Source organism: Klebsiella sp. MISC125 (assembly GCF_051131775.1).
Taxonomy (GTDB): domain Bacteria; phylum Pseudomonadota; class Gammaproteobacteria; order Enterobacterales; family Enterobacteriaceae; genus Klebsiella.
The window spans coordinates 5,218,304-5,333,646 of sequence record NZ_CP180448.1 but is presented as its reverse complement, the minus strand read 5'-3'; the positions used below and the strand labels follow the sequence as shown (position 1 = coordinate 5,333,646).

The 115,343-nt window shown below is 52.8% G+C and carries 110 protein-coding genes, 3 tRNA genes, 2 pseudogenes and 1 other annotated feature (2 of these 116 running past the window's edge); of the genes and pseudogenes, 75 read left to right on the top strand and 40 right to left on the bottom strand.

Translation table 11 applies throughout. The annotated features are described in order from the left end of the window. From ACMYSL_RS24985 to ACMYSL_RS24950, 8 genes and pseudogenes are all read left to right on the top strand, one after another. Positions 1-1,352: the 3' portion of a sigma 54-interacting transcriptional regulator gene (locus ACMYSL_RS24985; protein WP_434660241.1), read on the top strand. Its footprint begins 1,414 nt before the window's first position; only the last 1,352 of its 2,766 coding nucleotides appear in the window; the start codon falls outside the window, past its left edge; its stop codon occupies positions 1,350-1,352. Positions 1,353-1,451: 99 nt separating this feature from the next. Continuing rightward, complete coding sequence (locus ACMYSL_RS24980; RefSeq protein WP_304255729.1) at positions 1,452-1,874, top strand: PTS sugar transporter subunit IIA; 423 nt, start codon at positions 1,452-1,454, stop codon at positions 1,872-1,874. 14 nt (positions 1,875-1,888) lie between these two features. Further along, positions 1,889-2,359 (top strand): PTS sugar transporter subunit IIB, encoded by a 471-nt coding sequence (locus ACMYSL_RS24975; protein WP_182236101.1) that lies wholly within the window; start codon positions 1,889-1,891, stop codon positions 2,357-2,359. A gap of 16 nt (positions 2,360-2,375) precedes the next feature. Continuing rightward, complete coding sequence (locus tag ACMYSL_RS24970) at positions 2,376-3,155, top strand: PTS mannose/fructose/sorbose/N-acetylgalactosamine transporter subunit IIC (RefSeq protein ID WP_181483727.1); 780 nt, start codon at positions 2,376-2,378, stop codon at positions 3,153-3,155. Beyond that, entirely contained in the window at positions 3,133-3,984 is an 852-nt protein-coding gene (locus ACMYSL_RS24965; RefSeq protein WP_182236105.1) for a PTS system mannose/fructose/sorbose family transporter subunit IID, read from the top strand. Before ACMYSL_RS24970 ends, ACMYSL_RS24965 begins: the two co-directional genes overlap by 23 nt. A gap of 12 nt (positions 3,985-3,996) precedes the next feature. Further along, positions 3,997-5,058 (top strand): SIS domain-containing protein, encoded by a 1,062-nt coding sequence (locus tag ACMYSL_RS24960; protein WP_434660240.1) that lies wholly within the window; start codon positions 3,997-3,999, stop codon positions 5,056-5,058. A gap of 17 nt (positions 5,059-5,075) precedes the next feature. Beyond that, positions 5,076-6,086, top strand: a complete 1,011-nt coding sequence (locus ACMYSL_RS24955) for an SIS domain-containing protein (protein ID WP_434660239.1) — start codon at positions 5,076-5,078, stop codon at positions 6,084-6,086. Between the two features lie 39 nt (positions 6,087-6,125). Then, positions 6,126-6,530: pseudogene (locus ACMYSL_RS24950) on the top strand (Rpn family recombination-promoting nuclease/putative transposase); the annotation flags it as partial. A gap of 53 nt (positions 6,531-6,583) precedes the next feature. Here the strand turns inward: ACMYSL_RS24950 and opgB are convergent. The 6 genes from opgB to ACMYSL_RS24920 form a co-directional block, all read right to left on the bottom strand. After that, positions 6,584-8,875 carry a phosphatidylglycerol--membrane-oligosaccharide glycerophosphotransferase gene (gene opgB, locus ACMYSL_RS24945; RefSeq protein ID WP_434660238.1) on the bottom strand — a complete coding sequence of 764 codons (2,292 nt, stop codon included), beginning with the start codon at positions 8,873-8,875 and terminating at the stop codon, positions 6,584-6,586. Between the two features lie 255 nt (positions 8,876-9,130). Beyond that, entirely contained in the window at positions 9,131-9,625 is a 495-nt protein-coding gene (locus tag ACMYSL_RS24940; RefSeq protein ID WP_434660237.1) for a DUF2501 domain-containing protein, read from the bottom strand. Positions 9,626-9,690: 65 nt separating this feature from the next. Beyond that, complete coding sequence (gene dnaC, locus ACMYSL_RS24935) at positions 9,691-10,428, bottom strand: DNA replication protein DnaC (RefSeq protein ID WP_181486499.1); 738 nt, start codon at positions 10,426-10,428, stop codon at positions 9,691-9,693. Between the two features lie 2 nt (positions 10,429-10,430). Further along, positions 10,431-10,970, bottom strand: coding sequence for a primosomal protein DnaT (gene dnaT / locus ACMYSL_RS24930; RefSeq protein WP_182236117.1), 540 nt, complete (start codon positions 10,968-10,970; stop codon positions 10,431-10,433). Positions 10,971-11,080: 110 nt separating this feature from the next. Next, complete coding sequence (locus tag ACMYSL_RS24925) at positions 11,081-11,554, bottom strand: threonine/serine exporter (RefSeq protein WP_110272712.1); 474 nt, start codon at positions 11,552-11,554, stop codon at positions 11,081-11,083. Further along, positions 11,545-12,321, bottom strand: coding sequence for a threonine/serine ThrE exporter family protein (locus tag ACMYSL_RS24920; RefSeq protein WP_434660236.1), 777 nt, complete (start codon positions 12,319-12,321; stop codon positions 11,545-11,547). The genes ACMYSL_RS24925 and ACMYSL_RS24920 overlap by 10 nt, the downstream gene beginning before the upstream one ends. 283 nt (positions 12,322-12,604) lie before the next feature. Between ACMYSL_RS24920 and pobA the strand changes: the two genes are divergently transcribed. The 4 genes from pobA to bglJ all read left to right on the top strand — a co-directional run bounded on the left by pobA (position 12,605) and on the right by bglJ (position 16,325). Further along, on the top strand, positions 12,605-13,789 hold the full coding sequence (pobA, locus tag ACMYSL_RS24915) for a 4-hydroxybenzoate 3-monooxygenase (protein ID WP_434660235.1): 1,185 nt from the start codon (positions 12,605-12,607) through the stop codon (positions 13,787-13,789). 21 nt (positions 13,790-13,810) lie between these two features. Continuing rightward, positions 13,811-14,680 (top strand): helix-turn-helix domain-containing protein, encoded by an 870-nt coding sequence (locus tag ACMYSL_RS24910; RefSeq protein ID WP_434660234.1) that lies wholly within the window; start codon positions 13,811-13,813, stop codon positions 14,678-14,680. Positions 14,681-14,961: 281 nt separating this feature from the next. Beyond that, entirely contained in the window at positions 14,962-15,684 is a 723-nt protein-coding gene (locus tag ACMYSL_RS24905; RefSeq protein WP_110272708.1) for a helix-turn-helix transcriptional regulator, read from the top strand. Next, positions 15,645-16,325 carry a DNA-binding transcriptional activator BglJ gene (bglJ, locus tag ACMYSL_RS24900; RefSeq protein WP_112215088.1) on the top strand — a complete coding sequence of 227 codons (681 nt, stop codon included), beginning with the start codon at positions 15,645-15,647 and terminating at the stop codon, positions 16,323-16,325. Before ACMYSL_RS24905 ends, bglJ begins: the two co-directional genes overlap by 40 nt. 13 nt (positions 16,326-16,338) lie before the next feature. Here bglJ and ACMYSL_RS24895 read toward each other — a convergent pair whose 3' ends face one another. Continuing rightward, entirely contained in the window at positions 16,339-16,797 is a 459-nt protein-coding gene (locus ACMYSL_RS24895; RefSeq protein WP_110272706.1) for a YbaK/EbsC family protein, read from the bottom strand. A gap of 341 nt (positions 16,798-17,138) precedes the next feature. Between ACMYSL_RS24895 and ACMYSL_RS24890 the strand changes: the two genes are divergently transcribed. After that, positions 17,139-18,482, top strand: a complete 1,344-nt coding sequence (locus ACMYSL_RS24890) for a PTS sugar transporter subunit IIC (protein ID WP_182236125.1) — start codon at positions 17,139-17,141, stop codon at positions 18,480-18,482. 48 nt (positions 18,483-18,530) lie between these two features. On the opposite strand, the gene fhuF is transcribed toward ACMYSL_RS24890, so the two are convergent. After that, positions 18,531-19,319, bottom strand: coding sequence for a siderophore-iron reductase FhuF (gene fhuF / locus ACMYSL_RS24885; protein WP_182236127.1), 789 nt, complete (start codon positions 19,317-19,319; stop codon positions 18,531-18,533). Between the two features lie 109 nt (positions 19,320-19,428). After that, positions 19,429-20,475, bottom strand: a complete 1,047-nt coding sequence (locus ACMYSL_RS24880) for a GGDEF domain-containing protein (RefSeq protein ID WP_182236129.1) — start codon at positions 20,473-20,475, stop codon at positions 19,429-19,431. Positions 20,476-20,738: 263 nt separating this feature from the next. Between ACMYSL_RS24880 and ACMYSL_RS24875 the strand changes: the two genes are divergently transcribed. Next, positions 20,739-20,978 carry a DUF1435 domain-containing protein gene (locus ACMYSL_RS24875; RefSeq protein ID WP_434664259.1) on the top strand — a complete coding sequence of 80 codons (240 nt, stop codon included), beginning with the start codon at positions 20,739-20,741 and terminating at the stop codon, positions 20,976-20,978. Between the two features lie 19 nt (positions 20,979-20,997). Here ACMYSL_RS24875 and ACMYSL_RS24870 read toward each other — a convergent pair. From ACMYSL_RS24870 to rsmC, 4 genes are all read right to left on the bottom strand, one after another. Next, a tRNA-Leu gene (locus ACMYSL_RS24870) sits at positions 20,998-21,083 on the bottom strand. Positions 21,084-21,113: 30 nt separating this feature from the next. Further along, positions 21,114-21,199: transfer RNA gene (locus tag ACMYSL_RS24865), tRNA-Leu, on the bottom strand. 28 nt (positions 21,200-21,227) lie between these two features. Further along, positions 21,228-21,314, bottom strand: a tRNA-Leu gene (locus ACMYSL_RS24860). A gap of 169 nt (positions 21,315-21,483) precedes the next feature. Continuing rightward, positions 21,484-22,512, bottom strand: coding sequence for a 16S rRNA (guanine(1207)-N(2))-methyltransferase RsmC (gene rsmC, locus ACMYSL_RS24855; protein WP_434660232.1), 1,029 nt, complete (start codon positions 22,510-22,512; stop codon positions 21,484-21,486). A 156-nt stretch (positions 22,513-22,668) separates the two neighbouring features. Here rsmC and ACMYSL_RS24850 point away from each other — a divergent pair, with 156 nt between their 5' ends. From ACMYSL_RS24850 to deoD, 13 genes are all read left to right on the top strand, one after another. Continuing rightward, complete coding sequence (locus ACMYSL_RS24850; protein WP_434660231.1) at positions 22,669-23,082, top strand: DNA polymerase III subunit psi; 414 nt, start codon at positions 22,669-22,671, stop codon at positions 23,080-23,082. Next, a complete protein-coding gene (gene rimI, locus ACMYSL_RS24845) occupies positions 23,051-23,497 on the top strand; it encodes a ribosomal protein S18-alanine N-acetyltransferase (protein ID WP_434660230.1) in 447 nt (148 codons plus the stop codon). The genes ACMYSL_RS24850 and rimI overlap by 32 nt, the downstream gene beginning before the upstream one ends. A gap of 14 nt (positions 23,498-23,511) precedes the next feature. Further along, the gene (gene yjjG / locus ACMYSL_RS24840; RefSeq protein WP_110272699.1) at positions 23,512-24,189 is read left to right on the top strand and encodes a pyrimidine 5'-nucleotidase; all 678 of its coding nucleotides are present in this window, start codon (positions 23,512-23,514) and stop codon (positions 24,187-24,189) included. Between the two features lie 92 nt (positions 24,190-24,281). Beyond that, positions 24,282-25,871 carry a peptide chain release factor 3 gene (gene prfC, locus ACMYSL_RS24835; RefSeq protein ID WP_110272698.1) on the top strand — a complete coding sequence of 530 codons (1,590 nt, stop codon included), beginning with the start codon at positions 24,282-24,284 and terminating at the stop codon, positions 25,869-25,871. A gap of 218 nt (positions 25,872-26,089) precedes the next feature. After that, positions 26,090-26,701: a molecular chaperone OsmY gene (gene osmY, locus ACMYSL_RS24830; RefSeq protein WP_110272697.1), complete on the top strand. Its 612-nt coding sequence runs from the start codon at positions 26,090-26,092 to the stop codon at positions 26,699-26,701. Between the two features lie 123 nt (positions 26,702-26,824). After that, the gene (locus ACMYSL_RS24825) at positions 26,825-26,986 is read left to right on the top strand and encodes a DUF1328 domain-containing protein (protein ID WP_071200058.1); all 162 of its coding nucleotides are present in this window, start codon (positions 26,825-26,827) and stop codon (positions 26,984-26,986) included. 121 nt (positions 26,987-27,107) lie between these two features. Next, positions 27,108-28,181 carry a patatin-like phospholipase family protein gene (locus ACMYSL_RS24820; protein ID WP_434660228.1) on the top strand — a complete coding sequence of 358 codons (1,074 nt, stop codon included), beginning with the start codon at positions 27,108-27,110 and terminating at the stop codon, positions 28,179-28,181. Further along, the gene (locus ACMYSL_RS24815; RefSeq protein WP_304255761.1) at positions 28,178-28,957 is read left to right on the top strand and encodes a metal-dependent hydrolase; all 780 of its coding nucleotides are present in this window, start codon (positions 28,178-28,180) and stop codon (positions 28,955-28,957) included. The genes ACMYSL_RS24820 and ACMYSL_RS24815 overlap by 4 nt, the downstream gene beginning before the upstream one ends. A gap of 146 nt (positions 28,958-29,103) precedes the next feature. Further along, positions 29,104-30,381, top strand: a complete 1,278-nt coding sequence (locus tag ACMYSL_RS24810) for a NupC/NupG family nucleoside CNT transporter (RefSeq protein WP_182236139.1) — start codon at positions 29,104-29,106, stop codon at positions 30,379-30,381. Between the two features lie 425 nt (positions 30,382-30,806). Beyond that, a complete protein-coding gene (deoC, locus tag ACMYSL_RS24805; protein WP_434660226.1) occupies positions 30,807-31,586 on the top strand; it encodes a deoxyribose-phosphate aldolase in 780 nt (259 codons plus the stop codon). Positions 31,587-31,766: 180 nt separating this feature from the next. Beyond that, a complete protein-coding gene (deoA, locus tag ACMYSL_RS24800) occupies positions 31,767-33,089 on the top strand; it encodes a thymidine phosphorylase (protein ID WP_434660224.1) in 1,323 nt (440 codons plus the stop codon). 52 nt (positions 33,090-33,141) lie between these two features. Continuing rightward, positions 33,142-34,365 carry a phosphopentomutase gene (gene deoB, locus ACMYSL_RS24795; protein WP_182236145.1) on the top strand — a complete coding sequence of 408 codons (1,224 nt, stop codon included), beginning with the start codon at positions 33,142-33,144 and terminating at the stop codon, positions 34,363-34,365. Between the two features lie 121 nt (positions 34,366-34,486). Continuing rightward, positions 34,487-35,209: a purine-nucleoside phosphorylase gene (gene deoD / locus ACMYSL_RS24790; protein ID WP_182236147.1), complete on the top strand. Its 723-nt coding sequence runs from the start codon at positions 34,487-34,489 to the stop codon at positions 35,207-35,209. A 190-nt stretch (positions 35,210-35,399) separates the two neighbouring features. On the opposite strand, the gene ACMYSL_RS24785 is transcribed toward deoD, so the two are convergent. From ACMYSL_RS24785 to ACMYSL_RS24775, 3 genes are all read right to left on the bottom strand, one after another. Continuing rightward, positions 35,400-35,663: a helix-turn-helix domain-containing protein gene (locus ACMYSL_RS24785; protein ID WP_182207132.1), complete on the bottom strand. Its 264-nt coding sequence runs from the start codon at positions 35,661-35,663 to the stop codon at positions 35,400-35,402. 69 nt (positions 35,664-35,732) lie between these two features. Continuing rightward, positions 35,733-36,749, bottom strand: coding sequence for a lipoate--protein ligase LplA (gene lplA, locus ACMYSL_RS24780; RefSeq protein WP_434664256.1), 1,017 nt, complete (start codon positions 36,747-36,749; stop codon positions 35,733-35,735). A 10-nt stretch (positions 36,750-36,759) separates the two neighbouring features. Next, positions 36,760-37,401: a YtjB family periplasmic protein gene (locus ACMYSL_RS24775; protein ID WP_110272689.1), complete on the bottom strand. Its 642-nt coding sequence runs from the start codon at positions 37,399-37,401 to the stop codon at positions 36,760-36,762. A gap of 104 nt (positions 37,402-37,505) precedes the next feature. Here ACMYSL_RS24775 and serB point away from each other — a divergent pair, with 104 nt between their 5' ends. The 3 genes from serB to nadR are packed head-to-tail and all read left to right on the top strand — an operon-like array spanning position 37,506 to position 41,131. Beyond that, positions 37,506-38,477, top strand: a complete 972-nt coding sequence (serB, locus tag ACMYSL_RS24770) for a phosphoserine phosphatase (RefSeq protein WP_434660222.1) — start codon at positions 37,506-37,508, stop codon at positions 38,475-38,477. A gap of 9 nt (positions 38,478-38,486) precedes the next feature. Further along, complete coding sequence (radA, locus tag ACMYSL_RS24765; protein WP_434660221.1) at positions 38,487-39,869, top strand: DNA repair protein RadA; 1,383 nt, start codon at positions 38,487-38,489, stop codon at positions 39,867-39,869. Between the two features lie 29 nt (positions 39,870-39,898). Continuing rightward, entirely contained in the window at positions 39,899-41,131 is a 1,233-nt protein-coding gene (gene nadR / locus ACMYSL_RS24760; protein WP_181483698.1) for a multifunctional transcriptional regulator/nicotinamide-nucleotide adenylyltransferase/ribosylnicotinamide kinase NadR, read from the top strand. 154 nt (positions 41,132-41,285) lie between these two features. Here nadR and ettA read toward each other — a convergent pair whose 3' ends face one another. Continuing rightward, entirely contained in the window at positions 41,286-42,953 is a 1,668-nt protein-coding gene (gene ettA, locus ACMYSL_RS24755) for an energy-dependent translational throttle protein EttA (RefSeq protein ID WP_110272790.1), read from the bottom strand. A 331-nt stretch (positions 42,954-43,284) separates the two neighbouring features. Here ettA and sltY point away from each other — a divergent pair, with 331 nt between their 5' ends. Both sltY and trpR read left to right on the top strand, forming a co-directional pair. Further along, positions 43,285-45,222, top strand: coding sequence for a murein transglycosylase (gene sltY / locus ACMYSL_RS24750; RefSeq protein WP_434660220.1), 1,938 nt, complete (start codon positions 43,285-43,287; stop codon positions 45,220-45,222). Between the two features lie 117 nt (positions 45,223-45,339). After that, entirely contained in the window at positions 45,340-45,672 is a 333-nt protein-coding gene (gene trpR, locus ACMYSL_RS24745; protein WP_110272684.1) for a trp operon repressor, read from the top strand. Here the strand turns inward: trpR and yjjX are convergent. Beyond that, a complete protein-coding gene (gene yjjX / locus ACMYSL_RS24740; protein ID WP_112215068.1) occupies positions 45,659-46,174 on the bottom strand; it encodes an inosine/xanthosine triphosphatase in 516 nt (171 codons plus the stop codon). The two genes, trpR and yjjX, sit on opposite strands and share 14 nt — an antisense overlap. Positions 46,175-46,288: 114 nt before the next feature. Between yjjX and gpmB the strand changes: the two genes are divergently transcribed. After that, positions 46,289-46,936 (top strand): 2,3-diphosphoglycerate-dependent phosphoglycerate mutase GpmB, encoded by a 648-nt coding sequence (gpmB, locus tag ACMYSL_RS24735; protein ID WP_182236155.1) that lies wholly within the window; start codon positions 46,289-46,291, stop codon positions 46,934-46,936. Here gpmB and robA read toward each other — a convergent pair. Continuing rightward, on the bottom strand, positions 46,933-47,802 hold the full coding sequence (robA, locus tag ACMYSL_RS24730; protein WP_110272681.1) for an MDR efflux pump AcrAB transcriptional activator RobA: 870 nt from the start codon (positions 47,800-47,802) through the stop codon (positions 46,933-46,935). The genes gpmB and robA overlap by 4 nt on opposite strands. 209 nt (positions 47,803-48,011) lie before the next feature. On the opposite strand from robA, the gene creA reads away from it, so the two are divergent. The 4 genes from creA to creD are packed head-to-tail and all read left to right on the top strand — an operon-like array spanning position 48,012 to position 52,048. After that, positions 48,012-48,485: a protein CreA gene (creA, locus tag ACMYSL_RS24725; protein WP_434660217.1), complete on the top strand. Its 474-nt coding sequence runs from the start codon at positions 48,012-48,014 to the stop codon at positions 48,483-48,485. Positions 48,486-48,497: 12 nt separating this feature from the next. Further along, positions 48,498-49,187 (top strand): two-component system response regulator CreB, encoded by a 690-nt coding sequence (gene creB / locus ACMYSL_RS24720; RefSeq protein WP_304255780.1) that lies wholly within the window; start codon positions 48,498-48,500, stop codon positions 49,185-49,187. Then, on the top strand, positions 49,187-50,611 hold the full coding sequence (gene creC / locus ACMYSL_RS24715; protein WP_434660216.1) for a two-component system sensor histidine kinase CreC: 1,425 nt from the start codon (positions 49,187-49,189) through the stop codon (positions 50,609-50,611). Before creB ends, creC begins: the two co-directional genes overlap by 1 nt. A 57-nt stretch (positions 50,612-50,668) precedes the next feature. After that, a complete protein-coding gene (creD, locus tag ACMYSL_RS24710) occupies positions 50,669-52,048 on the top strand; it encodes a cell envelope integrity protein CreD (protein WP_434660214.1) in 1,380 nt (459 codons plus the stop codon). 54 nt (positions 52,049-52,102) lie between these two features. On the opposite strand, the gene arcA is transcribed toward creD, so the two are convergent. Continuing rightward, positions 52,103-52,819: a two-component system response regulator ArcA gene (gene arcA / locus ACMYSL_RS24705; protein ID WP_004132265.1), complete on the bottom strand. Its 717-nt coding sequence runs from the start codon at positions 52,817-52,819 to the stop codon at positions 52,103-52,105. A 95-nt stretch (positions 52,820-52,914) separates the two neighbouring features. On the opposite strand from arcA, the gene yjjY reads away from it, so the two are divergent. The 6 genes from yjjY (at position 52,915) to thrC (ending at position 59,182) form a co-directional block, all read left to right on the top strand. Beyond that, the gene (gene yjjY / locus ACMYSL_RS24700; RefSeq protein WP_110272677.1) at positions 52,915-53,055 is read left to right on the top strand and encodes a protein YjjY; all 141 of its coding nucleotides are present in this window, start codon (positions 52,915-52,917) and stop codon (positions 53,053-53,055) included. 399 nt (positions 53,056-53,454) lie between these two features. Next, entirely contained in the window at positions 53,455-54,141 is a 687-nt protein-coding gene (locus tag ACMYSL_RS24695; protein ID WP_434660213.1) for a tRNA/rRNA methyltransferase, read from the top strand. Between the two features lie 212 nt (positions 54,142-54,353). Continuing rightward, positions 54,354-54,422: a thr operon leader peptide gene (gene thrL / locus ACMYSL_RS24690; RefSeq protein ID WP_004222578.1), complete on the top strand. Its 69-nt coding sequence runs from the start codon at positions 54,354-54,356 to the stop codon at positions 54,420-54,422. Further along, positions 54,361-54,478, top strand: a sequence feature (Thr leader region). Its footprint overlaps the gene before it by 62 nt. 26 nt (positions 54,479-54,504) lie before the next feature. Continuing rightward, a complete protein-coding gene (gene thrA, locus ACMYSL_RS24685; RefSeq protein ID WP_181483690.1) occupies positions 54,505-56,967 on the top strand; it encodes a bifunctional aspartate kinase/homoserine dehydrogenase I in 2,463 nt (820 codons plus the stop codon). 1 nt (position 56,968) lies between these two features. Next, entirely contained in the window at positions 56,969-57,898 is a 930-nt protein-coding gene (gene thrB / locus ACMYSL_RS24680; protein WP_181483689.1) for a homoserine kinase, read from the top strand. 3 nt (positions 57,899-57,901) lie between these two features. Beyond that, positions 57,902-59,182, top strand: a complete 1,281-nt coding sequence (gene thrC / locus ACMYSL_RS24675) for a threonine synthase (protein ID WP_434660211.1) — start codon at positions 57,902-57,904, stop codon at positions 59,180-59,182. A 50-nt stretch (positions 59,183-59,232) separates the two neighbouring features. Here the strand turns inward: thrC and yaaA are convergent, their stop codons facing one another. Both yaaA and ACMYSL_RS24665 read right to left on the bottom strand, forming a co-directional pair. Further along, positions 59,233-60,006, bottom strand: a complete 774-nt coding sequence (yaaA, locus tag ACMYSL_RS24670; RefSeq protein ID WP_434660209.1) for a peroxide stress protein YaaA — start codon at positions 60,004-60,006, stop codon at positions 59,233-59,235. Between the two features lie 77 nt (positions 60,007-60,083). Next, complete coding sequence (locus ACMYSL_RS24665; protein WP_434660208.1) at positions 60,084-61,514, bottom strand: alanine/glycine:cation symporter family protein; 1,431 nt, start codon at positions 61,512-61,514, stop codon at positions 60,084-60,086. 203 nt (positions 61,515-61,717) lie between these two features. On the opposite strand from ACMYSL_RS24665, the gene tal reads away from it, so the two are divergent. The 3 genes from tal (at position 61,718) to ACMYSL_RS24650 (ending at position 64,789) form a co-directional block, all read left to right on the top strand. Beyond that, positions 61,718-62,671, top strand: a complete 954-nt coding sequence (tal, locus tag ACMYSL_RS24660; protein ID WP_434660206.1) for a transaldolase — start codon at positions 61,718-61,720, stop codon at positions 62,669-62,671. A gap of 99 nt (positions 62,672-62,770) precedes the next feature. Next, the gene (gene mog, locus ACMYSL_RS24655) at positions 62,771-63,358 is read left to right on the top strand and encodes a molybdopterin adenylyltransferase (protein ID WP_110272669.1); all 588 of its coding nucleotides are present in this window, start codon (positions 62,771-62,773) and stop codon (positions 63,356-63,358) included. Positions 63,359-63,478: 120 nt separating this feature from the next. Further along, the gene (locus tag ACMYSL_RS24650; protein ID WP_304255794.1) at positions 63,479-64,789 is read left to right on the top strand and encodes an MFS transporter; all 1,311 of its coding nucleotides are present in this window, start codon (positions 63,479-63,481) and stop codon (positions 64,787-64,789) included. A 46-nt stretch (positions 64,790-64,835) separates the two neighbouring features. Here the strand turns inward: ACMYSL_RS24650 and satP are convergent, their stop codons facing one another. The 3 genes and pseudogenes from satP to ACMYSL_RS24635 all read right to left on the bottom strand — a co-directional run bounded on the left by satP (position 64,836) and on the right by ACMYSL_RS24635 (position 66,674). Beyond that, a complete protein-coding gene (gene satP / locus ACMYSL_RS24645) occupies positions 64,836-65,402 on the bottom strand; it encodes an acetate uptake transporter (RefSeq protein WP_110272667.1) in 567 nt (188 codons plus the stop codon). 89 nt (positions 65,403-65,491) lie between these two features. Further along, positions 65,492-66,241, bottom strand: a pseudogene (msyB, locus tag ACMYSL_RS24640) (acidic protein MsyB). 28 nt (positions 66,242-66,269) lie between these two features. Beyond that, complete coding sequence (locus ACMYSL_RS24635; protein WP_181483682.1) at positions 66,270-66,674, bottom strand: DUF2541 family protein; 405 nt, start codon at positions 66,672-66,674, stop codon at positions 66,270-66,272. Between the two features lie 383 nt (positions 66,675-67,057). Here ACMYSL_RS24635 and dnaK point away from each other — a divergent pair, with 383 nt between their 5' ends. The 4 genes from dnaK to ACMYSL_RS24615 all read left to right on the top strand — a co-directional run bounded on the left by dnaK (position 67,058) and on the right by ACMYSL_RS24615 (position 71,787). After that, positions 67,058-68,974 carry a molecular chaperone DnaK gene (gene dnaK, locus ACMYSL_RS24630; protein ID WP_112215052.1) on the top strand — a complete coding sequence of 639 codons (1,917 nt, stop codon included), beginning with the start codon at positions 67,058-67,060 and terminating at the stop codon, positions 68,972-68,974. A gap of 87 nt (positions 68,975-69,061) precedes the next feature. Further along, positions 69,062-70,198, top strand: coding sequence for a molecular chaperone DnaJ (dnaJ, locus tag ACMYSL_RS24625; protein ID WP_110272663.1), 1,137 nt, complete (start codon positions 69,062-69,064; stop codon positions 70,196-70,198). Between the two features lie 170 nt (positions 70,199-70,368). Continuing rightward, complete coding sequence (locus ACMYSL_RS24620; RefSeq protein ID WP_434660205.1) at positions 70,369-71,316, top strand: LysR family transcriptional regulator; 948 nt, start codon at positions 70,369-70,371, stop codon at positions 71,314-71,316. 126 nt (positions 71,317-71,442) lie between these two features. Beyond that, the gene (locus ACMYSL_RS24615; RefSeq protein ID WP_182236183.1) at positions 71,443-71,787 is read left to right on the top strand and encodes a phage holin family protein; all 345 of its coding nucleotides are present in this window, start codon (positions 71,443-71,445) and stop codon (positions 71,785-71,787) included. Between the two features lie 60 nt (positions 71,788-71,847). Here the strand turns inward: ACMYSL_RS24615 and ACMYSL_RS24610 are convergent, their stop codons facing one another. Then, on the bottom strand, positions 71,848-72,381 hold the full coding sequence (locus tag ACMYSL_RS24610) for a glycoside hydrolase family 108 protein (RefSeq protein WP_434660203.1): 534 nt from the start codon (positions 72,379-72,381) through the stop codon (positions 71,848-71,850). Positions 72,382-72,396: 15 nt separating this feature from the next. After that, positions 72,397-72,840, bottom strand: a complete 444-nt coding sequence (locus ACMYSL_RS24605; RefSeq protein ID WP_182236187.1) for a winged helix-turn-helix domain-containing protein — start codon at positions 72,838-72,840, stop codon at positions 72,397-72,399. A 392-nt stretch (positions 72,841-73,232) separates the two neighbouring features. Between ACMYSL_RS24605 and ACMYSL_RS24600 the strand changes: the two genes are divergently transcribed. From ACMYSL_RS24600 to nhaR, 14 genes are all read left to right on the top strand, one after another. After that, positions 73,233-75,341: a glycosyl hydrolase family 18 protein gene (locus ACMYSL_RS24600; protein ID WP_434660202.1), complete on the top strand. Its 2,109-nt coding sequence runs from the start codon at positions 73,233-73,235 to the stop codon at positions 75,339-75,341. 90 nt (positions 75,342-75,431) lie between these two features. Beyond that, a complete protein-coding gene (locus ACMYSL_RS24595) occupies positions 75,432-78,473 on the top strand; it encodes a chitinase (protein ID WP_434660200.1) in 3,042 nt (1,013 codons plus the stop codon). Between the two features lie 334 nt (positions 78,474-78,807). Beyond that, the gene (locus ACMYSL_RS24590) at positions 78,808-79,500 is read left to right on the top strand and encodes a helix-turn-helix domain-containing protein (protein ID WP_434660198.1); all 693 of its coding nucleotides are present in this window, start codon (positions 78,808-78,810) and stop codon (positions 79,498-79,500) included. 429 nt (positions 79,501-79,929) lie between these two features. Next, the gene (locus ACMYSL_RS24585; RefSeq protein WP_304255813.1) at positions 79,930-80,472 is read left to right on the top strand and encodes a fimbrial protein BcfA; all 543 of its coding nucleotides are present in this window, start codon (positions 79,930-79,932) and stop codon (positions 80,470-80,472) included. Between the two features lie 83 nt (positions 80,473-80,555). Then, on the top strand, positions 80,556-81,236 hold the full coding sequence (locus tag ACMYSL_RS24580) for a fimbria/pilus periplasmic chaperone (protein WP_434660197.1): 681 nt from the start codon (positions 80,556-80,558) through the stop codon (positions 81,234-81,236). A 22-nt stretch (positions 81,237-81,258) separates the two neighbouring features. Beyond that, positions 81,259-83,868 carry a fimbrial biogenesis usher protein gene (locus tag ACMYSL_RS24575; RefSeq protein ID WP_434664249.1) on the top strand — a complete coding sequence of 870 codons (2,610 nt, stop codon included), beginning with the start codon at positions 81,259-81,261 and terminating at the stop codon, positions 83,866-83,868. Next, complete coding sequence (locus ACMYSL_RS24570) at positions 83,868-84,875, top strand: fimbrial protein BcfD (protein ID WP_434660195.1); 1,008 nt, start codon at positions 83,868-83,870, stop codon at positions 84,873-84,875. The genes ACMYSL_RS24575 and ACMYSL_RS24570 overlap by 1 nt, the downstream gene beginning before the upstream one ends. Further along, on the top strand, positions 84,876-85,412 hold the full coding sequence (locus tag ACMYSL_RS24565; RefSeq protein WP_434660193.1) for a fimbrial protein BcfE: 537 nt from the start codon (positions 84,876-84,878) through the stop codon (positions 85,410-85,412). 36 nt (positions 85,413-85,448) lie between these two features. Next, on the top strand, positions 85,449-85,946 hold the full coding sequence (locus ACMYSL_RS24560) for a fimbrial protein BcfF (RefSeq protein ID WP_434664248.1): 498 nt from the start codon (positions 85,449-85,451) through the stop codon (positions 85,944-85,946). Then, complete coding sequence (locus ACMYSL_RS24555) at positions 85,939-86,643, top strand: pili/flagellar-assembly chaperone (RefSeq protein WP_434660191.1); 705 nt, start codon at positions 85,939-85,941, stop codon at positions 86,641-86,643. Before ACMYSL_RS24560 ends, ACMYSL_RS24555 begins: the two co-directional genes overlap by 8 nt. Positions 86,644-86,675: 32 nt before the next feature. Beyond that, on the top strand, positions 86,676-87,521 hold the full coding sequence (locus tag ACMYSL_RS24550) for a DsbA family protein (protein WP_182236206.1): 846 nt from the start codon (positions 86,676-86,678) through the stop codon (positions 87,519-87,521). A 62-nt stretch (positions 87,522-87,583) separates the two neighbouring features. Then, positions 87,584-87,883 (top strand): hypothetical protein, encoded by a 300-nt coding sequence (locus ACMYSL_RS24545; protein ID WP_434660190.1) that lies wholly within the window; start codon positions 87,584-87,586, stop codon positions 87,881-87,883. 201 nt (positions 87,884-88,084) lie between these two features. Further along, on the top strand, positions 88,085-89,260 hold the full coding sequence (gene nhaA / locus ACMYSL_RS24540; RefSeq protein ID WP_434660189.1) for a Na+/H+ antiporter NhaA: 1,176 nt from the start codon (positions 88,085-88,087) through the stop codon (positions 89,258-89,260). 52 nt (positions 89,261-89,312) lie between these two features. Beyond that, positions 89,313-90,212 carry a transcriptional activator NhaR gene (nhaR, locus tag ACMYSL_RS24535; protein ID WP_434660187.1) on the top strand — a complete coding sequence of 300 codons (900 nt, stop codon included), beginning with the start codon at positions 89,313-89,315 and terminating at the stop codon, positions 90,210-90,212. 49 nt (positions 90,213-90,261) lie between these two features. On the opposite strand, the gene ACMYSL_RS24530 is transcribed toward nhaR, so the two are convergent. The 3 genes from ACMYSL_RS24530 to rpsT all read right to left on the bottom strand — a co-directional run bounded on the left by ACMYSL_RS24530 (position 90,262) and on the right by rpsT (position 94,419). Further along, positions 90,262-92,301, bottom strand: coding sequence for a glycoside hydrolase family 31 protein (locus tag ACMYSL_RS24530; RefSeq protein ID WP_434660185.1), 2,040 nt, complete (start codon positions 92,299-92,301; stop codon positions 90,262-90,264). A 40-nt stretch (positions 92,302-92,341) separates the two neighbouring features. Continuing rightward, positions 92,342-93,715: an MFS transporter gene (locus ACMYSL_RS24525; RefSeq protein WP_434660184.1), complete on the bottom strand. Its 1,374-nt coding sequence runs from the start codon at positions 93,713-93,715 to the stop codon at positions 92,342-92,344. Between the two features lie 440 nt (positions 93,716-94,155). Further along, a complete protein-coding gene (gene rpsT, locus ACMYSL_RS24520) occupies positions 94,156-94,419 on the bottom strand; it encodes a 30S ribosomal protein S20 (RefSeq protein WP_003018940.1) in 264 nt (87 codons plus the stop codon). A gap of 330 nt (positions 94,420-94,749) precedes the next feature. On the opposite strand from rpsT, the gene ribF reads away from it, so the two are divergent. The 7 genes from ribF to ACMYSL_RS24485 all read left to right on the top strand — a co-directional run bounded on the left by ribF (position 94,750) and on the right by ACMYSL_RS24485 (position 102,138). Beyond that, positions 94,750-95,688, top strand: coding sequence for a bifunctional riboflavin kinase/FAD synthetase (gene ribF, locus ACMYSL_RS24515; RefSeq protein WP_182236218.1), 939 nt, complete (start codon positions 94,750-94,752; stop codon positions 95,686-95,688). A gap of 44 nt (positions 95,689-95,732) precedes the next feature. Then, positions 95,733-98,549 carry an isoleucine--tRNA ligase gene (ileS, locus tag ACMYSL_RS24510; RefSeq protein ID WP_434660183.1) on the top strand — a complete coding sequence of 939 codons (2,817 nt, stop codon included), beginning with the start codon at positions 95,733-95,735 and terminating at the stop codon, positions 98,547-98,549. Continuing rightward, positions 98,549-99,046: a signal peptidase II gene (gene lspA, locus ACMYSL_RS24505; protein WP_304255844.1), complete on the top strand. Its 498-nt coding sequence runs from the start codon at positions 98,549-98,551 to the stop codon at positions 99,044-99,046. Before ileS ends, lspA begins: the two co-directional genes overlap by 1 nt. A 125-nt stretch (positions 99,047-99,171) precedes the next feature. Next, on the top strand, positions 99,172-99,621 hold the full coding sequence (gene fkpB, locus ACMYSL_RS24500) for an FKBP-type peptidyl-prolyl cis-trans isomerase (protein WP_182236222.1): 450 nt from the start codon (positions 99,172-99,174) through the stop codon (positions 99,619-99,621). Between the two features lies 1 nt (position 99,622). Beyond that, positions 99,623-100,573, top strand: a complete 951-nt coding sequence (gene ispH, locus ACMYSL_RS24495; RefSeq protein ID WP_110272650.1) for a 4-hydroxy-3-methylbut-2-enyl diphosphate reductase — start codon at positions 99,623-99,625, stop codon at positions 100,571-100,573. A 65-nt stretch (positions 100,574-100,638) separates the two neighbouring features. Then, positions 100,639-101,553: a ribonucleoside hydrolase RihC gene (gene rihC / locus ACMYSL_RS24490; protein WP_434660182.1), complete on the top strand. Its 915-nt coding sequence runs from the start codon at positions 100,639-100,641 to the stop codon at positions 101,551-101,553. A gap of 222 nt (positions 101,554-101,775) precedes the next feature. After that, positions 101,776-102,138 (top strand): DUF805 domain-containing protein, encoded by a 363-nt coding sequence (locus ACMYSL_RS24485; RefSeq protein ID WP_182236226.1) that lies wholly within the window; start codon positions 101,776-101,778, stop codon positions 102,136-102,138. Here the strand turns inward: ACMYSL_RS24485 and ACMYSL_RS24480 are convergent. Then, complete coding sequence (locus ACMYSL_RS24480; RefSeq protein ID WP_434660181.1) at positions 102,071-103,015, bottom strand: LysR family transcriptional regulator; 945 nt, start codon at positions 103,013-103,015, stop codon at positions 102,071-102,073. The genes ACMYSL_RS24485 and ACMYSL_RS24480 overlap by 68 nt on opposite strands. Before the next feature lie 92 nt (positions 103,016-103,107). Between ACMYSL_RS24480 and ACMYSL_RS24475 the strand changes: the two genes are divergently transcribed. From ACMYSL_RS24475 to ACMYSL_RS24465, 3 genes are all read left to right on the top strand, one after another. Continuing rightward, entirely contained in the window at positions 103,108-103,737 is a 630-nt protein-coding gene (locus ACMYSL_RS24475; RefSeq protein WP_434660179.1) for an alanyl-tRNA editing protein, read from the top strand. A 124-nt stretch (positions 103,738-103,861) separates the two neighbouring features. Further along, positions 103,862-104,425: a glucose-6-phosphate isomerase family protein gene (locus tag ACMYSL_RS24470; protein WP_304255858.1), complete on the top strand. Its 564-nt coding sequence runs from the start codon at positions 103,862-103,864 to the stop codon at positions 104,423-104,425. Beyond that, the gene (locus tag ACMYSL_RS24465; protein WP_434660176.1) at positions 104,418-105,200 is read left to right on the top strand and encodes a glucose-6-phosphate isomerase family protein; all 783 of its coding nucleotides are present in this window, start codon (positions 104,418-104,420) and stop codon (positions 105,198-105,200) included. Before ACMYSL_RS24470 ends, ACMYSL_RS24465 begins: the two co-directional genes overlap by 8 nt. Before the next feature lie 222 nt (positions 105,201-105,422). On the opposite strand, the gene ACMYSL_RS24460 is transcribed toward ACMYSL_RS24465, so the two are convergent. Genes ACMYSL_RS24460 through ACMYSL_RS24440 form a run of 5 tightly spaced genes read right to left on the bottom strand, consistent with a single transcriptional unit; the run spans position 105,423 to position 109,733 of the window. Beyond that, the gene (locus tag ACMYSL_RS24460) at positions 105,423-106,241 is read right to left on the bottom strand and encodes a PTS system mannose/fructose/sorbose family transporter subunit IID (RefSeq protein WP_181483651.1); all 819 of its coding nucleotides are present in this window, start codon (positions 106,239-106,241) and stop codon (positions 105,423-105,425) included. After that, positions 106,241-107,038: a PTS mannose/fructose/sorbose/N-acetylgalactosamine transporter subunit IIC gene (locus ACMYSL_RS24455; RefSeq protein ID WP_112215034.1), complete on the bottom strand. Its 798-nt coding sequence runs from the start codon at positions 107,036-107,038 to the stop codon at positions 106,241-106,243. Before ACMYSL_RS24455 ends, ACMYSL_RS24460 begins: the two co-directional genes overlap by 1 nt. A 10-nt stretch (positions 107,039-107,048) precedes the next feature. Continuing rightward, positions 107,049-107,543, bottom strand: coding sequence for a PTS system mannose/fructose/N-acetylgalactosamine-transporter subunit IIB (locus tag ACMYSL_RS24450; RefSeq protein ID WP_112215033.1), 495 nt, complete (start codon positions 107,541-107,543; stop codon positions 107,049-107,051). Between the two features lie 11 nt (positions 107,544-107,554). Further along, on the bottom strand, positions 107,555-107,983 hold the full coding sequence (locus ACMYSL_RS24445; RefSeq protein WP_112215032.1) for a PTS sugar transporter subunit IIA: 429 nt from the start codon (positions 107,981-107,983) through the stop codon (positions 107,555-107,557). Positions 107,984-107,987: 4 nt separating this feature from the next. Then, the gene (locus tag ACMYSL_RS24440) at positions 107,988-109,733 is read right to left on the bottom strand and encodes a class I mannose-6-phosphate isomerase (protein ID WP_434660173.1); all 1,746 of its coding nucleotides are present in this window, start codon (positions 109,731-109,733) and stop codon (positions 107,988-107,990) included. A gap of 189 nt (positions 109,734-109,922) precedes the next feature. Between ACMYSL_RS24440 and ACMYSL_RS24435 the strand changes: the two genes are divergently transcribed. After that, on the top strand, positions 109,923-110,939 hold the full coding sequence (locus ACMYSL_RS24435; protein WP_434660171.1) for a LacI family DNA-binding transcriptional regulator: 1,017 nt from the start codon (positions 109,923-109,925) through the stop codon (positions 110,937-110,939). Here ACMYSL_RS24435 and citB read toward each other — a convergent pair. From citB to oadA, 4 genes are all read right to left on the bottom strand, one after another. Next, positions 110,936-111,634 (bottom strand): citrate response regulator transcription factor CitB, encoded by a 699-nt coding sequence (citB, locus tag ACMYSL_RS24430; RefSeq protein WP_110272637.1) that lies wholly within the window; start codon positions 111,632-111,634, stop codon positions 110,936-110,938. The genes ACMYSL_RS24435 and citB overlap by 4 nt on opposite strands. Next, complete coding sequence (citA, locus tag ACMYSL_RS24425) at positions 111,627-113,255, bottom strand: citrate sensor histidine kinase CitA (RefSeq protein ID WP_434664246.1); 1,629 nt, start codon at positions 113,253-113,255, stop codon at positions 111,627-111,629. The genes citB and citA overlap by 8 nt, the downstream gene beginning before the upstream one ends. Positions 113,256-113,516: 261 nt before the next feature. Further along, a complete protein-coding gene (locus tag ACMYSL_RS24420; protein WP_434660170.1) occupies positions 113,517-114,818 on the bottom strand; it encodes an oxalacetate decarboxylase subunit beta in 1,302 nt (433 codons plus the stop codon). A 15-nt stretch (positions 114,819-114,833) separates the two neighbouring features. Next, a protein-coding gene (oadA, locus tag ACMYSL_RS24415; protein ID WP_434660169.1) for a sodium-extruding oxaloacetate decarboxylase subunit alpha crosses the window boundary here: on the bottom strand, positions 114,834-115,343 show its 3' end. Its footprint extends 1,260 nt past the window's final position; the window shows 510 of its 1,770 coding nt (coding positions 1,261-1,770); the start codon falls outside the window, past its right edge — the gene reads right to left on this strand; it ends in the stop codon at positions 114,834-114,836.

Sequence of the window (115,343 nt, the reverse complement as noted above, 5' to 3'; positions counted from 1 at the left end):
TCAATATCCAGTTTAACGGCAACTGTATCTACGCCCTGAGCCACTACCTGATACATCGTTCCCGCCAGGCACACTCCCGGATGAGCAGCGAGAAAAGCCGCCAACTGGAGGACTTTCTGGCGCAGAAATTCCCGCTGCTGTATCGCTTTTGCGAAGAGATCCTCGCCGCGCTGGCGCTGAAGTTGGATATCGAGCCCCGGCGCATTGACCTGTTGTTATTGGTGTTGTGGCTGCAAAAAACCGGCGCAATCAGCCAGCAGCAGGTGACTCGCGCGATAATTGTGGCCCACGGCTACGCCACCGCCAGCAGTATCGCTAACGTGGCGAACCGGCTGTTGAAAAGCCAGCTGTTTGAGTCATTTGATATGCCGCTCGACGTCACGCCGGAGGCTATCGCCGACCAGGTGATAAGCTACATTGAGAGCCACGCGCTGGCCTCCGGGCTGATCATTCTGGTCGATATGGGTTCTCTGAAGGCGATTCATAGCCACTTTAACCGCCGCCTGACCACCCCGATGGCGATTATTAATAACGTCTCGACCGGGATGGCGATGTACGTTGGCGAGCGCATTTTACAGGGCGATATGCTGGAGGATATCGTCCGTGAGATTGGCGATGACCTCGCGGTTGAGCATCAGCTCTACTACCCGCAAACCGACAAACCGCGGGCGATTCTCACGACCTGCGCCACCGGTCTGGGCGCGGCGGCTAACTTGTCGGCGCTGTTAAAAGCCAGTATTCCTGAATTGCTCGGCATTGATATTGTCGCCTGCGATGTGGAAACTCTCGCCGATCCCGCACGGCGGGAGTCGATGCTGAGCCGCTACGAGGTGCTGGCGATCGTCGGCACCCTGGATCCGCATCTGGCAGAACTGCCGTGGATCTCGCTCGACTCACTGATTTCCGGCGAAGGGAGCCGGCCGCTGATGCGTATCTTCGGCGAACTGGCGACTGCGGAGCAGGTCAGCGAAATCAATAACCTGATCCTGAAGAATTTCTCGCTGCGCAGGGTGATCGAGTCGGTGACGATCCTCGATACCGGGAAGGTGATCAATCAGGTTGAGCAGTTTTTACTGCGCTATGAGCACCTGGCCGGCTGCGATGTGCCCAACGATCGTAAGGTGGCGCTGTATGTGCATATAAGCTGTCTGATTGAGCGGTTAATTCGCAACGCTTCACCGACCCATTACTCGGGAAGGCAGTGTCCGCAGAGTGAGCTGGTTATTCTACGCGAGGCCTTTAGTGTCATTGAGAGTGGGTATAGTGTCAAAATCCCCCCGGTTGAGCTGTATTACATTCACGATATCCTGACGCGGGAAACGGAATTTATTCAGGAAGATCAAGAGTTTTAATTCCTTTCGTCTTTTCGTTCTTACGTTAACCGGCGCGCCACTGTTTCTGGCACGCCGGTTGCAATTAAGAAAGCAGTGGAATGCGCTTTCGAGGTAAGGATGAAACGACACTATATTTTTGCCAGCCATGGCACCTTTGCTAACGGTCTGTTGAACTCCGTGGAGCTGATCCTCGGTAAACAGCCGAATATTTATACCCTGTGCGCCTATGTGGAGGAGGAAGTCGATCTGACGCAGCAGGTGGAGACGCTGCTGGCGCGTTTTCCCGCCGAGGATGAACTGATAGTGATTACGGATATCTTCGCCGGTAGCGTCAATAATGAGTTTGTGCGCTTTTTATCGCGCCCACACTTTCATTTATTGTCCGGTTTAAATCTACCATTAATTATTGACCTGCTTATTTCGGCAGGGGAAGAAAATACCGAAAAGCTAATTTCTGAAGCATTAATAAGCGCCAAAGAGAGCATTCAGTACTGCAATCAGACGATTGCCAGTGCGATGACCACTGATAAAGACTTCTGAAATGAGGGAACACTATGATTACGCTTTTAAGGGTAGACCATCGATTACTTCACGGACAGGTAGCCTTTTCCTGGACGCAATATGTCGGTGCCGATTGTATTTTGATCGCTAACGATAATGTCCCTAACGATGAACTGCGTAAAACGACGATTAAACTCGCTAAGCCGCCGTCGGTAAAACTGGTGATTAAAAATATTGATGACTCCATTGAGGCAATTAAAAGCGGCGTTACCGATAAATATAATTTATTTATTGTTGTTGAATCGGTGGACGATGCCTGGCGTATTGCCAATGCGGTGGGAAATATCAAGAGCATTAATCTTGGCGGGATTAAAGCGAAAGAGGGCAGCCAGAATATCTCTAAGGCAATTAATTTACTGCCAAAAGAAATAGAACAGCTGCAACAACTGGTTGGGAATGGCGTTGAGGTTGAAATTCGCCAGGTCCCTAACGATCGCAAACAGCTTTTTGCGGAATGTGTTTAATTCCGGAGGACAGATTATGGTAGAGGCTCTGTTACTCGGTCTGGTGGCGTTTATTGCGCAATCAGAATACGCATTGGGGACGTCGCTGATTTCACGGCCTATCGTCACCGGGCTGCTGACCGGGCTGGTGCTCGGGGATGTGCAGACCGGCGTGATCATGGGTGCGACGCTGGAGCTGGCCTTTATTGGCTCCTTCTCCGTCGGCGCGTCGATCCCGCCTGATGTGGTCACCGGCGGCATTCTTGGGGTGGCGTTCGCCATTACCTCCGGCGCGGGAACGGAAACGGCGCTGCTGCTCGGCCTGCCGATTGCCACCCTGACGTTGATCCTGAAAAACGTCTATCTGGGGATGTTTATTCCGATGCTTAGCCAGAAGGCTGACGGCTATGCGGAACAAGCGGATACGCGCGGCATTGAACGAATGCATCTGATTGCCGGTTTTGGGTTGTCGTTGATGCTGGCGACGGTGGTGACCGTGTCGTTCCTGGTCGGCAGCAATGCGGTGAAATCCCTGCTCGATACGATCCCGGAATTTATCAAACACGGACTGAGCGTGGCGACCGGAATTATTCCTGCGCTGGGCTTCGCGATGCTCGCCAGATTACTGATTAATAAGAAGGTCGCGCCGTACTTTTTCCTCGGCTTCGTGCTGATGGCCTACCTGAAAATCCCGGTGACCGGCATCGCCATTCTCGGCGCCATCGTGGCGGTAGTGATGGTTAACGTCACCGCGTTTAGCTCACCTCGTACGACGACAGAACAAGGAGTCAGCGATGACGACGAAGATGATTTCTGAAGAGACCCTACCGCCGCAGGAGCAGGAAGAAACCCGTATTACGCCGCGTGATTTACGCCGGGTGTTCTGGCGCTCCTTCCAGATGGAGTTCTCCTGGAACTATGAGCGGCAGATGAATCTCGCCTTTGTTTACGCGCTGATTCCGGTGCTGAAAAAGCTCTATCCGCGCAAAGAGGAGCTGGCCGGGGCGTTGAAACGGCATCTGGTTTTCTTTAATACCACGCCGCATATCGTCACCCTGTTGCTGGGGATCACCACGGCGATGGAGGAGAAAAATAGCCAGCAGAAAAACATGGATGCCAACGCGATTGATAACGTCAAAGCGTCGCTGATGGGGCCGCTGGCCGGGCTGGGGGACTCCTTCTTCTGGGGCACTCTGCGCCTGATCGCCACCGGTATTGGCACCAGCCTGGCTCTGAAGGGCAACATTCTTGGGCCGATTCTATTTCTGCTGGTGTTTAACGTGCCGCATATTCTGGTGCGCTGGCTGTTTACGCGCTGGGGTTATGTACTGGGAACCGGGGTGCTACAGCGGATCCAGAAGAGCGGAATGATGGAGAGCCTGACCTACGGGGCGTCGATTATCGGTCTGATGGTGGTGGGGGCGATGACCGCTTCAATGATTGATATCACCATCCCCATCTCCTTCGGCGCCGGGGAGGCGAAGACGCAGGTGCAGGACATTATCAACGACATTATGCCCTGCATGCTGCCGTTGGTGAGTTTCGGCATTGTCTACTGGCTGCTGGGGCGCAAGGTTAAGCCGCTCTCTATCATCGGCGGTATGGCGCTGGTGGGTATTGCGGGCTCGTGGATTGGATTGTTTTAACGGGAGTGAGCTATGAAACCAACGATGATGACTTACATCAGTGAAGAATCCGCCTGCCTGACGCAGATCCTTCGCGACTACCGGCAAAAGCTGGCGGCGATTGACACCTTTGCTCGCCAGCACCCGGTGCGCCGTATTTTGCTGCTGGCGACCGGATCGTCGCTAAACGCCGCCCTTTGCGCGCGCTATTTCTTTGAACAACGCTTCGGCGTACTGGTGGAGATTAAAGAGCCGTACAACTTCACCCACTATGAGGCCATCGACCCCCATACCAACCTGGTGGTGGCGATTTCGCAGAGCGGGAAAAGCGCATCGACGCTGGAGGCGATGCGTAAAGTGCAGGCGGCGAATCTACCGGTTTTTGCGCTGACCTCAGACCCGCAAAGCCCGATAGCTCAGGCCTGCGACGGGGTGCTGGATATCAATACCGGTATTGAGAGCGTGGGGTTTGTCACCCGAGGATTTAGCGCAACGGTACTGAATCTGCTGCTGATGGCGCTGATAATTGCCCGCAGCCAGGGGGAAGTCAGCGAGGCTGAGGAGCAGCGCTATCTTGCTGAGTTACAGCGTCTGGCGCTGGCCATCCCGGATGCGATTGCCCGCACTTCACGTTTTATCGATAAGCATGGTGAAGTGCTGCGCGGCGGCGAGCGCTTCGTCGCCACCGGTTATGGCGCGCTGGTTGGGGTGGCGAAGGAGTTCGAAACCAAATTTACTGAGACGGTGCGCGTGCCTTCCAGTGGTTTTGAACTGGAAGCCTATATGCATGGCCCCTATCTGGAAGCCAATGCCCGCCATGTGATGCTGTTTATTGAAGATGCGCCGGATGAACGGACCCGCGCGCTGCGCGATTATATGGCGCCGTCCATTGCCCAGGCCTTTACGTTGACGCTGAGCGGTGAGGAAGATGAGCAAACGCTGGCGCTAAACTGTCCGTGTGAACATCACCTGGCGCCGTTGCTGCTGATTGTGCCGATCCAAATGCTCGCCTGGCATACCGCCGGACTCAAGGGCATCGATCTTGCAATACGTATTTTTGACGATTTTGACCGCGTATTAAAAAGTAAAATCTGATTATTCAGGAGAAAACTATGTTGGGTTTTAATCAGGACGAGTACCTGACCAGTGCTCGCGAGATAATCTCTGCGCGCCAACAGGCAGAAAACGTCGCCGACGATATTTATCAGAGTGGCTGTAGTGCATTATTTTTTGTTTCAGTAGGCGGTTCTTTAGCCCCGATGATGGCCATTAATGAGTTTGCTAAAGAATTAACTGGGCTGCCGGTTTATCTTGAACAAGCGGCGGAATTAATTCATCACGGACATAAAAAACTAAATAAAGATGCGGTTGTTGTGACGTTATCAAAATCGGGCGATACCAAAGAGTCGGTAGCGATTGCTGAATGGTGCAAGGCGCAGGGAATTCGCGTCGTGGCGATTACACGTAATGCTGATTCACCATTAGCTGAGGCCGCCAGCTGGCATATTCCGATGTGCCACAAGAACGGCGTGGAATATGAATATATGCTGCTGTACTGGTTATTCTTCCGCGTGATTTATCGTCATGGCGAGTTTGCTGATTATGACCGTTTTGCCAGCCAACTGGAATTGCTGCCGGAAAATCTGCTGCAGGCCAAGCGCCAGTTCGATCCGCAGGCGGATAAAATCGCTGCGCAATATCATACCAGCGATTACATGATGTGGATTGGCGGGGCGGAGATGTGGGGGGAAGTCTACCTGTTCTCGATGTGTATTCTCGAAGAGATGCAGTGGAAGCGAACCAAGTCGGTGAGTTCGGCCGAGTTTTTCCACGGCACCCTGGAGCTGCTGGAGAAAGAGGTTCCGCTGTTCCTGGTGAAGGGCGAGGGCAAATGCCGGGCGCTGGACGACCGCGTTGAGCGCTTTGCACAGAAGATAACCGACCACCTGGTGGTTATCGACCCGCGCGACTATCCGCTGAACGGCATTGATGACGCTTTCCGCTGGATTATGGCGCCGTGCGTGGTGTCCACCCTGCTGGTGGACAGGCTGGCGGCCCACTTTGAACACCACACTGGTCACGACCTGAATATCCGCCGTTATTACCGACAGTTTGATTACTAAGTCTTGTCTATGGCGGTCAGCTTGCTGGCCGCCGCGCTATTACTTGAGCTAATGCAAAAGCATATTCGCCAGCGCGATCTCACTGGGATCACAGAGTCGTTGGCGGCTGTTGTGATGCTGGGATACACTAACCGTCGGCAGCTGAGAATGCTGTTTCACTATATGCTGCAGTACGGTAATACCACCGATCCGAGCGTGTTTATCCGCCGACTGGCCCGCCGTCTGCCACAGTATGAGGAGAGGTTGATGTCTATTGCTCAAAAACTTAAGCAAGAAGGGATACAGGAAGGTCGACAAGAGGGAATGCAGGAAGGTCTGCAGGAAGGGAGCCGACGGGAAGCGCTGCGCATTGCTGGCAGTATGCTGCAAGACGGCTTAGATAAAGAGACGGTGCAGCGGATCACCGGGCTTTCGGCGGATGAGCTAAAGCCGCTGCATTGTTGATGTCCTGACCCTAAAACAATGGCCCGGCTTAAAAACCGCCGGGCGCGCTTGTTTTATCCTTCGCTTTTCACCACTTTGATTTCAACCATGCCGATACCCAACTGGCGTGGGGAGTGGCCGAGAATATTGCCCTCGTTGGTTGACTGCGGATCCGGCGGCGCAATAGTTAAGGTATTGCTGCGCGACGGATTATCGAAGTGCAGGGTAGTTGTGGTGACATCATTGGCCAAAGTGAGCGTTTGCTCGCTATCGCCGACGCGTACCGGAATCGGTTTATTGGCATTCGGTCCGTAGGCTTTGGCGGTAATGACCAGATCGAATTTCTCCGGCAGCGGCTCTTTATATTCAATTTTCACTTCATTGCCGAGCTGCGCGTTGGACCAACGTCCCCATGATTCCGGACGGGAAATACCGCTGAATTGTTTTACTTCCTCAGGCGCACCGGCGACGTTGAAGACAAAGCTGTCGGCCTTGTAACGGATGTTGTTATCGACAATTTTCAAGGTATCGACATTGCCTTTATAACGCTCCATATCGATAAGGGTATCTTTGAACGCCGTCTTGCCTTGCCACTGGGTTTTGTCTACGCGCTGGACTTGTTGTTCGCCGCCCAGTTGGCCCTGCGATACGCACCAGTCGGTGGAGAGCGCTAACTCCGGCGACCATAGCTGGCCCATCTTGTAGCAGCGGTCGACCCAGACGAAGTTATCGCGTGGGGCGAAATCTGCCAGCTGGAAGCGCAGCGGGGCGGAGTATTCGCTTTCCGGCAGCGGCTCAACGCGCTTATCTGAAATCCGCAGCAGTAGCGGCAGGCGGAAATGACTGCCGGAGAAGGAAATCATATTCTTCTGCGAATCAACGGTGAAATTCTTCATCTCTTTAGGGAAGTTCCACAGGCGGATGACGTCGGGCTTCCACGCCAGTACTTTCTCTTTCATATTGAGGAAAATCGCCGAAAGCGACTCTGCGGACAGACTGCTGCGCCCGAGGCCAATAAAGTTATCGCCGCCGAGGATATCCAGCACCGTCGCGCCGTTGTCCATGGTATTACGCTTAACCGCCAGCGTATCCCGATGGGGTTCATCACCGCGCAGGACGAAAAACAGGTTGCTGCGATCCTGTTTATTCAGATAATCCCAGGCGCTGTTTTTCATCGCCAGGTGATCGGAAGAAACCACGATGACCGTATTTTTGAACCACGGCGAGGCTTTAATTTTCTCAATTAGCGCTGCGATATGCTCCTGGCTGCAGGAAACGGCGCTGAAAGAAAGGTTCTTTTTGCCGTCCATGTCGTAGCTTTTGCGCTGGCAGGTACGGGAGATAAAACCATCCGGATGATGAGTATCGACCGTCAAAGCAAACAGCGAAAAACGTTTTCCGGATTGCGAAAGCGCTTCGAATTTTTTCCAGGTCTCATCAAGAACGGTGTCGTCGTAGAAACCCCAGTCGTTACGGTAAGTTGGATCGGCAACCGTTGATTTCAGCTCTTCCGCCCCGTACAGGTGATCGAAGCCGTGAGATTTCAGGAACACATCTTTTCCGGCGAAGCGCAGGTTCGCTCCCTGGACGAAGTAGTTTTCGTAGCCGGAGTTTTTCAGGATATCGCCCAGGCAGATATTCTGCGGGAAAAAGCTGGAGACCGAAGCGGAGGCGTTACCTTCGAACGGCGCAAACAGAGGGATCCCGCATTGGGAGGCAACCATTCCTGCAATGGTGTAGTCGGTACCCGGTAACTGGGCGGTATTGCTGAAATCCAGCCCCTCGTTTTTGAGTTTGCCGAGTTCAGAAGTCAAATTGGGGAACGCATCGTTATCAAAATAAGTGCGCTCAAGGCTTTCACCGTAGATATATACCAGGTTCAGCTTCGGATTAGCTATGCTCTTCGCGGGCTCTTTGTAGTAAGCCACGAAATCCGGATCGCCATCGCGCGACTGGGATTTGACCAGCTCGCTAATCTGGCGGAAGGCCGGGCTGGCATCCACTGACGCCAGTGCCAGAACCAGCGCCACCAGACTATAACCAAAATGATGAGGATGATGCCGGCGGCGGCGCAGTACCCAGCCGAGCGCGCCGAATACCGCAACCAGCGCTACGACCAGACCAACGCCCGGCAGAATATATTTGCTCACGCCTGCGCCCGTCAGGCTGTTGGTCAACGTATAGAGTACCGCGTCATTAATACCGTCGCCGGTGAAGTAATCGCTGGCATAGAGGGTAATGTTGAGAATAACGAACAGGCCCAGCACCGTGAGCGTGGCGGCGAACCACCAAGTATTACGACCGGCTTTTAATGCGTAAATCATCACCGAAGCAAGAAACAGGGCGATGGATAACAACTCTGACACAGCTCATCCTCATTCACGCCAGTTGTCGGCTGGCCAGATAGATCTTTTTTCACGCTACACTGTAATTGCAGCGCCATATCGCCGCAATTGTATCGTCATGAATTTGTGCTGTGGTTCAGAATTGGTTTAGAAATCGCCGTTTTTGAGTCGCCTCACATCATATATGAAGGGGGCTCAAGGAGCAGAGATGTTAAAAATCAGCGCTGTGGCCGCGCTGGCGGAACAACAGCGCCAAACGCGGCATTAAGAGGAGGATCAGGAGAGGAAGCTAACGCCCTGTTTTAATACCAGATCGCAGGCTTTAGTTTTTACTTTCTCCGCCAGCGGGCTGCTGCCGAGGGTATTTAAATTCAACTGCTGGCCGTCTTTATTACTCAACAGCCCCTGAAGACCATTAAGATAGCTGGTATCTTCTTTTTGTTTTTCTGGCGTGCTCAGACCCAGTTTATCCAGAACCTGATTTTTGACGTTTTCGGTATTTGTCACCGAGGCCAGCTTTTGTTTCGCGCAGTAAGACATAATTCCGGCGGCATTATTCATGCTGCTGGAGGTTAGCGACTGGTTGCCACCGTTCAACAGGCTGGTGAGCGATGAGAGCGACATGCCGCCGCTTTGCTGGCTACCGCTTTGGCTGCTGAGCTGGTTAGCGGCGCTGGAAAGAGAATCCTGCCAGGAGGTGGCGTGGGCACCGAAAGTCATTAAAGCACCCGCCGCCACTACCGTGCGGAACAACATTTTTGCAGATTTCATAGACATACTCTTCGCCGTAACGGAATAATGTTTTCAGTATAACGCTGGCGGAGTTAAGAAATATCTTAATACTCTTTTCCGGTCACGCGATCGCGGTAGCTATCCCAGTTAAAATTGACCCATAGGCTATTTCCCAGGCGCATACGATCCATGACACGTTCGCCGAGCAGCTTATTCATTTCTTCCATGGTGCTGTTGGTGAGCATGCCGGTAGGACGCTTCGACGAGGAGCGGCGATCGACAATCTGGTTAATGATGACTTTCTCGTAGCGTGACTCCGTTTGCATACCAATTTCGTCTATCACCAGTAAATCGACCTTGCTCAGGTCGGTAAGAAGCTGCTCTTCGCTGGTTTCCCTATTGCCGAAAGTATCTTTCATCGCGGACATAATATCGGCGACGGTAATAATCAACACCGACTTGCCCCGCAGCAGCAGCTCATTGCAGATGGCGGCGGCGAGGTGATTTTTACCGGTGCCAGGCTTGCCTGAGAAAATAAAGCTGGCGATATTGCCGTCGAACTCTTCGACGTACTGGCGCGCTCGGGAAAGCGCGATCATCTGGCCTTCGCATTCCACCCGGTAGTTATCCAGAGAGCAGTTCTGGTGCAGTGGGCGGATACCGGAGCGGTTAAACGTTCGCTGCATTTTCATGGCGCGGTTTTCACGCTCCAGTGCTTCCGAACGCAGCTTGCCTTGTTCTTTTTGCCATGCCAGTAGCTCTTCACCTGTCTTAAACGCGGGTTCGACATGGGCTGGCATCATCTTTTGCAGGCGCTTCATTAAATCGCCGACATTTTTCATGCTCATCCTCGGAATCCTCGTGGAATATGGTTATCAGGTTCGCTAATCGCGTTGACGTCGCGTCGCGGCTGGCCGCCGTTGCTGGCTCTGCCAATCTGCACGCTGCGCGCCAGCTTCTGCTGCCACTGGACATGATGGAAGACTTTACCTTCCGCCTGCCAGTAGGTGACAAACGCGGCGAGTTCTTCCGGCGTGACCGGCTGGCTCAGGGCGATACCCCAGAGCGCGGCCAGGCGCTGAAAGTCTGCATCCGGCTGCCAGTCGGCGTACATCGGGAATTTTCCCATCGGTACCGCAACAGGGACCGCCGTTGGCTCATCAAAAAACTGCGCGTCCAGGGCAATGTCGCTATTGGGGCGCGAGAGTTTTGCTTCCAGCTCTAGCAACTGAGCCAGACGCTCCGGCGTCAGCGCATAGAATGCGGGGGCGTTGTTGGCAAATACAGCGACGGCGCCGCTGGTCGATTTTGCCAGTACCGCTGCGTGATCCTGCATGAAGTCATCCAGACCGCTAAAATCGGTAGTTAATACTCGTGAAGACATAAATCAATCTCAACTCTGAACAACTAATATAGAAAGGGGGTAACTGCACACATAGTAGCACAGAGGTCGCTCTGGAAGGAGCGCCGCAGGTGACCCCGCGGCGCGCTCGGCTATACGCGCGGGCGCTTGCGATACAGCCAAAGCCCTGGAATAGAAAGACCGATCGATAACGCACCAACAATAGATGATGCTTTGAGAAAGTTACTCAACAGCATAATCATCATCTCTTCTGAGTAACCAAAATGGCTGATTTTTACCGCCGAGATCATCGCGGTATAGGCGGAGATACCGGGGAACATCGGAATGACCGCCGCAACGGTAAAAATTTTTGGGTGCGCCAGATACCAGCGGGACCATTGGATCCCGATACTGCCAACCAGCAGAGCAGCAAGGAAAGTCGCCCATTCGATATTAAAGCCCGCCGTCATCATCACCATGCGCGAACCATGACCGATAGCGCCCAACAAAGCACACCAGCGCAGCGCGCGCTGCGGTACGTTAAATACCATGGCGAAGCCAACGGCGGGAATAGCGGCCAGGGCCATATCCTGCAGCAGGGCGAAGAGATACATGATTATGCCCATCCGCGTAATCCCCACATCGTCATTGCCATTACCACGCCAATACAGGTGGCGAGGGTGAGCAGACTGGCGATAGCCCAGCGGGCCAGGCCGGTATTGATATGCCCTTTAAACATGTCGGCAACGGAGTTAATCAGCGGGAAGCCGGGTACCAGCAATAGCACGCTGGCGGCCATTGCTACCGTCGGCGTCGTGGCGAAAATAGACAGGCGCAGCAGTAGCCCAGAAATTGTGGTCGCCACAAAGGCAGTGATGCAGAAGTTAATCTGCGGATGCATTGAGCGATGGGTTAACAACTGGCGAATATACATTGCTACTGAACTGGCGCAAAAGGTGACGAGAGCACCATCCCAGCCGCCGTTATTGAGTTTGCAGAAGCAGGCACAGGAGAGGCCAACCATGACAACCAGCAACCAGCGCGGATAGCGCAGCGGTTTGATTTGAGCAAAGCGTTTTTCAACATCTTTATAATCCAGTAACTTATGCTCCGCCATGATGACAATATGCTGAACCTCCGTGACAACGTGCATGTTGATGCCGCGATCGGTATTTTTTCGCGTTGACGTCAGGCATTCGCCATCCTTTATTGTTGTGAGCACGATCGCGTTAGAGGAAATCGCGCTTTCAACGCTATCCATACCCAACGCCCGGCCCAAACGTGTTGAAAGCTCTTCAACCAGTGCGCTCTCTGCGCCGTGCTGTAATAAGAAAAGACCACATTGAATGCACAATCGCGTGATTGCGCGCTGAGTTGCCCTATCTGCTTGCATAAATACCTGCTGTCCGTGATGCCCGATGCCGTAGTGTCTGTCGATACTTTTACCTGAAGTCTTGCTTTATCTGAGCGGTCAGGATCAAACAATGTGTAAAAAATCACCCGCCCTGCTGACTTCCTGGAATTTGATCCCTGCCGCATTTTCGTAAAATTGGTGAAAAGTGCAATTTTTGTACTCATTCTTCCCTTCTTTTTCCCCTCAGACTTATCAAAAATGCAAATTGGAACTTTTAATAAACAAAAAACAAACAAATAATTAACCATGCTGAGGTGACCCTATGAGAACACAGATTGCGATTATCGGAGCGGGTCCTTCCGGACTGCTGTTAGGGCAGTTATTACATCGCGCCGGGATCCAAACCGTCATCCTCGAACGGCAAACGCCAGAGTACGTGCTGGGGCGGATCCGCGCGGGGATTCTGGAAAGTGGAACGGTGGATTTGCTGCGTGAAGCAGGGGCTGCCCGGCGGATGGATGCGGAAGGGCTGGTACATCATGGGGTTGAGTTTTTGTTTGACGGCAAGCGCGTGCCGGTTGCTCTGACGGAGCTTACTCAAGGTAAAAGCGTGATGGTTTACGGTCAGACCGAAGTGACGCGGGATTTAATGGCGGCGCGGGCGGAATGCGGAGCACCGATTATTTATGGCGTCAGCGATGTCACGATTAATGATGCGAAAAGTGACCGGCCGTCCGTCTCTTTTGTCAGCAACAGCGAAAAACATCTGCTGGAGTGCGATTTTATTGCCGGTTGTGACGGATTTCACGGCGTTTCCCGACAAAGTATCCCGTCAGGGGTTCTTAAAGAGTATGAAAGCGTCTGGCCGTTTGGCTGGCTGGGGCTGCTGGCCGATACGCCACCAGTTAACCCGGAGCTGATTTATGCCCATCATGAGCGCGGCTTTGTACTGTGTAGTCAGCGCTCACTAACTCGAAGCCGCTACTATTTACAGGTACCGCTAAGCGAAAAGGTTGATGACTGGGCTGATGAACGTTTCTGGGAAGAGTTGAAGCTGCGCTTGCCCGATGAGCTGGCTACCAGGTTAGTGACTGGTCACTCACTTGAGAAGAGTATTGCGCCGCTACGCAGTTATGTGGTGGAACCCATGCAATATGGGAGGCTATTTCTGGTAGGGGACGCGGCGCATATCGTTCCGCCTACCGGGGCGAAAGGATTGAATCTGGCAGCATCTGATGTGAACTATTTGTGGCGAATCCTACGCGAATATTACCACCATGGTCGCGCTGACCTGTTGGCAAGCTACTCCCGCTTCGCCCTGGACCGCGTGTGGAAAGGCGAGCGATTCAGCTGGTTTATGACTCGCCTGTTGCATGATTTCCCGCAACAAAGCGAGTTTGATAGAAAAATGCAGGCGGCAGATCGTCGCTATTATCTTGAGTCTCGTGCTGGGCTCACCACTATCGCTGAAAACTACGTCGGTCTGCCGATCGAGCGCGTGGCATAAGCGAAATGAGCAGGAGGCGTCATGCAGGCAGCGAAAACCGTTCCCGTTTTTAAACTGTATGGCGAAGATCGCGGCTGGCCAACTCCCGACCTCCTGCACTGCGAATCGATACTTCAGCGTAGTTGTCTGTATGAATGGCATATCCGCGTGCATCAGCATGCTGAGCTGGTGCAGCTGCTTTATCTGCATAAAGGGCGGGCGGAAATCGAAATCGAAGGGGCAACCACGGTGATGACTGAAGCCTGCATTCAGGTTGTTCCAGCGCTTTGTATTCACGGATTTCGGTTTTCTCCGGGCACGGAAGGATACGTTTTGTCACTGGCGCTACCGCTGCTCAGACGTTTTGAAAACCAGTTTGGTCGTCAGTTGGATGTACTCGGTCAGCCACAATGCGTGTCGGTGAAAGAGTCCCGGGGCCATATCCGGGCGCTGTTTACTGCTTTACGGGAAGAGTACAGCGAGGATCATGATGCGCGCGAAATGATGCTGCATTCGTTGCTGGGTGCATTATTGGTATGGTTGAACCGACAGTATCTCCCAGCGCGGATAGCGGAGGACAAAGCTGAACGTAAGCGTAGCGTTATGCGCCATTTCTCTCGCCTCATTGAAAGCCATTATCGTGAACATATGCCTTTAATAGAGTATGCCAGGTTGGTGGGGCTCTCTGCGACTCACCTGAATTATTTGTGCCGTGAATTTTACGGCTGCAGCGCGCTGGGGGTTTTACATCAAAGGTTGATGCTTGAGGCGCGCCGTAACCTGCAATACACCAGCATGACTATTGCGCAACTTTCTGATTATTTAGGATTTACTGATGCCGCTTATTTCTCCCGTTTTTTTCGGCGCTATAACGGTGAATCGCCTAAAGCATTTAGGAAGAATATAAAATAAAAAAATCTTTATTTAATTTATCTTAAGTTAGTGTAACTAACGAAGGTTTTAATCATTTCTAATTTATTGCTGACAACCACCTGTGTTAATGTTAATCATTGGCATGGATAACAGCAATATGTTGCTCACCATAATATTACATTGGCTTTAGAGCGTGATGTCAACACGCTTGCCAGGGACGATAAAGATTCATTTTGGCAAAATAATTAAGATGGATACTCAATTATCTATCAGATTATTTTTCTGCCGGGCGTGAATCTTCGACAGGAAGCGGAGGGTTTATGTTACCAGGACAGGGTAAGTTCGGCATCATTATCAGCAGAATACCGGTCATGCAGTCCGGATTGAAAGCAATCGTTGGGGAGCATCTCCCTGATTATGAACTGAGTTTTTGTCGTTCCCAGGACGAGTTAACCCTACTTCAATTACGTCGCGCAGTGTTGGTCATCGCAGATTTATCTGGCGAAATTGAGCAGCCAAGAAATATTTGTGAACATTACTATTCTTTAATGACTCAGTACAGGGATATACACTGGGTCTTCATGGTTGGAAGCGCCTGCTTCCCATTAGCTGTTGAGTTATTAATGCGGCCTGAAAGCACATTAATATCTGATAGCGAACCAGTGAAGCGTTTAATTGAAGTCGTTCGTGCTGGTGGCCTTGCCGCCGAGAGAATTAGTCAGACCTTATTCTCACCAGAGATGGCGAATATTGGCGAAGAGCAGCAAAAGTTGGTCATTCTGACGCTTTCTGAGCGTAAGGTCCTGAGGCTTCTTGCCAAAGGGTGGGGAATTAATCAAATTGCTGCGTTATTGAAAAAAAGTAATAAAACCATAAGCGCGCAAAAAAATAGTGCGATGCGCCGTTTGTCTTTGCGCAGTAATGCAGAGATGTATGCCTGGATTAATAGTGCACAGGGAATGAAGGAGCTGAATATTTATTCAGCCTATGGAGACCAATCGGAATGGAAAAAGATCTCACAACACGATATGTCGCTGTCGTAGAAAAATGCGCGATGACTGAAGTGGCTCTTCGCCACATATTAACTCGTGAAAGCGGCAAGAATTATAGTGTCCGCTTCTTTAAAGATACTCAGGCATTAAAGCGAGAACTTAAATCTAAAGATTTTACTGCGATTATTTTTTCACTTTCTGGTAATCGCAGATCCCGACTGGAGAGTTTACTTTTTCTCCACGAAATTGCGCGTTATTGTCCTGAAATGCAGAGAATTGTCTTAGCTACTGATGAAGCGGAAATGCGACTGATTAGTCACCTCACGCCTTCCCGTTTGCATGGTATTTTTAATAAATCAGCTTGTCGTATACAGTTACAGGAACGGCTGCTTCAGCTCCTCGACCATAGTCATCAGGCCAATGAGAGCGTTGTAAACCAAAAACAAGGTTTATGTAACCAAATTCTGAGCCCGACGGAACATACCATTCTGCGCTATATGTCTTACGGTTATTCGTTGCCTGAAATTGCGACACAGCTGGAGCGAAACATCAAAACTATTCGCGCTCATAAATTTAACGCTATGACCAAACTTGGCGTCAGTTCAGATATGGGCCTCCTGAGCGCAGCAGATATTCTGATGCGCTTGTCAGCGAATAACGATGATACCAGAGGTATGCGGCTCGCCCTGTAGCGTTAGCCGTTTATTAAAGACAAACGTCAATCCAGGTTGCATCAGTCAACCGCGCCATTCGTTCGGGTGAAATACGAACGGCGCTATGGATTGACCCTGCTGCTGGTAGAACTTCCGGGTACTGTTTCAGCGAAATGTCACAGTAAACCGCCAGTGGAATTTCCAGGCCGAATGGGCAAACCCCGCCAACGGGGTGCCCGGTTAACGTAACTACCTCATCACTACTTAGCATACGTGCTTTCGCACCGAACGCTTCCTTCAGCTTTTTGTTATCCAAACGCGCATCGCCCTTTGCGACAACAAGTACAACCCGTTCTTTTACTTTTAAAGACAGGGTTTTCGCTATTTGCCCGGGCTCAACATTATGCGCTGCAGCAGCTAGTGCCACCGTAGCCGTACTCTGGTTAAGTTCGATGATTTCGATATCGGGGGCGTGGTCAGCAAAAAATTGCCGCACGGACTGCAGACTCATTGCGATCTCCTGATGAGTGTCTGTTAAAAATCTGTAATAAGCTTCGCAAAGTGTAAATATTGTTGGCAGACAATCAAGAATCTTTCTAATTCCTGGATCTTCTTCACAATCACCGCAACCGGTTACTGTAACCGGTTGCAGTTATCCGTCATGCGATGAATACTGAAATAGTAACTTCCCTGCGTCATCTATAACAAAAGAGCCGTGTATGAGTCGTACCTATTTGAGCAGTATAGCCAGTGGGTTATCCGCCGTGCTAATCCACTCACCGAATTAGGTTTACCACAACGGCAAGATAATCATTGTTGGGCCTGTTTCTATAGCCTGTCAGGAGGGCTGCTATGTCTGCTAACCATGCTGCATTTAATCTGATATTCCGCTTTGTAGAAAATTACATCAGCCCGGTCGCCGGACGCATTTCGTCTCAGCGCCATGTTATGGCTATTCGCGACGGCTTTATCTCTGCAATGCCATTTATGATCGTTGGCTCCTTTCTCCTGGTATTTGCTTATCCACCGTTTTCGCCGGATACCACATGGGGATTTGCTCGCGCGTGGCTGGATTTAGCAAAAGAGTTTGAAGGGCGCATTTTAACGCCGTTCGATATGACGATGGGCATCATGTCTATCTACATTTGTGCCGCCATCGCCTACAACCTGGGTAAGCACTACGAAAAAACGAATCAGCTCGACCCTTTCATGTGCGCGATGCTGTCAATTATGGCTTTCCTGCTCGTAGCGGCGCCGAAGACAAACGGCAATTTGCCGGTTGATAGCCTGGGCGGGACGGGGATTTTTACCGCGATTCTGGTGGCTGTTTATTGCGTTGAAATGATGCGTTTCCTTAAGGCGCACAATATTGGTATTCGCCTGCCAGATCAGGTGCCGCCAATGATCAAAAACTCTTTCGATCTATTGATTCCAGTATTGGTCGTAGTCCTAACGCTCTATCCCCTGAGCCTGTTTATCCAGCATCATTTCGATATGCTGATCCCGCAGGCTATCATGGCCATCTTTAAGCCGCTGGTTTCTGCGGCGGATTCATTACCGGCAATTTTACTGGCGGTGCTGGTTGGTCATTTGCTGTGGTTCGCGGGTATCCACGGTGCGGCTATTGTTTCCGGTATGCTGCAGATGTTCTGGCTGACTAACCTTGGGATGAACCAGCAGGCCCTGGCTCAGGGCGCACCGTTGCCACATATCTTTATGGAGGCGTTCTGGACATTCTTTATTGTAATCGGTGGTTCAGGAGCAACGATGGGGCTGGTATTCTGCTACCTGCGCAGTCGATCTGCACATCTGCGCTCAATCGGTCGTCTGAGTGTTGTGCCTAGCCTGTTTAACATTAACGAGCCGGTTATTTTCGGTACGCCTATTGTCATGAACCCGGTGTTCTTTATTCCATTCCTGCTGGCACCAATGGTTAACGCCGTGCTGGCCTGGGCGGCAATGAAGCTGGATTTGATTGGCCGGGTTATATCTGTCGTTCCGTGGACCGCCCCGGCACCGATTGGCGGTGCGTGGGCCTTGGGGTGGGATTTCCGGGCGGCGATTTTGGTGATTATCCTGGCATGCGTCTCGGCAGTTATCTATTTTCCGTTCTTTAAAGTGTATGAGAAGCAACTGTTAGAACAAGAGGCTGAAGAAGCGCAGCGTTTGGCACAAGAAAGCCAGCAGACCGCGTAAACGTAAACGGGCGGCTTAATTAGCCGCCCGTTGCTCTATAAATCGATGTCATTTTAGCGTGCAATCCCCGCACTGCTGAACATCCGGTAGACGATAACGCTGGCAGCAGGTGCGGCGCACGAGCTGCCCTTCACGTAAAACAACCGTACGCCACAGCGGGTTATCCTGGCCGTCGGAAAGCTGTTTTTCAAAGAAACAGTGCTGACGCAAAAGGGTGACCTGCTCATCTCCCAGCAACGCTTTCATTTCACCCAGATACCAGTTGATTAGGTAACCGGTATTGCTCCAGATAAGCTTGCCGTTGATATCACCAGTGGCTTCAAGCGCCTGAATGACGGGCTGTAAAGCGCAGGTGACCAGGGTTTCCATTCGCGATTGAGCAGACTGCTCTGATGAAGCTTGTGCACAATGGACATCAATCCAGAAACAGGCGGCACGGCCCGTTTCATGAAACTCAACCCGGAAATGTTCCGGTGTCAGGCTGATGACGCGATCTTCGCTCAGCAGAGCCAACATTAACGGTGGGATCAGTAAACCGATGTACCACTGCGCCCAAAGGGATAGCAGTGGCTTTTGTTCACGCACCTGCGTGGGTTGGTTGCGATAAATATGATCGGAATACGTCGCCAGCAGGGAACTCAGCGCCATTGGCTGAGACCATTCCGCCAATGTTAATGCATGATGGGGCGCTTCTTCATTCAGACGGAGAAAATCCAGCAGATGGGGGCGTAGGGTAGTGATTTTTTCGCGGATTGCATTTGCCAGTTCACGCTCAGCCGAAGGGAGCGGAGCCCGCCAGATGATGTCATCGCTGAAGGATAGTGAACGGTAAGCCATCGGATGTCAGATACAAATCTAAATGATAATGATTTCTGATACTAGTTGTTCGATATCCGAATGGCAAGAGATTTGTCCGCGCGGCAGGTTTCTGCTGCGCGGTATAAAGCTAGCTGGCGAGGATAATATTACGCCCCATGTTTTTCGCTTCATAGAGCGCGTTATCTGCACGTTTCAGCGCGCCATCAATGTCGGCATCAACCAGCGGCGTCATACCGATGCTAATCGTCACATTGGTGGCGACGCTTTCGTTAAACATATGCGGAATTTTTAGATCGTAGACGCGCTGGCGGATACGATCTGCGGCCAGAAGGGCATTTTCAGCTGTGCTGCTGGTTAAAAGCACCATAAATTCCTCGCCGCCAAAGCGGGCAACAACATCGCGTGAGCGCACGGCGTTGCGAATTGCCGCGGAAACCTGAATTAACGCCTGATCGCCCATCATGTGGCCGTAGTGGTCGTTGTAGGCTTTGAAGTGGTCAATATCCAGCAGTAGGACGTAATGTTCAGTGCTGTCTAATGAAAGGATCGTGTCCAGGCGATTTTGTAAACCGCGGCGGTTGTACAAACCGGTGAGGGGATCCAACATACTGAGATCGTTAAGGGTATTACGCTCCTTCAATAGCTTATCCATCAGTCCCTGAGTGAATACATCGCTACGCTTCTGAATTAAGCTCTGGAGGGTGATACCAGCAATAGGCAGGATAAAACAATAAGACATGCGCAGCCATTGTTCTCCTTCGGCCAGGATCAAGCAGGCACCGAATGTCGGTAATGAGTGCAAGGTGAACGCAATGATATTGCTGGAAAAAGCAATGGTGCCAATAAACAACACGCTTAATAAGGCGATCACCAGATAGTTAAAATGTGGTGGCCCCAGCATCATGGCTTTTAACGTAACGTGCCATGCCCAAAACAGGCCAAATATCAGAGAAATAAATGAAATATTTATTTTGCGTTGCGAGAATTTCCAGTGCCATAACAGCAGGACTGAACTGCAGATAACAATCAGGAAGCAGGGCAGGGTAAAACTAATGACAGTAAAGAGTGGGCTGACCAGGGATAAGAGGGCTGAAACAAAATTAAGCAGTAAAAAAAGCCGTAAGGAATACTGATATTTTTGTTCGTAATGAGATCGCCAGGATTGTGCAGTCATGTTGGAATTGTCATTATTAATCGTTAAAATTCAATATGATGTGTGTCAAAAAAGAATAATAAAAAGCAATGCGCAAAATAAGGTTTTTGCGAAATTATCAGATAATTTAATATATAGTTTTCGTTTGCTTAATTTATCACCTTCATGAATGTATGTCATTACCACGAACGTAAAGAATAATGAGTCACGTTTTACCGGGCATGACAAATGATAAAAATTATCATATGATATTGGTTATCATTATCGTTGTGAGAGGTGAAAACATGTTGCAGCGAAATTTAGGGAGTGGGTGGGGTGTTTTGATCCCTGGCGTGTTGATTGCCGCCCTTGGGTTTGCCGATTTGTCGGTGGACGCCTGGCGCGGGTTAGTCACATTGGGAATGCTTACGTCAGCACTGATGATTTGGCATCGCCAGCTACGGCATTTCGTTTTGCTGCCATCATGCGTTGCACTGATAAGTGGAATTATGCTGATGATGATGAATTTTAAGCTGATGGGATAATGCAGAAGGGTAAGAATATTGGTGCGAGGGGGGGGACTCGAACCCCCACATCCTAAGGACACTAACACCTGAAGCTAGCGCGTCTACCAATTCCGCCACCTTCGCACAGTATTCTTAATTTTGATATTGCCTCGTTGGTGCGAGGGGGGGGACTCGAACCCCCACATCCTAAGGACACTAACACCTGAAGCTAGCGCGTCTACCAATTCCGCCACCTTCGCACAGTGCGAGCAATATCAACGTGGTTTATGGTGCGAGGGGGGGGACTTGAACCCCCACGTCCGTAAGGACACTAACACCTGAAGCTAGCGCGTCTACCAATTCCGCCACCTTCGCATACCATCGACACTATGAAAGTATCGTTACCACGGAGGCGCATTCTAGTGGTTTTCAGCTATTCGTCAATACTTAATTGTACAGGCTGGATTGATTGTTGCAAAAATGGACGGCTTAGGAAGATACGATCCCGGCGGCAAGCATCGCCTGCCGCCGGAGCAGGAGAACGTTACTTTTTCGCCTGACGAGTCATAACCGTACGATAGACTTTAAACCGGCCAGTCTGGGCGATCACTTCGTGGAAACCGAAGGTCTCATCCAGGATATCCGGGTAAGGCAGGAAGGCGTTGGCGACAATACGCAGTTCACCACCGCTATTTAAATGTCGAACCGCCCCGCGAATCAACGTTTGCGCCGCTTCCTGGCTGGTCTGCAGTCCGTCGTGGAACGGCGGATTAGAGATAATCATATCGAAGCGACCATTCACTTCAGAGAAGACGTTGCTGGCAAAAACGTCACCTTCAATGCTGTTTGCGGCAAGGGTGGCGCGGCTGGCTTCTACCGCCGGGGCACTTACGTCGCAGAGCGTTAAGCGAACCTTCGGTGAATGGCTTGCCAGCACGGTTGCCAGCACGCCAGCACCGCAGCCGACATCAAGCACTTTGCCTTTGGTATGCGGCGTCAGGGTTGAGAGCAGCAGTTGGCTACCGATGTCCAGACCATCGCGGCTGAACACGCCCGGCAGCGTTTTAATCGTCAGGTTTTCCAGCGGATATTCGCCCCAGTACTGCTCTGGATTAAATGCTGGCTGTTTTTCCAGGCGGCCGTGATACAGCCCACAGCGGCGTGCGCTGTCGATCTTGTTCAGCGGCGCATATTCGGCCAGCATCTGCTCCGCACTGCGTACGCCGCTGCGGTTTTCGCCAACCACGAAAATATCGATACCTGTTGGCAGCAGCGAAAGCAGATTCATTAGTTGAAACTGAGCTTCTGGCTTATTTTTTGGCCAGTAGTAAATCAGCGTATCGCAATCAGCAACGTCGCTGGCTTCAGCCACCAGGCTAAAACGCGCATTTTCACCCATCTGGCGGCTCAGTACCTGCCAATGGTGAAACTGCTGGGTATGGACGCGGCTGCCAGCCGTATCCAGACGGGCGGGCAGGTCATCCTGCAGATCACCGGCAAACAGAACGCGGGCGGACTCGAAATCATCACTGTGGCGCAGCAAGACTTCACTTGCCGGGGTAAAAGCAGACATGAAACACTCCTTCATTGAGACTGGCGGCGATTATACACGTTATCTTTCAGGCTGCCTCTTTGTTGGGGCGATATGCAATCCGCTGGGCACGTGATTGTTGGCGCAGATACGACGGATTTGCTATATTGCGCGCTTGATTAACAGGAGTGTTTCGCTATGACATCCCGACGAGACTGGCAATTACAGCAACTGGGTATTACCCAGTGGTCGCTACGTCGTCCTGGGGCGTTACAGGGTGAAATCGCTATCTCGCTTCCTGGACATATCCGTCTGGTGATGGTGGCGGAAGCTCTGCCATCACTGACTGAGCCGCTAATCAGCGATATTTTACGTGCGCTGGCCCTGACGCCGGAGCAGGTTATGCAACTGACTCCTGAACGCGTGGCGATGTTGCCGCAGGATGCCCGCTGTAATAGCTGGCGGCTGGGTACTGATGCGCTGTTGCTGTTGGCGGGCGCACAGATATCCTCGCCCGCTTTCGATGAACTTCAGACCAGCACGCCCGCACGCCAGGCGCTCTGGCAACAAATCTGCACACATGAAAACGATTTCTACCCTCAACACGGCTGATTTGCCCCGTGCCTGGCAAATAGAAACACGCGCCCATGCCTTTCCCTGGAGCGAACAGACGTTTGCCAGCAATCAGGGCGAGCGCTATCTGAACCTTCAGTTAGTGGTGGACGGCGAGATGGCGGCTTTTGCGATTACGCAAATTGTGCTCGACGAGGCGACGCTATTCAATATCGCCGTTGACCCCGTTTTTCAGCGTCGTGGCCTGGGTCGGGAACTGCTGGAACATGTGATTGATGAAGTAGAAAAACGCGGCGTCGTCACGCTGTGGCTGGAGGTGCGCGCATCTAACGTCGCCGCCATCGCGCTCTATGAAAGCTTAGGCTTTAACGAGGCGACTATTCGCCGCAACTATTACCCCACGGTCGACGGACGTGAGGACGCAATAATTATGGCACTGCCAATCAGTATGTAAGACAAGGTGAGATGATGAAGTGGGACTGGATTTTCTTTGATGCCGACGAAACGCTGTTTACGTTTGATTCGTTTACCGGCTTACAGCGGATGTTTCTCGACTATAGCGTGACCTTCTCCGCTGAGGATTTTCAGGATTACCAGGCCGTGAATAAGCCGCTGTGGGTGGATTATCAAAACGGTGCCATCACATCCCTTCAGCTTCAGCATCAGCGCTTTGATGGTTGGGCTGAACGCCTGAGCGTGCCGCCAGGTGAGCTGAATGCCGCTTTTATGAATGCGATGGCGGAGATCTGCTCGCCGCTACCGGGCGCGGTGTCGCTGCTCAATGCGCTGCAGGGAAAGGTAAAAATGGGCATCATCACCAACGGCTTTACCTCGCTGCAGCAGACGCGTCTCGAACGAACCGGGCTACGCGATCACTTTGATTTACTGATTATTTCCGAAGAGGTTGGGGTGGCGAAGCCGGATGCGCGCATCTTTGATTATGCGCTAACGCAGGCGGGCAACCCGGAGCGCTCGCGGGTTCTGATGGTTGGCGATACGGCGGAGTCTGATATTCGCGGCGGCGTGAACGCCGGTCTGGCGACCTGCTGGTTCAATCCTCATCAGCGCGAACTGCCTGCGGATCTTCAGCCTGACTGGACGGTGACCTCTTTAAGCGAACTGGAGCAACTCCTGTGTAAACACTGATTGCCTCCCCCTCATTGATGGGTAAAATAGCCGCAATTTTTCGTATTCAACATGCGTGGCGCATAGCCGTGCTTACTCAAGAAGATTGAACTATGACGTTGTCTCCTTTTTTGCAGGAGGTGGCCAAGCGCCGCACTTTTGCCATTATTTCTCACCCGGATGCCGGTAAAACCACCATCACCGAGAAGGTGCTGTTATTCGGACAGGCTATTCAGACTGCCGGTACTGTTAAAGGCCGTGGTTCCAGCCAGCATGCCAAATCCGACTGGATGGAGATGGAAAAGCAGCGTGGTATCTCCATTACCACCTCCGTAATGCAGTTTCCGTATCACGACTGCCTGGTGAACCTGTTAGATACCCCGGGGCATGAAGACTTCTCGGAAGATACCTACCGTACTCTGACGGCGGTGGACTGCTGCCTGATGGTTATCGATGCCGCGAAAGGCGTCGAGGACCGGACCCGTAAGCTGATGGAAGTGACCCGTCTGCGCGATACGCCGATCCTGACCTTTATGAACAAACTTGACCGTGACATCCGCGATCCGATGGAAGTGCTGGATGAAGTCGAGCGCGAGCTGAAAATCGGCTGTGCGCCGATCACCTGGCCAATTGGCTGCGGTAAGCTATTCAAGGGTGTTTACCATCTTTATAAAGATGAAACCTACCTGTACCAGACCGGTAAAGGCCATACCATTCAGGAAGTTCGCATCGTTAAGGGCCTGAACAATCCGGAACTGGATGCGGCCGTTGGTGACGATCTGGCGCAGCAGTTGCGCGACGAGCTGGAGCTGGTGCAGGGCGCGTCCAACGAGTTCGATAAAGAGCTGTTCCTGGCCGGTGAAATTACTCCGGTATTCTTCGGTACCGCCTTGGGTAACTTCGGCGTTGATCATATGCTGGACGGCCTTGTGGAATGGGCGCCTGCGCCGATGCCGCGCAAAACCGATACCCGCCTGGTCGAAGCGCAGGATGAGAAGTTCAGTGGCTTCGTGTTTAAAATTCAGGCCAATATGGATCCGAAACACCGTGACCGCGTGGCTTTCATGCGCGTAGTTTCCGGCAAGTACGAAAAGGGCATGAAAATGCGCCAGGTTCGTATTGGTAAAGACGTGGTGATCTCCGATGCGCTGACCTTTATGGCCGGTGACCGCTCGCATGTTGAAGAGGCGTATCCGGGCGATATTCTCGGTCTGCATAACCACGGTACGATTCAGATCGGCGACACCTTTACGCAAGGTGAGATGATGAAGTTCACCGGTATCCCGAACTTCGCCCCGGAACTGTTCCGTCGTATCCGCCTGAAAGATCCGCTGAAGCAAAAACAGCTGCTGAAGGGGCTGGTACAGCTTTCTGAAGAAGGTGCGGTGCAGGTATTCCGTCCGATTGCCAATAACGATCTGATAGTGGGTGCCGTCGGTGTGCTGCAGTTTGATGTGGTCGTTTCCCGCCTGAAGAGTGAGTACAACGTTGAGGCTATCTACGAGTCCGTTAACGTGGCGACGGCGCGCTGGGTAGAGTGTTCAGACGTGAAGAAATTCGAGGAATTCAAGCGTAAGAACGAAATTCAGTTAGCCCTTGATGGCGGTGATAACCTCACTTATATCGCCCCAACAATGGTTAACCTGAATCTGACGCAGGAACGTTATCCTGACGTTCAGTTCCGTAAAACTCGCGAGCACTAATTGCCTCAGGAGCGCGGCTTTCACCGCGCTCCACGTTGTTTTTCCTTCTGTTTGACCTTTCTGGAAAGTTCTTAATTCTTACCGTTTTGCGCGTTTTTTTACGCTCTCCTGCCGCACTCTCTCGTGTTTCTACTACATTTAATAAGTAATTTTTGGAAACTTAGCTTAATAGACTACTTATTTTGCTTTACCTGTTTAGAAATAACGAGGAACTCACAATGACAAGACCAAAGAACGCCAGGACAGCACTGGCCCTCCTCTTAGGCTCAGCCATCATCAGCGCCTCGGCATATGCGGAAAGCTCGACGGTTGATAGCGCAAAATCTGCTGCCAGTAGCGCGGGGCAAGCTGTTGATAGCTCGATGAACAAAGTCGGGAATTTTATGGACGATAGCACCATTACTGCCAGAGTGAAGGCGGCGCTTATCGATCATAAAGATATTCGCAGTACTGATATCTCTGTGAAGACCGAGAACAAAGTCGTCACGCTGAGCGGTACGGTCGATAGCACAACGCAGCAAGAGCAGGCAGTTAGCGTGGCGAAAGGGGTTGAAGGCGTGACCTCGGTTAACGACAAACTTAGCGTGCAGAATGAAAAGTCTGCTTCACTGAAGGGCTATGCCGGTGACACGGCGGTGACCAGCGAGATTAAAGCTAAGCTATTAGCTGACGATATCGTGCCATCACGAAATGTGACGGTGGAAACCACTGATGGCGTCGTGCACTTATCCGGCACAGTGGCTTCCAGCAAACAGTCAGACCGCGCGGAAGATATCGCTAAAGCCGTTTCCGGCGTCAAAAGCGTGAAGAACGATCTTAGCGTTAAATAAATCCATTATTAAAAGAATTTATTCTGCGGCCTTTCCGCAGGATGTGTAGCACCACAGGGTTGTGTATGCGCGGCCTGAGTGCGCAGAAAATCGACCGTCATTAACTATGGTAAGGAGAGACGTATGTTTAGATGGGGCATTATTTTTCTGGTGATCGCGTTAATTGCCGCTGCTCTGGGCTTTGGTGGACTGGCAGGTACCGCAGCCTGGGCTGCTAAAATTGTTTTCATCGTCGGTATTATTCTGTTTCTGGTCAGCCTTTTTACCGGCCGTCGGCGTCCCTAGACGTTAACCCGTGAAATACCGTCTTACATAAAGCCAGTCAATGTGACTGGCTTTCGCAGTTTCAGGGCGTTAAAAATTGCGTTACCTTTATTTTATATAATAAGTAAGACAGGAAAGCAGGGTGGGACATCGCATTCCCGTAACGCTGGGCAATATCACGCCATTATCTGTAAAACCCTTTCAGCCGGGCAAACTTGCGCTAGTGTGCGAAGGTGGGGGACAGAGAGGGATTTTTACCGCCGGGGTTCTGGACGAATTTATGCGCGCGGGATTCAACCCTTTCGACATGATGTTTGGCACCTCTGCCGGGGCGCAAAATCTGTCGTCTTACATGTGCAACCAGCCTGGCTATGCCCGCAAAGTCATCACGCGCTATACCACTGCCCGCGAGTTTTTCGACCCGATGCGCTTTGTGCGCGGCGGTAACCTTATTGACCTCGACTGGCTGGTGGACAGCACCGCGCAAAAGATGCCGCTGGCGATGACCTACGCTGAAGATCGTTTTGCCCAAGGGAAACAGTTCTGGATGTGTGCCTGCCGCGGTGATGACTATACGCCGAATTATTTTGCGCCAACCCAGCAGACCTGGCTTGACCTGATTCGCGCCTCCAGCGCCATTCCGGGTTTTTATCGTAGCGGCGTGATGCTGGATGGAGTGAGCTATCTTGATGGCGGCGTCAGCGATGCGATCCCTGTCCAGGAAGCTGCCCGCCGCGGGGCACAAACTATCGTAGTGATCCGCACGGTTCCGTCCCAGATGTACTATACCCCGCAGTGGTTTAAACGTATGGAGCGCTGGCTTGGGGAAAGCAGCCTACAGCCGTTCGTGAATCTGGTGCAGCATCATGAATCGACTTATCGTTCCACGCAGCTGTTTATTGAGAAACCGCCGGGCAAGCTGCGCATTCTGGAGATTTATCCGCAGAAGCCACTGAAAAGTATGGCATTGGGAAGCCGCCTTCCCGCTTTGCTGGAGGACTATAAGACTGGACGCCAATGCGGACGTTATTTCCTCGCTACGGTTGGTAAACTGCTGGCCGACAGGCCGCCGCTGCTGCGTCATGCGGCGCGAATTGCCGTGCCCAAAACGGTGGTAGTCCCGCCGGCTCCGGTAGCAAATGAGGTCCTTCAGGCTCCGATTGTTGCGGCACCGCAGGCCAATGACCCCAGCTTTAATAATGAGGATCTGGCGTGACCTTGCGATTTATTGATACCCACTGCCACTTCGACTTTCCCCCTTTTACCGGCGACGAAACCGCCAGCATTGCCCGAGCGGTGCAGGCTGGGGTCACGCAGATTGTGGTTCCGGCCATAGAAGCAGACAACTTTGAGCGCGTCCTGGCGCTAGCGGAGCAACATAATGCGCTCTATGCCGCGCTCGGCTTACATCCCATCGTGATTGAGCGGCATGACGAGAGTAGCCTGGAGCAACTTGAGGTCTATTTGGCTCAACGTCCCAGCAAGCTGGTTGCAGTCGGTGAAATTGGCCTCGATCTCTATCGCGAAGATCCACAATTTGAACGTCAACTTAGCGTATTTGAGGCGCAATTGCGCCTGGCGAAACGCTATGATCTGCCGGTAATCCTTCACTCCAGGCGTACTCACGATAAGTTGGCGATGTTGCTGAAAAAACATGCCTTGCCGCGAACCGGCGTGGTGCACGGCTTTGCTGGCAGCTTGCAGCAGGCGGAGCGTTTTGTGCAACTCGGCTATAAAATTGGCGTGGGCGGCACGATTACCTACCCGCGCGCCAGTAAAACCCGCGACGTTATGGCGCAACTGCCGCTTTCGGCGCTGCTGTTGGAGACCGATGCGCCGGATATGCCATTAAATGGCTTTCAGGGGCACCCGAACCGGCCTGAGCAGGCTGCTCGCGTTTTCGCCACCCTGTGTGAGCTGCGCCAGGAGTCTGCGAATGAAATCGCTAATGCTCTGATTCATAATACAAAAGAGGTTTTTTCTATCCTGTGATGCTCTACTGAGTGATTTAGATCTCATTCTTACCTTTTTATCTCATTGTTTTGCTTAAAATGTGTGAGCTGAGATGAGCGTGATGGTTTCATGTCGTTATAATCGCGAGGTTTTAAGGCTGAACTATCAATACACAGGGACTCTGTATGCAAATTCTCATGGGACTTATCGGCATGGTGGTGCTGTTAGCCATCGCTGTGCTCCTCTCCAGTAATCGAAAAGCCATCAACCTTCGTACTGTCCTCGGTGCATGGATCCTCCAGGTGGGGATCGGTGCGCTAATTCTCTACGTACCGGCCGGGCGCACGGCGCTGCTGGCTATGTCGAACGGCGTTGCTAACGTCATTGCTTACGGCAACGAGGGCATCAGCTTTATTTTTGGCGGGCTGGTTTCCGATAAGATGTTTGAGGTATTCGGTGGCGGTGGGTTTGTTTTTGCTCTGCGCGTTCTGCCGGTCATCGTTTTCTTCTCCTCGCTGATCGCCGTACTTTACTATCTCGGCATTATGCAGTTTGTCATCCGCATTCTCGGCGGGGCGCTGCGTGCGGTGCTGAAAACTTCGCGCACGGAATCGCTCTCCGCGACGGCGAATATCTTCGTCGGCCAAACCGAAGCGCCGCTGGTGGTACGTCCTTATATTGCGACCATGACCCGCTCTGAACTGTTTGCGGTGATGTGTGGCGGTCTGGCCTCTGTTGCGGGGTCGGTTCTTGCAGGTTATGCCCAGATGGGCGTGCCGCTGGAATATCTGATTGCCGCTTCGTTTATGGCGGCACCGGGCGGTCTGCTGTTCGCGAAGATTATCGTGCCCGAAACCGAGCAGCCTCATGATGATCCGGCGCTGGAAAAAAATGACGCCGATCCAGAGGCTCCGGCAAACGTTCTGGACGCTGCCGCGTCCGGTGCCGCTTCCGGGATGCAGCTGGCGCTTAACGTGGGCGCGATGTTGCTGGCGTTTATCGCGCTGATCGCGCTGGTCAACGGTATTCTCTCCGGCGTAGGTGGCTGGTTTAACCATCCGGACCTGTCGCTGCAAATGATCCTTGGCTGGGTCTTCTCGCCGCTGGCGTGGGTGATTGGCGTACCGTGGAGCGAGGCAACCGTGGCTGGTTCATTTATCGGCCAGAAGCTGATCATTAACGAGTTTGTTGCTTATATGAACTTTGGCGAATATCTCAAGGCTGATGCCGAGGTGGCCGCCGCTGGCTTGCAGGTGATTTCAACGCAAACCAAGGCCATCATCTCCTTTGCTTTGTGTGGCTTTGCCAACCTGTCGTCGATAGCGATTCTGATTGGCGGGTTGGGCGGTATGGCTCCCAGCCGCCGCCAGGAAATTGCTCAATTGGGCATGCGGGCCGTTGCGGCGGGTACGCTCTCTAACCTGATGAGCGCCACAATTGCCGGCGTATTCCTCGCGTTATAACTTCGCTGTTAACTCCCAGGATGCCAGCGGCAATGTCGCCGCTGGAATCTCTCTTCTGATTGTTAAAATTCCATCATTTTTTAATTGAAATAAAATCATTAATTATCAATTGATAATGGATTTAATGGTATTTTTTCGCACAAAATGTGCGCACCGATGTCGAGTTGTAGTGCGTTGTTATGTTATTATAATAACATTATCGCAGGCTCAAGAATCCTGATTATGCTTAAAGAGAGTTTCGGGCTTGTGATGTATCTGTTGAGTTTTATTATGTGATTTTTATCACGTTACAGTAATGCAAATTAGTAATGAGTTTTCATTAACTGTGATGTATATCGAAGTGTGACTGCGAGGCGATGTTACAATAGTAACAGGCCCGCAAGGTGAACAAACTTTAAATCGGCAATAGGCCGTCGGAGTATGAAATGACAGATTTATCTGCAAGCAGCCTGCGCGCGTTGAAATTGATGGACCTGACCACCCTGAATGATGACGACACTAATGAAAAGGTGATCGCCCTGTGTCATCAGGCAAAAACTCCGGTAGGTAACACCGCTGCGGTTTGTATCTACCCGCGCTTTATCCCCATTGCGCGTAAGACGCTGAATGAGCAGGGTACCCCGGACATCCGCATTGCGACAGTCACCAACTTCCCGCACGGTAACGATGACATTGATATCGCGCTGGCGGAAACCCGTGCGGCAATTGCCTACGGTGCCGATGAAGTAGACGTCGTGTTCCCTTATCGCGCCCTGATTGCGGGCAATGAGCAGGTTGGTTTTGACCTGGTGAAAGCCTGTAAAGAAGCCTGCGCGGCGGCAAACGTGCTGCTGAAAGTGATTATCGAAACCGGCGAGCTGAAAGAAGAAGCGCTGATTCGTAAAGCTTCTGAAATCGCTATTAAGGCCGGTGCGGATTTCATCAAAACGTCAACGGGTAAAGTGCCGGTAAACGCCACACCGGAAAGCGCTCGCATCATGCTGGAAGTCATCCGTGATATGGGCGTGGAAAAAACCGTTGGTTTCAAACCGGCTGGCGGGGTGCGTAGCGCAGAAGACGCGCAGCAATTCCTGGCGATTGCCGACGAACTTTTCGGTGCCGACTGGGCTGACTCTCGCCACTACCGCTTTGGCGCATCCAGCCTGCTGGCAAGCCTGCTGAAAGTGCTGGGCCATGGCGACGGCAAGAGCGCAAGCAGCTACTAATTACTCGTCATACTTCAAGCCGCAGGTGCGTTAGCTGCACTCTCTCACCCCAGTCACTTACTGTAGTAAGCTCCTGGGGATGAGTTCCCTTGCCGCCTTCCTGCGACTCGAATTATTTAGAGTAATCATTCATTGCAGTGGGTTTTCCGCTGCATTTAACCTGATTAATCGGGGGTTACCGTGTTTCTCGCACAAGAAATAATTCGTAAAAAACGTGATGGTCATGCGCTGAGCGATGAAGAAATTCGCTTTTTCATCAACGGCATCCGCGATAACACCATCTCAGAAGGCCAGATCGCCGCGCTAGCGATGACCATCTTTTTCCACGATATGTCTATGCCAGAACGGGTTTCGCTGACCATGGCGATGCGGGATTCAGGAACCGTTCTGGACTGGAAGAGCCTTAATCTCAACGGTCCGATCGTCGATAAGCACTCCACCGGCGGCGTAGGTGATGTTACCTCACTGATGTTGGGGCCGATGGTCGCAGCTTGCGGCGGCTATGTGCCGATGATTTCCGGGCGCGGTCTCGGTCATACCGGCGGCACCCTCGACAAACTGGAAGCGATTCCGGGCTTTGATATCTTCCCGGACGACAGCCGTTTTCGCGAAATTATTCAAGACGTCGGCGTGGCGATTATTGGGCAGACCAGCTCGCTCGCACCGGCGGATAAACGTTTTTATGCCACCCGCGACATTACCGCGACGGTGGACTCCATCCCGCTGATTACCGCTTCGATTCTGGCCAAAAAACTGGCTGAAGGTCTGGACGCGCTGGTCATGGATGTGAAAGTCGGTAGCGGCGCGTTTATGCCGACCTATGAGCTTTCCGCTGCGCTGGCCGAAGCGATCGTTGGCGTTTCCAACGGCGCGGGCGTGCGCACCACCGCACTGCTGACCGACATGAACCAGGTGCTGGCTTCCAGCGCTGGTAACGCGGTGGAAGTGCGTGAAGCGGTACAATTCCTGACGGGTGAATACCGCAACCCGCGCCTGTTCGATGTCACCATGGCGCTGTGCGTTGAAATGCTGATTTCCGGCAAGCTGGCGGATAACGACGCCGATGCGAGGGCAAAACTGCAGACGGTACTGGATAACGGTAAAGCTGCAGAAGTCTTTGGTCGAATGGTCGCCGCGCAGAAAGGGCCGAACGATTTTATCGAAAACTACGACAACTACCTGCCAACCGCGATGCTGAGCAAAGCGGTCTACGCCGAAAGTGCTGGCTTTGTCGCGGAAATGGACACTCGGGCACTCGGTATGGCGGTGGTATCCATGGGCGGCGGTCGCCGTCAGGCATCGGATTTGATTGATTACAGCGTGGGTTTCACCGATATGGTCCGCCCTGGCGACAGCGTAGACACGCAGCGGCCGCTGGCGGTTATCCATGCTAAGGATGAAAACAGCTGGCAGGAAGCCGCCAAAGCAGTCAAAGCGGCTATTAAACTCGACGATAAAGCGCCTGAAATTACGCCAACGGTCTATCGTCGTATCACCGAATAGTTATATACTGATCTGATCGCTTTTTTGCAGCGCAAAAGGTACGGAGAATAATATGAAACGTGCATTTATTATGGTGCTGGACTCCTTCGGCATCGGTGCGACTGAAGATGCGGATCGCTTTGGCGACGTAGGTTCAGACACCATGGGCCATATTGCAGAAGCCTGCGCCAAAGGCGAGGCTGATAACGGTCGCAAAGGCCCGCTGAATTTGCCTAACCTGACTCGTCTGGGTCTGGTGAAAGCACATGAAGGTTCTACCGGCAAAATTGCCGCCGGAATGGACGGTAATGCGGAAGTGATTGGCGCTTACGCATGGGCGCATGAACTCTCTTCTGGTAAAGATACGCCGTCAGGCCACTGGGAAATTGCCGGTGTGCCGGTTCTGTTTGACTGGGGTTACTTCCCGGAGCATGAAAACAGCTTCCCGCAGGAGTTGTTGGATAAACTGGTTAAGCGCGCTAATTTGCCGGGCTATCTCGGCAATTGCCACTCTTCCGGTACCGTTATCCTCGACCAACTGGGCGAAGAGCATATGAAAACCGGCAAGCCGATTTTCTATACCTCTGCTGACTCGGTATTCCAGATTGCCTGCCATGAAGAGACTTATGGTCTCGATAAACTCTACGAGCTGTGTGAAATCGCCCGTGAAGAGCTGACCGAAGGCGGCTACAACATCGGTCGCGTTATCGCACGTCCGTTTATCGGCGATAAAGCAGGTAACTTCCAGCGTACTGGCAACCGCCATGACCTGGCCGTTGAGCCACCTGCGGCGACCGTGCTGCAGAAGCTGGTCGACGAGAAAAATGGTCAGGTCGTTTCTGTCGGTAAAATCGCCGATATCTACGCCAACTGCGGTATAACTAAAAAAGTGAAAGCGACCGGCCTGGATGCGCTGTTTGATGCCACCATCAAAGAGATGAAAGAAGCGGGTGACGAGACCATCGTCTTCACTAACTTCGTCGACTTCGACTCTTCCTGGGGCCATCGTCGTGATATTGCTGGTTACGCCGCCGGACTGGAATTGTTCGATCGCCGTCTGCCTGAGCTGATGGAGCTGGTGGGTGAAGATGACATTCTGATCCTGACCGCCGACCACGGCTGCGACCCAAGCTGGACCGGTACTGACCATACCCGTGAACACATTCCGGTGCTGGTTTATGGCCCGAAAGTGAAACCGGGTTCGCTTGGTCACCGTGAAACCTTTGCGGATATCGGCCAGACCCTTGCTAAATACTTTGGCACTTCCGACATGGAATATGGCAAGGCTATGTTCTGAGTCAGGGTGGGTGAGGCCTGATGACCTCACTCCGGCCCTCTCCCCTTGGGAGAGGGATAAAAGAATGTCGGCCGGGCAAGGCTCGCCGTCGCCCGGCAAAAAAATTAAAAAGGAACTGAAGATGGCAACTCCACATATTAACGCCGAGATGGGTGATTTCGCTGACGTCGTATTGATGCCGGGCGACCCGCTGCGCGCGAAGCACATTGCAGAAACTTTCCTTGAAGACGTACGTGAAGTGAACAACGTGCGCGGCATGCTGGGCTTCACCGGCACCTATAAAGGCCGCAAAATTTCCGTTATGGGCCACGGCATGGGTATCCCGTCCTGCTCCATTTACGCGAAAGAGCTGATCACCGACTTTGGTGTGAAGAAAATCATCCGTGTCGGCTCCTGCGGTGCCGTGCGTATGGACGTTAAGCTGCGTGACGTGGTTATCGGTATGGGTGCTTGCACTGACTCTAAAGTTAACCGTATGCGTTTTAAAGACCATGACTTCGCGGCAATCGCAGACTTTGGTATGGTGCGTAACGCGGTTGATGCGGCAAAAGCGCTGGGCGTCGACGCGCGCGTCGGTAACATCTTCTCTGCTGACCTGTTCTATGCACCGGACGGCGGCGAGATGTTCGACGTGATGGAGAAATACGGCATTCTGGGCGTAGAAATGGAAGCGGCCGGTATCTACGGCGTCGCTGCGGAGTTCGGGGCGAAAGCGCTGACTATCTGCACCGTATCCGACCACATCCGTACCCACGAGCAGACCAGCGCTGCTGAGCGTCAGACGACCTTCAACGATATGATCAAAATCGCGCTGGAATCCGTTCTGCTGGGCGATAAAGAGTAAGTATTGTGTCGCCCGGTAGCGCTGCATTTACCGGGCCTGCGCAAAAACCTGTAGGCCGGATAAGGCGTAGCCGCCATCCGGCTTTTTTTATCGAAGTATTTATTCATAAATCTTCGCATTCTTAATATTTATCCATACTTTTCATTGTGATGTGATTTTAATTTATTCAGATATCTATCCAGGTATCTATTCATGCAGTTCGACCTTGCATCCATGATGGACATACAAGCAGGGCCTCTGGGCATCCATAAATTTCAGCCATGCGGCTTCTCACAGCAGTGCTTATTTGTTCTTTTTTTTCAATACGAGCAAGTGATTCCGGGGTGATGTTCAACATTTTTGCTGCATCAGTACGAGATAAGTGTTTATAGATACGCACCGCAGCAAGCCACGATACTTTTTGCTGAGCCATGACGAGCGCAACAGCTTGCTCTTGTTTTATCGCGTCAATCATGCAGCCATTCCTTTAAGTGGGAGAAATGATGAACTGACAAGGAATGAAGGTGCCATGCTGGAAGAGTCGTTACCTCACCGCCCCGGCAATCCACGCCGATAGCTCCCGCAGCTCTTTCTCTTGCTCCGGGAAATCCACTAATAATGCATCGCACTTCTGCTGCAGCATATCAGCGCGATACAGGCAGCCCTGCAATCTGGCGGCCAGCGCTTCCAGCGGGGCCGGGTTCAGGCTGTCGGTAAAGACCTGAGTTCGCGTGATATGGCCTTTCTCGACGTCGAAATGCAACTCTACGCCACCCCAGGTAAATCGCTCGTCCAGCAGGTGAGAGAAGGCGGGGGCCTGGCCAAAGTTCCACTCCCAACTGCTCTGGCGGGCAAAGGTATCGGTAAAATTTGGCAGATCCGGCATTTTGTCAGGAGAGATAATTTCAGCCTCAACGCGTTCGCCATAGTGGGCAAAGAATGCCTCCTGAATCGCCTCGCAGACCCGCTGATGCGTAATGCCTGGCAGCAGTTCGACCAGGTTCGCCACGCGCCCGCGTACGGAGGTGATCCCTTTTGCCTGTAGCTTTTTCTTATCAGGATTCAGATAGTTAGCCAGACGACTTAAATCCGCGTTCAGCAGTAGGGTACCGTGGTGGAAGCCGCGATCCATTGTTTCGCGATAGGCGGAGCCGGAGACCTTGCGGTCGCCCTCGGCGGTTTTCACCACCAGATCGTTGCGCCCGGAGGCCTCCGCCGTGACCCCCAGCGAATTCAGCGCCGTTAGGACAATATTGGTGGAGACCGTCTTATCGTACTCCGGTTTACCGGCCATAAAGGTAAAGCAGGTATTGCCCAGATCGTGGAACACCGCGCCGCCGCCACTGCTGCGCCTCGCCAGGCGCACGTTGTCTTCTTCCATGCGTCGGGTATTGCACTCTTTCCATGGGTTTTGTGCGCGGCCGATAACCACCGTATCGGCATTACGCCACAGAAACAGTACCCGTTGCGTGGCGGGCATCTGGCGAAAAATCGACTCCTCAACCGCGAGGTTGAACCACGGGTCGTAGGAGTCGGAGAGCAGCAGGCGCAGCGTGGACATAGCGATTTCCTTATTCTGATTCATCTTTATCTTCATCCTGCACCGGCTTATTGGCGGTGAGCAGGAAAGGGGATTGCTGCCAGCGGGTACGTTTACCTTGCAGCAGAGTTCGCGTTAGCACCACGCCGATAGCCAGCGACAGCAGTAGCATCAGGCGTAAGATATTGGTGGTATTATCCACCTGCTGGGCTTCGGTGGCTAACGTATGGGTATCCAGCGTCAGGCGCAGGTAGCCCAGAGGGCCATTTTTACCCTGGATAGGCTCGACGATTTGTTGATTGAAGTAACCGCCCGCTTTTTTACCGTCCAGCGCCAGCCGATCGCGTACCTCGATGCTTTCGCCGGAACGCGCGACCAGGTCGCCCTGTTCGTCATAAACGCCGGCGTCCAGTATCCGACTTTTGTGGGTAAGCTGCTCCAGCAGCTGGCTAATCCGCTTTTCATCGGGCGTTTCGTTACGCATCAGCGGTGCCAGGTTTAACGTTACCTGTTGAGCGAGCGTGCGAGCCAGTTCTTCTAACTGCGGGTTGCGCTGCTTTTGACTATTCTGGCTGAACCACGACGCACCCTGCATCAGGGCGACGAGGAGTGCGAGACAGATCAGAACAATAACAGCGCGGTGCAGCCGGAATTTAAGTTTTGCGCGTACCATATTCCACCTTTGAAAATTTGCAGCTTAATGTTGCCAGAAGCGCTGGTTACAAGGTAGCCTCATGCGTTATTTTCCTCGCCTGAATGAAGTGATGTGGAGCCGTGATGCCAAACAGTTTGACCTGGTGCGACCTGCCTGAAGATGTTTCCCAGTGGCCTGGATTGCCGCTTTCCCTGAGCGGTGATGAGGTCATGCCGTTGGATTACCATGCTGGACGCAGCGGCTGGCTGCTGTATGGCCGCGGCCTTAACAAGCGTCGTCTGACGGAATGGCAGCGTGAGCTGGGCGCAGCGCTGGTTATCGTTGCCTCCTGGACGGTTGATGACTACCAGGTGATTCGTCTGGCTGGTTCGTTAACGTTACGAGCGACCCGTCTGGCGCATGACGCCGGGCTGGACGTCGCGCCGCTGGGCAAAATCCCCCATTTGCGCACGCCGGGTTTGCTGGTAATGGATATGGACTCGACGGCGATTCAGATTGAGTGCATTGATGAAATCGCCAAACTGGCAGGAACCGGTGAGCTGGTTTCGGAAGTGACAGAACGCGCCATGCGCGGCGAACTTGATTTTACCGCCAGCCTGCGCCAGCGCGTGGCGACGCTGAAAGATGCCGACGCCAATATTTTGTTCCAGGTACGTGAGACTTTGCCGCTGATGCCTGGGCTGACGCAGCTGGTATTGAAGCTGGAAAGTCTCGGCTGGAAAGTGGCCATCGCCTCTGGCGGCTTTACCTTCTTCGCCGAGTATCTGCGCGATAAGCTGCATCTCGATGCAGTGTTTGCCAACGAGCTGGAGATCATGGACGGGAAGCTGACCGGCAACGTCCTTGGCGATATCGTTGATGCCAAATTTAAAGCCAATACGCTGCGCAAACTGGCGGAAAGGTATGAGATCCCGTCGGCGCAAACCGTGGCGATTGGCGATGGCGCCAACGATTTGCCGATGATTAAAGCGGCAGGCCTCGGTATCGCCTATCATGCGAAACCAAAAGTGAATGAACTGGCGGAAGTGACAATCCGCCATGCTGACCTGATGGGGGTATTCTGTATTCTCTCCGGCAGCATGAATCAAAAGTAAGAGGTTAACGTGGCGAAAGCTCCAAAACGCGCATTTGTCTGTAATGAATGTGGTGCGGATTATCCGCGCTGGCAGGGGCAGTGCAGCGCCTGTCATGCCTGGAATACCATCACCGAGATGCGCATTGCCGCTTCGCCGCAGGTGGCAAGAAATGAGCGTCTGTCAGGGTACGCCGGGAATGCTGGCGTCTCTAAAGTGCAGAAACTCTCTGAGATCAGCCTGGAAGCGCTGCCGCGTTTTTCGACCGGCTTTAAAGAGTTCGACCGCGTGCTCGGTGGCGGTGTGGTGCCGGGCAGCGCGATTCTGATTGGCGGCAGCCCTGGCGCGGGTAAATCGACGCTGCTGCTGCAAACCCTGTGCAAGCTGTCAGAAGGCATGAAAACGTTGTACGTCACCGGGGAAGAGTCGCTCCAGCAGGTGGCGATGCGCGCTCATCGTTTAGCGCTACCGACTGCGAATCTCAATATGTTGTCTGAAACCAGCATTGAGCAAATCTGCCAGATTGCTGACGAAGAAAAGCCGCAGCTGATGGTTATCGACTCCATCCAGGTGATGCATATGGCCGACGTGCAGTCGTCGCCGGGCAGCGTGGCCCAGGTACGTGAAACGGCAGCCTATTTAACGCGCTTTGCTAAAACTCGCGGTGTGGCGATTATTATGGTCGGCCACGTCACCAAAGATGGTTCGCTGGCCGGGCCAAAAGTGCTGGAGCACTGTATCGATTGCTCTGTTCTCCTTGATGGTGATGCTGACTCCCGTTTCCGTACTCTGCGTAGCCATAAAAACCGCTTCGGCGCAGTCAATGAGCTGGGCGTATTCGCCATGACCGAGCAGGGCCTGCGTGAGATTAGTAACCCATCGGCCATCTTCCTGAGTCGCGGGGATGAAGTGACCTCCGGTAGTTCGGTGATGGTGGTCTGGGAAGGTACTCGCCCGCTGTTGGTGGAAATCCAGGCACTGGTCGATCACTCGATGATGTCTAACCCGCGCCGCGTGGCGGTGGGGCTGGAGCAAAACCGTCTGGCCATCCTGCTGGCGGTGCTGCACCGTCACGGCGGCCTGCAGATGGCCGATCAGGACGTGTTCGTCAACGTTGTCGGCGGGGTGAAGGTCACCGAGACCAGCGCCGATCTGGCGCTGCTGCTGGCGATGGTTTCCAGCTTGCGCGACCGACCGCTACCGCAGGATCTGGTGGTCTTCGGCGAAGTGGGGTTGGCAGGCGAAATCCGCCCGGTGCCGAGCGGACAGGAGCGTATTTCAGAAGCGGCTAAACATGGTTTCCGTCGGGCTATTGTTCCGGCGGCCAACGTGCCGAAAAAAGCGCCGGAAGGGATGCAAATCTTTGGCGTGAAGAAGCTTGCGGACGCACTTAACGTCTTTGACGACTTATAGACATATAATAAGTTAAAAGGAGACTCGCTATGTCGTCATTTGACTATTTAAAAAGCGCCATTAAGCAGAAGGGTTGTACGCTACAGCAGGTGGCGGACGCCAGCGGGATGACAAAAGGCTATTTGAGCCAGCTGCTGAACGCCAAAATTAAAAGCCCGAGCGCGCAGAAGCTGGAAGCGCTGCACCGGTTTCTGGGGCTGGAATTTCCGCGTCGGCAAAAAAGCGTGGGCGTGGTTTTTGGTAAATTTTATCCGCTGCATACCGGGCATATTTATTTGATTCAGCGCGCCTGTAGCCAGGTCGATGAGCTGCATATCATTATGGGTTACGACGATCCTCGCGATCGTGAACTGTTTGAAAAGAGCGCGATGTCGCAGCAGCCGACCGTCCCCGATCGCCTGCGTTGGCTGCTGCAAACCTTTAAGTATCAGAAAAATATTCGCATCCATGCCTTTAATGAAGAGGGCATGGAGCCTTATCCGCACGGCTGGGATGTCTGGAGCCGTGGGATCCGCGCCTTTATGAGCGAGAAGGGTATCGAGCCAAACTGGATCTACACATCGGAAGAGGCCGATGCGTCGCAGTATCTGGAGCATCTGGGCATCGAAACCGTACTTGTCGATCCGAAACGCACCTTTATGAGCATCAGTGGCGGTCAGATTCGTGAAAACCCGTTCCGCTATTGGGAATATATTCCTACCGAGGTGAAGCCGTTTTTCGTGCGCACGGTAGCGATACTCGGCGGCGAGTCGAGCGGTAAGTCGACCCTGGTAAATAAGCTATCCAATATATTTAACACCACCAGCGCCTGGGAATATGGCCGTGATTATGTCTTTTCGCATCTCGGTGGCGATGAGATGGCTTTGCAATATTCCGACTATGACAAGATTGCTCTCGGCCATGCGCAGTATATTGATTTTGCGGTGAAATACGCCAATAAGGTGGCGTTTATCGATACCGATTTCGTCAGCACCCAGGCGTTTTGTCTGAAGTATGAAGGTCGGGAACATCCTTTCGTTCAGGCGCTTATCGATGAGTATCGCTTTGATCTGGTTATCCTGCTGGAAAACAATACGCCTTGGGTGGCCGATGGTCTGCGTAGCCTTGGTAGTTCAGTGGATCGCAAGGAGTTCCAGACGCTGCTGGTGTCGCTGCTCAGAGAGAATGAGATCGACTTCGTGCATGTAAAAGAGGCGGATTACGATGCCCGATTCCTGCGCTGCGTCGAGCTGGTCAAAGAGATGATGGGTGAGCAGGGGTAGTTCAGTACCTCTGCGGTCTGATGCCCTCACCCCGACCCTCTCCCACGGGGAGAGGGAGAAAACCGACCTGCCCGGTGCAGAGGGTTGATCCCCTCGCCCCTTTGGGGAGAGGGAGCAGACATTAAAAAGGGCAACTTGCGTTGCCCTTTTGCTTTTATTTCGAGATACGCTTGTACTTGATACGCTTCGGCTCCAGCGCGTCTGCGCCGAGGGTGCGTTTCTTGTACTCTTCGTATTCGGTGAAGTTACCTTCAAAGAACTCGACTTTACCTTCATCCTGATAATCCAGAATGTGGGTTGCTACGCGGTCAAGGAACCAACGGTCGTGCGAGATAACCATTGCGCAGCCCGGGAATTCCAACAGGGCGTTTTCCAGCGCGCGCAGGGTTTCGATGTCCAGGTCGTTGGTTGGTTCATCGAGCAGCAGTACGTTACCGCCAACCTGCAGCAGCTTCGCCAGATGCAGACGACCGCGCTCACCACCGGACAGTTCGCCGACGCGTTTGCCCTGATCGACACCCTTAAAGTTAAAGCGGCCCACGTAGGCACGGCTTGGCATTTCGGTGTTGCCGATACGCATAATATCTTGCCCGCCGGAAACTTCTTCCCACACGGTTTTGCTGTTATCCATCGCGTCACGGAACTGATCAACGGAGGCCAGCTTCACGGTGTCGCCCAGGGTAATGGTGCCGCTATCAGGCGCTTCCTGACCGGACATCATGCGGAACAGGGTGGATTTACCCGCACCGTTTGGACCGATGATGCCGACGATAGCCCCTTTCGGTACTGAGAAGCTCAGGTCGTCAATCAGTACACGATCGCCGTAAGATTTACGCAGGTTACTGACTTCAACCACTTTATCGCCCAGACGAGCTCCTGGTGGAATAAACAGTTCGTTAGTTTCGTTACGTTTCTGGTATTCAGCACTGTTCAGCTCTTCAAAGCGTGCCAGACGGGCTTTACCCTTAGACTGACGGCCTTTTGCGCCCTGACGAACCCACTCCAGCTCCTTCTCGATAGATTTACGACGGGCCGCTTCCTGAGAAGCTTCCTGCGCCAGACGCTGATCTTTCTGCTCCAGCCAGGAGGAGTAGTTACCTTCCCACGGAATACCTTCGCCACGGTCAAGCTCGAGGATCCAGCCGGCAACGTTATCGAGGAAGTAGCGGTCGTGGGTAATCGCCACGACGGTACCTTCGAAGTCGTGCAGGAAGCGTTCCAGCCACGCCACGGATTCGGCATCCAGGTGGTTAGTCGGTTCGTCGAGCAGCAGCATGTCTGGCTTTTCGAGCAGCAGACGGCACAGCGCCACGCGGCGACGTTCACCACCGGACAGATTGGCGATTTTGGCATCCCAATCCGGCAGACGCAGTGCATCCGCGGCGCGCTCAAGCTGCACGTTCAGATTATGGCCATCGTGCGCCTGGATGATCTCTTCAAACTTGCCCTGCTGAGCGGCGAGTTTGTCGAAATCGGCATCCGGTTCAGCGTACTTAGCGTACACCTCGTCCAGACCCTTCAGCGCGTTGACCACTTCGGCCACGGCTTCTTCGACCGATTCACGAACGGTCTGCTCTGGATTCAGCTTTGGTTCCTGCGGCAGGTAGCCAATTTTAAGGCCGGGCTGCGGGCGAGCTTCGCCTTCGATATCGGTATCAATGCCGGCCATAATACGTAGCAGGGTAGACTTACCGGCGCCGTTCAGGCCGAGAACGCCGATTTTTGCACCTGGGAAAAAGCTCAGGGAGATATTTTTCAGAATATGACGTTTCGGCGGAACCACTTTGCCGACACGATGCATGGTATAAACGAATTGAGCCACGTTGGACTTCGCCTCTTTTATATACTCTTCATCCTTCAGGCTGCCTCTGTGTTGGCTGCATTCGAAAACCCCGGTCACATAGCCATCTATGCTCGCAGGGATTTTCTCTCTTGCCGCCTTGATGCAGCCAGAATGATTTTGAGTAGGGTAGTGAATAGTTATCAAAGGCGAAGTGTAGCCTTTTTCACGTTCTAATCCCAGCCAGCAGAGCTCACTCGCAACAAAAGTAAAAAAGTGTCCGGAACGTGGCACTTTCTGCAATGTCTGATTAGCATGAATCTATTAAGCGGCATGATGCTGCACAGACGTAACACGATAAGAGGAAGAGCTTGTGGACAAAGCCAAACACGTTACCTGGCGCCTGCTGGCGGCCAGCGTATGTCTACTGACGCTAAGCCAACTGGCGCATGCGGATTCACTGGATGAACAACGCAGCCGCTATGCTCAAATTAAACAGGCGTGGGACAACCGACAAATGGATGTCGTTAACCAGTTGATGCCGACGCTGACGACTTACCCGCTCTATCCTTATCTCCAGTACCGGCAGATAACCGATGATTTGATGAACCAGCCTGCTCTGGTGGTGACCAATTTTATCGCCTCCAACCCGACGCTGCCCCCGGCGCGATCGCTGAAATCACGTTTCGTCAACGAGCTGGCGCGTCGTAGCGACTGGCGTGGCTTGTTGTCCTTCAGCCCGGATAAACCAGCCAGCACCGAAGCACAGTGTAATTACTACTATGCAAAATGGAGTGTGGGCCAAACGCAGGAAGCCTGGAATGGGGCGAAAGAGCTGTGGCTGAGTGGCAAAAGCCAGCCAAATGCCTGCGACCAGCTGTTTGGTGCCTGGCGCGCCTCCGGCCAGCAGGATCCGCTGGCTTACCTTGAGCGGATCCGTTTGGCGATGAAGGCGGGGAATACCAGTCTGGTACGGGTTCTGGCCCAGCAGATGCCGTCTGATTATCAAACGATTTCGACGGCGGTTGTCGCGCTGGCTAACGATCCCAATAGCGTCATGACTTTCGCACGCACTACCGGGGCGACGGACTTTACGCGCCAGATGGCGGCGGTCGCTTTTGCCAGCGTTGCGCGTCAGGATGTGGAAAATGCGCGCCTGATGATCCCATCGTTAGCGCAGGCACAGCAGCTGAATGAAGACCAGACCCAGGAGCTGCGGGATATTGTCGCCTGGCGTCTGATGGGCAGCGACGTGACCGAAGAGCAGGCTATCTGGCGCGATGATGCCATTATGCGTTCGCAATCCACCTCGCTGGTGGAACGCCGGGTGCGGATGGCGCTTGGCGCTGCAGATCGACGTGGTTTGAACACCTGGCTGGCGCGTTTGCCGATGGAGGCGAAAGAGAAGGATGAATGGCGCTACTGGCAGGCCGATCTGCTGCTGGAGCGCGGGCGTGATGATGAAGCCAAAGACATTCTGCGTTCTCTGATGCAACAACGCGGCTTCTACCCGATGGTCGCTGCCCAGCGTCTTGGCGAAGAGTACACTTTCCGCATCGATAAAGCGCCGGCTAATCTCGATCCGGCGTTAACCTCCGGGCCGGAAATGGCGCGGGTTCGCGAGCTGATGTACTGGAATATGGATAACACTGCGCGTAGCGAGTGGGCGAATCTGGTGACCAGCAAGACCAAAGATCAGCAGGCGCAGCTGGCGCGGTATGCGTTTAATCAGAACTGGTGGGATCTCAGCGTCCAGGCCACGATCGCCGGGAAATTATGGGATCAGTTGGAAGAGCGTTTTCCACTGGCTTATAACGACATCTTTACCCGCTATATCAGCGGTAAAGATATTCCGCAAAGCTACGCGATGGCGATTGCGCGTCAGGAGAGCGCCTGGAACCCGAAAGCCGGTTCACCGGTGGGGGCCCGCGGCCTGATGCAGATTATGCCGGGTACGGCTACGCATACGGTGAAGATGTTTAATATTCCGGGTTACAGCGGCACGTCGCAGCTGCTGGATCCGGAAATGAATATCAACATCGGTACCAGCTACCTGCAATATGTTTATCAGCAGTTTGGCAACAATCGTATCTTCGCCTCTGCGGCCTATAATGCGGGTCCTGGACGCGTTCGTACCTGGCGCGGCAACAGCGGTGGGCGTATCGATGCAGTGGCGTTTATCGAGAGTATTCCGTTCTCGGAAACGCGCGGTTACGTGAAAAACGTCCTGTCTTATGATGCCTACTATCGCTACTTCATGGGACAAAAAGATACGCTGATGAGCGATGCGGAGTGGAAGCTGCGCTACTAATACCATCACCTTCGGGCAACATAGCATTTTGCTATGTTGCCCGAAATCCATAGAGTACGGACAGAAGTATGTTATGCTTTGTACTCGTTAGTGAGTACACACGACAGGTGGCGTAACATGACCCAACAATCCCCTTATTCAGCAGCCGTAGCCGAACAGCGTCATCAGGAGTGGCTGCGCTTCGTGGCGCTTTTGCAGCAGGCATACGCCGACGATTTGCATCTGCCGCTTTTACAACTCATGCTGACTCCCGACGAGCGCGAGGCGCTGGGGACGCGAGTGCGTATTATTGAAGAGCTGCTGCGCGGCGAGATGAGCCAGCGCGAGCTGAAAAACGAGCTTGGCGCCGGGATTGCGACTATCACCCGTGGCTCAAATAGCCTGAAGTCAGCCCCGGCGGAGCTTCGCCAGTGGCTGGAACAATCGCTGCTGAAAGTTAACGATAAATAGCGTTATGAAACGGGCTTAGCGCCAGCACGACCGCCTGATGATAAACGCTGCTGCGCGTAAGCTTCCCGGCGGTAAACACGCCAATGGCTCCCTCTTTGCGACCAATCTCATCGATGCCGGTATACTGCGACATCACCGGCCCCAGGGCTTCGCCAGCGCGAACTTTTTCAAGAATAACTTGTGGGAGCGGCAGAGTCGCTGAGCGCGCTTCGCCGCGCAGATTCCCATCATCAATCACTACCCAGCTAAAAGTGCTGCCTTCGTCGATCCCGGCTTCAATGGCTACCCAGAAGTCGGCATTTGGCTGCGCGCGGCGCGCATTCGTCACGCGGTTTCGTGCGCCAGCGCGCGTTTCGTCGCTACCGAATGGCTGTTCCGGCACGCCGCTCTCGACGGAGACGGACTCAATATGGCAGGATCCTTCACCGAAGATCTCGTTAAAAGCCTGCAGAATTGCCTGAATTTTGGCGGGATTAGTGGTAGCTGAGACAACATGGTGCATAATCAAAACAACTCAGAATTACTTAACATCATCGCAGTATACTCCAAATCATTGTTGTTGCTGGCGGCTATGCTTGTCACTCAATGGTTAAGAGCTCAGAACGGATAATAAAGCATGTTAGAGGTATACCTTGTTCGCCACGGCGAAACGCAGTGGAACGCCGAGCGACGTATTCAGGGCCAGTCGGACAGTCCACTTACCGCCCACGGTGAGCGTCAGGCCTGGCAAGTCGGCGAGCGTGCCAGAACGTTGGGCATCACGCATATTATCGCCAGCGATTTAGGCCGTACGCGGCGCACAGCGGAAATCATTGCTGAAGCCTGTGGTTGCAACATCATTCCTGAGCCCCGCTTGCGTGAGCTGGATATGGGCGTGCTTGAGAAACGCCATATCGACTCGTTGAGCGAGGAAGAAGAGGGTTGGCGTCGGCAACTGGTTAACGGCACGCCAGACGGTCGTATTCCGCAAGGGGAGTCAATGCAAGAGCTGAGCGATCGTATGCATGCGGCGCTGGCGTCTTGTCTGGAACTGCCTGCGGGCAGTCGGCCGCTGCTGGTGAGTCATGGGATGGCGCTGGGCTGTCTGGTGAGTACGATTCTTGGCTTGCCGGCGTATGCCGAGCGTCGCTTGCGCTTGCGCAACTGCTCCATTTCCCGCGTTGATTATCAGCAAAGCCCCTGGCTGGCATCAGGCTGGGTTGTAGAAACCGCGGGGGATGTTTCGCATCTTGATGCCCCCGCGATGGATGAACTACAGCGTTAACGACGAATCGGGATCAGGTACTCGCAGCGCAGCTGAATAGGTGGTTCCTGATTCCGGCTTTCATCTTCCGGGAAGAAACGCTCAATATCCAGACCCTTACGGCGGGTGAGGTTGAGCATCGGCATACAGGTGCCGTAAACCGTCAGGATAAACTCCTGTAAACCCGTACCTAAACCTTCGTAGGTAAACATCACGTACTCGCCGCCTTCCAGAATAACGGGATGGGAGTTGTGCAGGTGACCGTTAGCCAGTTCTGGCGTCAGCGCGGTGGTGTAGAACACCTCTTGCTCATCGTCTTTATCCTGGCTTGGACGCGGCTCATGCAGCCCGTACAAGGTCGGAGGAATCGTCGGCGTATTGGCAAGGAATTCTCGCCAGAATTGGACGCGCATCTGGTTACGGAAATCGGAGATTTCCTCCAGCTTGCAGGTGTAGCTCTGGGTGACGCCAACCAGTTGAGTCGTGTTAAGGGTGACAAACTCGTGTTTAGGCATCGCGAACTCGCCCAGGCGCAGTGGGGGACGCATACCGTAAGAGCTCCAGTCTGGAGAACGACGATAAAGAGCTGGCGTTAGTGAAAATTGCTTTTTGAACGCGCGCGTAAAGGTCTGCTGCGAATCAAAGCGATACTGCAACGCAATATCCAGAATCGGACGCGCGGTCAGGCGTAGGGCTACCGCCGACTTGGATAAGCGACGGGCGCGAATATAGGCACCGATGGCGTGGCCGGTTACGTCCTTGAACATTCTTTGTAAATGCCACTTGGAATAGCCTGCCTTCGCTGCCACATTGTCCAGTGAGAGTGGTTGATCCAGGTGACCTTCCAGCCAGCTAAGGAGATCGCGAATAATCCCTGCTTGATCCATAAAATATCCCCATCCTTAAACTCAGGTGCCTGATACTAAAGGTAGCGGATAATAGCATTTTTTGATGTTTTAGCATTCAGTGTTTTTTTTGCTTTTAAATGCGATTATTCCAGATGTTATGGTGGTAATTTTGTAAAGCTGTGATCTATAAAACTTTTCTTCTTAATGTGTGATAATCACTCAGCTAAATTTTTAAGAATGGTAACAATATGAAATACAAGAAGTTAGTTGCGGGTATGTTTTTACTGGCCGGCTGTCAGATGGCGCAGGCGGAGCAAATCGGCTCGGTGGATACCGTGTTTAAGTTTCTCGGACCGGACCATAAGATAGTCGTTGAGGCTTTTGACGACCCGGATGTCCAGAACGTGACGTGTTATATCAGCCGGGCGAAAACCGGGGGAATTAAAGGCGGATTGGGTCTGGCGGAAGATACCTCTGATGCCGCGATATCCTGTCAGCAGGTAGGGCCCATTGAGCTGACGGATAAAATTAAAAAAGGCAAAACCCAGGGCGATGTAGTCTTCCAGAAACGTACCTCGCTGGTATTTAAAAAGCTGCAGGTCGTGCGTTTTTACGATGCCAAACGTAACGCGCTGGTCTATCTGACCTATTCGGATAAAATCGTTGACGGCTCGCCGAAGAATGCCATTAGCGCCGTGCCAATTATGCCATGGAATAAATAACAGGGAACGACGATGCAACAACCGCGGATCTGGTTGGTGGAAGATGAGTTGAGCATTGCGGATACGCTGGTCTACATGCTGCAACAGGAAGGTTTTATCGTTACGGCGTTTGAACGTGGACTGCCTGCACTTGATGCGGCCCACCTTCAGGTACCCGACCTGGCGATTCTTGATGTTGGGCTGCCTGATATCAGCGGCTTTGAACTATGCCGTCGGCTGCTGGCCCGCCATCCGGCGCTACCGGTGCTGTTTCTGACGGCCCGTAGTGAAGAGGTGGATAAGTTACTTGGCCTGGAAATCGGTGCTGATGATTATATCGCCAAGCCTTTTTCCCCTCGTGAAGTCTGCGCCAGAGTGCGCACTGTCCTGCGGCGGTTGCAGAAATTCGCGGCTCCTTCGTCGCTAATGCGCGTGGGGGAGTTTACGCTCAATGATGCCTCCGCCCTGGTGACGTGGTACGGTCAATCGTTGAATCTCACCCGCTATGAGTTTCTGCTGTTAAAAACGCTACTGCACGCCCCTGGTCGCATATTTTCCCGCCAGCAGCTTATGGAGCAGGTATGGGGCGATGCGAACGAGAGCTTCGATCGCACCGTTGATACCCATATCAAAACCCTGCGCGCTAAGCTGCGCGAAGTGAATCCCAACATCTCCCCCATCAATACGCATCGCGGCATGGGCTATAGCCTCGGAGGCTTCTGATGCGCATTGGGATGCGCTTGTTGTTGGGCTACTTCTTGATTGTGGCGATTGCGGCGTGGTTTGTTCTCTCCATTTTCGTCCAGGAGATTAAGCCGGGCGTGCGGCGGGCAACGGAAGGCACGTTGATCGATACCGCGACCTTGCTCGCAGAGCTGGCTCGTGAGGACCTGCTTTCCGCCGATCCGCAGCATGGACGCCTGGCCCAGGCCTTTCAGACGCTTCATCGTCAGCCGATCAACGCCAACATCGCCGGTATTAACAAAGTTCGCAATGAATATCACGTCTACATGACCGATGCGCAAGGGAAGGTGGTGTTTGATTCCACGGGTAAAGCGCTGGGACAAGACTACTCTCGCTGGAACGATGTCTGGCTTACATTGCGCGGACAGTACGGTGCGCGCAGCACGCGCAGTGACCCGAACGATGATAATAGTTCGATTATGTATATCGCCGCACCGGTCACTGATAATGGTCGAATTATTGGCGTGCTGAGCGTCGGCAAACCGAACCTGGCCATGGCACCGGTTATCAAACGTAGCGAGCGGCGTATTCTGTGGGCGAGCGGCGCACTGCTGGGAATTGCACTACTGATTGGCGCCGGGATGGTGTGGTGGATTAATTTCTCCATCGGTAAGCTGGTTCGTTACGCAGATTCGGTGACTGCCGACCGGCCGGTTCCGTTGCCGGATGTGGGCAGCAGCGAACTGCGTAAGCTGGCGCAGGCGCTGGAGAGTATGCGTCTCAAGCTGGAGGGTAAAAACGCGATTGAGAACTATGTTTATGCGCTGACTCATGAGCTGAAGAGTCCGCTGGCGGCAATTCGCGGCGCGGCGGAAATTCTCTATGAAGGTCCTCCACCTGAGATAGCTGCGCGCTTTACTGGCAATATCCTCGCGCAAAATGCGCGGATGCAGTCTCTGGTGGAAAACCTGCTCCAGCAGGCGCGACTGGAGAATCGTCTGGAGATTGCGCGGCGCCCTGTCTCTGTCGCTGCTCTTTTTAGCCGTCTGGCCGAAGAGCGCGAAATCGCGTTAGCGGCGAAAAAACTTACGCTGCGTTGGCAAGAAACGTCTCTGACGGTTGAAGGCGATCGCGAGCTTTTGGCGCAGGCGCTAGGTAATCTGCTGGATAACGCTATTGATTTTACGCCTGTTGAAGGAGAGATCCTGCTTGGCGCACAGGAAAGCGATGGCGGCGTGCTATTAACGGTGAGCGATACGGGTAGCGGTATTCCGGATTATGCCCTGGGACGCATCTTTGAGCGTTTCTATTCTTTACCGCGTGAAAATGGTCATAAAAGTAGTGGCCTGGGCCTGGCATTTGTCCGTGAAGTCGCACGCTTACATCAGGGAGATATCCAGTTGATCAATCGTCCCGAAGGCGGCGTGTGCGCTTTGCTAAGACTTCACGCTCACTTCACATAGCTTCAAACTCCCCCCACATAGCCCATCTAAGGTGTACCCATCACTAAGGAGAGGGCTATGTTGAAATCACCACTATTCTGGAAAATGAGCACCCTGCTGGGATGCATTTTACTGTTGTCGATCCCGCTGATGATCGTCAGGCAACTGATCGTTGAACGTGCGGATTATCGCAGCGATGTTGTCGATGCTCTACAGAGCAGTACTAGCGGGTCGCAAAAGCTGACCGGGCCGCTGATTGCTATTCCCGTTACCGAGACGCTGACCCGCATTGAAGATAAAAAAGAGGTTGAGTATCAACGTAGTTGGCTGCATTACTGGTTGCCAGAAACGCTGGCGATAACCGGAAAACAGAATGTTGAATCGCGGAAAATCGGCATTTATGAAGGTCAAATTTGGCACAACGATCTCGGAATTAAAGCGCATTTCGACGTTTCCCGTCTGGCTGAACTCAAAAAAGACAATATTGCGTTGGGCCAACCTTTTATGGTGGTCGGCGTTAGCGATGCACGCGGGATTGGCGCTATCGTCGCGCCGCAGATTAATGGTGAGACGTTGTCCGTAGAGCCAGGGCTCGGTCTTAGCGGTAGCGGAGAGGGCATTCATATGCCGATGCCGTTGTTATCATCTGAACAAAAAGCGCTGGATGTTGAATTCACACTTAACCTGAACGGAACCGGGAGCTTCTCGGTGGTGCCGATCGGACGCAACAGTGAACTACAACTGGCCAGCAACTGGGCACACCCTGGTTTTCTCGGCGATTTTCTTCCCGTTAACCGTGAGGTCAGCGCTTCGGGCTACAGCGCTCACTGGCAAAGCAGCTGGTTTGCCAACAACATGGCGAAGTTTTTTGTTGACGATCGGGAGGTTGAGTGGCGACAGCTGCCTGCTTTCAACGTCAACGTTACCACACCAGCCGATCAGTACCAGCTGACCGATCGAGCGACGAAATATGCCATTCTGTTGATTTCACTAACTTTCATGGCATTTTTCGTATTCGAAAGTTTAACCCAGCGCCGTTTGCACCCGATGCAGTATCTGCTGGTGGGGCTGTCGTTAGTGATGTTCTACCTGGTATTGCTGGCGCTTTCTGAGCATATCGGCTTTACACCATCCTGGATTGTCGCCAGCCTGATAGGGGCATTAATCAACGGGGTGTATCTGCATGCCGTCATGAAAGGGTGGCGTAATAGTTTGCTTTTCGTCTGCGCGTTATTACTGCTGGATGGTGTGATGTGGATGCTCTTGCGTTCAGAAGATAGTGCCTTGTTGTTGGGGACTGGAGTGCTGCTATTGGCGTTGAGTGCGCTGATGTTCCTGACGCGCCATGTTGACTGGTATGCTTTATCTCTCCCGAAGCCGAAGGAAGAGCAGCCAGGTGGCGATGGCAATGACGGTGGTGATAGTGGTAGCGACGACAAACTCAGAATCTGGAAATAAAAAAAACGGCGCGAATAGCGCCGTTTTTACGTTATTACCGCAAGAGAACCAGAGTTATTCCTGCAGGTCGCCACAGAAGCGGTACCCTTCGCCATGAATGGTGGCGATGATTTCCGGGGTATCCGGAGTGGACTCAAAATGCTTACGAATGCGACGGATGGTCACGTCTACGGTACGATCGTGTGGCTTAAGCTCACGACCGGTCATTTTCTTCAGTAGTTCTGCGCGAGACTGGATTTTGCCTGGATTTTCGCAGAAGTGCAGCATGGCGCGGAATTCACTGCGCGGCAGCTTGTACTGCTCACCATTTGGGCTTACCAGTGAACGACTGTTGATATCCAGTTCCCAACCGTTGAATTTATAACTTTCTACGCTGCGGCGTTCTTCACTCGGCGTACCCAGATTCATGGTACGGGAGAGCAGGTTGCGTGCGCGAATCGTCAGTTCACGAGGGTTAAATGGTTTAGTGATATAGTCATCGGCACCGATTTCGAGGCCAAGAATCTTATCCACTTCGTTATCGCGACCGGTAAGGAACATTAGCGCGACGTCCGCCTGTTCACGCAATTCGCGTGCTAACAGGAGACCATTTTTACCTGGTAGGTTAATATCCATGATCACCAGGTTGATATCATTTTCAGACAGGATCTGATGCATTTCCGCGCCATCGGTCGCTTCGAATACATCGTAACCTTCTGCTTCGAAAATACTTTTTAACGTGTTGCGTGTTACCAACTCGTCTTCAACGATAAGAATGTGCGGGGTCTGCATGTTTGCTACCTAAATTGCCAACTAAATCGAAACAGGAAGTACCAAAGTCCCTGACCTGCCTGGTACATGTCGCAAATTAACATGCCCGGCGTAACATGACTAAAGTACGTAATTGCGTTCTTGATGCACTTTCCATCAACGTCAACAACAACATTAGCTCGGTCGTGGGTACTTTCCCTCTGGACCCGACGGTGTCAAAAACGGCTGTCATCCTAACCATTTTAACAGCAACATAACAGGCTAAGAGAGTCCTGACACCCAATAAAACTACGCTTCGTTGACATATATCAAGTTCAATTGTAGCACGTTAACAGTCTTGTGAAATCATTGCATCGATATGCGATTCATCGTCACAATTCATACACGGCTCAATTAGTTGCGCTAAGAAAATAATAAATATGATGAATCCAACGCCTTGAAACGTACTCTGACATAAATTTCATTGCCAAACATGTGGATAAAGACGTTCTGTTAACATACTCCGTGTCGTGGGGCCTTGGGAATAGTTTAGTTTTTTTTATGGGTGATCAAACTCAAATTTAGTGATTTTTGTTGCAAATTTGTAAATTCTCAACGCGTAAAATGAACGCGTGGAGTGATATTTCCGCTGCGTAAAAAGGTAAAAGAGAAACCGAATGCGTTTATCAATTGTATTAGTGTCCCCCGCTCGGGCTGAGAACGTAGGTGCTGCAGCACGAGCAATGAAAACAATGGGGTTTAGCGACATGCGTATCGTCGATAGCGATGCTCATTTGCAGCCTGCGGCGCGCTGGGTTGCACACGGCTCCGGGGATATTCTCGATAATATCAGCACTTATCCCACCCTGGAGCAGGCGCTACATGATGTCGATTTTACTGTTGCCACCACTGCCCGTAGCCGGGCGCGTTTCCATTACTACGCGACGCCGCAGCAGCTGTTGCCGCTGCTGGAGGAGAAAGCGCAGTGGATGAATCATGCCGCGCTGGTGTTTGGTCGTGAAGATTCCGGGCTAACTAACGAAGAGCTGGCCCTTGCCGATGTGTTGACTGGTGTACCGATGGTGGCGGACTATCCTTCGCTGAACTTAGGACAGTCGGTGATGGTGTATTGCTATCAACTGACCTCTTTGTTGCAGCAAACCCCGGCGACATCTGCCGGCGTGGATGATAATCAGCTGCAGGCATTACGTCTAAGAACGCTCGACTTGCTCACCCGACTGGGTGTCGGGGATGATATAAAACTTACCGATTGGCTACAGCAGCGAATCGGTCTTTTACAACAGCGCGATACTGCGATGCTGCATCGTTTATTGCATGATATTGAAAAAAACCTATCAGAGTAAAGTGCTGTCATATTATTTTTATATGGTTTTATATTCTGATTTCATCTGTCCTTATGCGTAAACCCGGGGGGATTGTCAGGTAATTATGGCGCATTGACCGGGTGCGCAAAAAATGGCTAAAAGTAGAAAATCGTTGACTTAAGTCGACAGATACTTTAACCAATATAGGCACAGGACACAGACAGATAAAAATTACAGAGTACACAACATCCATGAATCGCATCGGCATGATTACCACGATTATCACCACCACTATTACCACAGGTAACGGTGCGGGCTGACGCGTACAGGAAACACAGAAAAAAGCCCGCACCTGAACAGTGCGGGCTTTTTTTTTCGATAAAAGATTAAGGGGTTACAACCATGCGTGTGTTGAAGTTCGGCGGTACATCAGTGGCAAATGCAGAACGTTTTCTGCGAGTTGCCGATATTCTGGAGAGCAATGCCAGGCAGGGGCAGGTAGCCACCGTACTTTCTGCCCCTGCGAAGATTACTAACCACCTGGTTGCGATGATTGAGAAAACGATCGGTGGTCAGGATGCACTTACCAATATCGCCGATGCCGAACGCATTTTTGCCGAACTTCTGCAGGGGCTCGCTGAGGCCCAACCTGGTTTCCCGCTTGCTCAGCTGAAAATTTTTGTTGAGCAAGAATTTGCGCAAATCAAGCATGTGCTGCACGGTATCAGCCTGCTTGGGCAGTGCCCGGATAGCGTCAACGCTTCGCTAATCTGCCGGGGTGAAAAGCTTTCTATCGCGATTATGGCCGGTCTGCTGGAAGCGCGTGGTCATCACGTCACGGTCATTAACCCAGTCGAAAAATTGCTAGCAGTAGGTCACTACCTTGAGTCCACAGTTGATATCGCTGAATCGACTCGCCGCATTGTCGCCAGTCAGATCCCATCAGACCATATGGTGCTGATGGCCGGTTTCACCGCGGGCAATGAAAAGGGTGAACTGGTGGTTCTGGGTCGTAACGGTTCTGACTACTCCGCCGCGGTACTGGCTGCCTGCCTGCGCGCCGACTGTTGTGAAATCTGGACTGACGTCGATGGTGTTTATACCTGCGACCCTCGTCAGGTGCCAGATGCACGCCTGCTGAAGTCGATGTCTTATCAGGAAGCGATGGAGCTTTCTTATTTTGGCGCCAAAGTTCTGCACCCGCGCACCATTGCGCCAATCGCCCAGTTCCAGATCCCCTGTTTAATCAAAAATACGGGCAACCCGCAGGCTCCAGGCACGCTTATCGGTGCGAGTCTTGATGAAGATGGTCTGCCGGTGAAGGGGATCTCCAATCTTAATAATATGGCGATGTTCAACGTCTCCGGTCCGGGCATGAAAGGCATGGTAGGAATGGCGGCGCGTGTTTTTGCTACCATGTCTCGCGCCGGAATTTCTGTCGTTTTGATCACTCAATCCTCTTCGGAATACAGCATCAGCTTCTGCGTACCGCAGAGCGACTGCGCGCGGGCGAAGCGGGTGATGGAAGAAGAGTTCTATCTGGAACTGAAAGAGGGCCAACTGGAACCGCTTTCTATTATGGACCGTCTGGCGATCATCTCTGTTGTCGGTGATGGGATGCGGACTCTGCGCGGTATCTCCGCCAAGTTCTTTGCCGCGCTGGCGCGCGCCAACATCAATATTGTCGCGATTGCTCAGGGCTCTTCCGAGCGTTCTATCTCTGTTGTTGTCAGCAATGATGACGCAACAACCGGCGTGCGCGTGACTCACCAGATGCTGTTCAATACCGATCAGGTCATTGAAGTGTTTGTTATCGGTGTCGGCGGTGTCGGCGGTGCGCTGATCGAACAGATCAAGCGCCAGCAAAGCTGGCTGAAGAGTAAACATATCGATCTGCGCGTTTGCGGCGTCGCCAATTCTCACGCTTTGCTGACCAACGTACACGGTCTCAATCTTGAACACTGGCGCGATGAGCTGGTGGAGGCCAAAGATGGATTTAATTTGGGTCGACTTATTCGTTTGGTGAAAGAGTATCACCTGTTGAACCCGGTTATTGTCGACTGTACCTCCAGCCAGGCCGTCGCCGATCAGTACGCGGATTTCTTGCGCGAAGGCTTCCACGTGGTCACGCCGAACAAAAAGGCGAATACCTCATCACTGGATTACTATCACCAACTGCGTCATGCCGCGAGCAGCTCTCGGCGTAAGTTCTTATACGACACCAACGTCGGCGCGGGCCTACCGGTCATTGAAAACCTGCAAAATCTGCTGAATGCTGGCGATGAGCTGCTGCACTTCTCCGGTATTCTGTCCGGCTCGCTGTCGTTTATCTTCGGTAAGCTGGATGAAGGCATGAGTTTCTCTGATGCAACGAAGCTGGCGCGTGAGATGGGCTACACCGAACCGGATCCGCGTGACGATCTTTCCGGCGTTGATGTTGCGCGCAAGCTGCTGATCCTGGCACGTGAAACCGGGCGTGAGCTGGAGCTGTCTGACATTATCGTTGAGCCGGCGCTGTCTGCAGGTTTTGACGCCAGCGGCGATGTTGAAAGCTTTATGGCACGCCTGCCTTCTCTCGATGATGAGTTTGCCTCACGGGTCGCTAAAGCGCGCGATGAAGGTAAAGTCTTGCGTTATGTTGGTAACATCGAAGAGGATGGCACCTGCCGCGTGAAAATTGCCGCGGTTGACGGCAACGATCCGCTGTTCAAAGTGAAAAACGGCGAGAACGCGCTGGCCTTTTACAGCCACTATTATCAGCCGCTGCCGCTGGTGCTGCGCGGCTATGGCGCGGGTAACGATGTAACGGCGGCGGGCGTATTCGCTGACCTGCTGCGTACCCTGTCATGGAAGTTAGGAGTTTAAGATGGTCAAAGTATATGCCCCGGCTTCCAGTGCCAATATGAGCGTCGGGTTTGATGTGCTGGGGGCTGCGGTGACGCCGGTCGACGGTACGCTGCTGGGCGACAATGTGACGGTGGAAGCCGCTGAGAGCTTCAGCCTGCAAAACGTTGGTCGTTTCGCCAGCAAGCTGCCGACAGTTCCGCAGGAAAATATCGTCTATCAATGCTGGGAGCGTTTCTGTCAGGAAATTGGCAAAAAGATCCCGGTGGCGATGACGCTGGAAAAAAATATGCCGATCGGTTCTGGCCTGGGTTCCAGCGCCTGTTCCGTCGTCGCCGCGCTGGTGGCAATGAATGAATTCTGCGGTAAACCACTCAATGAAACCCGGATGCTGGCGCTGATGGGCGAGATGGAAGGGCGGATTTCCGGCAGTATTCATTACGATAACGTCGCGCCTTGCTACCTTGGCGGTATCCAGTTGATGCTTGAGGAAAACGGCATCATCAGTCAGCAGATTCCAGGGTTTGACGAGTGGCTATGGGTGCTGGCTTATCCGGGGATTAAAGTCTCAACGGCGGAAGCGCGGGCGATTCTCCCGGCACAGTATCGCCGCCAGGACTGTATCGCACACGGTCGCCATCTGGCGGGCTTCATTCACGCCTGCTATACCCGTCAGCCTCAGCTGGCGGCGAAATTGATGAAAGATGTGATTGCCGAACCGTATCGTACCAAACTACTGCCGGGCTTCAGCGAAGCGCGTCAGGCAGCAATGGAAATTGGCGCGCAGGCGTGCGGCATTTCCGGTTCCGGTCCGACGTTGTTCGCGTTATGCGATAAACCGGAAACCGCGCAGCGCGTCGCCGACTGGCTGGCTACGCACTATCTGCAAAATCAGGAAGGCTTCGTTCATATTTGCCGGCTGGACACGGCGGGCGCTCGAGTAGTGGGATAACCAATGAAACTCTATAACTTAAAAGATCATAACGAACAGGTCAGCTTTGCGCAGGCCGTGACGCAGGGGCTTGGCAAGCAGCAGGGATTGTTCTTTCCGCACGATCTGCCGGAATTCAACCTGAGCGAAATCGATGACATGCTGGCGCTGGATTTTGTCTCGCGTAGCGCGAAAATTTTATCGGCAATGATTGGCGATGAGATCCCGCAGGCGGTCCTGCAAGAGCGTATCGGCGCAGCCTTCGCCTTCCCGGCACCGGTCAGCAAAGTGCAAGACGACGTGGGCTGCCTGGAGCTGTTCCACGGCCCAACGCTGGCGTTTAAAGACTTCGGCGGCCGCTTTATGGCGCAAATGCTGACCCATATCGCGGGCGACAAACCGGTGACCATTCTGACGGCAACGTCGGGCGATACCGGTGCGGCGGTGGCGCACGCGTTTTATGGCCTGCCAAACGTCAAGGTCGTCATCCTCTATCCGCGCGGTAAAATCAGCCCGCTGCAGGAAAAACTGTTCTGTACCCTCGGCGGAAACATCGAGACCGTCGCTATCGATGGTGATTTTGATGCGTGTCAGGCGCTGGTTAAGCAGGCTTTTGACGATGAAGAGCTGAAGGTTGCGCTAGGTCTGAATTCGGCAAACTCAATTAATATTAGCCGCCTGTTGGCGCAGATTTGCTACTACTTTGAAGCGGTAGCACAGCTGCCGCAGGAAGCCCGTAATCAACTGGTTATCTCTGTGCCAAGCGGCAACTTTGGCGACCTGACTGCGGGTCTGCTGGCGAAGTCTCTGGGCCTGCCGATCAAACGTTTTATCGCGGCAACCAATGCCAACGATACCGTGCCGCGTTTCCTGCAGGACGGTAACTGGTCGCCGAAAGCGACACAGGCTACTTTGTCTAACGCCATGGACGTCAGCCAGCCGAATAACTGGCCGCGTGTGGAAGAACTGTTCCGCCGTAAGACCTGGCGTTTGAACGAGCTGGGCTACGCGGCGGTGGATGATGAAACCACCAAAGACACCATGCGTGAACTGAAAACCATTGGCTATACCTCAGAACCGCATGCGGCGATTGCTTATCGCGCGCTGCGTGACCAGTTGCAGCCTGGCGAGTATGGTCTGTTCCTTGGAACGGCGCATCCGGCGAAATTTAAAGAGAGCGTGGAAGAGATTCTGCAAGAGACGCTGCAGCTGCCGAAAGAGCTGGCCGATCGTGCTGACCTGCCGCTGTTGTCACATAACTTGCCGGCAGATTATGCCGCGCTGCGTAAGCTGATGATGGCTTAAGCCTGAAACTGGCTCCCCTGACGCGCCGTTCTGCGAAAGGGGAGTTTGTTTTACTGTTCGTGACGCTTAAAGACCATCTCGCTTTTATCAGAAGCATCAGCATCAAAGAAATAACCTTCGCTATCGAAGTTAGTTAGCTGTTCGGGTTTGGTTAAGCGATTTTCAATAATGTAACGGCTCATTAAGCCGCGCGCTTTTTTAGCGTAGAAGCTGATCACTTTGAACTTACCGTTTTTCTCATCAAGGAAAACCGGCTTAATCAACTGGCCCTCAAGCTGTTTAGGTTTGACCGATCTGAAGTATTCATCAGAGGCCAGGTTAATCACGACATCGTCACCCTGCGCTTTCAGCGCCTGATTCAGCTTATCGGTAATCACTTCTCCCCAGTACTGATACAGGTCTTTACCCTTCGCGTTTTCAAGCTTAATGCCCATTTCCAGGCGATAAGGCTGCATGAGATCCAGCGGGCGCAGTACGCCATAAAGGCCGGAGAGCATACGCAGATGCTGCTGGGCAAAATCAAAGTCAGCTTCGCTAAAGGTTTCAGCCCGAAGGCCGGTGTAGACATCGCCCTTAAACGCCAGAATGGCCTGACGGGCGTTATCCGGCGTGAAATCCGGATGCCAGTCATGAAAACGAGTTGCATTGAGGTCAGCCAGCTTATCGCTGATGCTCATCAGCTTACCTATTTGCGGTGCTGATAGCTGACGGGCGATGCTGATAAGCTCCTGAGAATACTCTAATAGTTCAGGCTGGGTATAGCGAGCGGTCGCCAGCGGGCTTTGATAATCAAGCGTTTTTGCAGGTGAAATCAGAATCAGCATATCCAGTCCTTGCGGGAAATTTGTTATGACTTTATCAAAAAAAAGTCCTGGGAGGATCGATAGCTGCGATTGCCGCGTTATTCACGCGGCAGATTATCCCAGGTCCCCGGCACCAGTTGCTGTTGAATCTCGGGATAGCGGGTGACATCAAACTCTGGTCGCTGCCCCAGTCGGCGCTGGCGTAGGTAATCACTGGCAATGATCCGTACCGTTGGCGACAGCAGCAGGATTGCCGTCAGGTTAGTAATCGCCATGAGTGCCATGATGATATCCGCCATCTGCCAGACAACCGGTAAACTGACCATCGCTCCGGTGACAACCATGCTCAGCGTGAGAAGTCGTAGCACCCAGATGTTCCGTGTGCTATCCAGGCGCAGAAAGATCAGATTATTTTCGGCATAGATGTAGTTTGCAACGATGGAACTGAAGGCGAAAAGCAATACGATAAAGGCGACAAAGCTGGACCCCCAGCCGCCGACGAGGTTGCTCATAGCATGTTGAATCGCCTGAATACCGTTCACCGCCTCACCGTTGTCGTCTCTCGGCGCGAGCATGATGATCACGGCGCTGGCAGTGCAGACCACTATCGTATCAATGAAGACGCCTATCATTTGGACAATCCCCTGAGCGGCAGGATGCGGGGGCCAGGAAGCCGCCGCCGCCGCGGCGTTCGGTGTCGAACCCATGCCAGCTTCGTTGGAGAACATACCGCGCTGAAAACCGCTGGTGAGTGCCTGGCTAATGGTATAGCCGACCGCGCCTGCGGCCGCTTCTTGCCAACCGAAGGCACAGCGGAAAATGGTTTCAAAAATCGTCGGCAGCGCGGTGAAATGCCAGAGACCGATGACAAGGCTGGCCATCACCCAAAGCAGGGCCATCACGGGGACGACCCATTGCATTAATCGTGCTACGCCACGAATGCCGCGAACGATAACCAACAGGGTAAGAATCGCGAGCACACTGCCGGTGATAATCTCGGGTAAATGGAATGCGTACTCCATCGCATGCGCAACGGAGTTGGCCTGCACGGTGTTGAAAATGACGCCGTAGGCAATCAGCAGTAAAATGGAAAACAGGACTCCCATCCAGCGCATGCCTAATCCTCGAGCCATGTACCAGGCGGGACCGCCGCGAAATTGCCCGCGAGAGTCGCGTTCTTTATACAGCTGTGCGAGGGAGCACTCAGCGAAGCTGCTGGCCATACCGAGCAGGGCGGAGACCCACATCCAAAAAACAGCTCCGGGTCCACCAGCGGTAATGGCGAGTGCGACGCCGGCCAAATTACCGCTACCGACGCGCGCAGCCAGACTGGTACACAATGCCTGAAAGGATGTTAATCCTCCAGGCTGCGGCTGAAGACTTTTTTTCAGACTTTTGCCAAACTGGCGAACATAACGAAACTGAATATACTTTGTTCGCCAGGTAAACCAGACGCCAGCGCCCAGTAACAGGTAAATCATTACCGAGCCCCAGAGTACTTCATTGATAAAAGACAGAAAATCAGGCATTAAACATCCTCTTGTCCATGCCGGCGCGCGAGTGTAAGCGCTACCAATTCAGTGACAATCCTTTAGTGTTCAGATAATTAATTGGCTGAGTTTATCACACTCTGCGCTCTTACATTGTCGGCGGTTGCGCTGACCCGGCAGCGTGTTATCATCTTGGCAGACCGGTTACATCCCCTTAACTGCTGTTTAAGAGAAACACTATCATGACGGATAAATTGACTTCTCTGCGTCAGTACACCACTGTCGTAGCTGATACCGGAGATATCGCGGCAATGAAGCTGTATCAGCCTCAGGATGCCACGACCAACCCTTCTTTGATTCTCGGCGCGGCTCAGATTCCTGAGTACCGTAAGCTGATTGATGATGCTGTTGCCTGGGCCCGTGGCCAGAGCAGCGATCGCGCACAGCAGATTATCGATTCTTCCGATAAGCTGGCGGTGAACATCGGTCTCGAAATCCTCAAGCTGATCCCTGGCCGTATTTCCACCGAAGTTGACGCTCGTCTGTCCTACGACACCGAGGCGTCGATTGCCAAAGCTAAGCGCATCATCAAATTGTATAACGATGCTGGTATCGGTAACGATCGCATTCTGATCAAACTGGCTTCTACCTGGCAGGGCATCCGTGCTGCTGAGCAGCTGGAAAAAGAAGGCATCAACTGTAACCTGACTCTGCTGTTCTCCTTCGCTCAGGCGCGTGCTTGTGCGGAAGCGGGCGTGTTCCTGATTTCTCCGTTTGTTGGCCGTATCCTCGACTGGTACAAAGCGAACACCGATAAGAAAGAATATGCACCGGCAGAAGATCCAGGCGTGGTTTCCGTAAGAGAAATCTACGAATACTACAAACAGCACGGCTATGAAACGGTGGTTATGGGCGCGAGCTTCCGTAATCTCGGCGAAATTCTGGAACTGGCTGGCTGTGACCGCCTGACCATCGCTCCGACCCTGCTGAAAGAGCTGGCGGAAAGCGAAGGTGCAATCGAACGCAAACTGGCGTTCAGCGGCGAAGTTAAAGCGCGTCCGGCTCGCATTACCGAATCCCAGTTCCTGTGGCAGCATAACCAGGATCCGATGGCGGTAGACAAACTGGCGGATGGTATCCGTAAGTTTGCGATCGACCAGGAAAAACTGGAAAAAATGATCGGCGATCTGCTGTAATCCCGCATGTGGCCGACGCCCGTCGGCCACATTAAACTGTCTGCCTTGCCCCCCTCGGTGTATTATTCTGTCTATTAATACTGTTTGAACGGAATAATCATGAACACCTTACGAATCGGCTTAGTTTCCATTTCCGATCGCGCCTCCAGCGGCGTCTATCAGGATAAAGGCATTCCGGCGCTTGAAGAGTGGCTAGCGCGTGCGCTGACCACGCCTTTCGAATTACAGACCCGTTTAATCCCGGATGAGCAGGTTATTATCGAGCAAACTCTGTGTGAACTGGTTGATGAAATGGGTTGTCATCTGGTGCTGACTACCGGCGGTACTGGTCCAGCGCGACGCGATGTGACCCCGGATGCGACGCTGGCGATTGCCGATCGGGTTATGCCTGGTTTTGGCGAGCAAATGCGCCAGGTCAGCCTGCACTTTGTGCCGACGGCTATTCTTTCTCGCCAGGTAGGCGTTATCCGCAAGCAGGCGCTGATCCTCAATCTCCCTGGCCAGCCAAAAGCCATCGAAGAAACGCTGGAAGGTGTTAAAGATGCTGAAGGCAAGGTGCTGGTGCACGGTGTGTTTGCAAGTGTACCGTATTGTGTACAGTTACTTGAGGGACCTTATGTTGAAACCAATCCCGATGTGGTAGCAGCTTTTCGTCCTAAAAGCGCAAGGCGTGAAACTTTATCCTGAATTTGATGCATTCCTGACATAACCTGCATCGTCTGTGGTGTGTTGTTTTATTTACGATATAGTGTTTTTTACTTTACACGTTGCGTAAAACACCTTCATACTTCTGGATGATTGTCCGTTATGTCACAAAACACCCGACCTCTGAATCGACAGGATTATAAAACTCTGACGCTGGCCGCCCTCGGTGGAGCGCTGGAGTTTTATGATTTCATTATCTTTGTCTTCTTCGCTGCCGTCGTCGGCGAGCTGTTCTTCCCGGCAGATATTCCTGAGTGGCTGCGCCAGGTACAGACCTTCGGTATTTTTGCCGCGGGCTATTTAGCACGTCCTCTCGGCGGCATCATTATGGCCCACTTCGGCGATCTGGTCGGGCGTAAGAAAATGTTTACCCTGAGCATTTTGCTGATGGCGCTGCCAACGCTGGCGATTGGTCTGCTGCCAACTTATGAATCAATGGGGCTGCTGGCGCCGCTGCTACTGTTGTTTATGCGTATTCTTCAAGGGGCTGCCATTGGTGGTGAGGTTCCCGGGGCTTGGGTCTTCGTCGCAGAACATGTGCCAGAGAAAAGGATTGGTATCGCATGCGGTACGCTGACTGCGGGTCTGACGGTGGGCATTTTACTGGGATCGGTAGTGGCAACGCTGATTAATACCAATATGACCCCGCAGGGTATCCACGATGGCGGCTGGCGTATTCCTTTCCTGTTAGGCGGCGCGTTTGGTCTTGTCGCCATGTACTTGCGTCGTTGGTTGCAGGAGACGCCTATTTTCCTTGAGATGCAGCAGCGCAAAGCGTTAGCGCAAGAGCTGCCGGTTAAGGCGGTTGCGCTGAAGCATCAAAAAGCAGTGGTCGTTTCTATGCTGCTGACCTGGCTCTTATCCGCCGGAGTGGTGGTGGTGATTCTGATGTCGCCGGTCTGGCTGCAAAAGCACTATGGTTTTGCCCCTGCAATCACCCTGCAAGCTAACAGCATCGCCACCATCATGTTATGCATCGGCTGTCTGCTGGCAGGCCTGGCGGCCGATAAGTTTGGTGCCAGCCGTACGTTTATTGTCGGGAGTTTATTTCTGGCGGCCTCTAGCTGGGCTTTCTATCATCTTTCCGGCGATAGCCCGCAGCGTCTGTTTCTGCTCTATGGCACGGTCGGGCTGTGTGTCGGCGTGGTAGGGGCGGTACCTTATGTGATGGTGCGCGCTTTCCCGGCAGAGGTGCGATTTACCGGTATTTCATTCTCTTACAACGTGTCTTATGCCATCTTCGGCGGCCTGACGCCGATTGCTGTGACCATGCTGATGGGCGTGTCACCGATGGCACCTGCCTGGTACGTGCTGGCGCTGTCGTTTATGGGATTGGGGCTGGGGATTTGGCTACGCCAGGGGCTGGATAAACAGGTCGCTGCACCACAAGGTGAGCTGCAGCGCCTGCCTTAAATCAAGGTGACCCACTTTGCCGCCCGCTATCGGGCGGCGAAGTGAATTAATGCTTTTCGCCGATTGGCAGAACGGTGCGGCCAAACTGCTCGTTCAACACTTCACCCATCGCCAGATAGATGGCGCTAGCGCCGCAGACCAGACCCACCCAGCCGGCAATCTTAACTATGCCTTCGTTATCAACCAGGTGGCCAATCGCCAGCAGAGCAAACAGCACGGTCAGGCTCAGGAAGACAAATTGCAGCATACGTGCGGCTTTCAGGGTGCCAAAGAACATAAACAGGGTAAAGACTCCCCACAGGCCGAGGTACATGCCGAGGAAGTGCGCGTTAGGCGCTTCAGCAAGGCCCATTTTCGGCATCAGAAGAATCGCGACCAGCGTCAACCAAAAGGCGCCGTAGGACGTAAATGCGGTTAAACCAAAGGTGTTGCCTTTTTTAAATTCCAGCAGGCCGGCAAAAATCTGCGCAATACCGCCGTAAAAAATGCCCATCGCCAGGATAGCTACATCGAACGCGAACAGGCCGCTATTCGCCAGGTTAAGCAAAATAGTGGTCATGCCGAAGCCCATAAGGCCCAGCGGTGCCGGATTAGCCAACTTAGTGTTGCCCATAATTCCTCAAAATATTGATTAGAAAGGGAAGCATTACCCCGCCACTTAGCGACAGGGCGCGGCATAATAATGAGGAGTTGCAGCACTGTCTATGATCTGGCGGGGTATTTTTCACCAATTTATTATTCTGCCTGATGAAGCCTGGCCATTCGCCTTAAACAAGCGACGTGGAGCACTGCCGGGATGGTGACTCGATAAGCGCTACCGCTAACGGCTTTTACACCATTAACCGCTGCGCCGAGGGGGCCGCCAAGCCCTGCACCGCGGACTAAACCATGGCCGATAACGCTGACCGCAGCGTGGGTGCGGAGAATCTTCGTCAAGCGTGCTTCAAGAATATGCGAGACCCCTTGTGCCAGCTTATGTGTCTGGATCAGATGGGGAAGTAGCTCTTTTTGCTCTTTGACTCGACACTCCACGGCAGTGAAGAAATCGGCTTTCTGTTGGTCATCCATCTTCTTCCAACTATGTTCCAGGAAGTGTTCCAACAGATGTTGCTCAATTTCAGGTGTGGACATTTGTTTATCAGCTTTGACTTTCAATCGTTTGCAAACATCCAGCAGGATTGCTCGATAGAACTTGCCGTGACGACGAAGCGTATTGGCGATGCTATCGCCACCAAAGTGCTGGAGCTCACCGGCGATCAACTGCCAGTTACGACGATAGCGTTCAGGATGTCCTTCCATCGCCTGAAAAGTTTCATTACGTAATAGTGTGCTTGAGAGACGTGGCTTGCCATTCTCGTTGTGGGTCAGAATACGCGTAAAGGTTGCCAGATGTTCTTCACTACATTGATGGAGAAAAGAGAGATCTTCATCATCCAGATAATTAATTTTCATAGGGGGCTTGTATGCGTAGTCAGTGATATTAATCATCGCCGATAATTTTTAGCGAGGCCATGTCAGAGGAGTTGATCGTGTGGCCGGAAAAAGCAATTTTCTTCACGCAACGTTTATTATCGTTGTCGCTATTAATGTTAATCCAGTTGGTGGTTGTACCTTGCTTTATCGTTGACGGTACATTGAGGCTCTGGCTGGCGCTATTGCTGGCTTTAAAGTACACCGTTGCGCCGGAGAGCTGGACATCGCCTCGGTCAGTCGTGAGCTGGATACGCTTAATCACCCGACAAACAGGCAGCTTCAGAGTCAGGTCGTTAGTCTCATTTCTTGGCATGGCGACTACACCTAAAATTTTATGATCGTTAGCAGATACTGAAGCCACTAATGCGGTGCTTAAAAGCAATCCCGTTGATATATGAATGAGTGATTTCATGAGAATTTTCCAATTATTTAATTTATTACACCTGGAAAATACTTTATCACCGGAGCTTTATTGCTTTTAGTCGGTAATTATTGCGGATTATGTCAATAATTTTATGAATATATTACCTGTAATCATTTTAATTATTTATGTGTTGGCGTTTTTTTACCCCCATATTCGACTTTTGACCCCGGTTCGTCCCATCCAGTAGGGCTGCGAAGGCAAATTTTTTTTGTTGTCCCCCCTTGATGAAGCGGTGGGTGACCCCATCTTGTAGTCAACCGCAGTGAATGAACCTGAAAAAAAATGATGTCTGGGCAGTTGAAACCGCACGTTTCGCCCTTATTACAGGTTCACAACCACATGTTGAATGAAATTTTAGTGGAGACGTTTAGATGGGTAAAATTATTGGTATCGACCTGGGTACTACCAACTCTTGTGTAGCGATTATGGATGGCACTACTGCACGTGTGCTGGAGAACGCCGAAGGCGATCGCACCACACCTTCTATCATTGCCTATACCCAGGATGGTGAAACTCTGGTTGGTCAGCCGGCTAAACGTCAGGCAGTGACAAACCCGCAAAATACCCTGTTTGCGATTAAACGCCTGATCGGTCGCCGCTTCCAGGACGAAGAAGTACAGCGTGATGAAGCCATCATGCCGTACAAAATCATCGGTGCTGACAACGGTGATGCATGGATTGATGTTAAGGGCCAGAAAATGGCACCGCCGCAGATCTCTGCTGAAGTGCTGAAAAAAATGAAGAAAACGGCTGAAGATTACTTGGGTGAACCGGTAACTGAAGCGGTTATCACCGTACCTGCATACTTCAACGATGCTCAGCGTCAGGCTACTAAAGATGCCGGCCGTATCGCAGGTCTGGAAGTCAAACGTATCATCAACGAACCAACCGCAGCTGCGCTGGCTTACGGTCTGGATAAAGAAGTCGGTAACCGTACTATCGCGGTTTATGACCTGGGTGGTGGTACTTTCGATATCTCCGTTATCGAAATCGACGAAGTTGACGGCGAAAAAACCTTTGAAGTTCTGGCGACCAACGGTGATACCCACCTCGGTGGTGAAGACTTCGACAGCCGTATGATCAACTACCTCGTTGATGAGTTTAAGAAAGATCAGGGCATTGACCTGCGTAACGATCCGCTGGCCATGCAGCGCCTGAAAGAAGCCGCAGAAAAAGCGAAAATTGAGCTGTCTTCTGCGCAACAGACCGACGTGAACCTGCCGTACATCACCGCAGATGCGTCTGGTCCGAAACACATGAACATCAAAGTGACCCGTGCGAAACTGGAAAGCCTGGTTGAAGACCTGGTGAACCGTTCAATCGAGCCGCTGAAAGTCGCTCTGCAGGATGCTGGCCTGTCCGTATCTGATATCCAGGACGTTATCCTGGTCGGTGGTCAGACACGTATGCCAATGGTTCAGAAGAAAGTGGCTGAATTCTTTGGTAAAGAGCCGCGTAAAGACGTTAACCCGGACGAAGCCGTTGCTATCGGTGCAGCTGTCCAGGGTGGTGTACTGACGGGTGAAGTGAAAGACGTACTGCTGCTGGACGTTACCCCGCTGTCTCTGGGTATCGAAACCATGGGCGGTGTGATGACTGCGCTCATCAACAAAAACACCACCATCCCGACTAAGCACAGCCAGGTGTTCTCTACCGCTGAAGACAACCAGTCTGCGGTAACCATCCATGTGCTGCAGGGTGAGCGTAAACGTGCTTCTGATAACAAAGATCTTGGCCAGTTTAACCTGGACGGTATCAGCCCGGCACCACGCGGTATGCCACAGATCGAAGTCACTTTCGACATCGATGCTGACGGTATCCTGCACGTTTCCGCGAAAGACAAAAACAGCGGTAAAGAGCAGAAGATCACCATCAAGGCTTCTTCTGGTCTGAACGAAGAAGAAATTCAGAAGATGGTTCGCGAAGCAGAAGCGAACGCAGAATCTGACCGTAAGTTTGAAGAGCTGGTTCAGACCCGTAACCAGGGCGACCATCTGCTGCACAGCACGCGTAAGCAGGTTGAAGAAGCAGGCGACAAACTGCCGGCTGACGATAAAACTGCCATCGAGTCTGCATTAACCGCGCTGGAAACTTCGCTGAAAGGTGAAGATAAAGCGGACATCGAAGCGAAAATGCAGGCGCTGGCCCAGGTTTCTCAGAAGCTGATGGAAATCGCTCAGCAGCAGCATGCACAGCAGCAGGCTGGCGGCGCTGACGCTCAAGAGAGCAACGCGAAGGACGACGATGTTGTTGACGCTGAGTTCGAAGAAGTGAAAGACAAAAAATAATCGCCCTTTGAACGGGTAAAACACTGGCACGGGCGAAGAGGTTTCCTCTCCGCCCGTGCACGCATGTTAAGGGGCTGAAAAACACCAATGGCAAAGCAAGATTATTACGAGATTTTAGGCGTTTCCAGAACAGCGGAAGAGCGTGAAATCAAAAAAGCGTACAAGCGCCTGGCCATGAAATATCACCCGGACCGTAACCAGGGCGATAAAGAGGCCGAAGCAAAATTCAAAGAAATCAAAGAAGCGTATGAAATCCTGACCGATGCCCAGAAGCGCGCGGCCTACGATCAGTATGGTCATGCGGCCTTTGAACAAGGCGGCATGGGCGGCGGCGGTGGTTTTGGTGGCGGCGGTGCTGACTTCGGCGATATCTTTGGCGATGTATTTGGCGATATTTTCGGTGGCGGTCGTGGCCGTCAGCGCGCTTCGCGCGGTGCCGATCTACGCTACAACATGGATCTGACTCTGGAAGAAGCCGTTCGCGGCGTGACCAAAGAGATTCGTATCCCAACGCTGGAAGAGTGTGATGTTTGCCACGGCAGCGGCGCTAAAGCGGGTAGCCAACCGCAAACCTGCCCGACCTGTCATGGAGCAGGCCAGGTTCAGATGCGCCAGGGCTTTTTCGCCGTACAGCAGACCTGTCCACACTGTCAGGGTCGCGGGACGTTGATTAAAGATCCGTGCAACAAATGCCACGGTCACGGTCGCGTTGAGAAGACAAAAACCCTGTCGGTTAAGATCCCGGCAGGCGTAGATACCGGCGATCGTATCCGCCTGGCGGGTGAAGGCGAAGCGGGTGAGCATGGCGCGCCAGCGGGCGATCTGTATGTTCAGGTTCAGGTTAAGCAGCATGCAATCTTCGAGCGTGAAGGGAACAACCTGTATTGTGAAGTCCCGATTAACTTCACTATGGCTGCACTTGGCGGCGAGATTGAAGTACCGACGCTGGATGGTCGCGTGAACCTGAAAGTGCCTGGTGAGACGCAGACCGGTAAACTATTCCGCATGCGTGGTAAAGGCGTGAAGTCCGTGCGCGGTGGTGCGCAGGGCGATCTGCTGTGCCGCGTAGTGGTCGAAACGCCGGTTGGTCTCAATGACAAGCAAAAGCAGCTACTGAAAGATCTCCAGGAAAGTTTTGGTGGGCCAACGGGCGAGAAAAATAGCCCACGCTCCAAAAGTTTCTTCGACGGTGTGAAGAAGTTTTTCGACGATTTGACCCGCTGATTGCTGTTCACTTCCTGTCTTATCTCAAGCCTGGGCCTTTGTGCTCAGGCTTTTTTTCTATCTTAGCCTTCGCTTTTCTTGAATTATCCTATTATTTATAAGGGCTAAGAATTGATTTATTTTGAGTATTATCTATATTGCTTTTTTTCGTATTTAGAGGCTAACAGCGGATGGGATCGAAAGGTGCCAACAAGGATTTTGATTATAATTTAATCAAAATCCTTGACGCTGTTATTTCGGCTGGAAATGCGGCTAAAGCAGCCAAAAAACTCGGGATTACTCCCGCAGCGGTCTCGCTGGCACTCAGACGCTTGCAGGGTTATTACCCGGAAGAACTGTTCGTTCGCGGAAAGGAGGGGTTACTACCCACCGCTAAAGCTATCGAAATCCATCAGAATTTTCGTCAAGTCATGGAGCTGGTTAGCGACACGTTTCAGACGGGTCATAAAAAGGATGATGAGGCGCAGCTCACCGTTCTGGGAAGCGATATCATTGAAAATTATTACCTTTCACAATTGTATGATAGTGATGTTTTTGATCGAGTCTTAATAAACCACTTCTCGTCCAGAAATATAAGTCGCGAGCGAATGATTGAGCAATTGTTCACCGCAGAGTGTGATTTAGTGATGAGCGTAGAGCCGGTGGCGGTACCCGGTATTGATAATCAAATGATTGATAGTTTTAAGAGCTTTGTCTGCATCTGTGCGGGTAACCACATGTTAAGCCAACTATCCCAACTCTCATTGCATCATTTCTATTCCTCACGCCATGCCACCTATCAATCTGGAATGAACTCCCCAATGATTATCAATGATAGCGGGTTATTTAAGGATGATCCTTATTATAAAGGAACTCGTACAGTGGGTTATCGTAGTGATTCAATCAATGGCTTGATGAGTATCATCGAACGCACATCATTGATTGCCTTAATGCCGTTAAAATTGGCTCTTTTCTATAAAAATCAGCGTAAATATGATATCAAATTTATTCAGCCACCACCTGAGCTAACGTTTAGGTCGATACAGGTTTATGCGTCATGGAAAAAGAATAGCAAAAATTTATCAGTGATTAATGAAGTTATCTCCATGTTACATACGCTTTCCTCTTTTCGCCGTTGAGATCTCCCCCATAAAGGGGGAGGGGAAAAATGGGGGGAGGATGATACTCTGTGATTACTCTCTGTATCTGATATTGCTTACACTCCTGAAGTCACTTATCTAATCATATTACTACAGGAGTTTAATATGTCTATTTCTAATCATTTAGCGACAACGGAAGTGGTTTTACTGGAGGTCGAAATTTTATTGACCATTATCTCTATCGGCGCCTGGGGAGGGTTTGTCAGCTATCTTCTTCGCAGAGATAAAGCGTCCGATAGTGATTCTCATAAAGGTATTATGCATTGTTTAACGCAAGTTGTTATATCATGCTTTACCAGCTTTTTACTCAGTGCATTCGCTATTGAACAGGGGCTTAGTTTTAATATGGTACTATTAGCCGCCGGTTTAGGTGGCGTTTTCGCCGCGCCGATATTAAAAATTCTTGGTGAGAAGGTTAAAAAAATTCTTGAGGATGTTAAGCTTAACTAACAAATTTTAATTTAATATAAAAGGCTCATCCATGAGTCTTTTATTTTTTTAGTCGTAAAGTCATGTAACTCTGTTTTTTATCCAACCGTAAATAAACTCTTCGTTCTGTTTGTTTTTTTCTGTAATGTCTAAATAGTATGAGCCCTGGCTACAGTTCAATGCTTTAACTAAAGTCTCTTCACCTTCCTTTCCTCTCCATGACAAGTAATGGTTCAATGCGGCCAGTGTGACAGGGCCAATATGGCCATCGGTTTTGATATCTTGATAGTTTTTTCCTTCCCGATTCAAAACATTCAGCCAGCGCTGCAGCCATACGCAAGGGTAGTGTGTTCCGATGTTGACTGCGGCATCGCACAGCTCGAAGGAGATGGGATACGATACCTGGGCAATCAACTCAAATCCGGGCTTAATCCAGTAATCATTTTCCAGAATAGCGTATGCTTCAATGCGTGTGAGATCGCGCATGTCGCCAGTATAACCATGAGCGCGTGCAGTTGCTTCAGTGATACCCCAGTTGGTGGCATTACCTCTATCTTTTGCATTGAGGGTATAGCCGCCTTCCATTACTAAAATACCATCGATAATTGGGTTCATTTTCTTTTCCTTGAATTAATGAATATGCATGTACATCACTGTACCCAGCGTGACTGAAAATACGGTGGTTAATGCTGCCAGCGTTTTCCTGATAACTTGTCTTTTGGTTTCTTTCTTTTCACTATCTATCGTTTTAATCGCAATCTCTTTGTTAACCTGGATCCCCTGTCGTGGAATGGTAATAAAGAGATCATTAATGCCGAGAGACTTCAGATCTCGCCTGATCAAGTAGAGTATCTGCGTGAGATTAGCATCATTAACGAAATGACTGCGGCTACCCCATAACTCTGTGGTTATTTTTTGCCTTTCAATGATGTCCAGATGTGCGTTTTCGATAATGAAACTAAGACATTTCGCTCTCATCGCTGTCATCTTAATGACCTGCGAGTTTGAAATGGTTCTTAGTTCATACTTTCCTTCGTTGTAAATGTAGTTGTCATTAATGAGATAAGTTTTCATAACGTCGTCCTTTAGTTATATACATCCTGATTGCCTGTGCTGAATATATGGTGCAAGAATTGTCTTAAGCTATTAATACTCATCTTTTTAATTGTATTGTCATTGGTGTGAGAGACCTGAATCACATTATCTCATGGAAGTTAAATGACATTTAATGGCTTGATAAATGATATTTAATATGGTGATTGTTTATTACTCATATCATGGTTTTGATATACGTAACCAGGCAGATGACGTTGCGCTTAGGTACCTCAGATAAGCATCATTGGTATGTATATAGGGAGATGTTGAAAATGTGATATTTAGTGATTAGTCATTTTTCCTTGAGCATTGGATTATTGGTCCCGCAGAACGAACTGCGACAATTTTTCAAACTTAAAAGGAAATTAAAAATGGCTACAAGCAAACTGATTAAAGGCGATACTCTTACTGAAACCAGCAACGCAGCTGATGGTTTTAACCCAGCAAAAGAAGTCAGCGCATATAGCTATACTTCTGCACGTGTCGCTAAGCCGGTTTATAACCAATATAAGTCTTCCACGACTAAACCTAAGGTATTCGGCTACTACACTGACTGGTCTCAGTATGATGGACGCCTGCAGGGAGATGATTCGAAAGATAACCGTGGTCGTGGTTACGATCTGACCAATGTATCCCCTACCGCTTACGACAAAATCATTGTCGGTTTCGTCGGCGTGACAGGCTTCCACAAAGTTGATGGTTTGTATCGCGATGTGGTTGCTGAAGGCGCAGAGCTGTGCGGTAAAGTGCAGTATGAACCGACTTTCCTCGACCCGTGGGGCGATTTCCAGTCCTACGTTAACGTCGGCCACGATGTCAGCGGTTGGGATGTTGAGCCGAAGACCGTCACTCAGGCGAACACCAAAGGTCTGCTCGGCGGCCTGCGTGACCTGCAGGCCAAAGCGAAAGCTCAGGGCCACGAACTGGCGCTGTCTATGAGCATCGGCGGCTGGACCATGAGTAACGGTTTCCACGAAACCTCTGCTTCTGATTCCGCCCGTAAAACTTTCGCCAAAGGCGTGGTGAAACTGTTCAAACAGTTCCCGATGTTCAGCGAAGTGGATATTGACTGGGAGTACCCGAACGCGGAAGGCGCAGGCAACCCATGCGGTCCGGAAGATGGCGAAAACTATGCCCTGCTGATTGGCGAGCTGCGTAAGCAGCTGGATTCTGCTGGCCTGAGCAATGTCAAAATCTCCATCGCCAGCTCCGCTGTAGTCGCAACTTTCGACTACTCCAACGTCAAAGCGCTGCTGAACGCTGGCCTGTACGGCATCAACCTGATGACCTATGACTTCTTCGGTACCCCGTGGGCTGAGAGTATTACTCACCACACCAACCTGAAAGCATTGGAAGTTGGCGGATGGGCAGTGGATACCATCGTTGACCACCTGCTGTCTGAAGGTTTCCCGTCTGATCGCATCAACATCGGTTATGCAGGCTATACCCGTAACGGCCGCAGTGCTGAGCTGGAGTCACTGTCTCCGCTGAAAGGCACCTATAACGCAGGCACTGGCGATACTACCGGTACGTTTGAATCCGGCACCAACGAATGGTACGACGTGATTTATAACTACCTGGATCTGGAAAACCAGAAAGGTCGTAACGGCTTCAACGTCTACACCGACCAGGTTGCCGATGCTGACTACCTGTATAACCCGGAAAGCAAGCTGTTCATGTCTCTGGATACCCCGCGTTCAGTGAAGGCGAAGGGCGAATACGCAGCGAAACTGGGTCTGGGCGGTATGTTCACCTGGACTATCGATCAGGATAACGGCGTGCTGGTTAACGCCGCTCGTGAAGGTCTGGGCTACGAAATTTCTTCTGAAGTTGTTGATATGGAACCGTTCTACTTTGAAGGTATCAACGTAGAAGCTGCTGACGAAGCAGAGGAAGAAGAAGATAAGACTACTGACGTAAACCATGCGCCGAAAGCGGCCATTGAACTGCGCGTTGTCGGCGGTTCTACCGTACAGCTCTCCGGTGAAGGTTCTTCTGACGAAGATGAAGACGATATCACTTACAGCTGGGGGGTTCCTTCAGAAATCACCGTTGCTGATAAAACGGCTGCTGTGATTGAGTTTGTTGTTCCGGAAGTTTCCGTTAAAACCACCTTCCAGTTCACTCTGTTTGTTCGCGATACATGGGGTGAGCCGTCCACTCAGCAGCGTTTCGTACTGATTGCCGCTCCGGCTGCATCTCAGGTTCAGCCTGAGCCGGAAGAGGAAGAAGAAGAAATCGTTGTTCCAGTAGAGCCAGAAGAAGATACCACTCCGGCTGAAGATGAAACGCCGGCGGATGAAGCGACCTCTGCTTACGCACAGTGGGATGCCAACACCGTTTATGGCGGAAACTGGGGTACGTTTGAAACCGTTAGCTGGAAAGGCCACAACTACCAGGTTAAATGGTGGTCTATGGGCGACCAGCCGGATCTGAACTGTGCTGCGGGCCAGGCATGGACTGACCTTGGTGCTTACTAATCATTTTCGTTAATCGAAAATATTGGGCTCCATAACTAAGGCCCCGGTTTTCCGGGGCTTTTTTCCACCAGGGAACGAGGAATTCTGTCAATGTCCGTCTTGATTAAAAGCAGCCAGATTGATGTAAATAGCTGGTATCAAAAAGTCACTTTAACTATCACCAATGAAAATAGCCGTGCCGTGGATATGAACCATGCGGCAATTGGTTTTACTGGTGCAGGTCACCAGGACCCTTGGGGCAATTTTGGCGGCACTCTCAAAGGGGATATGCCGCTGACGTTGAGCGGTATGGCGCAAGGGACGCTTGATGTTAATGAAATTATTATCAATAACAGCAGTGAACTGTTACTGCAGCCGGGCGAAAGCGGTACGTTATTTTTCAGTTTTGCCGCTACTCAGGTACCGGTAAAAATCTCTACCTTCACATTAACATTGGCCTCATCGGCACAAGATGATACGGCTGATGAAGTTGAACCAGAACCTGAAGTTCCTGCCGATGATACGGCTGATGAAGTTGAACCAGAACCTGAAGTTCCTGCCGATGATACGGCGGATGAGGTTGAACCAGAACCTGAAGTTCCTGTTGATGATGGTGTTATTGAGGGAGAAATACTCGCTATTACCGCAAGCACGGTGAATACAACCAGCTGGTATCAGCGGGTGACTTTCACGGTGACCAATCTCTATTCACAATCTCTCGATCTTAATCAGCTCAAGCTGGAGTTTTCCGCCAGCGCACACCCCGATCCCTACAGCCCTTTTAGCGGCTCTCTATTAGGCAACAAGCCAGTGACGCTGGGCAGCGATGGCGGTTGGCCGATCGAGAAAAACGTGATTACCATTAACAATGATGGGGAACTTCTGCTGGCGGCTGGCGAAAGCGCCGAGCTGCAGTTTTATCTCTCCGCGACCCAAACCCCGGTCACCATGAGCGGATTAGCGGCCACGCTGGCACACGATCCGGGACGTCAGGGGAAAATAGTGGTTCAGTTTCCATCTCTGGCGGAAAGCACAACGCTTAAGCCGATGATTGACCTGCTTTATCCGAATGCCGCTTCACAGCGCTTTGTTGGAGAGTGGGGGCAATCATTAATTATTGGCGATCTTAGCGCTGGGGAGTACGGCATCACCGTGCTGGAACTGTGCAATGATGAAATGAGGATTACGCCTGCGGAATCAGAATTGACGCTCAAACTCATTTCCGGTGACGATGCCCGGACATGCCAGGTGGTATATCAGTCGCCGGTACAGTTTGCCTCGGTGCGCCTTAATGTCGATGCTCTTGAGTTCATCGGAGCAAAAATGGTAGTTGAGCTGTGGTCAGAAGCGGGCGTATGTGAAAGAACGCTGACGCTACCTGTAGGTCAAATTCAGCTGGTGACTCAACTTATGGCGGGTCACAGCTATGCGATTTGCCTGCAACACACCGTAATCAACAACCAGATGATCACCACGCTTGCGCAGCCGACTATTTTTACGCCGATGCAAGGGCAAGTGAAAGAAGTCAGCGTGGGTTTCCAGAAAACCGAGATTGATAGTCACGACTTTGTTGATGTGCAGGCCACGATACTGGGTCTGCCGAAGGGCGTGGCCCCTCAACGTTATCTGTTCTGCTGTGGACAATATCAATATACCCTCATGCTGGAGAGCGATACGCGGCAACAATCGCTGGCGCTACGCCTGGCCCCCGGCCAATACAGCGTTGAAGTGGCTGATATTTTTTTCGAAGGTACGCCATGGCGTTGTGAACTGGATGCGCCGCTGCGGCTGCTGAAAAGTGTCAATAACATCACTCTGGAGTTCATTCAGGGTGTCCCGTTACAGGTCAAGGGTTGGCCGGGTTATCTCGCCCACGGTGGGGTGACGGTTAACGCCAAAGAAGCCGTTACGCTGTATCGCGATGTGCCTTTTAGCGCTCTGTTTAAATATGATGGTTTTGATGGCGGCGGCGATCCGATCCCGGCGGCGGAAGTCGATGTCAATGGCGACGGTTTCCTCGATTATGCTTCATTACCGATTCATAAAACGATTCCGCTGGTGCGTGAGATTGAACAAGAGGCCGATCGTTCAGTGATGCCAGTGATGGTGGTTTATACCGCTAATGCCAGCGGCGGTAGCGCGCTGTCGGATCTCCAGAATGGCCAGCGGTTACGTAACCACTTTGGCAACTTCATTACCCAATGTCTGGCGGCGCAATCTTACAAAGACAGCGACCATGCGGTTCCGGCAACCTTCGTGCTCAATCCTGATTTTTTGGGGGCTATGCAGCAAGAGCCGTACGGCTATACCGCAGTTCGTAAAGCGAATAGCGTGCCGGTTAATGTTCAACTGGCGGCTGCGGTAAATGCTTTGCCATCTCTCCCTGGTTTTAGCGCGCCGTTATTGCCGGAGTTTAGCAATGACCTGTACGGCTATGTTCAGGCAATTAACTACCTTGTTCGGCAATTTGCGCCGGATGTGGCGTTTGGCTGGCAGACTAACGTTTGGGCAACGGGAACGGCCGATTGGGTGCTGCGGGCAAATGCTGATCCTGTTGCTCAGGGGACAGATATCGCTAAATTTATCAATGAACTAGGAGTATATAGCGGCGAGTATGCGCCAGATTTTATCGCTTTCGACAAATTTGAACGTGATTGCTTCAGCCCTGATGCATTGACGCACTATGGCTGGAACGCAACTTGCTGGTTTAACTATTTGGGGATGGTAAAACAGGCGGCGAAAGACCTGCATAAACCGGCGATGTTATGGCAAATTCCCGGCGGGCATATGCCAACAGTAGAAGAGGGGACCAGCAAAATTGCGGCAGCGCATTTTGCCTCAGGTGGTTCTTTCTTTATGGGCGACTCGCGGATTGGTTGCGACCTTAATACCATCACATCAGAGTTGTTAAATACGGCGGTGAATAGCACAACTTATGGAGCAGCGACGGTAGGCGATTTTTTACGCCAGGATGACGGTTATGACTGGGGGCAAATGCAGGCGCTGAATCTGCCTGACTATAACGTTTTCTCCGTGCTTTGGGGCGGCGGTTCAACGGTCAGCATTACGACGATTCATTCCAACGGCGAAGATGGCGGTTGGCTGGCGGACAAAATGGTCGAGTATTACGCGGCACCAAAATATTTTAAATAATATCGCATGTGTTCTTCCATGTAGCGTGGAAAGTGTCACTTCACTGACAGTGGTTCAGAGGGGTTAATATTCTGAATCACTGTTTTTTCATCTGTTTTTATTTCTATGGTGATAGTAACATCCGCAACTTTGTTGTTGTGTTAATACTTGGTTTTATCTTTTAAAAACCTTGTTATTATTTTGATTGAGAATTTACTCATTGTGCTAAGTATTGCGTTTTTGTGCTTGTGTAACATAGATATACTACCGTAAGCATTTACTTATTATTAATTGAAGCTAAACATTTGTGCGTATATTGTTGAGCGACTTATGATTATGGTTTTTAAAGAAAATAATGAAATTAGATATCATCGAAAATGATAATGAGAATACCTTAAACTCATATTTTTTCTCTCAGCAAGCTAAACCACATGCCGCGCTTGATGCACTATTCTCTGCATTATGGTCCTTCGGTAAGCCTTTTAACCTACAGCCAGGGGATGAGTTTTCCCTGAGCTCTGAAGGAGAGAACAAAATAGTACTCCTGGAGTCCGGGATATTTTCATTTTGCCGCTGTGGCTGCGGCCTTCAGGTCTTATCCACCTTTGCCCCTTCTGTTATCGGACTGGTCGATAGCTATGGTGTTACCTATGGCGTTCCAACCCGGCCTGAGCATTATCTTATTGCAGAAACAGAGTGCCGTGGGCGTGCTGTGTCCCTGCCTGATTTTATCAAAGTCGCCGATGAGTGCGATCTCTGGCACGATGTCGCGCGGATTTTGGCCTATCGCTTGATGGTGATGAGTGTGCGCGATCGCGAGTTGGTGGGAGTGGATTCTTACCTGAAAGTCAGGTCGTTATTAATAGAACTTTGGGCTTATGCGAGTGAGTACCGACAGAGTATCAATGTACTCAACTTTATTCAGCGGCGCACAGGAATATCCCGTAGCCGCACCATGAAGCTCCTTTCTGAGTTGAAAAAGGGGGGGTATATCAATATCGATGGTGGGCGTTTGTTAGATATGAAAAAACTCCCCACGGCCTATTAAGTTTTTTTGTGAAAATGTTTAATCGATACTTCACATTAATTAAACATTTTGGCGGTGGTGTTGTTATATATGTTGATTTTTTGATGCATTCATATGTTTGTTGATAGGTCAATAGTCCATATGGCATAGGTACTGGATTAAATGAAATATGTATTAAAACCATGTGGTTACATGAGGTCCTTTAAAAGCAGCCTATGATGATTGCAACTATTTATAGCTTTCATAATAATTAATTAGTGTCAGAGCCCTATTACTCCGTCATTGTTTTTGGTTAGTAGAACTCTTTATCATTTCTTGTTGTTGTTTTTCTCCATGTATAAATAACCAAAAAATGCTTAAGAGTGCCAGGGGAAAACTTCCGTCTGGCAATGTCTGATATTTATGAGCTTATAAAACTGATTATCATTTATTAAATTTAAAAGGGTTTTTATGAAAAAGCATGTATTAGCCATGATGGTGACCGCTATTGCTGCGGGTAGCATGATGTCCTCTGCCTTTGCGGATACGGCAACTGTTTCTGGTGGTACCGTAAATTTCGTTGGGCAGGTTGTTAATGCCGCCTGTTCAGTTTCTGCTGATTCTGTTGATCAAACGGTAACCTTGAGTCAGGTTCGCGCCAGTAAATTAACGGATGCTGGGATGACCGCGAATCAGAAAGAAGATTTCTCTATCAAGTTGGAAGATTGCGACACCACGGTAAGCCAGCAAGCTGCGGTTATTTTTAATGGTCAGCAGGATAGCATGCTTGAAGGAACGCTGGCCAACACCGCCGGTGCGGGTGCGGCAAGCAATGTTGCACTGCAACTGTACGGGCCGGATGGCAAGGTGCTGAATATTGGCGAAACGTCCAGCGCTGTAACCTTGATTGACGGTGAAAACGTTGTTCCTCTGAGTGTGGATTACGTTGCTACTGGCGCAGCCGTTGCCGGCAACGTCTCAGCGACGGCCACGTTTAGTATGGTGTACTCCTGATTTTTTATCGGGCCTCCTCCGTGCATGTTGCGCGGAGGAAACGTTATGTGTGTTGCGAACAAAACCTTCTGAATACTTAGAAAATGATAAAAAAAACAATTCAAACTTTATCGCTGCTGCTGGCCATGTCCGGAATAATAAACCTGGCGCATGCGGGCGGTATCGCTCTGGGAGCAACCCGGGTTATTTATCCGCAGGGGAGTAAACAAGTCTCCCTTCCGGTGATTAACTCCTCTGATAGCAACGTCTTCTTAATTCAGTCCTGGGTTGCGAATGCCGATGGCAGTCGGGCGTCTGATTTCATTATCACACCGCCGCTCTTCGTGATTCAGCCAAAAAAAGAGAACAGGCTGCGGATTATGTATGTCGGCCCCTCTTTGCCAACCGATCGGGAAAGCGTTTTCTATCTCAATAGCAAGGCCATCCCCTCAGTCGATAAAACAACGCTGGCGAAAAACTCGTTGCAAATCGCCACCCAAAGCGTGATTAAACTGTTCATTCGGCCTAAGGATTTACCTATTCCTTCTGCGGATGCGCCCGCGATGCTTCGCTGCCATAGCCAAAATGGTCGATTAACCGTCGCCAACCCATCGCCTTACTATGTTTCACTGGTAGAAATACATGCTGGAAACCAAAAACTGCCTAATACGATGGTTGCACCGAAAAGTGAACTGACGTTAAAAAGTTCTGAAAACCGGGCGACTTTCCAGACCGTAAATGATTTCGGCGCAACAACGCCAGTACAAACCTGCCAGAGCCACTAACATTGTGCTGGAAATTGATGCCATGACGCGTCATTCACCGTCCGTCAGTAAACCGGTGCTGATGACCCTGACTCTGGTATGCGTGTTGACGCTGCCGAAGAGTTGGGCGGATAACTATTTCAATCCCGCGTTCTTGTCTGACGATCCGTCTAAGATCGCCGATCTTTCGCGTTTCGAAGGCAACGGCCAGGCCCCCGGCGTCTATCGGGTCGATGTCTATCTGAACGGCATTTTTCTGGTTACCCGCGATATCACTTTTCAGGCCACGAAGGTGAATGCTGCTACGGTGACGGAAGCTTCAGCCGATGACTCCGGACTGAGCGCTTGCCTGACGCCCGATATGCTCAGTGAGATGAAGGTCAATGTTGAGGCTTTTCCGACATTACTGACGTCCGGCAAGAAGGGGTGTGCGGATATCGCAGCAGCCATTCCGGCAGCCTATACCCGGTTTGATTTCACCCAGCAGCGTCTGAATATCAGCATTCCTCAGGCGGCGATGAAAAACAGCGCCAGAGGCTATATTTCGCCGAAATATTGGGATGAAGGCATCAACGCGCTATTGCTCAATTATACATTTACCGGCGCGAACAGCCGGGATCGTAGTGAAGGTGGCGTTAACGATAACACCTTGTTTCTTGGCCTGAATGGCGGTCTGAATCTGGGTGCCTGGCGTTTGCGTAACTATTCGACATGGAACTACAACAGCAGTAGCGAGAACAATAAAAGCGACTGGCAGCATATCAGCACCTACGTGGAACGCGATCTGGCGGCGCTGAAAAGCGAGCTGACGGCAGGGGACAGCTATACGCCCTCGGCGGTATTCGATAGCTTGCCCTTTCGCGGCCTGCAGTTCGCTTCCGATGACAATATGCTGCCCGACAGCATGAAAGGTTTTGCGCCGACCATTCACGGTATCGCCAAAAGCAACGCCCAGGTGACGATCCGCCAGAATGGCTACATCATCGACCAGCGCTATGTTTCACCCGGCGCATTTACCATTAATGACCTTTATTCGACGGCCTCCAGCGGGGATTTAAGTGTTGAGGTTAAAGAAGCCGATGGCAGCGTCACCCGCTATAGCGTGCCGTATTCCGCGGTGCCGGTTTTGCAACGCGAAGGGCGGCTGAAATATGCGGCCACGGTGGCGAGCTATCGCGGCGACAGTAGCCAAAAAGATAATGTGAAGTTTGCTCAGGCGACGCTGATGTGGGGTCTGCCACACGGTTTTACCGTCTATGGCGGGACGCAGTTTTCTGACAACTATCGCGCGTTGGCGTTAGGGACGGGGGCTAATCTGGGCGATTGGGGCGCGGTATCCGTCGACGTCACTCAGGCATACAGCACCCTGGCGGACGATAGCGAACATCAGGGGCAATCGATGCGTTTTCTGTACGCTAAATCGCTGAATAGCCTGGGGACTAATTTCCAACTGCTCGGTTATCGCTACTCGACATCGGGTTTTTATACTCTCGATGATACGGCCTGGAAACGGATGTCGGGCTACAACGGGCCGACCGACGAGGATGAGGATCAGCGTAACTGGAACGATTATTACAATCTGTATTACACCAAACGCGGAAAAATTCAGTTGAATATCTCTCAGCAACTGGGTCATTTTGGCTCTCTGTATGTTACCGGCAGCCAGCAGAGCTACTGGCATACCGATGAGAAGAATACGCTGCTGCAGGTGGGGTATAGCGATACCCTGGCGGGCGTATCATGGAGCCTTTCCTACAACCAAAGCCGTGCGCCGGGCGAGGACAAAAGCGACCAGCTTTTAGCCCTGAACATCTCGCTGCCGCTGGGGCAGTGGCTACACCACAACGACGACATTACGCATAAAAACCACAATATCTACGCCACCTTCAGTACCAGCACGGATCAGCACGGCGGCGTCACGCAAAACGCCGGGCTCAGCGGTACTTTGCTGGATCAAAATAACCTCAGCTATAGCGTGCAGCAGGGCTATCAGAATCATGGCGTCGGTGAAAGCGGTGCCGCTAGTCTCGAATATGATGGTGCCGAGGGCAATGTTAATGCGGGTTACAACACCAGTGATAACGGCGATTACCAGCAGGTTAACTACGGCCTGAGCGGCGGCATTGTGGCGCATGCGCATGGCGTGACGTTGAGCCAGCCGCTTGGGGATACCAACGTGTTGATCGCCGCGCCGGGAGCAGGAAACGTCAATATTGATGACCAACCGGGTATTCATACCGATAGCCGGGGCTATGCCGTGGTGCCTTATGCCACGACCTATCGACAAAACCGCATGGCGCTGGATGTGAACTCCATGGCGGATGATGTGGATATCGATGACGCCGTCGTCAACGTCGTGCCTACCCAGGGCGCGCTGGTGCTGGCCAACTTTAAAGCGCGGGTCGGTGAGCGTGCGCTCCTGACGCTTCTACATGGCGGGCAGCCGGTACCGTTTGGCGCGACCGCCTCGACCGATGCCCCTGCGCAAGAGGCGATTGTTGGCGATGATGGCGAGGTCTACCTATCCGGACTGAGCGCGCAGGGAACGCTAAAAGTACAGTGGGGCCGCGAGGCTTCACAACAATGCCTCGTGCATTATCAACTTCCCGCAACCCGGCAGGCCCTGGTGCGGCAACATGTGGAATGCCGCTAATGAAGATACGCCTGCTATTTATCCTGCTGGTGGGACTGCTGCTGAGCCGTATTGGGCTGGCGCAGGTGTGCCAGAATATCAATGGTTCGCCTTCCAGCGTCGATTATGATCTGAGTAAGACGCTGACGGCAGCGCAAAACCAGGCCGGGAATACGATACCGTTGGTGAAGCGCCAGGATACGAGCGTGCAGGCGGTTTGTCCTACGGATTTATCTTCGTCGGGGCGAAGTTACCGCTCCTACGTCGCTTCTTCGCCGATCGTGGAAACCCGCAGCGGCTGGCAGTATATGGCGCTGGATTCGACTTATCTGGAAGGTGCCATCCGCATAGATGGCGCATCAGGAGAAAAAATCTATCCTCCAGCTAACTACATTTACATGGGAACTCGCACTAATGCGACCTCGGGCGAAAGTTTTGCCATTCATGACTCAAATCTGACTTTTCAGCTCAAGATCGTTAAACCTTTTGTCGGCACCGTCACTATCGCGCCAAAAACGATGTTCAGCGTTTATGTGACCACGGCGGTAAACGACCCGCTCAGCGACGTGGTTTACAACATCAGTTACAGCGGCACGGTGACCGTCCCGCAAAGCTGCGAGATCAACGCCGGACAGACCATTCTTGTAGATTTCGGTTCGCTCTATAGCGGGGGCTTTACCCACGCAGGAGAGAAACCAACGGGCGTCAGAATTAAAAAATTCAATGTGCCGGTGAAATGCAGTGGCGTGGATTCGCAGGTCAATTTGAGCTTGAGGCTAATCGCGACGGCGGATAGCCACGTTAGCCAGGCCATTGCGTCCGATAATCCGGATGTAGGTGTGGTGGTTGAAACCAACGAGGGCGCGGTATTGACGCCAAACGATACCAGCAGCGTGGAGCCTTTCGTGACCGACGATGCGGGCAAGGCCAATATTTCGCTACAGGCATACCCCGTCAGCACAACCGGAGAAACCCCCGCCGAGGGCGTATTTACTGCCCTGGCTAATCTACGGGTGGACTTCGACTAAATGAATCTAAAACGTGGCTTATTTTTAGCTCTCCTGTGCTGGTGCTCATTTTGCCAGGCCGATGATACCGGCAACAATCTGGCGTTCACCGGCACGATTGTGGCGCAAACCTGCGATGTGGAGCTTTCCAGCCTCAGTCAGAGCATCGATTTAGGACAGTTTTCGGTTGAAGATTTCCCCTCGACCGGAACGACGACGAAATTTAAGCCGTTTAATATCAACCTGAAGAACTGCTCGCGCGGGATCACGGGAACCAAAATCTGGTTTACCGGCACGGCGGATAGCGATGACCCGTCGTTACTGGCGCTGACCGATACCGGCATGGGCAGCGAAAGTATGTTGGCCACCGGCGTTGGTGTCGAGCTTCTCGATGATGATCAGGATGATGTCAGTATGAATAACAGCGACTCGGTGGTTTATCCGCTGAAGGCCGGACGCAATACGCTCTCTTTCTATATTCGCTACAAATCCACTCAACCTACGGTCACCTCCGGTAACGCCACGGCGGTGATGTATTTCGACCTGCAGTACGAATAGGACGTGGCAATGAACAAATATATTCATTTTGTGTGCATGGCTTACTTCGTTCTGGTGCTGGGGAAAACAGAGGCCCACGACGGGCGGGTCTATGTCACCGGTACGATTACCGATAACACCTGCACGCTGTCGCCGGATTCAGAAAATATTGACGTGGATATGGGAACCGTGTCGAACCGCCAGTTTTACCAGGCTGGCGATGGCTCTGCCTGGCAGCCTTTTGCCATTGATTTGCAGAACTGCGGCAGTACCGTCAGCGGCGTTACGGTGAGCTTCAGCGGCACGGCAAACGGGCGAAATGCGGACCTGCTGGCGCTGGTCGAAGGGGCTGACGATGCCGCAGGCGTTGGGATTGGTATCTATGACAAAGATAAAAACCTGATTCCGTTGGGGCAGGAGAGTGAAGTGATGGCGCTCTCCTCGGGGCAGGCTTCCGCTCACTTACAATTTTATGCCCGCTACATTGCCGACGGCAGCGCGGTTACCGCCGGCACGGCTAATGCTTCAGCAACGTTTATCCTCGCCTATGAATAAGTTTATTCTTTTTATCCTGATGGTCCTGCTGTTGCCGGTTTCACAGGCGCAGGCGGGGGTGGTGATTGGCGGGACGCGTTTTATCTATAACGCAAAGATGACGACGCTAAGCGTCCCGGTGAACAATACCACCTCTGAAAGCTGGCTTATTGATAGCCATATTCAATCGGCACAACGTTGGCCCGGCGCGGTTGCTACGCCTGGAGGTAAGCCTCCGTTTGTTATCACGCCGCCGCTGTTTCGCCTTGCCGCGGGGCAGGAGAATACGCTGCGCGTGACCTGGACTGGCGACAGTTTGCCCGTCGATCGGGAAAGTTTGTTTACCTTAAGTATTGCCGCGATCCCCTCCGGAAAACCTGGCGTCAACAGCTTACAGATGGCGTTTCGTTCCGCGTTGAAGCTTATCTATCGCCCTTCCAGCCTGGCGGGTGAGCCGCAACAGGCGTACCGGCAACTACGCTGGACGTTGACCCGGGAGGGATTGGCGGTGCAGAACCCCGGTCCTTATTACGTCACGCTTTTCCTGCTCAATACTAACGGCAAGCCTGTCGATACGGCGGGCGTCGTCGCCCCTTTTTCAACGCGCAAAACCCCATGGTGCCAGCAGGTGCATACCTGCGCTGTGCGCTGGCAAAGCATCAATGATTATGGTCGGGTGCTGCCGCCGATAACGGCGAATACGTCGCTTGCGCGCTGACTTGTTTACCCCCTGGAATGAGAGTTTTTTCTATGCATTTTTCATCTTTAAAACTGACCCGACTGGCGGTCCTGGCGCTGGCGAGCGGCGCGATTTCATTACCCGCGCTGGCAACTGACAGCGACCCGGCATCGCAGATTGGCCCTGCGGCCGAAGCGTATATCGCCAGCCACCCGGATAAAGTCGGCGAAGCGGTGGCGACGTATCTGGCGAACCACCCTGAATTCTTGATTGCTGCCAGCGAAACGCTGCATCAACGTCAGCAAATTGCCCAACAGCAAGCCTATGTGCAGTTGGCGCTACAGTACCAGTCAGGATTGCTGAGCAGCGCCAGCCCCTCCGTCGGCCCGGCTGATGCGAAATCAGCGGTGGTCATGTTTTTTGATTACCAGTGTTCCTGGTGCAGCAAGATGGCGCCGGTCGTTGAGAACCTGATCAAAGCCAACCCGGATACACGCTTTATTTTCAAAGAGTTCCCTATCTTCTCTTCGCGCTGGCCGGTTTCCGGGCTGGCGGCACGAGTTGGTGAGCAGGTGTGGTTAACTGATGGTGGTACGAAATATCTCGACTGGCACAACGCGTTATATGCCACAGGTAAAGTCGAGGGTGCGCTGGCGGAACAAGATGTCTACAGCCTTGCGCAGCATTATCTGTCGAAGGAAAAGATTGCGGAGGTCAAACAGGCGCAGGACAGCGGTGCAATACATGATGCGCTGCTAACAAATCAGGCGCTGGCTCAGCATATGAATTTCTCCGGTACGCCTGCGTTCGTGGTGATGCCGCAGTCAAAAACGCCGGAGGCCAACCGCGTTTCGGTGATGCCAGGAAGTTCATCGCAGGACGCCCTGCAAATGGCGATTCAGAAAGCAAAAGGCTAAGGTCGGCGCTATACACCGGGGCGGTCGCGCCCTGGTGAGATCAAATACAGGAGTGCCGAATTATGGATAAAACGCCTCTCGTTCGTTTTGTGGTTCCAACCGTGGTCATGCCGCTTTTTTTTATTGGCTGCGCGCTTGCCGCTTCCGGCGGCCAGCTCCGATTTTCTGGCAGCGTGGTTACCGCGGGTTGCTGGAATGAAATGGGAACCTCCGATATTTTATGCCACCGAGAGGATCGCGTTGAGCGTCATATCACGGTGGAAAATCTCGTTGTCCCCACGACCTCTCCCCATGCCACGATTGAGAAAAACTATCTGGATGAGGATAAGCAACTGACATTACTTCGGGTGGTTTATGATTGACGGGAATTGCCCGTCAGTACCGCTCGCCGTTGGATTGTTAAGATTGGTTTAAGCTTACCCATATCATTGATAAGGCAAATTCTCGATATTCTTTTATTCGTTAAAACCGATCATAAAAGCAATTTAAAACTGATTTTTTCGATGTTTTGCCGCCTGTATTATACTTTTATCGAGTTGTTGACCAGCAAGGTGAGAGTAAAAGTGAAACATCTGCAGCGTTTTTTTAGTAGCGATGCTTCCGGGGGCATTATCTTAATCTTCGCCGCCGTGTTGGCGATGTTATTGGCAAATACTGGAGTGACCAGTGGTTTTTATCACTCTTTTCTGGAAACGCCGGTTCAGCTGCGCGTGGGCGCGTTAGAGATCAACAAAAACATGCTGTTGTGGATTAACGACGCGCTGATGGCGGTGTTTTTCCTGCTGATTGGCCTGGAAGTTAAGCGTGAGATGAACCAGGGGGCGTTAGCCAGCCGTCGCCAGGCCGTATTCCCGGTCGTAGCGGCATTAGGTGGCATGGTGGTTCCGGCACTGGTGTATCTGGCGTTTAATGCCCTGGATCCGATTGCCAGAGAGGGATGGGCGATTCCGGCAGCGACCGATATCGCTTTTGCGTTGGGCGTTCTGGCGCTGTTGGGCAATCGGGTTCCCGCCGCGCTGAAGATCTTCCTGATGGCGCTGGCCATCATTGATGACCTCGGGGCGATTATTATTATTGCCCTGTTCTATACCAACGACCTTTCAGTGCTGTCATTGATCGTTGCTGCAGGGGCAATCGTTGTTCTGGCGGCGTTAAATCTGAGCGGCGTGCGGCGTACCGGAATCTACATTCTGGTCGGTGCGGTACTTTGGACTGCGGTATTAAAATCAGGCGTTCATGCGACGCTGGCGGGAGTTATTGTTGGCTTTATGATCCCGCTAAAAGAGCAGAACGGTAAATCTCCGGCGAAGCAGCTTGAGCACGTTCTGCATCCATGGGTGGCATTCTTAATTCTGCCGCTGTTCGCCTTTGCTAATGCGGGGGTCTCGCTGCAGGGCGTGACGGCTGAAGGGCTAACCTCTCTGCTGCCGCTGGGGATCATCGCTGGGCTGTTTATCGGTAAGCCGCTTGGGATCAGTGCATTTTGCTGGTTGGCGCTGAAGATGAAATGGGCCTCGCTGCCGGAAGGCACAACCTGCAAGCAGGTTATGGCGGTCGGCATTCTATGCGGGATTGGCTTCACCATGTCGATTTTTATCGCCACACTGGCTTTCAGTAGCGTTGACCCAGGATTGATCAACTGGGCCAAGCTTGGCATCCTGATTGGATCGATATTATCGGCAGTCACGGGATACATCATATTGCGTAAGCGCGTAACGGAGTCGGGCTACGCCGCTTAATAACTCACGGAGAGCCGTTACGGCTCTCCTAGACATTATCAGGGAGAGAAGCATGTCGCATATCAACTACAACCACCTGTACTACTTCTGGCATGTCTACAAAGAAGGCTCTGTTGTCGGTGCGGCAGAGGCGTTGTTTCTGACACCGCAAACCATCACCGGGCAGATTAAAGCGCTGGAAGAACGTCTGCAGGGGAAGTTGTTCAAACGTAAAGGAAGAGGGCTGGAGCCCAGTGAACTCGGGGAACTGGTTTTCCGCTATGCCGATCGCATGTTTACGCTGAGCCAGGAAATGCTGGATATCGTTAACTATCGCAAAGAGTCCAATCTGTTGTTTGATGTCGGCGTCGCGGATGCGCTGTCAAAAAGGTTGGTTAGCGGCGTCCTTGATGCTGCGGTCGTCGGCAACGAACAGATCCATTTACGCTGTTTTGAATCGACCCACGAAATGCTGCTTGAGCAGCTAAGCCAGCATAAGCTCGACATGATCATCTCTGATTGCCCTATCGACTCCACTCAACAGGAAGGGCTGTTTTCGGTGAAAATCGGCGAATGTAGCGTTAGCTTCTGGTGTATGAATCCGCCGCCGAAAAAGCCGTTCCCGGCCTGCCTGGAAGAACGTCGATTACTGATCCCCGGACGCCGCTCGATGCTGGGGCGTAAGCTGCTCAACTGGTTTAACTCGCAGGGATTAAAGGTGGAAATTCTGGGAGAGTTTGATGATGCGGCGCTGATGAAAGCCTTCGGTGCGGCTCACAACGCCATTTTCGTTGCGCCAACGCTATATGTTCATGACTTTTATAGTGATAAATCGATAGTTGAGATCGGGCGGATGGACAACGTGATGGAAGAGTATCACGCCATCTTCGCGGAAAGGATGATTCAGCATCCGGCAGTACAGCGTATCTGTAACCGTGATTATTCGGCGCTTTTCACGCCGCCGCAGGCATAAAGCACGCAATATTTCCGGCTGCGGTGATGAGTATCGCAGCCGGGTTAAACTACAGCGCCAGCAAGCTACGATATTGCCCGCCTTCGCGGATAAATACCGGGATGCGGCTTAGGGGTGTACCGTAGCGCAGCGTCTGCCCTCCCTGATAGCTCTCGCCAGTGGCAAGGTCGGTCCATTTCTCACCTTCCGGCAGCCAGACGTCGCGCTCGCGCATGCCTTCATGCATAACGGGCGCAACCAGCAGATCGGGGCCGAAACAGTACTGATCGGTGATTTCCCAGCTTTTTACCTGATCGGGGAATTCAAAAAACAGGGTCCGCATGACCGGTGTATTGCGTTTATGGGTTTCTGCCATCAGCGCTTTAATATAAGGCTTGAGCTTCTCTCGCAAGGTCAGACAGCCCGTCAGCACGTCACACACGTCCTCGCCATAGCTCCAGACTTCATTTGGCGCGCCGGTTGGGCACTGGGCAATCCCGTCCCGATAAGGCTGATCCGGTAGAATCTGCGGATCGCGATTGCCGTGCAGGCGCATAACCGGGCTAAAGACTCCCCACTGGAACCAACGAATCAGCAGCTCATGAAAGCGCGGGTCGTGAATATTGCCGCCATGAAAGCCGCCAATGTCCGTCGTCCACCACGGAATGCCCGCGATCCCCATATTCAGGCCGGCGGCAAACTGGTTGCGCAGAGAACGAAACGAAGAGTGAATGTCGCCTGACCACACCAACGCACCGTAGCGTTGGCTGCCCGCCCACGCGCAGCGTAGCAGGTTGATAACCTGATCTTCACCATCCGCTTTCATGCCGTCAAAGAAGGTTTTGGCGTACATTCGCGGATAGATATTGCCGACTTCCAGCACCGGCCCGGCGTGATAGCGATAGTTATCGTAGTCATAGACGCTAAACTCCGGCTCGGCTTCATCTAACCAGAAGAGCTTCACGCCCTTGTCGTAATAATTGCGCTTTGCCTTGCCCCAAACGTAGTCGCGGGCGCCGGGATGGGTGGCATCAAAGAAGGTAGTATTGCCGAGGAAGTCCATGTTAATCGGCAATCCGCGTTCCGTCTGTACCAGCCAGCCGTTTTCGCGCATCTCCCGATAGCTCTCGGTACGGCTGTCAACCGTTGGCCAGACGGAGACCATCAGCTCGATACCCAATGATTTCAGCTCGGCAATCATCGCGTCGGGGTCGGGCCAGTCGCGCGGGTCGAACATCCAGTCGCCCTGATTCGGCCAGTGGAAGAAATCGATAACGATCACCGAGATGGGCAAGTTGCGCTGTTTATATTCGCGGGCGACCGCGAGCAACTCTTCCTGCGTGCGATAGCGTAGTTTGCACTGCCAGAAGCCCATGGCGTAATCCGGCATCATTGGCGGCGTGCCGGTAGCGAGCGCATAAGCCTGGCTAATTTCTGCCGGGGTATCTCCGGCGGTGATCCAGTAGTCCAGCTGTTCGCTGACGTGGGCTTCCCATTCCGTCACGTTTTGCGCAAACGTCGCCCGACCGATGGCCGGGTTGTTCCATAAAAATCCGTAGCCCAGGCTGGAGAGCATAAAAGGTACCGAAGCCTGAGAGTTGCGCTGGGCCAGCTCAAGTACGCACCCTTTGAGATCCAGATTTGCCTGCTGATATTGGCCCATGCCGTAGATTTTTTCCCCTTCGGCGGCTTCGAAGCGGGCTTTGACCGCATATTTCCCGCCCTGAATCGGACGGAACTCGCGGCCCTCAAGATTAAGGGCGCTGACGTACTGGCCGTGAGAGGATTCATCTTCGCCAATTTCCCCCCGCTGACGCCAGAACTCCTGCAACAGGCACTTATGCGGATGGCGATAAAAGGCGATTTGCCCCTTTTGATTGACGATAGCGATAATCTTTCCGTTGGTCAGCGTGGCCTGCTTTTGGTCATAAACGATGTGGCAGGCGCTTTCAGCGACGGGTTCCGTCAGCGCCCAGTCTTCATTTCGCATAACCGGTAGATGACGGCCGCTGCGCACACGCAGGCTGTTCTCACCCCAGGGTTCTATCCATAAATAGCGATCGTTTTGCTGCCAGACCAGACGACGCGGGTCTTGTTGCAAAAATGGCATGGTGGTTCCTCCCATATTCAGGTGGTGAAGGTGAAGAGCGTTAGTGGTTGGTTGTTTCTAGATCGTGGCGAACCCTGTCTTCCATGGCTTCGTATTTTCGGAAGAACAGTAGCGGGATCGCGGCGAGGGCGAAGAGCAGGGCGGGTGCCCAGATGAAGGCCCAGGTTATCCCCTCCAGTCCCGTTGCGCTTTGGGCGTGGTTGGGGACGTAGCCAAAACTGTTCATTATCCAGGCGGCGAAGGCGGTACCGATGCCGCTGCCCATCTTGATGCAGAAGGTGCTGCCGAAGGCGATAAGAATACCGGTTGCCTTAATGCCCGTTTTCCAGGCACCGAAGTCGACGGCGAAGCCCAGCATGGCAAAGGGCATTGAGCAGGCGATGCCGCTACCGATATTGCCGATAACCCAGGCGGCGATCAGCAAAGGAATGTTATCCGCAGCCAGCCACATCATCACGCCGCCCAGCGTAGCGACCAGCAGGCCGCTAATCCAAATCCAGGTCTTGGCGATATATTTACTGAAGAAAGGGATAGCGATGATAAACAGGATCTGGATAGTGGCCAGACTGTTAATCAGCGGGACCAGATCTTTGCGATCGAGGTTGTAGCTCAGATAATAGACGATGGTCGTCGAACGTTGCTGAAGGGCTATCCAGAAGATCAGATTTGCCAGCACCATCAGTATCCACGGCCAGTTGCCTTTCATTGCCGCGAAGCTTTTTTTCATCGGCAGTTTGGGTTCTTTCTGTATTTTATCCGCATCCATTTCGCGAATATTTTTAAACGCAAAAAGGGTTAGCGAACAGGATATAATGGCGAACAGAATCGCGGTGTAAATAAACCCGGCATGGTCATTACCTTTACCTAAAAAAGCCACTAACGGCAGCGCGGTGGCGTTCATTAACAGGACCCCAATTTGTCCGCCGGTCATTCTCCATGAGTTTAATACCAGGCGCTCTTTAGGAGATAAAGTCATCAGCGGTAATATTGCGCTGAGCGGCGTATTGAGTCCGGTAAATAAAATACTGGCAATCATGTAAGATATTGCTGCATATATGGCTTTTCCGGTCATGCTGATATCGGGAGACCAAAAAGACAGCGCGCTAAATACGCCAAATGGCAGCGGTAGCCACAGAAACCAGGGGCGACATTTCCCGTAGCGAGAGCGTGTTTTATCGATGATAATCCCCCAGATAGGGGCGTCGATACCGTCCACAATACGCGCCAGCAGAAGGATCACGCCTGCTACCGCAAGGCTAATACCTGCAACGTCGGTGTAGAAATATAATATGTACGTTGAACCGAAACAGTACAGCAGGTTGCCAGCGACATCTAAAGAACCGTAGCTGATGCGCTGTAGCAAAGATAATGATGTTGACCCGGAAGTCTGGGTATCCTCAATAACAGAACTCATGGTGATAACTCCTGTATTGGAACGACACGCCCAGAAAAACAGCTTTTATTTTCTAAGCAGTAGGGTATTTTTTATTTTTTAATCTTTATGAATAGTGACCTTAGGGGTAAATGGAGTCATTAAATTGTACATAAAAAATAGTTAACCACAGCGGTGCGATCAATTATCAAATCTTACATCAGGATTGCGTTTATTCGTTTTTCTATGAGTTATTATGCTATTTGCCATGCTGGTCACATTTTCATCGGAAATGAAATAAAATCATTTATACAATGAAAGAAAATATCTTTCATATACGCTATTGGAGATCCTGGCGAGGGTGCTGGTTGGTAAGGCGAAAGAAGCGGAGCGATGGCGATAGATGAGCGAAGTCGACAACCGACAGGCATAAAAAAACCCGCTTTCGCGGGTTTTTTCACAAAGCGACAACAAGCAGGCGATTAAGCCAGTTTGTTGATCTGAGCGGTCAGGTTTGCTTTATGACGCGCAGCTTTGTTTTTGTGGATCAGACCTTTAGCAGCCTGACGGTCCACGATTGGTTGCATTTCGTTAAATGCTTTCAGTGCAGTAGCTTTGTCGCCAGCTTCGATGGCTGCGTATACTTTCTTGATGAAAGTACGCATCATAGAGCGACGGCTAGCGTTGTGCTTGCGGGCCTTTTCAGACTGAACGGCGCGCTTCTTAGCTGATTTGATATTAGCCAAGGTCCAACTCCCAAATGTGTTCTATATGGACAATTCAAAGGCCGAGGAGAATGCCCGTTTAGCCTTCTTTTGTCAATGGATTTGTGCAAATAAGCGTCGCTTAAAACAACAACGCTTCATTACGTAGTGATGGCGCAAGATTCTACCAGCTTGTTGCTAGCGAATACAGCCTTTCAACCATAAAAATCGACGGGGCCGGGTAGTTTTTCCTGCATTGCTACGCTGAGTTGATGAATTACCGGGATCTTTCGGTGAAGAGGTGCAATCGCTGGTTAACGTCGCCAGTTGTACAAGGTATACTCGGACGATTTTCACTGTTTTGAGCCAGACATGAAGCTGATACGCGGCATACATAATCTCAGTCAGGCCCCGCACGGGTGCGTGCTGACCATTGGAAATTTTGACGGCGTGCATCGCGGGCACCAGGCATTATTGCAGCGTTTGCGCGCAGAAGGTCGCCAGCGCGGTTTACCGGTGGTGGTGATGATTTTTGAGCCACAGCCGCTTGAGCTTTTTGCTGCCGATAAAGCGCCGGCGCGTTTAACGCGTCTGCGTGAAAAACTGAACTATCTGGCTGAAAGCGGCGTCGACTACGTGCTGTGCGTGCGTTTTGATCGGCGCTTTGCGGCACTGACCGCCCAGGATTTTATTAGTGAACTGCTGGTCCGCCGTTTAGGTGTGCAGTTCCTTGCCGTTGGCGATGATTTCCGCTTTGGCGCTGGTCGCCAGGGGGATTTCTTGTTATTACAAAAGGCCGGTGTGGAATACGGCTTTGACATCACCAGCACCCAAACCTTCTGTGAAGGCGGTTTGCGCATTAGCAGCACGGCGGTGCGCCAGGCGCTGGCGGATGACGATCTGGCGCTGGCGGAAACCCTGCTGGGGCATCCGTTTACCATCTCCGGGCGCGTTGTCCACGGCGATGAACTGGGGCGCACGATAGGCTTCCCGACGGCGAATTTACCGCTGCGTCGTCAGGTTTCCCCGGTAAAAGGGGTCTATGCGGTTGAAGTGACAGGGCTTGGCGACAAACCTCTTGTAGGCGTTGCCAACATTGGCACTCGTCCAACGGTATCCGGCGTGCGTCAGCAGCTGGAAGTACATCTGTTGGATGTTGTAATGGACCTCTACGGTCGCCATATAGATGTAATACTGCGTAAAAAAATACGTAACGAGCAGCGATTTGCGTCGCTCGATGAGCTGAAAGCGCAAATCGCACGTGATGAGTTAACGGCCCGCGACTTCTTTGGGCTAACCGGGCAGGCATAACCCTGACGGTGTTTATCAAACCGAAATACGGAACCGAGAATCTGATGAGTGACTATAAATCGACCCTGAATTTGCCGGAAACAGGGTTCCCGATGCGCGGCGACCTCGCCAAGCGTGAACCGGGAATGCTGGCGCGTTGGACCGATGATGACCTGTACGGCATCATTCGTGCAGCCAAAAAAGGCAAAAAAACCTTCATTCTGCATGATGGCCCTCCTTATGCGAATGGCAGCATTCATATTGGTCACTCGGTTAACAAGATTCTGAAAGACATTATCGTTAAGTCCAAAGGGCTGACGGGCTATGACTCTCCGTACGTTCCGGGTTGGGACTGCCACGGTCTGCCGATTGAGCTGAAAGTGGAGCAGGAGTACGGCAAGCCGGGCGAGAAATTCACCGCCGCCGAATTCCGCGCCAAGTGTCGCGAATATGCAGCTCTGCAGATTGACGGCCAGCGTGAAGACTTTATCCGTCTGGGCGTGCTCGGCGACTGGTCGCACCCGTACCTGACCATGGACTTCAAAACTGAAGCCAATATCATCCGCGCGCTGGGTAAAATCATCGGCAACGGTCACCTGCACAAAGGCGCGAAGCCAGTGCATTGGTGCGTAGACTGCCGTTCTGCGCTGGCGGAAGCGGAAGTTGAGTATTACGACAAAACCTCCCCGTCCATCGACGTGGCCTTCCACGCGACGGATAAAGCGGCGGTGCTGGCGAAATTTGGCGTAGCCGACGTTAACGGCCCGGTCTCTCTGGTTATCTGGACTACCACTCCGTGGACCCTGCCAGCTAACCGCGCGATCTCCCTGTCGCCGGAATTTGACTATGCGCTGGTGCAGGTTGACGGTCAGGCGCTGATCCTCGCCAAAGACCTGGTCGAAAGCGTGATGCAACGTGCCGGTATCACTGATTACACTATCCTCGCGGTGGTGAACGGTGCCGAACTGGAGCTGATGCGCTTTAAGCACCCGTTCCTTGATTTCGATGTCCCGGCGATCCTTGGCGATCACGTTACCCTGGACGCAGGTACCGGTGCGGTACATACCGCTGGTGGCCACGGACCGGACGACTACACCATCAGCCAGAAATACGGTCTGGAAATCGCCAACCCGGTTGGCCCGGACGGCGCTTATCTGCCGGGGACTTACCCGTCTCTGGACGGCATCAACGTCTTTAAAGCCAACGACATTATCGTTGAGATGCTGCGCGAAAACGGCGCGCTGCTGCACGTTGAAAAAATGCAGCACAGCTACCCGTGCTGCTGGCGTCACAAGTCGCCGATCATCTTCCGCGCCACCCCGCAGTGGTTCGTGAGCATGGATCAGAAAGGCCTGCGCGCGCAGTCGCTTTCCGAAATCAAAGGCGTGCAGTGGATCCCGGACTGGGGCCAGGCGCGTATCGAATCGATGGTCGCCAACCGTCCTGACTGGTGTATCTCCCGTCAGCGCACCTGGGGCGTACCGATGTCTCTGTTCGTGCATAAAGAGACGCAAGAGCTGCATCCGCGCACGCTGGAATTGATGGAAGAAGTCGCTAAACGCGTAGAAGTCGACGGCATCCAGGCATGGTGGGATCTCGACTCCCGCGACATCCTCGGCGCTGATGCTGATAGCTACGAGAAAGTGCCGGATACCCTCGACGTGTGGTTCGACTCTGGTTCAACTCACTCTTCTGTCGTTGACGTGCGTCCGGAGTTCTCTGGTCACGCTGCCGACATGTATCTGGAAGGTTCTGACCAGCACCGCGGCTGGTTTATGTCCTCGCTGATGATTTCTACCGCGATGAAGGGCAAAGCACCGTATCGTCAGGTACTGACCCACGGCTTTACCGTTGATGGTCAGGGCCGTAAGATGTCTAAATCCATCGGCAACACCGTATCTCCGCAGGACGTGATGAACAAGCTGGGCGCGGATATTCTGCGTCTGTGGGTGGCTTCCACCGATTACACCGGCGAAATGGCGGTCTCCGACGAGATCCTCAAACGCGCCGCCGACAGCTATCGTCGTATCCGTAACACCGCGCGCTTCCTGCTGGCGAACCTCAACGGTTTCGATCCGGTAAAAGACATGGTGAAACCGGAAGAGATGGTGGTGCTGGATCGCTGGGCTGTGGGCTGCGCGCAAGCGGCGCAGGAAGATATCCTGAAAGCCTATGAGTCTTACGATTTCCACGAAGTGGTGCAGCGCCTGATGCGCTTCTGTTCCATCGAAATGGGCTCGTTCTGGCTCGATATCATCAAAGACCGCCAGTACACCACCAAAGCGGACAGCGTTGCGCGTCGTAGCTGCCAGACCGCGCTGTACCATATTGCCGAGGCGCTGGTGCGCTGGATGGCGCCGATCATGTCCTTCACTGCCGACGAAATCTGGGGTTACCTACCGGGCGACCGCGAGAAATATGTCTTTACCGGTGAGTGGTATGAAGGCCTGTTCGGCCTGGCCGATGACGAAGCGATGAATGACGGTTTCTGGGATGAGCTGCTGAAAGTGCGCGGCGAAGTCAACAAGGTTATTGAGCAGGCGCGTGCGGATAAGCAAGTGGGTGGTTCTCTGGAAGCCGCGGTCACGCTGTATGCCGATGCTGACCTCGCGGCGAAGCTGAATGCGCTGGACGATGAATTGCGATTTGTCCTGTTGACCTCCGGGGCGAAAGTTGCCGATTATGCGCAGGCTCCGGCCGACGCATGGCAGAGTGAGTTGCTGAAAGGACTGAAAGTTGTGCTGAGCAAAGCTGAAGGTGATAAGTGCCCGCGCTGCTGGCACTACACCACGGATGTCGGCAAGGTGGCGGAACATGCGGAAATCTGCGGACGCTGTGTTAGCAACATTGCCGGTGACGGCGAAAAACGTAAATTTGCCTGATGAGTAAACCGATTGGTTCAACAGGGCTACGCTGGCTATGGCTGGTGGTAGTCGTGCTGATTATCGATTTAGGCAGCAAATACCTGATCCTCCAGAACTTTGCTCTGGGGGATACGGTGTCGCTGTTTCCGTCGCTTAATCTGCATTATGCGCGTAACTACGGCGCGGCTTTTAGCTTCCTCGCCGACAGCGGCGGCTGGCAGCGCTGGTTCTTCGCGGGTATCGCTATCGGTATTTGCGTGATCCTCGCGGTGCTGATGTATCGCTCGAAGGCGACGCAAAAGCTGAATAACATTGCCTATGCGCTGATTATTGGCGGCGCATTGGGTAATTTATTCGACCGGCTGTGGCATGGTTTTGTCGTCGATATGATTGATTTCTACGTCGGGGACTGGCATTTCGCCACCTTCAATCTTGCTGATACCGCGATTTGTGTCGGTGCGGCGCTGATTGTGCTGGAAGGCTTCTTGCCTTCCAGTGATAAAAAAACATCATAAAAAATTGCCGGATGGCGACGCTAAAGCGTCTTATCCGGCCTACAGTATACATCGGCCTTTGTAGGCCCGGTAAGCACAGCGCCGCCGGGCAAACAAGCGGCGGCAATGTAAAAGAGCAAACCTGCATGTCAAACTCTGTACAAAGCAACAGTGCGGTGCTGGTGCACTTCACCCTAAAGCTCGACGATGGCTCCACCGCAGAGTCAACCCGCAATAACGGTAAACCCGCGCTTTTCCGCCTGGGCGATACCTCGCTCTCTGAAGGTCTTGAGCAGCATCTGCTGGGGCTGAAAGAGGGGGATAAAACGACCTTTACTCTGGAACCGGATGCCGCGTTTGGCGTAACGAGCCCGGACCTGATTCAATATTTCTCGCGCCGGGAATTTATCGACGCGGGTGAGCCTTCAATCGGCGCGATTATGCTCTTTACCGCAATGGATGGCAGCGAAATGCCTGGTGTGATCCGCGAAGTGAACGGCGATTCGATCACCGTTGATTTCAACCATCCGCTGGCCGGGCGTACCGTTCATTTTGATGTTGAAGTGCTGGAGATCGATCCGGCGCTGGAGGGGTAAAATGCAGATTCTGTTGGCTAACCCGCGCGGCTTTTGCGCAGGCGTTGACCGCGCTATCAGCATTGTTGAAAACGCGCTGACGCTCTACGGCGCGCCGATCTACGTGCGTCATGAAGTCGTGCACAACCGCTATGTTGTGGACAGCCTGCGCCAACGCGGCGCGATTTTTATCGAGCAGATTAGCGAAGTGCCGGACGGCGCGATCCTGATTTTCTCCGCCCACGGCGTCTCCCAGGCCGTACGCAACGAAGCGAAAAGCCGCGATCTGACGGTCTTTGACGCGACCTGCCCGCTGGTAACCAAAGTGCATATGGAAGTTGCCCGCGCCAGCCGTCGTGGTGAAGAGTCGATTCTGATTGGTCACGCCGGCCACCCAGAAGTCGAAGGCACCATGGGCCAGTACAGCAATCCGCAGGGCGGAATGTATCTGGTGGAGTCACCGGATGATGTCTGGACGCTGGATGTGAAAAACGACGCTAAGCTGTCGTTTATGACCCAGACAACCCTCTCCGTCGACGATACCTCTGACGTGATTGATGCCCTGCGCGAACGTTTCCCAAAAATCGTCGGGCCGCGTAAAGACGACATTTGCTACGCCACCACCAACCGTCAGGAAGCGGTTCGTGCGCTAGCCGGGCAGGCTGATGTTGTGCTGGTGGTGGGGTCGAAAAACTCCTCCAACTCCAACCGTCTGGCCGAACTGGCCCAACGGATGGGGAAAGCAGCGTATCTGATTGACGACGCGTCCGATATCCAGGAAGCATGGGTAAAAGAAGTGCAATGCGTAGGTGTGACTGCAGGCGCATCGGCGCCGGATATTCTGGTGCAGAACGTCATTTCCCGCTTGCAGGAGCTGGGCGGCGGTGAAGCGGTGCCGCTGGAAGGCCGCGAAGAGAACATTGTTTTCGAAGTGCCGAAAGAACTGCGCGTAGATGTCCGTGAAGTAGAGTAAGTTCTTTCCCGCCACAGTATGAGAAGATGCCAGACTTAACGTCTGGCATTTTTTATGGAGAAACTATGCGCTTACCGATCATTCTGGATACCGATCCCGGCATTGATGATGCGGCGGCGATTGCCGCGGCGCTGTTCGCACCCGAGCTGGATCTGCAGCTGATGACTACGGTGGCGGGCAATGTGTCGGTGGAGAAAACCACCCGCAATGCTCTGCAACTGCTGCACTTCTGGAACGCCGATGTCCCGCTGGCACAGGGCGCATCGATGCCGCTGGTTCGCCCGCTGCGCGACGCCGCCTCCGTGCACGGCGAGTCCGGTATGGAAGGCTACGATTTCGTTGAGCATAACCGCCAGCCGCTGGCGAAACCGGCATTTCAGGCCATCCGCGATGCGTTAATGCACGCGCCGGAGCCGATGACCCTGGTGGCGATTGGCCCGTTAACCAATATCGCGCTGCTGCTGACCCAATATCCCGAATGCCGTTTTAACATCCGCCGTCTGGTGATCATGGGCGGCTCTGCCGGGCGCGGCAATTTTACGCCGAATGCGGAATTTAACATCGCCATCGATCCGGAAGCGGCAGCCAAAGTGTTCAACAGCGGGCTGGAGATCGTGATGTGTGGACTGGACGTCACCAATCAGGCGATGCTGATCCCTGAGTATCTTGCCACGCTACCCACGCTTAACCAGACTGGAAAAATGCTTCATGCGCTGTTTAGTCACTATCGCAGCGGTAGCATGAGCAGCGGCCTGCGCATGCACGACCTGTGCGCGATTGCGTGGCTGGTTCGCCCGCAGCTCTTTACCCTCGAGCCGTGTTTTGTGGCGGTGGAAACTCAGGGGACATGGACCTCCGGCACCACGGTGGTCGATATTGAAGGCAAGCTGGGCCAACCGGCAAACGCGCAGGTGGCGCTGGGGTTGGATGTCGAAGGATTCCAGCGCTGGGCGGCCGAGGTGATTGCGCTGGCACCTTAACCATCAAAGATAAATATCAGGGAGATGTCAGACTACTGACAAAGTGCGCTCTTTAGGAATTGCCTGGCGGCGCTTCGCTTGCACAGGCCTGTGAAATTGCATAATTTCTTGATATTGCGGGTTTTGTAGGCAGCCTAAAGCTTTAGCCGCCACCCGGCAGAAAGGTGGGCACAATGTTCAATACAGGTTTGTCATCAGTCTCACATCAGGGAAATGGACACCATGACTTACGGACAAGCGTATTTCAACGGCTGGAAAAAGGGCTTCAATTTTAGCGGCGTAGCCAGCAGGCAGGAGTTTTGGTCCTTTTTTATCACTAACCTGCTGATTCTGGCGCTGCCGCTGGCGGCCTGGTTTTTGGCGATGCAGCATAACTATCAGTACGGGGTATTTATTTTTTACGCCCTGCCGCTCAGCGCTATTTTATTGCTACCTATGATTATCCCTCTGCTGGCAGTCGGCTGTCGGCGTATGCACGATATCGGACGCTCGGGCTGGTGGTTCGCCCTGTGTTTGATTATTCCGTGGTTTTTGCTCGTCGCGCTGTGGCTATGTTGCCTGAAGCCGGTTTCATCTTCTCGCTGAGATAATCAATCATCGCCCGCATTCTGGCGGGCATATGCTTATTGCCCGACCACAGCAGCCAAAGCTGGCCGGAATAGAGACTGATAAACTCCCACTCCGGCAGAACCTGCACAATCTCGCCGCGCTCCAGCGCTTCGCGGGCGGTAAAAAGCGGCAGGCTGCCGATCCCCAGATTTTGCTTCACGGCATCGAGGCGCACGGCGGTATGGTTGGCAGCATAGCGACCGTGAGTCTGAATCGTCTCCGTTTTGCCATCGCGGCGGAACTTCCAGCGCGCGTCGGCGGGCGTTTCGCCAAGGCTGATACAACTATGATCGCGCAGATCCTGCGGTGTTTGCGGATGTCCATGTTGTTCCAGGTAGCCAGGCGTCGCGCAGATAACATGGCCGATTGGCATCAGCGGCTTGCCGTGCAGACCCGGGGAGGGCGTATGGGTAATACGCAGCGCCAGGTCGATACCATCATCAATAAAATCGAGCACCCGGTCTTCGAGACGCAGGCAAACATCGACCTGCGGATAGCGGTCAAAAAACTCCAGCATTAGCGGATGAATCACAAACCGTCCCACCGCTTTCGGCACGCTTAACGTCAGCTTACCTTGCGCTACCTCCTGAGCACTACTGGCGGAGTCCATGGCCTGACGGGCCGCCTCCAGCATCTCCAGCGCATGGTCGTAAACCGTCTTACCGGCATCGCTGAGACGCAGCTTGCGCGTGGTACGGTGCAGCAGCTTACAACCCATCTCCTGTTCCAGCCGTGAGACGCTGCGGCTGATGGCGGACGGCGTGGCGCCTGCCTGACGGGCGACGGCGGAAAAACTGCCCTGTTCGACAATCTGCACAAACAGGGCGAGGTCGGGAAGTAAGTTCAAATTCATTTGTGCTTCCTGAGCAAAATTGCATTGATGTCTGACGGGATTATCGCTGTCGGTAATATCAATATACTGTGTTGACAGAGAGGAGAACAACCATGACTGAACGTCTTTATTACACCAGCGATGCCGCCGAATGCCGTGCGCGAGTGGTGAATTGCCTGAGCGAAGCCGATGGGCGCTACGCCATTGAACTGGACCGCACCCTGTTTCATCCGCAGGGCGGCGGGCAACCAGCAGATCGCGGCTGGATTGCTGATGTTGCGGTTGAAAGCGTTATCGCGCGCGGCGATAGCATTGCGCATATTGTTTCGCAGCCGCTGGCGCTCGATGAGGTGGCAATCCGCATTGATATTGAGGCGAGGCAGGTCCACGCGCGTCTGCACTCTGCCGGGCACTTGCTGGGTCAGGCCGGTGAGTTGTTCGGCTGGCAGCCGATTAAAGCTCATCACTGGCCGGGAGAAGGGCGCATTACCTTTGCGGCGGGTGCTAATGCCGTGCTGCCCGAGGCCAGCATGCTGCTGGAAAAAGTTGAAACCTGGCAGGCAGAGAATTTACCGCGTCAGGTCTCTTTTGCTGATGGCCTGCGCAAGGTGGGCTTCGGCGACATGCTGAGCTATCCCTGCGGCGGTACCCACGTTGCCAGCCTGTCTGAGTTGGGGAAAGTCGTCATTACTCAGGTGAAGATGAAAAAGGGCCAGATGATCGTGAGCTACACTCTGGAGTGAAAAGGAGGGCGCATGGCTGTAATCTGTTTGTGTGATTTCGCCAGCAAAGACGCCATCTTGATAGCAGGTTAATCGATTAATCTGCTATTCTGACAACGCTGTTCTCCTCGGGCCGGAGACACATATGAATCCTGTTTTTATCCAGCCGCCGCAGGTGGCATGGGCTAGCGGAGCATTATCCGACGGCCCGCTATTACGTAAATCAACGCGAATCGAAGATCTTGTTGGGATTTTTGTTGATGAACTCGCCCGGCAGGCAATGCCCGGCGATCTCACCGTTTATGATGTTGAAATGCTGACCACTTCACCCGCCGAGGGTGAACTCTACACTGGCGTAACCCACCTTTATCCCGGCAAAGTCGGCCATGAGTTTTTTATGACCCGCGGCCATTTCCATCACCGTCGTGAGCAGGGCGAAGTCTATTTCGGCCTGCGCGGGAGCGGCTTGCTGCTATTGCAAAATGAACAGGGCGAGGCGCGACTGGAGAAGGTCTTTGCCGGTTCGGTCCATATCATTCCTGGTTTTACCGCTCACCGGCTGATCAATACCGGCGATGATGTGCTTTCCGCGCTGGCGGTTTGGCCTGCCGTCGCCGGGCATGATTACGCGGCGCTGGCAGATGGCTTTGCGCTGCGGGTGATTGAGGAAAATCAGACCGTTCAGGCAAAGGAGGTGCAGAATGGCTGACTCAGCCCGCCGTTACGGCCTGGATATGGCGATTCATCATCAGCAGCTGGGTTTTAGCTATGGTGAAGATGTGACCGGGCCGATGCCGGAGATCCGCCGCCTCGATCAGATTCGCGCTTCGCTGCGCGACCCGCATTGCGACGGCCCGCAAGAGGTCTATGCCATCGCCATGGATGTGGCGAGGATGCAGGATCGCGAAACGCTGCAAAAGCGCATGCTGCTGTTTGGCGTGGTGACCTATGCCGCCGGGCGTTTGGGTGAAGAGCCGATTCGCAGCCAGGGGCATGTTCATCGTATTAGCCAGCACAGCGGTTGGTCGCCGCCGGAGCTGTATGAAATCTGGCAGGGCAGCGCGATTATCTATATGCAGGAGTACGTTGAGGACGACCCGGGCCGCTGCTTTGCGGTGATTGCCGGGCCGGGCGAAAAAGTGCTGGTCCCGCCGGGATGGGGGCACGCCACAATATCGGCTAACCCGGAGGTGCCGCTCACCTTTGGCGCCTGGTGCGACCGTGAATATGGTTTTGAATATGAGGCCGTACGGGCGCATAAGGGGCTGGCGTGGTATCCGCTATTGCAGGATAAGCATGTGGTCTGGCAGCACAATCCGCGCTATGTTCCGGGACGTTTACAGGCGGTCACTCCTCGGGAGTACACCGAGTTTGGTATAACCTCCGCACCGATTTATCAGCAGTTTATTGACGATCCGGCACGCTTTCAGTTTATCTCCCGCCCGGATAAAACGGCGGAGCAGTGGCGCAACTTCCATCCATAAAAAACCGGGGCTGATGACAAACCAGGTTTAAAGATTGTGCTCGCGTTTCTGCCGGGCGGCGGCTGACGCCTTGCCCGGCCTACAAAAACCACAATATCAATAAATTGTGCATTTTTCGTAGGCCCGGTAAGGCGCTAGCCGCCACCGGGCAATTCCAGCCAGGTACACTTTGTCAGCAATCTGACCTGGGCTGAACGCCCCGGTGTGTCACATCCACAAAAATTAACCGGCAAACAGGCCGCTGGCGACGCCAAGCGCTGCCAGCACCAGCAGCAGTACCATCGCTTTCACCGGTGAAACGCCGCGCTTCGCCATCAAATACCAGGTTCCTAACACCACCACCAGCGGCAGCAGCTGCGGGAAGATGCCGTCGAGCATCTGCTGAACGTGGATATTGACGCCATCCTGGGTGATGAACTCCAACCCGGTGCCCAGCTTAACGTAGCTGGCCGCCACGCCGCCCATCACAAAAACGCCTAATAGCGATAGGGCTTCGCGCAGGCGGGCTGATTTGCTGCTGACCAGCATCTCCACCGAGCCGGAGCCCATTTTGTAGCCTTTGAGAAACAGGAACCACGAGCCGGGCAGGATAATCGCCAGCCAGGCGACGGTATAAAATAGCGGCCCAAGAATATTACCGCCTGCCGCCAGCGCCATCCCGATGCTGAGCAGAATAGGGATCAGCATTCCGGGGATCATCGAATCGCCGATCCCGGCAATCGGTCCCATCAGACCCACTTTCAGGGTGTTGATCGTTTCGCCGTCGATCGGCTCGCCGTTGGCCTTTTTCTCCTCCAGCCCCAGCGCCATCCCGTTAACGATCGCGCCGATCTGCGGTTCTGTATTATAGAACGAGGCGTGACGGCGCAGCATCTCGGTACGCTGGGCGGCATCCGGGTAGAGCTTTTTCGCCACCGGCAGCATACTCAGGCAAAAGCCGAAGGACTCAAGGCGCTCAAAGCTCATTGACGACAGGTTATGCATCATCCACGCCCGCCAGCAGCGGCGCAGATCTTTACGGGTAAGAGTACGCTCTTCCATCAGAATTCATCCTCATCATCGACCACCGGTCTCGCGCCCGCAGCCTGCGGCGGTTCCGGTTTATAGTTGTAATGGATAAGCGCCAGCAGCGAACCGACGATCACCAGCGCGACCATGTTGAGCTTTAAAAAAACGATGCAGACGAAACCGACCAGAAAGTAGATCAGCATGGTGTAGTTTTTAATGATCTGCTTAAGCAGGATCGCGATCCCGACGGCGGGCAGGATGCCGCCCAGCACGTTCATCGTCGACAGCACGATTTTCGGCAGACTATCCATAAAACCGCTGATGTACTGCGCGCCGAAATAGACCGCGATAAACGTGGGGACGAAACGCAAAATGAAATTCGTCACCTGCGGCCAGATCGCGCTGTTCAGATACAGCCCGCGCTCATCGCCGCGATCCAGCGCCACGTCGGCCCGGTGGTTCCAGAAGGAGTTCAGTACCATCATCGCGTTGAATAAAATGGTTCCGGCGATACCAATTGTCGCCGCCAGCGCCACCGCCACTTCCGGGCCTTTGCCCGATAAAATACCCAGCGCGATGGCCGGATAAGCGACAAAGTTGAGATCCGCAGGCATTGAGCCGCCCGGCGTCACCATCGCGATATACACCGCCTGTACCGCAACGCCTATCATGATCCCGGTTTTCAGGTCGCCGAGAATTAGCCCGACCAGCATTCCGGAAACCAGCGGTCGGGTAATCAGGTACCAGCCGCCGGTCAGTCCGAAAAGCCAGGGACTGCTCAGCGCGCCCAGGTAGCAGAGAATGCCAATTAGCGTAGCTTCGATAATCATCGTTCGCTCCTTATTTCAGCTTCTGTCGGGCGTCCTGCCAGCTGTAGCAGCTGGCATCCGGGACCAGGCGGAATTCCACGTGATGCCCGTGCTGCACCAGCCAGTCAAAGGCGGCGATCTCGTCCGCGTTGACCGACTGATTCGGGCCGATGGTCGTGGTATCGGCGCGGGCGCTCATCGGGCCAACGTTGATTTTGCCGTTGGCGTTTTTCAGGCTGATCCCCGCTTGCTCAATGCGTTGCAGAGTGAGCGGGGATTTACCGATAACGAAATAGCGCTTCTCGCTGGCGATCACCTTGGGCAGTTTTTCAATTGCCGTTGCGGTATCGAACAGCCAGACTTTGGTGTCCTGCACGGCACCTTTCATCACCGATGAGAGCAGCGGGTCGGCCGCGACGGCGTCGTCAATAGCGACAATCCCATCGCAGGGCAGCTCTTTGGCCCAACGTGTCACGAGCTGCCCATGGATAACGCGGTCATCAATACGAACAAATGAGATACTCATAGCGGTTTCCTTTAAAAATCATCTGACTGAACGGATAAAACCGGAACGGCTTTTATCAGCGTCGGGACGGTCATTTCCAGCAGTTGCTCGGCTGCGGCATGAACGTCGGTGAAATGGCTAACGTCTTCACTTTGCAGCAGCATGGGAAAATTCACGCCTGCTACGACGGCGAGCGGAGGCGTTGTTTCGGTGGAAAATGCATGCTGGCAGGCGACGTTCCACGGGGTCCCGCTTTGCATATCGCATAGCACCAGCACGCCATCGGCGTTGTGCCCGGCATTTTTCAGCGTCGTGGCGAAATCCTGTTTAAAGCCTTCAATGCCCGCCTGATCGCTAAGCGTCACGGTGAAAACATGCGGTAATTCACCGTAAACCATCCGGCTGCTGGCGAGCAGGGCGTCGGCGAGAGGACCGTGGCTGGCGACAATCACATTGATCATGCGTTTATCCTCTTACCCAGGCTTTGATGGTGGCGAGCTGCTGCCCGATGCCTTCGCCCGCCGGTGAAATCCGGTATTCGCCGACCGCTGCGGGAATAATAAAGGTCTCGGCATAGTGAACGGTGAAGGGCTCAAATGCTCCGCTTGGGCTATCGACCACCGCCTGAGCGCCCTCTACCAGGTTCAGTACGTTCACGCCGCCCTGAGTGTGGTGAGTGACTGGCGCGGTAAACCAGTGACGACGGGTTTCGATAAACTCGCGTTCGTGCATTCCGGTTCGCTCTTCCCGCCAGCCTTCACCTTCGGCGATGGGATCGATACGGTTCACCAGATTCTCCTCGACCCACTGCGTATCACGCTGCCAGTCGATAACCTGCTCGCCGTGATCGAGATGCACAGGACGCGGTAAACCGTCGAGGCCCAGGCGGCCCCAGTCCCACAGCTTGAAGGTGAAAATATACGGTGTGGCGCTGATCTCCAGCACCATCGTGCCGCTGCCGGAGCAGTGGACCGTCCCGGCCGGGATCAGGAAGTGATCGTGTTTCCGCGCTGGGATTTGGTTAACAAAACGCACATCGTCGAACGCTTTTTCTCCGCGTCCGGCGGCGCGCAGGTCGTCCAGCATCGCCAGCGGCTCGATGCCGGTTTTGGTGCCGAGATAAACCACTGCGCCTGGCTCTGCTTCAAGAATGTAGTAGCTCTCATCCTGGGTGTAATGCATGCCAAACTGCTGCTGGATATATTCGGTCAGCGGGTGGACCTGGAAACTCAGATTTTGCCCGCCGATGGTGTCGAGAAAATCAAAACGGATCGGAAATTCCGCGCCGAAGCGGGCGTGAACCTTCTCGCCAAGCAGCGCACGAGGGTGTAGCAGCACCAGGTCCTGAGAGGGGATCTCGATCCGCACGTCGCCAAAACGCAGTAACAGGCTGTTTTCCTCGGGCACGCAATCAAAACACCATGCGTAGTTGGGGGCCGTGGGATCGAGATCGAACTGTTGTTTCATCCACTGTCCGCCCCAGACGCCGGGGTCGAAGAAGGGAGCGACGCGGAATGGACGAGAGGTGGTTTGTTGCAGCCCGGCGCGCAGCGCGTCTCCGCTGACCAGCGCCGGGGCATTTTCTACGGTGGTATCGAGCAGAAAATCAGCTCGCTTGAGCAGCGGCGTTTTATGGCGATCGAAGACCCGCCATTCAATAAAAAAGGCGCGCTTGTAGCGGCGAAGAATATCCTCATCCTGGTTCTTAGCCCCCCAGTTGCCCAGCCCATCGTGGCGCATACGCTGCTGAATTTCCCAGCGCGGCAGGTCGGCGTAAATCAGGACATCGCCTGGATGCGCTAATGCCGCGCCTGGCCCGTAGACGACAATGACGCCCTCGCGGGTGGCGTCGATTTGCTGGCGTATCCGGCATAGCTTTTCTTCATCAAAAAACTCATCCAGATGATGACAGGAGAGGACACCGAATACGCGGTCGTCGGTGAGGTTGCGCGCCAGCAGGTCGTGCAGCGCTTGCTCATCCCGGCGGGCAGATTCGACGTTGAGCGCAAGCTGGGCATTGAGTAACGGCAGCAGGCGTTGCTCCAGCTCTGCAAGCCGTACGCCAGGATAACAATCCACAACTACGATGGTTCTGGACGCGTTGGAAATTCGGCTATTAAGCGCCGCGGCGATCGCTTCCCAGCCTTGCCAGGCCTGGTCGTCGTAACCCTGAATAGCCACTTCAGGGAATTTATCATAGGTCGTTTGCATGTATTCTCTCCATATTCGCTAAATTAAGATTAATCGATTAACCTTATTTTGATAGTGTGGTTAACGCGATTAACCCGGCATAATCAGCAACTGAGCGAGTGAAATGGGCGTTAATGTGAGTGCAGTCACAGGGAAAAATGCAATTTTTAGGTTATTCGATTAACCTGATGTGAACGAACAGGAGGAATCATGACGACAGTGACGCTGGCGCAGGTCGCCGAACGGGCGGGGGTCTCTACGGCGACCGTCTCAATGGTATTGCGCAATCGGGGGCGTATTTCGCAGGCCACGCGCGACCGGGTATTGAAAGCGCTGGATGATACCGGCTACGTCTACAATCAGACCGCCGCCAACCTACGCAACCGCAGCAGCAATCAGGTTGGACTGCTGCTGCACGACATCACCAACCCGTTTTATGGTGAGATGACGGCGGGCCTGAGCCATGAAATGGAGCGCCATGATTTACTGCTGTTTCTGGCTAACAGTGAAGAATCTGGCGAACGTCAGCAGAAGTTTGTGGACTCGCTGATGCGCAATAGCGCCTGCGGGATGGTGCTGTGCGCGGCGCGGGAAACGCCGTCCTCGTTTTTCGATGCGCTGAAAAGACGCAATATCCCGGCCATTATGGTGGTGCGCCCGCTGAGCGACCCGGACTTTGATTTTGTCGGCACCGACAACTTTCTCGGCACCCAGATGGCGACGACGCATCTGCTAAAAATGGGTCATCAGAATATCGCCTTTATCGGCGGTAGCCCGAGTTCCGGCACCCGGGCGCAGCGCATTGGCGGTTTTACCAGCACGCTGCTGGAAAGCGGTATTTCTCCGAATCCACACTGGATCGTCACCGCGCAGGCAAGCCAGATTGATGGCGCCAAAGTGGCGGAATCGCTGTTATCGCAATATCCGCAAATTACCGCCGCCGTTTGCTATCAGGATATTGTCGCTCTGGGAATGATGCAGGCGCTGCGTAAAATGGGCCGCGAACCGGGGCGAGATTTTGCGCTGGTGGGCTTCGATGATATTACCGAAGCGGCGCTGGTTCAGCCTGCGCTAACCACCGTTTCGGTGGCGGCGAAAGAGATTGGTCGTAAAGCGGGCGAGCTGCTGTATAGCCGTATTCAGGGCAATGATGAGCCGCCGAAACGTATTATTCTGCCGCCCGCGCTGGTGATCCGCGAATCTTGCGGTTTTCGCCGGGGTGATTAAGCGGTGTCGGTCACTTTACCGTGATAAATCCGCTCCGGTCTGCCGACTTTACCGTAGCTGATTTCCGCTTCGAGAAAATCGTTTTTCACCCCTTGCTCCAGGTAGCGGCGAGCGGTGGTTTTACTGCTGCCGAGAATGCGGGCGAGCGTGTCGGCAGTATGAACGATTTCCGGGTCAGTGAAGAGCTGTAATACGCGATTAAAGGTACTTTCATCGATGCCGCGCAGCGCAGACCCAGCGGCTTCGGTATGCTCCTTGGCCTGAATATTAAAAAGGGCGTCAACATGGGTCTGGCTGGCCTGTTCGCTGGAGCGCAGTGAGCTGCGATAGCGGGCAAAGCGCTCAAGCGTATGCTGCAAGCGCTGATAGTGCACCGGCTTAATCAGATAATCAAAAACCCCCATTCGCAGGGCTTCGCTGATGGTATCCATATGGTTATCAGCGGTAATGAAAATGATGCGGCCTTTATAGTTGGTGTTGACGGCGTGGCGGATCAAATCGAGGCCTTTGCCATCGGGTAGGAAGTTATCCAGCAGAATTAGCTGTGGCTGATAGAGACGGAGCAGCTTTTTGGCGCTTTCCAGTTTATCGGCAATGCCAATGACTGCGAACTGGGGAAATTGTTTGATGGTATCCACCAGGATTTCCGCCAGCATAGGTTCGTCTTCAACGATGAGGGTTGTGATGCTATCCATGAAGTTCATCTCGGGTCAGGGGGATATAAAGAGTAAAAATAGCGCCAAAGGGAATGTTGTCATCGACGACGATATTGCCGCCCGCCTGCTCAACGTAGCTGCGAACCAGCCACAGGCCGATACCATGATCGCCGCTGTCGCTGCTGGTCACGCCGCGTTCAAAAATGCGATCGCGCATTGACTCATCAATTCCACAGCCCTGATCGGCGATCTCGATGATCACTTCACCGCCCTCGCTGTTAATCAGGCACTCGATCTGCTTTGAGCCTGCCGGCTGGCGCAAGGTGGCATTGTAGGCGTTGTCCAGCAGATTGCCGACGATCGAGATCCATTCATTGTGTGAAAGTGATGAAGGTAGAGTATCGACGTAACAGGAGGGGTCGAACACCAGTTCTAAACCGAGCTCTTTGGCGCGGTAGTATTTGCCGATCAGCAACCCGGCGAGGTGGTTCACTTTAAAATTACGCGCAATAAAATCGAGCACTTTCTGGTGGCTTTCAGACTGCTGCTGGATGAGATCCAGCGCGTTATCGTAGCGTTTTAAAAACAGCAGACCGGCGATGGTTGAGATCAGGTTGCGATGCTCATGTTGCACGGCGCGCAGGTTATCCGCGTACTGCTGGACCTGACTGAGCTGTAGGCTAAGGGTGTTGATATCGTCTTTGCTACGAAAGCTAATGACCCAGCCCTGAGGCTCGCTATTGAGCGTGACGGCCATCCGGCTGGCGATCACTTTGATCTGATTAAAGGTGACGATTTCGTCTTTCTTATTCTCCTGCGGCGCGTCGTAGAAGAACGTCTCCTGGGAGATAACGCTACTGATGCTTTTGCCGATCAGGATGGTTTCCGGTTGGCTCAGATTTAATAGCCGCCGCGCGGTCTGATTAATGGCGGTAATTTTGTAGTGTGAATCGATAGCAATCAGCCCCTCAAATACTGATTCAAACAGCACGCTTTGCTGTATAAGCAACTGTGATAGCTGCTGCGGTTCCATATTCAGCATCTGTTTTTTAATGTGCAGTGAGAATCGCCGGGCGCAGTAGAGCAGCAGGAGCAACATGATAGCCATCGGGATCATCAGCGATCCGATCTGTAAACTGAGCCAGTTTTCCAACTGTTCGATGGTATAACCCACCGATACGATGCCGAGCACTTTGCCTGTGCTGTCCTGAATCGGCGATTTGCCGCGTAATGAAGAGCCAAGCGATCCTTTGCGTACCGAAACGTAGCTTTTGGCGTTGTAGAGCGCGTCGTCGCTGTCACCGCCCTCCATATATTTACCGATTTCATCAGGATTCACGTGATACAGGCGCTGACCTTTTGCATCGCCGACGGTGATGTAGGTGGCGTCGGAAAACGATCTCATTGGGTCGATAAGCGCCTTAATCCGCGCCAGATCGTGTTTTTCCACTGCTTCGACCAGTTCGGGCATGGCGGAGATTTGCATCGCCTGAATCAGCGCGCGCTGGCCAACCTGGTAATGCAGGCGCTCTTCCGTAATGCTGGTGAGATACCATGACATCGCTAGCATCACGATTGTTGAGGTGAACAGGATCAACAGAAAGATGCGGTTCTGAAACGAACGCCGGGCAAACCAGTGCGTGATTTTTCGGGTAAACATTGGGCGAATTGACATCAAAAGGTCATTTTCTCTTTTTTCAGGGCCAGCGACGCTGAATCGGCCCACAGTTTTGCTGATTTCAGAAGTCATTCAGTCGGAATACGACGTTTTACGTATCCCCGGTGGCACTGTGTATGACGGCGTACATCTACATCTCCCCGGGTTGCGGCGCAAGCGCCTTACCCGGGCTACGGGTGCACAACCACCTGCGATCCGGTAGCCCGGATAAGGCGTCAGCCGCAATCCGGGAAAGGTAACGATTTACATCGCCAGCACGTACTTGAGCATCACCCCGGCGGCAATCGCCGAGCCAATCACCCCGGCCACGTTCGGGCCCATCGCGTGCATCAGCAGGAAGTTCTGCGGGTCTGACTCCAGGCCCACCTTGTTCGACACCCTTGCCGCCATCGGCACCGCCGAGACCCCGGCGGAACCAATCAGCGGGTTAATCGGATTCTTACTGAATTTATTGAGCAGCTTCGCCATCAATACACCGGCCGCCGTCCCGATACCGAACGCAATCACCCCCAGCACCAGAATGCCCAGCGTCTGCGGTTGCAGGAACTTGTCCGCCACCAGCTTCGCGCCAACGGACAACCCGAGGAAAATGGTCACGATATTAATCAGCCCGTTCTGCACCGTATCGCTCAGGCGCTCCACCACGCCGCTTTCGCGCATCAGGTTGCCGAAGCAGAACATCCCCAGCAGCGGGGCCGCGTCCGGCAGCAGCAGTGCCACCAGCAGCAACAGTACCGCCGGGAAGAGGATTTTTTCCCGCTTGCTCACTGTGCGCAACTGCACCATGCGGATTTTCCGCTCTTTATCGCTGGTCAGCGCCTTCATAATCGGCGGCTGGATTAACGGCACCAGCGCCATATACGAGTACGCCGCCACTGCGATAGCGCCGAGTAATTCCGGCGCCAGCTTGCCCGACAGATAAATCGCCGTCGGGCCGTCCGCCCCGCCGATGATGCCGATGGCCGCCGCCTGCGGCAGGGTGAAGGAAATCAGGCCGAAGTAGTTCAGCGTCAGCGCCCCGAGTACCGTGGCGAAGATACCGAACTGCGCCGCCGCGCCCAGCAGCAGGGTGCGCGGGTTGGCCAGCAGCGGGCCGAAGTCGGTCATCGCTCCGACGCCCATAAAAATCACCAGCGGCGCAATGCCTGAACCGATGGCGACCTTATAGAAAATCGCCAGCACCCCGGACGAGTAGCCCATATCGACCGCCATCTCTTCCATCTGGTTTTGTACCGACGGCAGCGCCAGCGCTAATGCCTCCTTGATGGCATGCACGTCCGGCAGGCAGTTGAGCTTCGCGGCAATCACCGCCAGCTGCCCGGCGTCGTGGTGCGCCAGCAGGCTCTCCAGCGCGGTCAGCGCCAGCCCGGCTTCCGGGATATTCGACAGCAGGCCGCCGAAGCCAATCGGCAGCAGCAGTAACGGTTCGAACTTCTTCGCAATCGCCAGCCACAGCAGCAGCAGGCTCACCAGCAGCATGATGGCCTGGCCGATGCCGAGGTGCATCAGGCCCATGCCCTGAATCAGGGCGTTCAGACTTTCCATTTCCGTTCCTCTTCCTTACGCAAGCGTCATCAGGGTGTCGCCCACGGCGACCGCATCGCCGGACTTCACCGCGATACCGCGCACGGTCCCGGCCTGCGCGGCGCGGATTTCGGTTTCCATCTTCATGGCTTCCAGAATCAGCAGCACGTCGCCTTCCGCCACCGTCTGGCCCTCGGTGGCAATCACCTTCCAGATGGTGCCCGCCAGCGGGGCGGTCACCGGGGTGCCTGCGCCTGCCGGAGCCGCCGCCAGAGAGGAAGAGGCCGCCGGTACAGCCGCCGTCAGCTGGCTGATATCGCCGCCGTCGCTGACCTTCACCACAAAGGCTTTACCTTCCACTTCCACGGTGTAGACGCCGGATGCGGCGGCTTTTGCCGGGGCAGCGGCAGGCTGCGCGGCTTCCGCCTGTGGCACCGGCTCAAAGGCCGCCGGGTTATGGCGGTTCTCAAGGAATTTGAGGCCGATTTGCGGGAACAGGGCCACGGTCAGCGCGTCGTCGATGGCGTTTTCCGCAAGCGTAATGCC

Coding starts and splice junctions, on each gene's coding strand:
- ACMYSL_RS24980 (WP_304255729.1), top strand. CDS start 1,452: ATGAAACGACACTATATTTTTGCCAGCCATGGCACCTTTGCTAACGGT.
- ACMYSL_RS24975 (WP_182236101.1), top strand. CDS start 1,889: ATGATTACGCTTTTAAGGGTAGACCATCGATTACTTCACGGACAGGTA.
- ACMYSL_RS24970 (WP_181483727.1), top strand. CDS start 2,376: ATGGTAGAGGCTCTGTTACTCGGTCTGGTGGCGTTTATTGCGCAATCA.
- ACMYSL_RS24965 (WP_182236105.1), top strand. CDS start 3,133: ATGACGACGAAGATGATTTCTGAAGAGACCCTACCGCCGCAGGAGCAG.
- ACMYSL_RS24960 (WP_434660240.1), top strand. CDS start 3,997: ATGAAACCAACGATGATGACTTACATCAGTGAAGAATCCGCCTGCCTG.
- ACMYSL_RS24955 (WP_434660239.1), top strand. CDS start 5,076: ATGTTGGGTTTTAATCAGGACGAGTACCTGACCAGTGCTCGCGAGATA.
- ACMYSL_RS24940 (WP_434660237.1), bottom strand. CDS start 9,625: ATGAAATCTGCAAAAATGTTGTTCCGCACGGTAGTGGCGGCGGGTGCT.
- dnaC (WP_181486499.1), bottom strand. CDS start 10,428: ATGAAAAATGTCGGCGATTTAATGAAGCGCCTGCAAAAGATGATGCCA.
- dnaT (WP_182236117.1), bottom strand. CDS start 10,970: ATGTCTTCACGAGTATTAACTACCGATTTTAGCGGTCTGGATGACTTC.
- ACMYSL_RS24925 (WP_110272712.1), bottom strand. CDS start 11,554: ATGGGCATAATCATGTATCTCTTCGCCCTGCTGCAGGATATGGCCCTG.
- ACMYSL_RS24920 (WP_434660236.1), bottom strand. CDS start 12,321: ATGCAAGCAGATAGGGCAACTCAGCGCGCAATCACGCGATTGTGCATT.
- pobA (WP_434660235.1), top strand. CDS start 12,605: ATGAGAACACAGATTGCGATTATCGGAGCGGGTCCTTCCGGACTGCTG.
- ACMYSL_RS24910 (WP_434660234.1), top strand. CDS start 13,811: ATGCAGGCAGCGAAAACCGTTCCCGTTTTTAAACTGTATGGCGAAGAT.
- ACMYSL_RS24905 (WP_110272708.1), top strand. CDS start 14,962: ATGTTACCAGGACAGGGTAAGTTCGGCATCATTATCAGCAGAATACCG.
- bglJ (WP_112215088.1), top strand. CDS start 15,645: ATGGAAAAAGATCTCACAACACGATATGTCGCTGTCGTAGAAAAATGC.
- ACMYSL_RS24895 (WP_110272706.1), bottom strand. CDS start 16,797: ATGAGTCTGCAGTCCGTGCGGCAATTTTTTGCTGACCACGCCCCCGAT.
- ACMYSL_RS24890 (WP_182236125.1), top strand. CDS start 17,139: ATGTCTGCTAACCATGCTGCATTTAATCTGATATTCCGCTTTGTAGAA.
- fhuF (WP_182236127.1), bottom strand. CDS start 19,319: ATGGCTTACCGTTCACTATCCTTCAGCGATGACATCATCTGGCGGGCT.
- ACMYSL_RS24880 (WP_182236129.1), bottom strand. CDS start 20,475: ATGACTGCACAATCCTGGCGATCTCATTACGAACAAAAATATCAGTAT.
- ACMYSL_RS24875 (WP_434664259.1), top strand. CDS start 20,739: ATGTTGCAGCGAAATTTAGGGAGTGGGTGGGGTGTTTTGATCCCTGGC.
- rsmC (WP_434660232.1), bottom strand. CDS start 22,512: ATGTCTGCTTTTACCCCGGCAAGTGAAGTCTTGCTGCGCCACAGTGAT.
- ACMYSL_RS24850 (WP_434660231.1), top strand. CDS start 22,669: ATGACATCCCGACGAGACTGGCAATTACAGCAACTGGGTATTACCCAG.
- rimI (WP_434660230.1), top strand. CDS start 23,051: ATGAAAACGATTTCTACCCTCAACACGGCTGATTTGCCCCGTGCCTGG.
- yjjG (WP_110272699.1), top strand. CDS start 23,512: ATGAAGTGGGACTGGATTTTCTTTGATGCCGACGAAACGCTGTTTACG.
- prfC (WP_110272698.1), top strand. CDS start 24,282: ATGACGTTGTCTCCTTTTTTGCAGGAGGTGGCCAAGCGCCGCACTTTT.
- osmY (WP_110272697.1), top strand. CDS start 26,090: ATGACAAGACCAAAGAACGCCAGGACAGCACTGGCCCTCCTCTTAGGC.
- ACMYSL_RS24825 (WP_071200058.1), top strand. CDS start 26,825: ATGTTTAGATGGGGCATTATTTTTCTGGTGATCGCGTTAATTGCCGCT.
- ACMYSL_RS24810 (WP_182236139.1), top strand. CDS start 29,104: ATGCAAATTCTCATGGGACTTATCGGCATGGTGGTGCTGTTAGCCATC.
- deoC (WP_434660226.1), top strand. CDS start 30,807: ATGACAGATTTATCTGCAAGCAGCCTGCGCGCGTTGAAATTGATGGAC.
- deoB (WP_182236145.1), top strand. CDS start 33,142: ATGAAACGTGCATTTATTATGGTGCTGGACTCCTTCGGCATCGGTGCG.
- deoD (WP_182236147.1), top strand. CDS start 34,487: ATGGCAACTCCACATATTAACGCCGAGATGGGTGATTTCGCTGACGTC.
- ACMYSL_RS24785 (WP_182207132.1), bottom strand. CDS start 35,663: ATGATTGACGCGATAAAACAAGAGCAAGCTGTTGCGCTCGTCATGGCT.
- lplA (WP_434664256.1), bottom strand. CDS start 36,749: ATGTCCACGCTGCGCCTGCTGCTCTCCGACTCCTACGACCCGTGGTTC.
- ACMYSL_RS24775 (WP_110272689.1), bottom strand. CDS start 37,401: ATGGTACGCGCAAAACTTAAATTCCGGCTGCACCGCGCTGTTATTGTT.
- serB (WP_434660222.1), top strand. CDS start 37,506: ATGCCAAACAGTTTGACCTGGTGCGACCTGCCTGAAGATGTTTCCCAG.
- nadR (WP_181483698.1), top strand. CDS start 39,899: ATGTCGTCATTTGACTATTTAAAAAGCGCCATTAAGCAGAAGGGTTGT.
- trpR (WP_110272684.1), top strand. CDS start 45,340: ATGACCCAACAATCCCCTTATTCAGCAGCCGTAGCCGAACAGCGTCAT.
- yjjX (WP_112215068.1), bottom strand. CDS start 46,174: ATGCACCATGTTGTCTCAGCTACCACTAATCCCGCCAAAATTCAGGCA.
- gpmB (WP_182236155.1), top strand. CDS start 46,289: ATGTTAGAGGTATACCTTGTTCGCCACGGCGAAACGCAGTGGAACGCC.
- robA (WP_110272681.1), bottom strand. CDS start 47,802: ATGGATCAAGCAGGGATTATTCGCGATCTCCTTAGCTGGCTGGAAGGT.
- creA (WP_434660217.1), top strand. CDS start 48,012: ATGAAATACAAGAAGTTAGTTGCGGGTATGTTTTTACTGGCCGGCTGT.
- creB (WP_304255780.1), top strand. CDS start 48,498: ATGCAACAACCGCGGATCTGGTTGGTGGAAGATGAGTTGAGCATTGCG.
- creC (WP_434660216.1), top strand. CDS start 49,187: ATGCGCATTGGGATGCGCTTGTTGTTGGGCTACTTCTTGATTGTGGCG.
- creD (WP_434660214.1), top strand. CDS start 50,669: ATGTTGAAATCACCACTATTCTGGAAAATGAGCACCCTGCTGGGATGC.
- arcA (WP_004132265.1), bottom strand. CDS start 52,819: ATGCAGACCCCGCACATTCTTATCGTTGAAGACGAGTTGGTAACACGC.
- yjjY (WP_110272677.1), top strand. CDS start 52,915: ATGACTAAAGTACGTAATTGCGTTCTTGATGCACTTTCCATCAACGTC.
- ACMYSL_RS24695 (WP_434660213.1), top strand. CDS start 53,455: ATGCGTTTATCAATTGTATTAGTGTCCCCCGCTCGGGCTGAGAACGTA.
- thrA (WP_181483690.1), top strand. CDS start 54,505: ATGCGTGTGTTGAAGTTCGGCGGTACATCAGTGGCAAATGCAGAACGT.
- thrB (WP_181483689.1), top strand. CDS start 56,969: ATGGTCAAAGTATATGCCCCGGCTTCCAGTGCCAATATGAGCGTCGGG.
- thrC (WP_434660211.1), top strand. CDS start 57,902: ATGAAACTCTATAACTTAAAAGATCATAACGAACAGGTCAGCTTTGCG.
- yaaA (WP_434660209.1), bottom strand. CDS start 60,006: ATGCTGATTCTGATTTCACCTGCAAAAACGCTTGATTATCAAAGCCCG.
- ACMYSL_RS24665 (WP_434660208.1), bottom strand. CDS start 61,514: ATGCCTGATTTTCTGTCTTTTATCAATGAAGTACTCTGGGGCTCGGTA.
- tal (WP_434660206.1), top strand. CDS start 61,718: ATGACGGATAAATTGACTTCTCTGCGTCAGTACACCACTGTCGTAGCT.
- mog (WP_110272669.1), top strand. CDS start 62,771: ATGAACACCTTACGAATCGGCTTAGTTTCCATTTCCGATCGCGCCTCC.
- ACMYSL_RS24650 (WP_304255794.1), top strand. CDS start 63,479: ATGTCACAAAACACCCGACCTCTGAATCGACAGGATTATAAAACTCTG.
- satP (WP_110272667.1), bottom strand. CDS start 65,402: ATGGGCAACACTAAGTTGGCTAATCCGGCACCGCTGGGCCTTATGGGC.
- ACMYSL_RS24635 (WP_181483682.1), bottom strand. CDS start 66,674: ATGAAATCACTCATTCATATATCAACGGGATTGCTTTTAAGCACCGCA.
- dnaK (WP_112215052.1), top strand. CDS start 67,058: ATGGGTAAAATTATTGGTATCGACCTGGGTACTACCAACTCTTGTGTA.
- dnaJ (WP_110272663.1), top strand. CDS start 69,062: ATGGCAAAGCAAGATTATTACGAGATTTTAGGCGTTTCCAGAACAGCG.
- ACMYSL_RS24620 (WP_434660205.1), top strand. CDS start 70,369: ATGGGATCGAAAGGTGCCAACAAGGATTTTGATTATAATTTAATCAAA.
- ACMYSL_RS24615 (WP_182236183.1), top strand. CDS start 71,443: ATGTCTATTTCTAATCATTTAGCGACAACGGAAGTGGTTTTACTGGAG.
- ACMYSL_RS24610 (WP_434660203.1), bottom strand. CDS start 72,381: ATGAACCCAATTATCGATGGTATTTTAGTAATGGAAGGCGGCTATACC.
- ACMYSL_RS24605 (WP_182236187.1), bottom strand. CDS start 72,840: ATGAAAACTTATCTCATTAATGACAACTACATTTACAACGAAGGAAAG.
- ACMYSL_RS24600 (WP_434660202.1), top strand. CDS start 73,233: ATGGCTACAAGCAAACTGATTAAAGGCGATACTCTTACTGAAACCAGC.
- ACMYSL_RS24595 (WP_434660200.1), top strand. CDS start 75,432: ATGTCCGTCTTGATTAAAAGCAGCCAGATTGATGTAAATAGCTGGTAT.
- ACMYSL_RS24590 (WP_434660198.1), top strand. CDS start 78,808: ATGAAATTAGATATCATCGAAAATGATAATGAGAATACCTTAAACTCA.
- ACMYSL_RS24585 (WP_304255813.1), top strand. CDS start 79,930: ATGAAAAAGCATGTATTAGCCATGATGGTGACCGCTATTGCTGCGGGT.
- ACMYSL_RS24580 (WP_434660197.1), top strand. CDS start 80,556: ATGATAAAAAAAACAATTCAAACTTTATCGCTGCTGCTGGCCATGTCC.
- ACMYSL_RS24575 (WP_434664249.1), top strand. CDS start 81,259: ATGACGCGTCATTCACCGTCCGTCAGTAAACCGGTGCTGATGACCCTG.
- ACMYSL_RS24570 (WP_434660195.1), top strand. CDS start 83,868: ATGAAGATACGCCTGCTATTTATCCTGCTGGTGGGACTGCTGCTGAGC.
- ACMYSL_RS24565 (WP_434660193.1), top strand. CDS start 84,876: ATGAATCTAAAACGTGGCTTATTTTTAGCTCTCCTGTGCTGGTGCTCA.
- ACMYSL_RS24560 (WP_434664248.1), top strand. CDS start 85,449: ATGGCTTACTTCGTTCTGGTGCTGGGGAAAACAGAGGCCCACGACGGG.
- ACMYSL_RS24555 (WP_434660191.1), top strand. CDS start 85,939: ATGAATAAGTTTATTCTTTTTATCCTGATGGTCCTGCTGTTGCCGGTT.
- ACMYSL_RS24550 (WP_182236206.1), top strand. CDS start 86,676: ATGCATTTTTCATCTTTAAAACTGACCCGACTGGCGGTCCTGGCGCTG.
- ACMYSL_RS24545 (WP_434660190.1), top strand. CDS start 87,584: ATGGATAAAACGCCTCTCGTTCGTTTTGTGGTTCCAACCGTGGTCATG.
- nhaR (WP_434660187.1), top strand. CDS start 89,313: ATGTCGCATATCAACTACAACCACCTGTACTACTTCTGGCATGTCTAC.
- ACMYSL_RS24530 (WP_434660185.1), bottom strand. CDS start 92,301: ATGCCATTTTTGCAACAAGACCCGCGTCGTCTGGTCTGGCAGCAAAAC.
- ACMYSL_RS24525 (WP_434660184.1), bottom strand. CDS start 93,715: ATGAGTTCTGTTATTGAGGATACCCAGACTTCCGGGTCAACATCATTA.
- ribF (WP_182236218.1), top strand. CDS start 94,750: ATGAAGCTGATACGCGGCATACATAATCTCAGTCAGGCCCCGCACGGG.
- ileS (WP_434660183.1), top strand. CDS start 95,733: ATGAGTGACTATAAATCGACCCTGAATTTGCCGGAAACAGGGTTCCCG.
- lspA (WP_304255844.1), top strand. CDS start 98,549: ATGAGTAAACCGATTGGTTCAACAGGGCTACGCTGGCTATGGCTGGTG.
- fkpB (WP_182236222.1), top strand. CDS start 99,172: ATGTCAAACTCTGTACAAAGCAACAGTGCGGTGCTGGTGCACTTCACC.
- ispH (WP_110272650.1), top strand. CDS start 99,623: ATGCAGATTCTGTTGGCTAACCCGCGCGGCTTTTGCGCAGGCGTTGAC.
- rihC (WP_434660182.1), top strand. CDS start 100,639: ATGCGCTTACCGATCATTCTGGATACCGATCCCGGCATTGATGATGCG.
- ACMYSL_RS24485 (WP_182236226.1), top strand. CDS start 101,776: ATGACTTACGGACAAGCGTATTTCAACGGCTGGAAAAAGGGCTTCAAT.
- ACMYSL_RS24480 (WP_434660181.1), bottom strand. CDS start 103,015: ATGAATTTGAACTTACTTCCCGACCTCGCCCTGTTTGTGCAGATTGTC.
- ACMYSL_RS24475 (WP_434660179.1), top strand. CDS start 103,108: ATGACTGAACGTCTTTATTACACCAGCGATGCCGCCGAATGCCGTGCG.
- ACMYSL_RS24470 (WP_304255858.1), top strand. CDS start 103,862: ATGAATCCTGTTTTTATCCAGCCGCCGCAGGTGGCATGGGCTAGCGGA.
- ACMYSL_RS24465 (WP_434660176.1), top strand. CDS start 104,418: ATGGCTGACTCAGCCCGCCGTTACGGCCTGGATATGGCGATTCATCAT.
- ACMYSL_RS24460 (WP_181483651.1), bottom strand. CDS start 106,241: ATGGAAGAGCGTACTCTTACCCGTAAAGATCTGCGCCGCTGCTGGCGG.
- ACMYSL_RS24455 (WP_112215034.1), bottom strand. CDS start 107,038: ATGATTATCGAAGCTACGCTAATTGGCATTCTCTGCTACCTGGGCGCG.
- ACMYSL_RS24450 (WP_112215033.1), bottom strand. CDS start 107,543: ATGAGTATCTCATTTGTTCGTATTGATGACCGCGTTATCCATGGGCAG.
- ACMYSL_RS24445 (WP_112215032.1), bottom strand. CDS start 107,983: ATGATCAATGTGATTGTCGCCAGCCACGGTCCTCTCGCCGACGCCCTG.
- ACMYSL_RS24440 (WP_434660173.1), bottom strand. CDS start 109,733: ATGCAAACGACCTATGATAAATTCCCTGAAGTGGCTATTCAGGGTTAC.
- ACMYSL_RS24435 (WP_434660171.1), top strand. CDS start 109,923: ATGACGACAGTGACGCTGGCGCAGGTCGCCGAACGGGCGGGGGTCTCT.
- citB (WP_110272637.1), bottom strand. CDS start 111,634: ATGGATAGCATCACAACCCTCATCGTTGAAGACGAACCTATGCTGGCG.
- citA (WP_434664246.1), bottom strand. CDS start 113,255: ATGTTTACCCGAAAAATCACGCACTGGTTTGCCCGGCGTTCGTTTCAG.
- ACMYSL_RS24420 (WP_434660170.1), bottom strand. CDS start 114,818: ATGGAAAGTCTGAACGCCCTGATTCAGGGCATGGGCCTGATGCACCTC.